Origin of the sequence: Streptomyces sp. 142MFCol3.1 (assembly GCF_000424945.1) — a bacterium.
In the GTDB taxonomy this organism is placed as follows: Bacteria; Actinomycetota; Actinomycetes; order Streptomycetales; family Streptomycetaceae; genus Streptomyces; species Streptomyces siamensis.
On sequence record NZ_AUKV01000008.1, the window covers coordinates 57,672 to 172,412 of the forward strand.

General features: G+C 72.3%; 102 protein-coding genes, 1 other RNA gene, 3 pseudogenes and 1 riboswitch (2 of these 107 running past the window's edge). Of the genes and pseudogenes, 59 read left to right on the forward strand and 47 right to left on the reverse strand.

The features are described 5' to 3' along the window. From H305_RS0113110 to H305_RS45650, 3 genes are all read right to left on the reverse strand, one after another. A protein-coding gene (locus H305_RS0113110) for a hypothetical protein (protein ID WP_234020770.1) crosses the window boundary here: on the reverse strand, positions 1–71 show its 5' portion. It extends 172 nt beyond the left edge of the window; 71 of the gene's 243 nt are visible here — the first part of the coding sequence; its start codon is at positions 69–71; its stop codon lies off the left edge, out of view. 89 nt (positions 72–160) lie between these two features. After that, positions 161–865: an NADPH-dependent F420 reductase gene (npdG, locus tag H305_RS0113115; protein WP_028800798.1), complete on the reverse strand. Its 705-nt coding sequence runs from the start codon at positions 863–865 to the stop codon at positions 161–163. A gap of 37 nt (positions 866–902) precedes the next feature. Further along, positions 903–2,081 carry a sialidase family protein gene (locus tag H305_RS45650; protein ID WP_078629024.1) on the reverse strand — a complete coding sequence of 393 codons (1,179 nt, stop codon included), beginning with the start codon at positions 2,079–2,081 and terminating at the stop codon, positions 903–905. 112 nt (positions 2,082–2,193) lie between these two features. On the opposite strand from H305_RS45650, the gene H305_RS0113125 reads away from it, so the two are divergent. Together H305_RS0113125 and H305_RS0113130 are read left to right on the forward strand one after the other, a co-directional pair. Then, entirely contained in the window at positions 2,194–2,796 is a 603-nt protein-coding gene (locus H305_RS0113125) for a hypothetical protein (RefSeq protein WP_028800799.1), read from the forward strand. A 353-nt stretch (positions 2,797–3,149) separates the two neighbouring features. Further along, a complete protein-coding gene (locus tag H305_RS0113130; protein WP_028800800.1) occupies positions 3,150–4,442 on the forward strand; it encodes an MFS transporter in 1,293 nt (430 codons plus the stop codon). A gap of 277 nt (positions 4,443–4,719) precedes the next feature. On the opposite strand, the gene H305_RS0113135 is transcribed toward H305_RS0113130, so the two are convergent. Continuing rightward, positions 4,720–4,956 (reverse strand): hypothetical protein, encoded by a 237-nt coding sequence (locus H305_RS0113135; protein ID WP_028800801.1) that lies wholly within the window; start codon positions 4,954–4,956, stop codon positions 4,720–4,722. Positions 4,957–5,014: 58 nt separating this feature from the next. Here H305_RS0113135 and map point away from each other — a divergent pair, with 58 nt between their 5' ends. Both map and H305_RS0113145 read left to right on the forward strand, forming a co-directional pair. Continuing rightward, positions 5,015–5,872 (forward strand): type I methionyl aminopeptidase, encoded by an 858-nt coding sequence (gene map, locus H305_RS0113140; RefSeq protein ID WP_028800802.1) that lies wholly within the window; start codon positions 5,015–5,017, stop codon positions 5,870–5,872. A gap of 199 nt (positions 5,873–6,071) precedes the next feature. Beyond that, on the forward strand, positions 6,072–6,719 hold the full coding sequence (locus tag H305_RS0113145) for a heme oxygenase (biliverdin-producing) (RefSeq protein ID WP_028800803.1): 648 nt from the start codon (positions 6,072–6,074) through the stop codon (positions 6,717–6,719). A gap of 74 nt (positions 6,720–6,793) precedes the next feature. Here H305_RS0113145 and H305_RS0113150 read toward each other — a convergent pair whose 3' ends face one another. Next, positions 6,794–7,438: a PhzF family phenazine biosynthesis protein gene (locus H305_RS0113150; RefSeq protein ID WP_028800804.1), complete on the reverse strand. Its 645-nt coding sequence runs from the start codon at positions 7,436–7,438 to the stop codon at positions 6,794–6,796. A gap of 201 nt (positions 7,439–7,639) precedes the next feature. On the opposite strand from H305_RS0113150, the pseudogene H305_RS54700 reads away from it, so the two are divergent. The 5 genes and pseudogenes from H305_RS54700 to H305_RS0113175 form a co-directional block, all read left to right on the forward strand. Continuing rightward, a pseudogene (locus H305_RS54700) lies at positions 7,640–7,940 on the forward strand (hemin ABC transporter ATP-binding protein); the annotation flags it as partial. Between the two features lie 195 nt (positions 7,941–8,135). Continuing rightward, a complete protein-coding gene (gene efeO, locus H305_RS0113160) occupies positions 8,136–9,272 on the forward strand; it encodes an iron uptake system protein EfeO (RefSeq protein WP_028800806.1) in 1,137 nt (378 codons plus the stop codon). A 10-nt stretch (positions 9,273–9,282) separates the two neighbouring features. After that, a complete protein-coding gene (gene efeB / locus H305_RS0113165) occupies positions 9,283–10,563 on the forward strand; it encodes an iron uptake transporter deferrochelatase/peroxidase subunit (RefSeq protein ID WP_028800807.1) in 1,281 nt (426 codons plus the stop codon). A gap of 4 nt (positions 10,564–10,567) precedes the next feature. After that, entirely contained in the window at positions 10,568–11,443 is an 876-nt protein-coding gene (gene efeU / locus H305_RS0113170) for an iron uptake transporter permease EfeU (RefSeq protein ID WP_028800808.1), read from the forward strand. Then, positions 11,400–12,413, forward strand: a complete 1,014-nt coding sequence (locus H305_RS0113175; RefSeq protein ID WP_028800809.1) for a hypothetical protein — start codon at positions 11,400–11,402, stop codon at positions 12,411–12,413. The genes efeU and H305_RS0113175 overlap by 44 nt, the downstream gene beginning before the upstream one ends. 179 nt (positions 12,414–12,592) lie before the next feature. On the opposite strand, the gene H305_RS0113180 is transcribed toward H305_RS0113175, so the two are convergent. Continuing rightward, positions 12,593–13,321: a bifunctional DNA primase/polymerase gene (locus H305_RS0113180; RefSeq protein WP_028800810.1), complete on the reverse strand. Its 729-nt coding sequence runs from the start codon at positions 13,319–13,321 to the stop codon at positions 12,593–12,595. A gap of 208 nt (positions 13,322–13,529) precedes the next feature. Here H305_RS0113180 and H305_RS45660 point away from each other — a divergent pair, with 208 nt between their 5' ends. Further along, the gene (locus H305_RS45660; protein WP_051370558.1) at positions 13,530–14,402 is read left to right on the forward strand and encodes a glycerophosphodiester phosphodiesterase; all 873 of its coding nucleotides are present in this window, start codon (positions 13,530–13,532) and stop codon (positions 14,400–14,402) included. A 216-nt stretch (positions 14,403–14,618) separates the two neighbouring features. Here H305_RS45660 and H305_RS0113190 read toward each other — a convergent pair whose 3' ends face one another. Next, positions 14,619–15,224 (reverse strand): TetR/AcrR family transcriptional regulator, encoded by a 606-nt coding sequence (locus tag H305_RS0113190; protein WP_028800811.1) that lies wholly within the window; start codon positions 15,222–15,224, stop codon positions 14,619–14,621. Between the two features lie 155 nt (positions 15,225–15,379). On the opposite strand from H305_RS0113190, the gene ddaH reads away from it, so the two are divergent. Further along, entirely contained in the window at positions 15,380–16,237 is an 858-nt protein-coding gene (gene ddaH, locus H305_RS45665; protein ID WP_420708054.1) for a dimethylargininase, read from the forward strand. 9 nt (positions 16,238–16,246) lie between these two features. On the opposite strand, the gene H305_RS0113200 is transcribed toward ddaH, so the two are convergent. The 3 genes from H305_RS0113200 to H305_RS0113210 form a co-directional block, all read right to left on the reverse strand. Next, entirely contained in the window at positions 16,247–17,239 is a 993-nt protein-coding gene (locus H305_RS0113200; RefSeq protein ID WP_028800812.1) for a small ribosomal subunit Rsm22 family protein, read from the reverse strand. A gap of 298 nt (positions 17,240–17,537) precedes the next feature. Continuing rightward, positions 17,538–18,722 carry a serine hydrolase domain-containing protein gene (locus H305_RS0113205; protein ID WP_028800813.1) on the reverse strand — a complete coding sequence of 395 codons (1,185 nt, stop codon included), beginning with the start codon at positions 18,720–18,722 and terminating at the stop codon, positions 17,538–17,540. Next, positions 18,668–20,119, reverse strand: a complete 1,452-nt coding sequence (locus tag H305_RS0113210) for a multidrug effflux MFS transporter (RefSeq protein WP_051370559.1) — start codon at positions 20,117–20,119, stop codon at positions 18,668–18,670. Before H305_RS0113210 ends, H305_RS0113205 begins: the two co-directional genes overlap by 55 nt. Before the next feature lie 98 nt (positions 20,120–20,217). On the opposite strand from H305_RS0113210, the gene H305_RS0113215 reads away from it, so the two are divergent. Beyond that, the gene (locus H305_RS0113215) at positions 20,218–21,225 is read left to right on the forward strand and encodes a Gfo/Idh/MocA family protein (protein WP_028800815.1); all 1,008 of its coding nucleotides are present in this window, start codon (positions 20,218–20,220) and stop codon (positions 21,223–21,225) included. Positions 21,226–21,413: 188 nt separating this feature from the next. After that, on the forward strand, positions 21,414–22,181 hold the full coding sequence (locus H305_RS0113220) for an SDR family oxidoreductase (protein WP_420708055.1): 768 nt from the start codon (positions 21,414–21,416) through the stop codon (positions 22,179–22,181). 324 nt (positions 22,182–22,505) lie between these two features. Here the strand turns inward: H305_RS0113220 and H305_RS45670 are convergent, their stop codons facing one another. Next, positions 22,506–23,753: a D-alanyl-D-alanine carboxypeptidase family protein gene (locus tag H305_RS45670; protein ID WP_078629026.1), complete on the reverse strand. Its 1,248-nt coding sequence runs from the start codon at positions 23,751–23,753 to the stop codon at positions 22,506–22,508. 361 nt (positions 23,754–24,114) lie between these two features. Here H305_RS45670 and H305_RS54705 point away from each other — a divergent pair. Continuing rightward, a pseudogene (locus H305_RS54705) lies at positions 24,115–24,300 on the forward strand (ABC transporter permease); the annotation flags it as partial. A 30-nt stretch (positions 24,301–24,330) separates the two neighbouring features. Here H305_RS54705 and H305_RS0113230 read toward each other — a convergent pair. Both H305_RS0113230 and H305_RS0113235 read right to left on the reverse strand, forming a co-directional pair. Continuing rightward, the gene (locus tag H305_RS0113230; RefSeq protein ID WP_028800817.1) at positions 24,331–25,338 is read right to left on the reverse strand and encodes an aldo/keto reductase; all 1,008 of its coding nucleotides are present in this window, start codon (positions 25,336–25,338) and stop codon (positions 24,331–24,333) included. Positions 25,339–25,398: 60 nt separating this feature from the next. Further along, positions 25,399–25,722 (reverse strand): hypothetical protein, encoded by a 324-nt coding sequence (locus H305_RS0113235; RefSeq protein WP_028800818.1) that lies wholly within the window; start codon positions 25,720–25,722, stop codon positions 25,399–25,401. A gap of 134 nt (positions 25,723–25,856) precedes the next feature. Between H305_RS0113235 and H305_RS0113240 the strand changes: the two genes are divergently transcribed. Beyond that, complete coding sequence (locus H305_RS0113240; RefSeq protein ID WP_037763749.1) at positions 25,857–26,414, forward strand: DoxX family protein; 558 nt, start codon at positions 25,857–25,859, stop codon at positions 26,412–26,414. Positions 26,415–27,236: 822 nt separating this feature from the next. Here H305_RS0113240 and H305_RS0113250 read toward each other — a convergent pair. Next, positions 27,237–30,611, reverse strand: a complete 3,375-nt coding sequence (locus tag H305_RS0113250; RefSeq protein WP_028800820.1) for a pyruvate carboxylase — start codon at positions 30,609–30,611, stop codon at positions 27,237–27,239. Between the two features lie 207 nt (positions 30,612–30,818). Next, positions 30,819–31,220 (reverse strand): DUF2867 domain-containing protein, encoded by a 402-nt coding sequence (locus H305_RS45680; protein ID WP_078629027.1) that lies wholly within the window; start codon positions 31,218–31,220, stop codon positions 30,819–30,821. 50 nt (positions 31,221–31,270) lie between these two features. Here H305_RS45680 and H305_RS0113260 point away from each other — a divergent pair, with 50 nt between their 5' ends. The 11 genes from H305_RS0113260 to H305_RS0113310 all read left to right on the forward strand — a co-directional run bounded on the left by H305_RS0113260 (position 31,271) and on the right by H305_RS0113310 (position 45,320). Next, entirely contained in the window at positions 31,271–31,855 is a 585-nt protein-coding gene (locus H305_RS0113260) for a TetR/AcrR family transcriptional regulator (protein WP_420708056.1), read from the forward strand. A gap of 630 nt (positions 31,856–32,485) precedes the next feature. After that, positions 32,486–32,818, forward strand: coding sequence for a hypothetical protein (locus tag H305_RS0113265; protein ID WP_028800822.1), 333 nt, complete (start codon positions 32,486–32,488; stop codon positions 32,816–32,818). A gap of 25 nt (positions 32,819–32,843) precedes the next feature. After that, complete coding sequence (locus tag H305_RS0113270; RefSeq protein ID WP_028800823.1) at positions 32,844–33,155, forward strand: pore-forming ESAT-6 family protein; 312 nt, start codon at positions 32,844–32,846, stop codon at positions 33,153–33,155. 81 nt (positions 33,156–33,236) lie between these two features. Then, on the forward strand, positions 33,237–33,638 hold the full coding sequence (locus H305_RS45685; protein ID WP_063611329.1) for a DUF6507 family protein: 402 nt from the start codon (positions 33,237–33,239) through the stop codon (positions 33,636–33,638). Beyond that, positions 33,623–36,031, forward strand: coding sequence for a hypothetical protein (locus H305_RS0113280; RefSeq protein ID WP_028800824.1), 2,409 nt, complete (start codon positions 33,623–33,625; stop codon positions 36,029–36,031). Before H305_RS45685 ends, H305_RS0113280 begins: the two co-directional genes overlap by 16 nt. A 9-nt stretch (positions 36,032–36,040) precedes the next feature. After that, entirely contained in the window at positions 36,041–36,685 is a 645-nt protein-coding gene (locus tag H305_RS0113285) for a hypothetical protein (RefSeq protein WP_199791392.1), read from the forward strand. A 237-nt stretch (positions 36,686–36,922) separates the two neighbouring features. Next, positions 36,923–37,216, forward strand: coding sequence for a hypothetical protein (locus tag H305_RS54710; protein WP_078629028.1), 294 nt, complete (start codon positions 36,923–36,925; stop codon positions 37,214–37,216). 64 nt (positions 37,217–37,280) lie between these two features. Then, positions 37,281–38,612 (forward strand): type VII secretion integral membrane protein EccD, encoded by a 1,332-nt coding sequence (gene eccD / locus H305_RS0113295; protein WP_234020773.1) that lies wholly within the window; start codon positions 37,281–37,283, stop codon positions 38,610–38,612. Positions 38,613–39,050: 438 nt separating this feature from the next. Beyond that, a complete protein-coding gene (locus H305_RS0113300; protein WP_420708057.1) occupies positions 39,051–39,896 on the forward strand; it encodes a type VII secretion protein in 846 nt (281 codons plus the stop codon). Positions 39,897–39,939: 43 nt separating this feature from the next. Beyond that, positions 39,940–43,935, forward strand: a complete 3,996-nt coding sequence (locus H305_RS0113305; protein WP_028800829.1) for a type VII secretion protein EccC — start codon at positions 39,940–39,942, stop codon at positions 43,933–43,935. Continuing rightward, positions 43,932–45,320 carry a DUF6177 family protein gene (locus H305_RS0113310; RefSeq protein WP_028800830.1) on the forward strand — a complete coding sequence of 463 codons (1,389 nt, stop codon included), beginning with the start codon at positions 43,932–43,934 and terminating at the stop codon, positions 45,318–45,320. The genes H305_RS0113305 and H305_RS0113310 overlap by 4 nt, the downstream gene beginning before the upstream one ends. 1,331 nt (positions 45,321–46,651) lie before the next feature. Here H305_RS0113310 and rnpB read toward each other — a convergent pair. The 5 genes and pseudogenes from rnpB to H305_RS0113330 all read right to left on the reverse strand — a co-directional run bounded on the left by rnpB (position 46,652) and on the right by H305_RS0113330 (position 51,092). Further along, an RNA gene (gene rnpB / locus H305_RS49370) (RNase P RNA component class A) lies at positions 46,652–47,057 on the reverse strand. A gap of 70 nt (positions 47,058–47,127) precedes the next feature. Further along, positions 47,128–47,955: pseudogene (locus tag H305_RS56360) on the reverse strand (DMT family transporter); the annotation flags it as partial. A 25-nt stretch (positions 47,956–47,980) separates the two neighbouring features. After that, positions 47,981–48,832 carry an AraC family transcriptional regulator gene (locus tag H305_RS0113320; protein WP_028800832.1) on the reverse strand — a complete coding sequence of 284 codons (852 nt, stop codon included), beginning with the start codon at positions 48,830–48,832 and terminating at the stop codon, positions 47,981–47,983. Between the two features lie 119 nt (positions 48,833–48,951). Next, the gene (locus H305_RS0113325; RefSeq protein WP_037763758.1) at positions 48,952–49,530 is read right to left on the reverse strand and encodes a Uma2 family endonuclease; all 579 of its coding nucleotides are present in this window, start codon (positions 49,528–49,530) and stop codon (positions 48,952–48,954) included. A gap of 128 nt (positions 49,531–49,658) precedes the next feature. Next, the gene (locus H305_RS0113330) at positions 49,659–51,092 is read right to left on the reverse strand and encodes an RNB domain-containing ribonuclease (RefSeq protein WP_028800834.1); all 1,434 of its coding nucleotides are present in this window, start codon (positions 51,090–51,092) and stop codon (positions 49,659–49,661) included. Between the two features lie 281 nt (positions 51,093–51,373). On the opposite strand from H305_RS0113330, the gene yaaA reads away from it, so the two are divergent. Then, positions 51,374–52,174, forward strand: a complete 801-nt coding sequence (gene yaaA, locus H305_RS0113335; RefSeq protein WP_028800835.1) for a peroxide stress protein YaaA — start codon at positions 51,374–51,376, stop codon at positions 52,172–52,174. Positions 52,175–52,461: 287 nt separating this feature from the next. After that, positions 52,462–53,115, forward strand: coding sequence for a bifunctional 4-hydroxy-2-oxoglutarate aldolase/2-dehydro-3-deoxy-phosphogluconate aldolase (gene eda, locus H305_RS0113340; RefSeq protein WP_028800836.1), 654 nt, complete (start codon positions 52,462–52,464; stop codon positions 53,113–53,115). A 142-nt stretch (positions 53,116–53,257) separates the two neighbouring features. On the opposite strand, the gene H305_RS54730 is transcribed toward eda, so the two are convergent. Then, positions 53,258–53,755, reverse strand: a complete 498-nt coding sequence (locus H305_RS54730; protein ID WP_324608094.1) for a zinc-binding dehydrogenase — start codon at positions 53,753–53,755, stop codon at positions 53,258–53,260. 44 nt (positions 53,756–53,799) lie between these two features. On the opposite strand from H305_RS54730, the gene H305_RS0113350 reads away from it, so the two are divergent. After that, on the forward strand, positions 53,800–54,612 hold the full coding sequence (locus H305_RS0113350; RefSeq protein ID WP_028800838.1) for a helix-turn-helix domain-containing protein: 813 nt from the start codon (positions 53,800–53,802) through the stop codon (positions 54,610–54,612). Here the strand turns inward: H305_RS0113350 and H305_RS0113355 are convergent, their stop codons facing one another. The 3 genes from H305_RS0113355 to H305_RS0113365 are packed head-to-tail and all read right to left on the reverse strand — an operon-like array spanning position 54,613 to position 57,605. Further along, positions 54,613–56,001, reverse strand: coding sequence for a bifunctional RNase H/acid phosphatase (locus H305_RS0113355; protein ID WP_028800839.1), 1,389 nt, complete (start codon positions 55,999–56,001; stop codon positions 54,613–54,615). It lies immediately after the preceding gene. A gap of 12 nt (positions 56,002–56,013) precedes the next feature. Next, positions 56,014–56,757, reverse strand: a complete 744-nt coding sequence (locus tag H305_RS0113360) for a zinc ribbon domain-containing protein (RefSeq protein ID WP_037763822.1) — start codon at positions 56,755–56,757, stop codon at positions 56,014–56,016. After that, positions 56,754–57,605: a Nif3-like dinuclear metal center hexameric protein gene (locus H305_RS0113365; protein ID WP_028800841.1), complete on the reverse strand. Its 852-nt coding sequence runs from the start codon at positions 57,603–57,605 to the stop codon at positions 56,754–56,756. Before H305_RS0113365 ends, H305_RS0113360 begins: the two co-directional genes overlap by 4 nt. Before the next feature lie 1,354 nt (positions 57,606–58,959). On the opposite strand from H305_RS0113365, the gene H305_RS45695 reads away from it, so the two are divergent. Together H305_RS45695 and H305_RS53965 are read left to right on the forward strand one after the other, a co-directional pair. After that, positions 58,960–60,147, forward strand: coding sequence for a hypothetical protein (locus H305_RS45695; RefSeq protein ID WP_420708063.1), 1,188 nt, complete (start codon positions 58,960–58,962; stop codon positions 60,145–60,147). Between the two features lie 49 nt (positions 60,148–60,196). Continuing rightward, positions 60,197–60,361 carry a hypothetical protein gene (locus H305_RS53965; protein WP_199791393.1) on the forward strand — a complete coding sequence of 55 codons (165 nt, stop codon included), beginning with the start codon at positions 60,197–60,199 and terminating at the stop codon, positions 60,359–60,361. Positions 60,362–60,669: 308 nt separating this feature from the next. Here the strand turns inward: H305_RS53965 and H305_RS0113380 are convergent, their stop codons facing one another. The 3 genes from H305_RS0113380 to H305_RS0113390 all read right to left on the reverse strand — a co-directional run bounded on the left by H305_RS0113380 (position 60,670) and on the right by H305_RS0113390 (position 63,661). Next, positions 60,670–61,608 (reverse strand): 3-oxoacyl-ACP reductase, encoded by a 939-nt coding sequence (locus H305_RS0113380; RefSeq protein WP_028800842.1) that lies wholly within the window; start codon positions 61,606–61,608, stop codon positions 60,670–60,672. A gap of 24 nt (positions 61,609–61,632) precedes the next feature. Continuing rightward, positions 61,633–62,709 (reverse strand): Zn-dependent alcohol dehydrogenase, encoded by a 1,077-nt coding sequence (locus H305_RS0113385; RefSeq protein WP_028800843.1) that lies wholly within the window; start codon positions 62,707–62,709, stop codon positions 61,633–61,635. Positions 62,710–62,803: 94 nt separating this feature from the next. Beyond that, complete coding sequence (locus H305_RS0113390) at positions 62,804–63,661, reverse strand: MaoC/PaaZ C-terminal domain-containing protein (protein WP_028800844.1); 858 nt, start codon at positions 63,659–63,661, stop codon at positions 62,804–62,806. Between the two features lie 269 nt (positions 63,662–63,930). On the opposite strand from H305_RS0113390, the gene H305_RS0113395 reads away from it, so the two are divergent. From H305_RS0113395 to H305_RS0113410, 4 genes are all read left to right on the forward strand, one after another. After that, complete coding sequence (locus tag H305_RS0113395; protein ID WP_234020775.1) at positions 63,931–64,860, forward strand: ABC transporter ATP-binding protein; 930 nt, start codon at positions 63,931–63,933, stop codon at positions 64,858–64,860. Continuing rightward, a complete protein-coding gene (locus H305_RS0113400) occupies positions 64,860–65,579 on the forward strand; it encodes an ABC transporter permease (protein WP_028800846.1) in 720 nt (239 codons plus the stop codon). The genes H305_RS0113395 and H305_RS0113400 overlap by 1 nt, the downstream gene beginning before the upstream one ends. A gap of 15 nt (positions 65,580–65,594) precedes the next feature. Continuing rightward, entirely contained in the window at positions 65,595–66,845 is a 1,251-nt protein-coding gene (locus tag H305_RS45700; RefSeq protein WP_037763761.1) for a sensor histidine kinase, read from the forward strand. Between the two features lie 96 nt (positions 66,846–66,941). Next, positions 66,942–67,583 (forward strand): response regulator transcription factor, encoded by a 642-nt coding sequence (locus tag H305_RS0113410; protein WP_028800847.1) that lies wholly within the window; start codon positions 66,942–66,944, stop codon positions 67,581–67,583. Positions 67,584–67,623: 40 nt separating this feature from the next. On the opposite strand, the gene H305_RS0113415 is transcribed toward H305_RS0113410, so the two are convergent. From H305_RS0113415 to H305_RS0113435, 5 genes are all read right to left on the reverse strand, one after another. Continuing rightward, entirely contained in the window at positions 67,624–68,457 is an 834-nt protein-coding gene (locus H305_RS0113415) for a hypothetical protein (protein ID WP_199791394.1), read from the reverse strand. Then, a complete protein-coding gene (locus H305_RS0113420) occupies positions 68,457–68,996 on the reverse strand; it encodes a SigE family RNA polymerase sigma factor (RefSeq protein ID WP_028800849.1) in 540 nt (179 codons plus the stop codon). Before H305_RS0113420 ends, H305_RS0113415 begins: the two co-directional genes overlap by 1 nt. Positions 68,997–69,146: 150 nt before the next feature. Next, positions 69,147–70,568: a DHA2 family efflux MFS transporter permease subunit gene (locus H305_RS0113425; RefSeq protein ID WP_028800850.1), complete on the reverse strand. Its 1,422-nt coding sequence runs from the start codon at positions 70,566–70,568 to the stop codon at positions 69,147–69,149. Positions 70,569–70,713: 145 nt separating this feature from the next. After that, positions 70,714–71,907: a lipid-transfer protein gene (locus H305_RS0113430; RefSeq protein WP_028800851.1), complete on the reverse strand. Its 1,194-nt coding sequence runs from the start codon at positions 71,905–71,907 to the stop codon at positions 70,714–70,716. 36 nt (positions 71,908–71,943) lie between these two features. Beyond that, positions 71,944–74,109 (reverse strand): acyl-CoA dehydrogenase, encoded by a 2,166-nt coding sequence (locus H305_RS0113435; RefSeq protein WP_028800852.1) that lies wholly within the window; start codon positions 74,107–74,109, stop codon positions 71,944–71,946. Positions 74,110–74,434: 325 nt separating this feature from the next. Between H305_RS0113435 and H305_RS0113440 the strand changes: the two genes are divergently transcribed. The 5 genes from H305_RS0113440 to H305_RS0113460 all read left to right on the forward strand — a co-directional run bounded on the left by H305_RS0113440 (position 74,435) and on the right by H305_RS0113460 (position 80,118). Continuing rightward, on the forward strand, positions 74,435–76,174 hold the full coding sequence (locus H305_RS0113440) for an MFS transporter (protein WP_028800853.1): 1,740 nt from the start codon (positions 74,435–74,437) through the stop codon (positions 76,172–76,174). A 102-nt stretch (positions 76,175–76,276) separates the two neighbouring features. Then, positions 76,277–76,927 carry a class I SAM-dependent methyltransferase gene (locus tag H305_RS0113445; protein WP_028800854.1) on the forward strand — a complete coding sequence of 217 codons (651 nt, stop codon included), beginning with the start codon at positions 76,277–76,279 and terminating at the stop codon, positions 76,925–76,927. Positions 76,928–77,035: 108 nt separating this feature from the next. Next, on the forward strand, positions 77,036–78,004 hold the full coding sequence (locus H305_RS0113450; RefSeq protein ID WP_028800855.1) for an N-acetylmuramoyl-L-alanine amidase: 969 nt from the start codon (positions 77,036–77,038) through the stop codon (positions 78,002–78,004). A gap of 172 nt (positions 78,005–78,176) precedes the next feature. Next, positions 78,177–78,986: a DUF5336 domain-containing protein gene (locus H305_RS0113455; protein WP_028800856.1), complete on the forward strand. Its 810-nt coding sequence runs from the start codon at positions 78,177–78,179 to the stop codon at positions 78,984–78,986. A gap of 121 nt (positions 78,987–79,107) precedes the next feature. Next, a complete protein-coding gene (locus tag H305_RS0113460) occupies positions 79,108–80,118 on the forward strand; it encodes an LLM class F420-dependent oxidoreductase (RefSeq protein WP_028800857.1) in 1,011 nt (336 codons plus the stop codon). A 68-nt stretch (positions 80,119–80,186) separates the two neighbouring features. On the opposite strand, the gene H305_RS0113465 is transcribed toward H305_RS0113460, so the two are convergent. Further along, complete coding sequence (locus H305_RS0113465; RefSeq protein WP_028800858.1) at positions 80,187–80,804, reverse strand: hypothetical protein; 618 nt, start codon at positions 80,802–80,804, stop codon at positions 80,187–80,189. Between the two features lie 160 nt (positions 80,805–80,964). Between H305_RS0113465 and H305_RS0113470 the strand changes: the two genes are divergently transcribed. Then, positions 80,965–81,258 carry a hypothetical protein gene (locus H305_RS0113470; protein WP_028800859.1) on the forward strand — a complete coding sequence of 98 codons (294 nt, stop codon included), beginning with the start codon at positions 80,965–80,967 and terminating at the stop codon, positions 81,256–81,258. A 78-nt stretch (positions 81,259–81,336) separates the two neighbouring features. On the opposite strand, the gene H305_RS0113475 is transcribed toward H305_RS0113470, so the two are convergent. Genes H305_RS0113475 through H305_RS0113485 form a run of 3 tightly spaced genes read right to left on the reverse strand, consistent with a single transcriptional unit; the run spans position 81,337 to position 84,640 of the window. Then, positions 81,337–82,407 (reverse strand): prenyltransferase/squalene oxidase repeat-containing protein, encoded by a 1,071-nt coding sequence (locus H305_RS0113475; protein WP_028800860.1) that lies wholly within the window; start codon positions 82,405–82,407, stop codon positions 81,337–81,339. Beyond that, complete coding sequence (locus tag H305_RS0113480) at positions 82,404–83,147, reverse strand: class I SAM-dependent methyltransferase (protein WP_028800861.1); 744 nt, start codon at positions 83,145–83,147, stop codon at positions 82,404–82,406. The genes H305_RS0113475 and H305_RS0113480 overlap by 4 nt, the downstream gene beginning before the upstream one ends. Then, positions 83,141–84,640: a glycosyltransferase family 4 protein gene (locus H305_RS0113485; RefSeq protein ID WP_028800862.1), complete on the reverse strand. Its 1,500-nt coding sequence runs from the start codon at positions 84,638–84,640 to the stop codon at positions 83,141–83,143. Before H305_RS0113485 ends, H305_RS0113480 begins: the two co-directional genes overlap by 7 nt. A gap of 251 nt (positions 84,641–84,891) precedes the next feature. Between H305_RS0113485 and H305_RS0113490 the strand changes: the two genes are divergently transcribed. Then, complete coding sequence (locus tag H305_RS0113490; RefSeq protein WP_028800863.1) at positions 84,892–85,557, forward strand: TetR family transcriptional regulator; 666 nt, start codon at positions 84,892–84,894, stop codon at positions 85,555–85,557. Between the two features lie 256 nt (positions 85,558–85,813). On the opposite strand, the gene H305_RS0113495 is transcribed toward H305_RS0113490, so the two are convergent. Then, positions 85,814–86,047, reverse strand: a complete 234-nt coding sequence (locus H305_RS0113495; RefSeq protein ID WP_028800864.1) for a ferredoxin — start codon at positions 86,045–86,047, stop codon at positions 85,814–85,816. A gap of 2 nt (positions 86,048–86,049) precedes the next feature. Next, complete coding sequence (locus tag H305_RS0113500) at positions 86,050–87,507, reverse strand: aldehyde dehydrogenase (protein ID WP_028800865.1); 1,458 nt, start codon at positions 87,505–87,507, stop codon at positions 86,050–86,052. A gap of 259 nt (positions 87,508–87,766) precedes the next feature. On the opposite strand from H305_RS0113500, the gene H305_RS0113505 reads away from it, so the two are divergent. After that, a complete protein-coding gene (locus H305_RS0113505; protein WP_028800866.1) occupies positions 87,767–88,807 on the forward strand; it encodes an MBL fold metallo-hydrolase in 1,041 nt (346 codons plus the stop codon). Positions 88,808–88,989: 182 nt separating this feature from the next. After that, the gene (locus H305_RS0113510; RefSeq protein WP_028800867.1) at positions 88,990–90,138 is read left to right on the forward strand and encodes a serine hydrolase domain-containing protein; all 1,149 of its coding nucleotides are present in this window, start codon (positions 88,990–88,992) and stop codon (positions 90,136–90,138) included. Here the strand turns inward: H305_RS0113510 and H305_RS0113515 are convergent. Continuing rightward, a complete protein-coding gene (locus tag H305_RS0113515) occupies positions 90,132–90,794 on the reverse strand; it encodes a phosphotransferase (RefSeq protein ID WP_028800868.1) in 663 nt (220 codons plus the stop codon). The two genes, H305_RS0113510 and H305_RS0113515, sit on opposite strands and share 7 nt — an antisense overlap. 101 nt (positions 90,795–90,895) lie before the next feature. Then, positions 90,896–90,964, forward strand: a riboswitch (cobalamin riboswitch). 130 nt (positions 90,965–91,094) lie between these two features. Between H305_RS0113515 and H305_RS0113520 the strand changes: the two genes are divergently transcribed. From H305_RS0113520 to H305_RS0113550, 7 genes are all read left to right on the forward strand, one after another. Continuing rightward, on the forward strand, positions 91,095–92,315 hold the full coding sequence (locus H305_RS0113520) for a prenyltransferase/squalene oxidase repeat-containing protein (protein ID WP_028800869.1): 1,221 nt from the start codon (positions 91,095–91,097) through the stop codon (positions 92,313–92,315). Then, positions 92,312–92,971, forward strand: a complete 660-nt coding sequence (locus H305_RS0113525) for an SCO2322 family protein (protein ID WP_028800870.1) — start codon at positions 92,312–92,314, stop codon at positions 92,969–92,971. Before H305_RS0113520 ends, H305_RS0113525 begins: the two co-directional genes overlap by 4 nt. Positions 92,972–92,980: 9 nt before the next feature. Continuing rightward, a complete protein-coding gene (locus tag H305_RS45705) occupies positions 92,981–94,225 on the forward strand; it encodes an energy-coupling factor transporter transmembrane component T (RefSeq protein ID WP_199791395.1) in 1,245 nt (414 codons plus the stop codon). Further along, positions 94,222–96,039: an ABC transporter ATP-binding protein gene (locus H305_RS0113535; RefSeq protein WP_028800871.1), complete on the forward strand. Its 1,818-nt coding sequence runs from the start codon at positions 94,222–94,224 to the stop codon at positions 96,037–96,039. Before H305_RS45705 ends, H305_RS0113535 begins: the two co-directional genes overlap by 4 nt. Beyond that, on the forward strand, positions 96,036–96,881 hold the full coding sequence (locus H305_RS0113540) for an ECF transporter S component (protein ID WP_028800872.1): 846 nt from the start codon (positions 96,036–96,038) through the stop codon (positions 96,879–96,881). The genes H305_RS0113535 and H305_RS0113540 overlap by 4 nt, the downstream gene beginning before the upstream one ends. A gap of 376 nt (positions 96,882–97,257) precedes the next feature. Then, on the forward strand, positions 97,258–97,677 hold the full coding sequence (locus tag H305_RS0113545) for a transglycosylase SLT domain-containing protein (RefSeq protein WP_028800873.1): 420 nt from the start codon (positions 97,258–97,260) through the stop codon (positions 97,675–97,677). 312 nt (positions 97,678–97,989) lie between these two features. Continuing rightward, positions 97,990–98,676, forward strand: coding sequence for a YoaK family protein (locus H305_RS0113550; protein WP_028800874.1), 687 nt, complete (start codon positions 97,990–97,992; stop codon positions 98,674–98,676). Between the two features lie 132 nt (positions 98,677–98,808). Here the strand turns inward: H305_RS0113550 and H305_RS0113555 are convergent, their stop codons facing one another. After that, positions 98,809–100,044: a cytochrome P450 gene (locus tag H305_RS0113555; RefSeq protein WP_028800875.1), complete on the reverse strand. Its 1,236-nt coding sequence runs from the start codon at positions 100,042–100,044 to the stop codon at positions 98,809–98,811. A gap of 263 nt (positions 100,045–100,307) precedes the next feature. Here H305_RS0113555 and H305_RS0113560 point away from each other — a divergent pair, with 263 nt between their 5' ends. Beyond that, a complete protein-coding gene (locus H305_RS0113560) occupies positions 100,308–101,477 on the forward strand; it encodes a steroid 3-ketoacyl-CoA thiolase (RefSeq protein ID WP_028800876.1) in 1,170 nt (389 codons plus the stop codon). On the opposite strand, the gene H305_RS45710 is transcribed toward H305_RS0113560, so the two are convergent. Next, complete coding sequence (locus tag H305_RS45710) at positions 101,461–101,739, reverse strand: DUF397 domain-containing protein (protein ID WP_037763768.1); 279 nt, start codon at positions 101,737–101,739, stop codon at positions 101,461–101,463. The two genes, H305_RS0113560 and H305_RS45710, sit on opposite strands and share 17 nt — an antisense overlap. Continuing rightward, positions 101,699–102,547: a helix-turn-helix domain-containing protein gene (locus H305_RS0113570; protein ID WP_028800878.1), complete on the reverse strand. Its 849-nt coding sequence runs from the start codon at positions 102,545–102,547 to the stop codon at positions 101,699–101,701. The genes H305_RS45710 and H305_RS0113570 overlap by 41 nt, the downstream gene beginning before the upstream one ends. A gap of 92 nt (positions 102,548–102,639) precedes the next feature. On the opposite strand from H305_RS0113570, the gene H305_RS0113575 reads away from it, so the two are divergent. Together H305_RS0113575 and H305_RS0113580 are read left to right on the forward strand one after the other, a co-directional pair. Beyond that, complete coding sequence (locus tag H305_RS0113575; RefSeq protein WP_028800879.1) at positions 102,640–103,059, forward strand: ATP-binding protein; 420 nt, start codon at positions 102,640–102,642, stop codon at positions 103,057–103,059. Between the two features lie 152 nt (positions 103,060–103,211). Continuing rightward, positions 103,212–104,822, forward strand: a complete 1,611-nt coding sequence (locus tag H305_RS0113580; protein ID WP_199791398.1) for a hypothetical protein — start codon at positions 103,212–103,214, stop codon at positions 104,820–104,822. On the opposite strand, the gene H305_RS0113585 is transcribed toward H305_RS0113580, so the two are convergent. After that, on the reverse strand, positions 104,776–106,821 hold the full coding sequence (locus H305_RS0113585) for a bifunctional glycosyltransferase 87/phosphatase PAP2 family protein (protein WP_028800881.1): 2,046 nt from the start codon (positions 106,819–106,821) through the stop codon (positions 104,776–104,778). The two genes, H305_RS0113580 and H305_RS0113585, sit on opposite strands and share 47 nt — an antisense overlap. Before the next feature lie 483 nt (positions 106,822–107,304). Between H305_RS0113585 and proP the strand changes: the two genes are divergently transcribed. From proP to H305_RS0113600, 3 genes are all read left to right on the forward strand, one after another. Further along, a complete protein-coding gene (gene proP / locus H305_RS0113590; RefSeq protein ID WP_028800882.1) occupies positions 107,305–108,699 on the forward strand; it encodes a glycine betaine/L-proline transporter ProP in 1,395 nt (464 codons plus the stop codon). Positions 108,700–108,842: 143 nt separating this feature from the next. After that, positions 108,843–109,973, forward strand: a complete 1,131-nt coding sequence (locus H305_RS0113595; RefSeq protein WP_028800883.1) for a DUF2330 domain-containing protein — start codon at positions 108,843–108,845, stop codon at positions 109,971–109,973. Positions 109,974–110,082: 109 nt separating this feature from the next. Continuing rightward, on the forward strand, positions 110,083–110,754 hold the full coding sequence (locus H305_RS0113600) for an O-methyltransferase (RefSeq protein WP_028800884.1): 672 nt from the start codon (positions 110,083–110,085) through the stop codon (positions 110,752–110,754). 42 nt (positions 110,755–110,796) lie between these two features. Here H305_RS0113600 and H305_RS0113605 read toward each other — a convergent pair whose 3' ends face one another. Beyond that, entirely contained in the window at positions 110,797–111,192 is a 396-nt protein-coding gene (locus H305_RS0113605; protein WP_028800885.1) for an FHA domain-containing protein, read from the reverse strand. Positions 111,193–111,311: 119 nt separating this feature from the next. Here H305_RS0113605 and H305_RS0113610 point away from each other — a divergent pair, with 119 nt between their 5' ends. Further along, positions 111,312–111,716 carry a DUF1992 domain-containing protein gene (locus H305_RS0113610; protein WP_028800886.1) on the forward strand — a complete coding sequence of 135 codons (405 nt, stop codon included), beginning with the start codon at positions 111,312–111,314 and terminating at the stop codon, positions 111,714–111,716. A 169-nt stretch (positions 111,717–111,885) separates the two neighbouring features. On the opposite strand, the gene H305_RS56015 is transcribed toward H305_RS0113610, so the two are convergent. Continuing rightward, positions 111,886–112,761: a hypothetical protein gene (locus tag H305_RS56015; protein WP_324608095.1), complete on the reverse strand. Its 876-nt coding sequence runs from the start codon at positions 112,759–112,761 to the stop codon at positions 111,886–111,888. A 5-nt stretch (positions 112,762–112,766) separates the two neighbouring features. Beyond that, positions 112,767–113,444 (reverse strand): hypothetical protein, encoded by a 678-nt coding sequence (locus H305_RS0113620; RefSeq protein WP_028800887.1) that lies wholly within the window; start codon positions 113,442–113,444, stop codon positions 112,767–112,769. Between the two features lie 173 nt (positions 113,445–113,617). Here H305_RS0113620 and H305_RS0113625 point away from each other — a divergent pair, with 173 nt between their 5' ends. Beyond that, on the forward strand, positions 113,618–114,163 hold the full coding sequence (locus tag H305_RS0113625; RefSeq protein WP_028800888.1) for a GNAT family N-acetyltransferase: 546 nt from the start codon (positions 113,618–113,620) through the stop codon (positions 114,161–114,163). 178 nt (positions 114,164–114,341) lie between these two features. Here the strand turns inward: H305_RS0113625 and H305_RS45720 are convergent, their stop codons facing one another. Continuing rightward, positions 114,342–114,741: the 3' portion of an MDR family MFS transporter gene (locus H305_RS45720; RefSeq protein WP_078629030.1), read on the reverse strand. Its footprint extends 1,769 nt past the window's final position; the window shows 400 of its 2,169 coding nt (coding positions 1,770–2,169); its start codon lies beyond the right edge, outside the window; its stop codon occupies positions 114,342–114,344.

The window sequence follows — 114,741 nt, forward strand, 5'->3', positions numbered from 1 at the left end:
TACAGCGCGAGGCGGGGCATGGGGGTCGGCTCCTGTCGGGGGGACACTGCTGGCCCACCAGTGTCCCCCACACGAGGTCGACGGCCGTCACCCGCCGGCCCGCGTGGGCCCCGGGGCCGGGACAGCCGTCGTCCCGGGCACCGTGAGGGCGCCCGACGGCCTAGACGTCCGTGACCCGCAGGCCCGCGTGGGCCTTGTAGCGCCGGTTCACGGAGATCAGGTTGGCGACCAGGGACTCGACCTGGTGGGCGTTGCGCAGCCGGCCGGCGAAGACTCCGCGCATGCCGGGGATGCGGCCGGCGAGCGCCTGCACGATCTCGACGTCCGCCCGCTCCTCGCCGAGGACCATGACGTCGGTGTCGATCACATCGATCTCCGGGTCCTCGAGGAGGACGGCGGACAGATGGTGGAAGGCGGCCGTGACCCGGGCGTCGGGCAGCAGGGCGGCGGCCTGCTCGGCGGCGCTGCCCTCCTCGGGCTTGAGCGCGTAGGCGCCCTTCTTGTCGAAGCCGAGCGGGTTGACGCAGTCGACGACCAGCTTGCCGACGAGCTCCCCGCGCAGCGATTCGAGGGTCTTGCCGTGACCCTCCCAGGGCACGGCGACGATCACGATGTCGCTGCGTCGCGCGGTCTCGGCGTTGTCGGCGCCCTCGATGCCGTGGCCGATCTCGTCGGCGGCGGCCTGCGCGCGCTCCTCGGCACGCGAGCCGATGATCACCTTCTGGCCGGCGCGGGCGAGCCGGTAGGCGAGGCCCTTGCCCTGCGGCCCGGTGCCGCCGAGCACGCCGACGACGAGCCGGGACACGTCGGGAAGGTCCCAGGGATCCTTGGCGGGAGCCTTCTGTGCACTGTCAGTAGAGGTCATGGGCCGACTTTACGTGCGTGGTCCGCGACCGAGCGGGTCAGGTGAGGGCGGTCACGGGGATGCGCCGGAAGGCGATCGTCTCGTACGCGCCGAAGTCACCCGTCTCGTAGAGGAGTCCGACGGTCGCGGCGTCGACGCGGACGAGGTCGGAGTAGGCGGCGGGCAGTCCGTCGACGGTGTGGGCGGTCCGCCAGGTGGTGCCGCCGTCGGCGGAGACGCGCACGGTCATCAGGGCGCGGAAGTCGGGGTCGGCGGGCCCCGAGTACAGCAGCAGGTCCGGGTCGCGGAGCTGGAGGACGCTGCCCTGGACGACGGCCGTGACGATCCCGGCCTGCGGGCGGAACGGCTTCTCCAGGGTCCTGCCGCCGTCGCGGGAGTGCGCGTCGGCGCGGTTGCCGGGCGACGGGGAGTCGTTGCGGGTGTTGAAGTAGACGCGGCCGTCGGGGAGTTCGGCCGCGGTCGTCTCGTTGACGTTGATGTAGCCGTTGGTGTTCTCGTCGATGTAGCCGAGGTACCAGGTCTGACCGCGGTCGTCGCTGAGGAGGCAGTGACCGCTGTTGTACTTCGCCTCGGTGCCGGTGTCGGTGCCGGTGGGCGGAAGGGTGTGGTTGGCGGGGACGACCACGCGGCCGCCGGCCAGCTGGATCGCGTGGCCGGGCGTGGTGGCGTACCAGCGCCAGCCCGCCTTCTTGACCTGCGCGGTGATCTCCTTCGGCGCCGACCAGGTGAGCCCGTCGTCGTCGCTGTGCTGCACCCACACGCGCCGCCCGTCGGCCGGTTTCACCTCGCCCCGCAGCAGAGCGTCCTCGCTCGCGCCGGCCGCGCTGCGGACGTGCACGAGCAGGACGCGGCCGGTGTCGAGGACGACGGGCGCCGGGTTGCCCGCGAGGTTGCTGCCGTTCTTGGCGACGGCCCGGAGCGGGCCCCAGGTGCGGCCGCCGTCCGTGGACCGCTTCAGCACGATGTCGATGTGGCCGTGGTCGTGCGCGGAGGCGACCCGGCCCTCGCAGAACGCGAGGAGGGTGCCCGCGCCGGTGACGACGACCGCGGGGATCCGGAAGCTGGCGTAGCCCTCGCGGCCGGCGCGGAAGGGGGTGCTCGGCGCGGACTCCGTACGGGGGGCGGGGTCGGTGCCGGGGTCGGTAGCGACGTCCGTGCCGGGTTCGGTCAGCCCGCTGCTGGGTGCGGCGGACGTCCCGGTGGTCGGCTCGGTCATGGCGGGCTCCTCGCGTTCCTGGGGCGGCCGGTGATGGGGGCCTGTGCCCAACTCGGGCGAATTCGTGGTGAACTCCGGGTCACGAGTGGCCGTTTGAGGCAGGATCGACCGCATGGATGCCGTACGGGTCGCGTTGCTGCGCGAGGTGCTCGCCGGGACCGAGTGGCTGGGCGCCACGCGGCGGTTCGGCGGGGCGCTGCGGGGCTCCGTCGTGTCGCACGGGGGCGGGCTGCTGCTGGTCGGCACCGAGGAGTACGAGCCCTGGCACCTTGCCGCGCACCTGATGGACGAGGCGGCGTGGTCGGGGACGCCGGAGCTGTCGCCGACCCTGGTGCGGCACGGGGCCCGCGCGTCCGATCCGGCCCACCTCGCCGTGGGGCTGGGCCGCGTGGAGGCGGCGCGGCGCGGGGAGACGCTGCTCGTGGTGGCGCCGGGCTCGACCGGGGCACCGCTGCTGGAGCGGCTGCACGGCGCGCGGAGGGCCGGGGCGACGGTGCTGGCCCTGTCCGCGGACGATCCGGAGCTGCCCGCGCTGGCCCATGAGTCGCTCGCCGTGCCGGCGGACCCCGAGCTCGACCTCGACACCGTGCAGCACCTGGTCAGCGCGGCGGCCGGGGAGAACGCGCTGCCCTCGCCACGAAGGCCCCGGCGCTTTCGCGACCGCCTCTCCCGCCTCGCGGACCAGCTGACGGCGCCGCCGTCGTACCGGTGGTAGCGCTGGGCCGCTCTCCGCGTCGGCCCCCGCGCCGCCGCCAGGGCGGCCCCGGCATCGCTGCCGGACGGTGACGGCCCGGGCGTCGCTGCCGGACGGTGACGGCCCGGGAACGCTGTCCCACCGTGACGCCTGGGAACGCTGTCGCGCGATCGCCGCAGGCCGACGCCCGGGGAACGCTGTCGCGCGAAGGCATCCCGGGAACGCCGCCGCACGGTGACGGCACGGGTCCGATGTCGCACGGTGACGGCACGGGTCCGGTGTCGCGCCGGCGGTGGTGCGGGGTTGCTGCGCGCGGCCGGGCGGCCTGGAAAAGCGGTTGCTCCGCTCCGCGCATCCGCCGAGCATGGCCCGTTGTGGCCCCCTCCTCCCGACTCCGCTCCCTGCTGCCCGATCTCGCGCCGTGGCGAAGCTCCGCCGACTTCCGACGCCTGTGGGTGGCGGGGCTGATCACCAACTTCGGCAGCTTCCTGACCTTCGTCGCGCTGCCGGTGCAGATGAAGGACCTGACCGGATCGGCCGTGGCGGTGGGCGCGCTCGGGGCCGTCGAGCTCGTGCCCCTGGTGGTGTTCGGCCTGTACGGCGGCGCCCTCGCCGACGCGCTGGACAAACGGAAACTGATCCTCCGTACCGAGGCCGGGCTGGGCCTGCTGTGCGTCGCGCTCCTGGTGAACGCGTCGCTGCCGCACCCCGCGGTGTGGCCGCTGTACGCCGTCGCCGCGCTGTCCTCCGCGCTCGTCGCCGTCCAGCGGCCCGCACTCGACTCGCTCCTGCCGCGGATCGTGGCCCACGAGCATCTGCCGGCCGCCGCCGCGCTCAACTCCCTGCGCTGGACCGTGGGCGGGGTGGCGGGCCCCGCGCTCGCCGGCGTCGTCGTCGCCTACGCCGGGCTGGGCTGGGCGTACGCCGTGGACCTGGCGACCTTCGCCGTGTCGGTGACGCTGGCCGTGGGGCTGGCCGCGTCGCCCGCCTCGCACGAGGCGGCCAGGCCGTCCCTGCGGTCCGTCGCGGAGGGCGCGCGATACGCGTGGAGCCGCAAGGAGCTGCTCGGCACGTACGCGCTCGACCTCGCGGCGATGTTCCTCGCGATGCCGCTGGCGTTGCTGCCGTTCCTCGCGGACGAGTTGGACGCGGAGTGGTCGCTGGGGCTGATGTACGCCGCGGTTCCCGCCGGGTCGCTGCTGGTGAGCCTCACCAGCGGGTGGACCTCCCACATCCACCGGCACGGGCGGATGGTCGCTCTCGCCGCGGCGTGCTGGGGCCTCGCCATGGCGGCGGCGGGGGTCGTGCACAACGTGTGGCTGGTGCTGCTCTTCCTGACGCTCGGCGGCTGCTGCGACATGGTCAGCGGGATCTTCCGCGCCGCCATCTGGAACCAGACGATCCCGGACGAGCTGCGTGGGCGGCTCGCCGGGATCGAGCTGTTGTCGTACTCCGCCGGGCCCCAGCTCGGGCAGGTCCGCGCCGGTGGCATGGCCGCGTGGGCCGGCGTGCGGACGTCGATCTGGGCCGGTGGGCTGCTCTGCGTGGGGGCGGTGGTGATGCTGGCCGCGTTCCTTCCGAAGCTGATGACGTACGACGTCCGGACGAATGAGCATGCTGTGCGGATGCGGACGGTGCGGGGGGCCGAAGCGGGCGCGTCGCTCTGAGCTCCGGGTGGGCTGCCGGGGCCCGCTGGTCCGGGGGCCGTTGTCAGGGCCCCGTTGCCGGCGGCGCCGCCGGGTGCGGGTGGGCTGCCGCCGGTTCGCTCACCCGGGCGTCCGGCGCCAAGGCCCCGTCACGCGGGGGCGCCGCAGGTTCTCTCCCACCCGCACCGCCCGGAATCCTCGCCCGACAGGCTCGGCTCGCCCCATCGGCGGCCGGGGCCCGTCGGCGGGAGCGGGTGCCTGGCAGCTGTCCCCGGATCCAAGGGGTGGCGGTCGCCGGTCAGCGGTCCTCGGGGGCCTGCTGCGTGTCCGACGCGTCGTGCCACTTGGGGTCGGTTTCCCATTCGAGGTTCCGCTCGCGCGCGGTCTCCATCGCGTGGGCCGCCTCCTCGCGGGTGGCGTACGGCCCGAAGCGGTTCTTGGCCGGGCACTCGGGGCCTTCCTCGACCTTCTTGTGCTCCAGGCAGTAGTACCACTCGCCGGGCTTGCCGACGGTCCGCTTCTTGAACAGGGCCATGACCGGCTCCTTTCGACACGGACATGGTCCCCCATGCCCGCTGGTTAGACTCGCTGGCATGTCTGGCCAGTCGCTGCTCGTACCAGGGGAGCTCTCTCCCACCCGTCCCGTCCCGGGAAACATCCGGCGTCCCGAGTACGTGGGCAAGCCCGCCCCCACGCCGTACACGGGCCCCGAGGTGCAGACGCCGGAGACCGTCGAGGCCATGCGGGTCGCCGGCCGCATCGCCGCGCAGGCGATGGCGGAGGCCGCGAAGCTCATCGCGCCGGGCGTGACGACGGACGAGCTGGACCGCGTGGCGCACGCGTACATGTGCGACCACGGCGCCTACCCGTCGACGCTCGGCTACCGCGGCTTCCCCAAGTCGCTGTGCACCTCCGTCAACGAGGTCATCTGCCACGGCATCCCGGACTCCACGGTCCTCAGGGACGGCGACATCATCAACCTCGACGTCACGGCGTACATCGGCGGCGTGCACGGCGACAACAACGCGACCTACCTGGTCGGCGACGTCGACGAGGAGTCGCGGCTGCTGGTCGAGCGGACCCGCGAGTCCCTCGAACGCGCGATCAAGGCCGTCAGGCCGGGCCGTCAGATCAATGTCATCGGCCGGGTCATCGAGTCCTACGCGAAGCGGTTCGGGTACGGCGTCGTCCGGGACTTCACCGGGCACGGGATCAACTCCTCCTTCCACTCGGGATTGATCATTCCCCACTACGACAGCCCGCACGCAACCACCGTCATCCAGCCGGGGATGACCTTCACCATCGAGCCCATGCTCACGCTCGGCACCCATGAGTACGACATGTGGGACGACGGGTGGACCGTCGTGACGAAGGACCGCAGGCGTACCGCCCAGTTCGAGCACACGCTGGTGGTGACGGACAGCGGGGCGGACATCCTCACCCTGCCATAGCCCGCAAGCCCTGCCGTAGCCCGGCAAGCGTTGCCGTGGCCCGGGAAGCATCGAGCCCGCCCTCCTCGGAGGGCGGGCTTCTCCGTGCCCGGTCGACCGGGCCGGGGTATGTTTTTACCGACAGACTGTCGGGAAAGTTCCCGACAGGTGGTCGGCAAGCTGTTGACTTAGGTAAGGCTTACCTTAAATGATGCGGCGTATGGACTCCTTCTCGGCACTCATCCGCACCGCCTCGCACGAGCAGCATGCGGAGGCGGAGACCTCGACGTTCATGACCGTCCTGCTGGGCGGCCGGCTCGGCGTCGAGGCCTACGCGCGCTACACCGAGCAACTGTGGTTCGTCTACGAGGCCTTGGAGGCCGCGGCCGACCGGCTGGTGTCCGATCCGGTGGCCGGCCCGTTCATCCGGCCCGAGCTGCTGCGCCGCACCGCCCTGGAGCGCGACCTGGCCCATCTCCGGGGCCCCGGGTGGCGGGAGTCGCTCGCCGCCCTGCCCGCGACCCGGTCCTACGCCGCCCGCGTCGCGGAGTGCGCGCGGGAGTGGCCCGGCGGCTATGTGGCCCACCACTACACCCGCTACCTCGGCGACCTCTCCGGCGGCCAGATCATCCGTGGCAAGGCGGAGCAGACCTGGGGCTTCGCCCGCAAGGGCGACGGCGTCCGCTTCTACGTCTTCGAGGGCATCGGCAATCCGGCCGCCTTCAAGCGCGGCTACCGCGAACTGCTGGACGCGGTCCCCGCCGACGACCTGGAGAAGCAGCGCATCGTCGCGGAGTGCAAGCAGGCGTTCGCGCTGAACACCGCCGTCCTCCGCGCCCTGGGCGAGGAGTTCCCGCTCACGGCGTGACCGTCGGAGGACCGGAACCGCGAGCGGCCTGCGGCGGCGAGCCGGAGGCCGCCCGATGCCTCGGCCCGGGACCGTCAGCGTTCCAGCAGGACCCGTCCGCCCACCTCGACCCAGCCGTGCGGCTGCGGAGCCGTGAGGATCTGCGAACCGGCGCCTTGCACGATGTTGAGAGCGCGGCCCAGGCGATCGGTGAGCAGCAGCGCCGCCGCGCCCGTCGCCTCGTCCTCGTCGATGCCGTCGTCACGGCCGGGGAAGGCACGGGCGCGCACACGGCCGGCCGCCTCGTCCTCCCACGCCCACGCGTAGATCCACTCCCCCGGCGGCGGCACGGTCAGCGCGTCGACCTCGGCGGCCGATCCGTACTGCCGCAGCGTGCGCTCCGGCGCCCACTCGGCCCGTGCCTCGATCCAGCTGAACTCGCCGTCGAGCCGTACCCCCACCGTCCCGGCGGGGGTGACCAGTTCGGGCACGTCGAGCAACCAGCCCACTCCCACGCAGGGATGCCCGGCGAACGGCAGCCGCAGTGTCGGCGTGTAGATGTCGATCACCCCGCGCTCGGGGTCGTCGACGAACACGGTCTCGCTGAACCCGAGCTTGGCGGCGAGCTCCTGCCGTTCCTCGCGGTCCGGCAGCACGGAGCCGTCGCGCACGACACCGAGCTCGTTGCCGTATCCGCCGCCGGGTCCGCAGAACACCCGGAGCACGTCGTAGTCAGTCACTCCGGCATTCAACATCACCCGAGCCGCGGACGCGTCCCGGACCGTGCCGCCAGCACCCCGAGGCCCTGGACACGTGCGCCGGACCCCGAGACCCCGACCCCGATACCCCGACCCGAAGGCCCGCGCCGCGTGGCCCGCGGAGGTGAGGTCGCTGGGGGGTGAGGTCACTGAAGGGAGGTCGAGTCCGTAACTGCCGTTCCGCGTGCGCCGCCGCTGCCCGACGAGCCGACGGCCGCACTCGGCATGCGGCACCGGGAGTCGGTGCCGCGGGTCTGCCGCGAAAGGGCGCGTGGCGGGGGACGCGGTGGTCGTGGTGCTGCACGATCCGGGGCTCGCGGCGTACGCGCACCGGGTGGCGATTCTGTGCGCCGGTCGTGCCGCGGCCGCCGACCCTCCGACCGAGGTCTTCACCGCCGGTCTCCTCGGCGAGGCCCACCGACGGCCGGACGAGGTGTTCCCGCACCCCGGGACGGGTGCCGTACTGCTCACACCCGACCGGACTCTTGACTTTCGCTTGACCATTTCATGGGGTCGGCTTTTGGCCACCGTGATCAGGCCGTGCCTGTACACCGTCTGTGAGAGCTGAATCACCGGAGGGGTGGGTACGAGTGAGGGAAGCCTCAGATAAGTTAGGTCAGCCTCACCATGCCGACGCGGTCACCGCCGTGCGGTTTGTCCGACTTCTCCTGGAGCCTGAATGCGAGCCGTCCGCCTCTCAGTTGTCACCGCTGCCGCCACCGCGGCAGCTCTGACCGCCGTCACGGGCTGCACCGAGAAGAGCGACGCCAAGAACGGTGACGCGATCCAGGTGACCGCCGCCGACAGCAAGTGCGACACCTCCGCCAAGACCGTCCCGGCCGGCCAGGTCACGCTCAAGATCGAGAACAAGGGGTCGAAGGCCACCGAGGTCGAGATCGTCTTCCCGGACGACCGGATCGTCTCCGAGAAGGAGAACATCGGGCCCGGCACCAAGTACACGCTGACCGCCGAGGTGAAGGCCGGTTCGTACGAGATCGCCTGCCGTCCGGGCATGAAGGGCCACGGCGTCCGCCAGAAGCTCACGGTCACCGGCGGCAAGGTCGCCGAGCGGGACCCGCGCCTCGACAAGGCCGTCGCCGCCTACCGCGAATACGCGCAGGAGCAGGCCGACGCCACGCTGCCCAAGGCCGAGGCGTTCGCGAAGTCCGTCAAGGACGGCGACATGGAGGCCGCGAAGAAGGCGTTCGCCGACTCCCGCCTCGGCTGGGAGCGCACCGAGCCCGTCGCGGAGTCCTTCGGGGACATCGACCCGAAGGTCGACGTCCGCGAGGACGGCCTGGAGGACGGCCAGAAGTGGACGGGCTGGCACCGTCTGGAGAAGGCCCTGTGGCACGACAAGAAGATCGGCGCGGAGGAGAAGACCCTCGCCGACCAGCTCGTCACCGACCTGAAGGACTGGCAGAAGCGGGTCGGCAAGGCCGAGATCACCCCGACATCCATGGCCAACGGTGCCAAGGAACTGCTCGACGAGGTCGCCACCGGCAAGGTCACCGGCGAGGAGGACCGTTACTCGCACACCGACCTGACCGACTTCAAGGGCAACGTCGAGGGCGCGCAGAAGGCGTACGAGCTCCTGAAGCCGGTCGCCCGGGAGAACGACGCGGCACTGACCACGGAGCTCGACAAGCAGTTCACGGCGCTCGACGCGCTGCTCGACACGTACCGCACGGACAAGTCCTCGTACGTCTTCACCTCGTACGACAAGGTCGGCAAGGCCGACCGCAAGGAGCTCTCCGACGCCGTGAACGCGCTCGCCGAGCCCCTGTCCAAGCTCGCCGCCGCCGTCGTGAAGTAGGAGCAGCACCATGACGGACACCACGGAAACCCCCGGAACCGCCGAGAACACGGGCTCGTCCGCGCCGTCACGGCGTTCGCTGATCGGCTGGGGCGGTGCCGGGCTCGCGCTCGGCGCCGCCGCGGCCGGCGGCGCAGTGGCGATGACCCGCACCGGCAACGACGTGGACCCGGCCGGCGCCGACGCGGGCGGCGCGGTCGCCTTCCACGGCGCACACCAGGCGGGCATCGCGACGCCGGTGCAGGACCGGCTGCACTTCGCCGCGTTCGACGTGCAGACGGACGACCGCGCCGAGTTCGTGCAGATGCTGAAGGACTGGACGGCCGCCGCCCGGCGGATGACCGCGGGGCACGCGGTCGGCGAGGGGGCGTACGGCGGTCTGGCCGAGGCGCCGCCGGACGACACCGGTGAGGCGCTGGGCCTCAAGCCGTCGCGGCTGACGCTGACGATCGGCTTCGGCCCCTCACTGTTCGAGAAGTTCGGGCTGAGCGACCGGCGCCCCGAGGCACTCGTCGATCTGCCGCAGTTCCCGGGCGACGCCCTGGAGAAGACCCGCAGCAACGGCGATCTGTGCATCCAGGCGTGCGCGGACGACCCGCAGGTCGCGGTGCACGCGATCCGCAACCTGGCCCGCATCGGCTTCGGCAAGGTCGTCATCCGCTGGTCCCAGCTCGGCTTCGGCAAGACCTCGTCCACCACCCCGGACGCGCAGACCCCGCGCAACCTGATGGGCTTCAAGGACGGCACGCGCAACATCGCCGGCACGGAGAAGGACCGGCTGGAGAAGTTCGTGTGGGTCGGCGAGAAGGACGGGCCCGACTGGATGGCCGGCGGCTCGTACCTCGTCGCCCGCCGCATCCGGATGCACATCGAGACCTGGGACCGCACCTCGCTCCAGGAGCAGGAGGACATCTTCGGCCGCGACAAGGGCGAAGGCGCTCCGGTGGGCAAGGCGAAGGAGCACGACAAGCCCTTCCTGAAGGCGATGAAGCCGGACGCGCACGTACGGCTCGCGCACCCCGACTCCAACAACGGCGTGACGATCCTGCGACGGGGCTACTCGTTCACGGACGGCACGGACGGCCTCGGCCGTCTGGACGCGGGCCTGTTCTTCCTCGCCTACCAGCGCGACGTGCGCAAGGGCTTCATCCCGCTCCAGCGCAGCCTGTCGCGCTCGGACGCGCTCAACGAGTACATCCAGCACGTGAGTTCGGCGGTCTTCGCCGTCCCGCCCGGTGTCCGCGGCAAGGACGACTGGTGGGGCCGGGCGCTGTTCTCCGAGGAGGCGTAGCCCAGTGTTCAGCAACTACCTGATCGGTCTGCGCGAGGGGCTGGAGGCGAGCCTCGTCGTCTGCATCCTGATCGCCTACCTGGTGAAGACCGGCCGCCGGGACGCGCTGCGGCCGATCTGGCTCGGCATCGGCGTCGCGGTCGCGCTGGCGCTCGGCTTCGGCTGCGCGCTCGAATTCGGCTCCCAGGAGATGACGTTCCAGGCGCAGGAGGCGCTCGGCGGCTCGCTGTCCATCCTGGCGGTCGGCCTGGTGACGTGGATGGTCTTCTGGATGCGGCGCACCGCGCGGCACCTCAAGAGCGAGCTGCACGGCAAGCTGGACGCCGCGCTCGCCATGGGCACGGGTGCCCTGGTGGCGACCGCGTTCCTGGCGGTGGGCCGTGAGGGCCTGGAGACCGCGCTGTTCGTGTGGGCGTCGGTGCACGCGGCCAGCGACGGCACGCCCCGCCCGCTGATCGGAGTGGCCCTCGGCCTCGCCACCGCGGTCCTGCTCGGCTGGCTGTTCTACCGGGGCGCGCTGCGGATCAACCTCGCCAAGTTCTTCACCTGGACCGGCGGCATGCTGGTCGTCGTCGCCGCCGGCGTGCTCGCTTACGGCGTCCACGACCTCCAGGAGGCCGACTTCATCCCGGGCCTGACGAACCTGGCGTTCGACATCAGCGGCACCATCGACCCGACGAGCTGGTACGGCACCCTGCTGAAGGGCGTCTTCAACTTCCAGCCGGACCCGACCGTCCTCCAGGTCACGGTGTGGGCGCTGTACCTGGTCCCGACGCTCGCCGTCTTCCTCGCCCCGGTAGGGTTCGCCTCCGGGAAGGGGAAGGTGAAGGCACCTGATGAGCAGGGATCGCACGGGTCGCAGCCCACGAACGCTTCGTAGTCTCAATCGATTCGCCCTGGCAACGGGGGCGTTGACCGTTCTGTCGCTGACGGCGAGCGGCTGCGTGGTGGTGCACGGCGAGCGGGAGGTCGTACCGGCGGCGACCCGGCCCGAAGCCGCCCGCGCGCTCAAGGACTTCACCACCGCCTACAACAAGGCGGACGAGGAGTACGACCGTTCGCTGGACGCGGACCGGGTCGCCGGGCCGCTCGCCGACATCGACGCCGCGAAGCTGAAGGCGGGACACAAGAACAACCCGGGCGGCAATCCGTCGCATTCGCCGCTGACGTTCACGGACGCCAAGTTCGTGATACCCGAGAAGGCCGCCTGGCCGCGCTGGTTCGTGGCCGACACGGCGGCCAACAAGGGCGTCAAGGGCAGCCGTTGGCTGCTCGTCTTCACCCGCCCGAGCGCCGACGACGTCTGGGCGGTGTCGTACCTGACGGTCCTCGCCGCCGGGGACGTGCCGAAGTTCGAGACGGACGAGGACGGCTGGGCCCAGCCCGTCACGGCCGACGACGCCGCCCTGGCGGTCGAGCCCGGCAAGCTCAGCCGGACCTACGCGGCCTATCTCAGGTCCGGCGGCGACGAGTTCGGCCCCGGAACGCACACCTCGCAGTGGCGGGCCCAGCGCAAGAAGTTCGCGAGCAAGCCCGGACTCGCCCGGCAGTACATCGACGAGCCGATGTCCTCGGGCGAGTACGCCCCGGTGGGGCTGCGCACGACGGGCGGCGGGGCACTGGTGTTCTTCACCACGCATCGCTACGAGAAGCAGACCGCCGCGGCGGGCACCGAGATCCCCGCGCCCACGGCGGACGTCCAAGCCCTGACGACCGGCGAGATCAAGCAGTCCCTCACCCTGGAGTTCGTCTCCAACCAGGTGGCCCTGGATCCGGCGAAGGGCTCGGGGGACCCTCGGGTCTCGGTACTGGGACGGATCGAGGGGCTGACGGGGGCGAAGGGCGAGTAGCCCGCCCGTCACGACGCACCGGGCACCGGCTCGGTCCCGTCACGTCGCACCGGACACCGGGTCGGTCCCGTCACGTCGCACCGGACACCGGGTCGGTCCCGTCACGTCGCACCGGACGCGGGGTCGGTCCCGTGCCGGCGACTCCAGTCACGCGGTCGGTCCGTCCCCCGTGCGGGCCGTCAGTGCCGGTGGGGCCAGGCGGCAAGCTGGTCCGTGTCCTGCTGCCCCGCGTGCCGGGCACACGCGTCGGTGAGGATCTCCAGCAGGCTGAGCGGGTCCGGCAGGGCGTGCTCGGGTCCGCGCACCCAGTCGACGGTCAGGTCGCCGGGGAGCCGGGCCGGCGGGACGAGGACGTAGGAGCCGCGGCAGTGCCAGCGGAACCCCGGGTGCTCGTCCATCGTCTCGGGGTGACAGTCCAGCTCGCAGGGCCACCACTCGTCCTCGTCCTCGGGCGTACCGCGGGTGAGGGTGAAGAAGAGCATCCGGCCGTCGCCGCTCTCGGCGACGGGACCCACCTCGATCCCGGAGGCGAGCATCTGCTCCAGCGCCTCACGGCCCGCCTCCAGCGGCACGTCGAGGACGTCGTGCACCATGCCGGTCGCGGTGATGAAGTTGGCCTGCGGCTGATGCCGGGCCCATCGCTCGATCTGGGCGCGGTCGGTGGTGGACTGCGTCTGCCAGGCGAAGGAGACCGGGTGGCGGGCGGGGGTGGGACAGCCGACGCGGTCGCAGGAGCAGCGGTAGCCGGAGGGGTGGGCGGCCTGCGCGAGCGGCAGTCCCGCGGCGGCGACGGCGAGCAGCAGGGCCTCACGCCCGCCGTCGTCGGCGGTCTCCTTCTGGCGGCGTCCACGCAGCCATTGGGAGATCCTGCCCTGCGCGCCGGAGCGGCGACCGAACTCTGCGCTCATCTATCCCCTCGCTAGCCGTTGGTCCCGACGACAACCATCCGGGGCCGACAGCCCGTTCCGGGGCCGTCCGCAAGCCCTATCGTCCCACCATCCTGCGCTCCGGGTGGCCAGAGCCCGCATCCGGGGTGGGTGGGGCCATGTGTTCGCCTCCTTCAAATCGAGTGTCATTGACCACTTTGCGTTGATTTACACCCCTACCGTGGTCGCCATGCTCACACGGACTGCCCTCGCCGGTCTGGTCACGCTCGCCTCGCTCGCCCTCGCCGGACACGGCGGCCCGCCGTCCCCGCTGGAGTGGGGCGCCGGACCCCTGACGGTGGACGCGCTGCCCCGCGTCGTCCACGTGGCGCACCGCGGCGGCGCCCGGGAGGTACCGGAGAACAGCATGTCGGGCCTGGTGACGGCCTACGAGCGGCGAACGGCCCAGGTCCTCGATCTGGACACGCAGATGCTGCGCGACGGGACCATGGTCGTGATGCACGACGCGACCCTGGACCGCACCACCCACTCGCACGGCCGGGTCCGGGACCTGACCGCCGAGGACTGGCGGCGGGTGCGGCTGCGCCCCGCGGAGGGGCTGCCCGGCAGCTGGCCCGCGGAGCGGCCGCCGACCGTCGCCGAGGTCCTGGACCGGTTCGGCGGGCGGATCGTGCTGACGATGGAGGCGAAGGATCCGCGCAGCCTGGACGCGCTGGCCGGCATGGTCCGCGGCCGCGGCCTCACCCGCTCGGTTTTCGTCAACACCAACGACCCGGTGATGGCCCGTCGTATCCACCGGCTGGGCCTGCTCAGCCAGCTGTGGCGCTCGGCGGCCCAGATGCGCCGCGACCGGCCCGCGCGCTGGGCCTCGTTCCTGGACGTGCTCGACGTCGACCACAAGGCTCGCGAGGCCGATCTGGAGCGCGCCGTGCGCTCCGGCGTGCCGCGGGTGTGGGCGCACACCGTGGTCACCCCGGCCGATCGGGACCGGGCGCTCGCGCTGGGCTGCGACGGGATCGTCACGGACGCTCCGGGCCGCCTGGCGGCGGACGAGCGTGCCTCCGCCGTGCCGTCGGCCGTCCGTCCGGGGGCGACCCGCTAGCGACCGGGCGGTCCGCGGTCCGGCGGAGGTCCGCGCGTGTGGCGCGTGGCCCCGGTCGGCGGCCCGCCGTCCGGCGGACGGTCCGCGATCCGGCGGCCGTCCCTGGGCCTGTGGCCCGTGGCCGGCGGCCCGCCGGTCCCGTGCCCCTGCCCTGGCCGGCTGCTCGGCGGTCCCGCGGTCTGCCGCCGGACGCGCGGTCTTCTGGCCCCTGGCCGCTCAGCGCGGGGCGATCCCATGGAGGGCGTAGTCGACGAGCGTGTCGGTGTAGTCGTAGGAGATCGGGCCGGTGCGCTGGAGCCAGCGCTGGGCGAGCGGGGAGACGAACAGCTCCAGGGCGATCCGGGGGTCGACGTCCGCGCGCACGTCGCCGCGGTCCTGCGCCGAACGCAGCCGCTTCACGTACAGCTGGAGCTGGGGTTCGAGGAGCTTGGCGACGAACTCGGCGCCGATCTGGTCGTTGACGACGCCCTCGGCGGCCAGCGCGCGGGCCGGCGCCTCGAAGGCGGGGTTGATCAGTTCGTCCACGGTGGCGCGCAGGACCAGCCTGAGGTCGGCGGCCAGGTCGCCCGTGTCCGGGATCTCGTACGGCTCCTGCCCCGCGGACCGCTCGCCGAGGTCCATGAACGCCTCCAGCAGCACGTCCGCCTTCGACGGCCACCAGCGGTAGATGGTCTGTTTGCCGACCCCGGCGCGGGCCGCGATGCCCTCGATCGTGGTCCGCGGGTAGCCGACCTCGCCGACGAGGGCGAGGGCGGCGTCGAAGATCGCTCGACGCGACCTGGCGCTGCGACGGGTGGCGTCCGGGGTGGGTTTCTCGGCCATGAGGGAAATTTACCAAGCGGGCGATACGCTCCGTCTCGCCTCCGGCCGGAGCCCGCCCGGCCCCGGCGGACACAACCCTTTCGGCTCCCGGGCACCGCGCACCCCTCGGCGCACCATGGCACCAACTGCCCCTGCGGTTGCGTAAGGAGCCCTCCTTGCACCCTCCCCGGCGCGCCACGCCCCGGCGCTATCTCATGTGCCCGCCCACGCACTTCGAGGTCACGTACGCCATCAATCCGTGGATGAATCCCGCCAAGCCGGTCGACGTGCCGCTCGCCGTCGCCCAGTGGGAGGACCTCCGCGACCGGTACCGCTCCCTCGGCCACACCGTCGAGGAGCTCGAACCCCGCCCCGGGCTGCCGGACATGGTCTTCGCGGCGAACGGCGCGACCGTCGTGGACGGCCGGGTCCTCGGTGCCCGGTTCGCGCACCGCGAGCGCGCCCCGGAGGCACCGGCCCACCTGGAATGGTTCCGCGCGCACGGCTTCCCGCGGGTACAGGAGCCGGTGCACGTCAACGAAGGGGAGGGCGACTTCACGGTCACCTCGTCCTACCTGCTCGCGGGCCGCGGCTTTCGCGCGAGTCCCCTCTCGCACGGAGAGGCCCAGGAGTTCTTCGGCCGCCCGGTGATCGGGCTCGACCTCGTCGACCCGCGCTACTACCACCTGGACACGGCACTCGCGGTCCTGGACGACAGCGCGGACGAGATCATGTACTACCCGCCGGCCTTCTCCCCCGGCAGCCGCGAGGCACTGCGCAGACTGTTCCCCGACGCCCTGATCGCCACCGCCGAGGACGCCGCGGCGTTCGGGCTCAACGCGGTCTCGGACGGCCTGCACGTACTGCTCCCCCAGGCCGCGACGGGCCTGCTGGAGCCCCTGCGGGAGCGCGGCTTCGAGCCCGTCCCGATCGACCTGAGCGAACTCCTCAAGGGCGGCGGCAGCGTGAAGTGCTGCACCCAGGAGCTGCGCTCCCAGGGCCCGCCGGGCGTCGCGGGACGTACCGGCGTGTGACGTCAGGCCCTACGGGGTGTCGGCGGGCGGCCACGCGTCACCCCACTCCGCGTCACGGGCCGCCCGGTACAGCGGTCCGTGACGCTTCGTCACCGTCTCCCGCCGCAACGACTCGTCCGGGCCGCACAGGTCCAGCAGCACCTGCCCCTTGCGGATCTGCGGCTTGCGCACAACCCGGGAGGCCGCCGGCTCGGGCAGGAAGCGGGTGGCGGCCACGTAGCTGAACTTCTCGTCCTCGTAGGGCAGGGAGCCGCCCTTGACCCGGCGGTGCAGGGAGGAGCGGGCGACCCGGGCCGAGAAGTGGCACCAGTCCTCGCCGGGCACGATGGGGCAGGCCGCGCTGTGCGGGCAGGGGGCGGCGACGTGGAACCCGGCGTCGATCAACCGGTCGCGGGCCTCGATGACGCGGGCGTAGCCGTCCGGGGTGCCGGGCTCGATGATCACGACGGCCTGAGCGGCAGTGGCCGCGGCGGCCACGACGCTGGCGCGGTCGTCGTCGGTCAGTTCGCCCAGGACGTAGGAGACGGTGACGAGATCGGTGCTCTCGACGGTGAGCGCCGCCCCGATGCGGGAGCGCCGCCACTGCGCGGACTTCAGCTCGGGATTCGCGGCGGCGATCTCGCTGCCGAGCGCGAGCGCGGGTTCGGCCCAGTCGAGGACCGTCACCGGGCGGGTGCCCTCCCAGGTGGCGTTCACCGCCCAGGTGGCGGCGCCGGTGCCGCCGCCGACGTCCACGTGGCTGCCCGGGGCCCAGCCGGGCACCGCGTCCGCGAACTCCTCCAGCGCGGCGCGCACCGCCTCGAACGTCGCGGGCATCCGGTATGCGGCGTACGCGACGACGTCCGAGCGGTCGCGGAGGATCGGCGCGTGCGTCGGGGTGGTCCCCCGGTAGTTGGCGATCAGCCGTTCCACGGCCTGCGCGGCGGCCTTCGGCGGCAGGCCCTCCAGCAGCCCGGCGAGGGCGGTGCGCAGGGTGTCGGCGGGGGGAAGGGGGGCGTTCACCCCGCGATTCTACGGTCGGCGCAGACACCCTCCGGCCGGCGCCGACAGATCTCCAGCGGCGCTCTGCACCGCCTCCGGCCCCACCCGGCGTACGCGGTCGGGGGCCGGCCCGACCCGGCCCGCACGGTCCGCGGCCGACCCCAGGCTGAGTGCACGATCCGAAGCCGAACCCACCCGGCGTGCACGATCCCAAGCCGGCCCCAGGCGGCGTGCACGACCCGAAGCCGACCCCACCCGCCGTGCGCGACCCCACCCGATGTGCCGCGGTCCGGGGACCGGCGCCCTGGGGCCGCGGCCGTCACGTGCAGTCGCGCACCGCGCGGGCCAGGCGGGTGGCGGCCGCCGCGCGGGGCGCGCTGTCCGCCGGCCGGCGCCGCGGGTGCACCGTGTTCGCGAGCAGTACGAGGAACGTGTCCGTCGCGGGGTCCAGGACCAGTGACGTCCCCGTGAACCCGGTGTGCCCCACCGCCCCGCGCCCCGCGAGGTCCCCCATGAACCAGGCCTGGTCGAGGGCGAAGCCGAGCGCGGGCGGCCCGAGCATCAGCTCGACGAAGTCGGGGCCGAGGATGCGGGCGGGCCCGTAGGAGCCGCCCGAGAGCAGTGCGCGGCAGAAGACGGCGAGGTCGCGCCCCGTGGAGAAGAGCCCCGCGTGCCCCGCCACCCCGCCCAGCGCCCACGCGTTCTCGTCGTGGACCACGCCCCGTAGCATGCCCCGGTCCACCTTGCCCCAGGGCCGCCGCTGGTCCTCGGAGGCCGCGGCGCCCGGGCAGGGGCCGAAGCCGGTGGCACGCATGCCGAGCGGCCGGGTGATGCCGTCCCGGACCAGGACCTCCAGGGAACGCCCGGTGACGCGCTCCAGGACGTACTGGAGCAGCAGCAGGTTGAGGTCGGAGTAGAGGTACTCGCCCGGCGCGGACGAGGGCGCCTCGGCCCGCAGCCTCGCGAGCCGCACGGTGTCGTCCGGGTAGTCGTACAAGGGCAGTTCGGGCCGCAGCCCGGAGGTGTGCGTGAGCAGCTGGCGCACGGTGAGGCCGTGTTCGGCGGCCGCGTGGAACTCCGGCAGGTACGCGCCCACCAGCGCGTCGATGCCGAGGGTGCCGCGCTCCAGTTGCTGCACCGCGGCGACCGCGGTGAACAGCTTGGTGAGCGAGGCCAGGTCGAAGGGCGTGTGCACGCTCATCGGCACCCGTGCCCCGGGTGGCAGCTCGACCCCGGTGTCGGTCTCCTCGTCGTACGCCGCGTAGCGCACCGCCCACCCTGCCGCCTCCTCGACGGCGACGACCGGGCCGCGTCCCGCGATGAGGACCACGCCCGCCGCCCAGGGGTCGGCTCCGCGCGTGAGCGCGCGGACCTCGCTGACGAGGTGACGCAGTTCTCCGGGGTCGAGCCCGGCCCGTTCCGGTGTGTCGATGCGCAGTCTGGGTGCGCTCAGCTGTCCGCCGCCTTTCCGTCCGGTGCACGTCCCGTCTGCCAGGGACGGCACAGTCCCACGAAGCAGGCGACGGCCACCAGTACCGCGCCCAGTTGGACGACGGCCATCGGGACGGCGGTGTGCTCGCCCGCGACGCCGACGAGGGGCGAGGCGATCGCGCCGATGAGGAAGGAGGAGGTGCCGAGCAGCGCGGAGGCGGAACCGGCCGCGTGCCGCACCCGCATCAGGGCGAGCGCCTGGGTGTTGGGCAGGGCCAGGCCCATCGAGGACATCAGCACGAACAGGGCGGCGGCCACCGGGGCGAGGCCGACCTCGCCGAAGAGGCCCGTGGACATCAGCAGCAGCGCGGTCGCCGCGAGCGCGACGAGGGCGAGGCCCGCGGCGAGTGCCTTGTCGAGGCTGACCCTGCCGACCAGGATCTTTCCGTTGATCTGGCCGACGAGGACGAGACCGACGGAGTTGAGGCCGAAGAGCAGGCTGAAGGTCTGCGGTGAGGCGCCGTAGATCTCCTGCACGACGAACGGCGACGCCGAGATGTAGGCGAACAGTGCGGCGAAGGCGAACCCACCTGTGAGCATGTACCCGGTGAAGACGCGGTCCGCGAGCAGACCCCGCATGGCGTGCAGCGCCATGCCGACGCCGCCGCCGTGCCGGTCCGCGGGCGGCAGGGTCTCCGGCAGTTTCGTCCAGACGACCGCGGTCAGCGCCACGCCGACCACCGTGAGGACCACGAACACGCCCCGCCAGTCGGTGACGCGCAGGATCTGGCCGCCGATGAGCGGCGCGACGATCGGGGCGACTCCGGAGATCAGCATCAGGGTGGAGAAGAAACGTGCCATGGCCACGCCGTCGTACAGGTCGCGGACGACGGCCCGGGCGATCACGATGCCCGCCGCGCCGGCGAGTCCCTGGGCGAGGCGGAAGGCTACGAGGAGTTCGACATCGGGGGCCAGAGCACACAGCACGGTGGCCAGGACGTAGACGGCGAGGCCGGCGAGGAGCGGACGTCTGCGGCCCCACTTGTCGCTCATCGGGCCGACGACGAGCTGTCCGAGCGCCATGCCGGCGAGGCAGGCGGTGAGGGTGAGCTGCACGGTCGCGGCGGGTGCGTGCAGGGCCTTCGTGACGTCCGGCAGCGACGGGAGGTACATGTCCATCGCCAGCGGGGGTGTGGCGGTGAGGCCGCCGAGGATGAGGGTGACGAGGAGTCCGGTGCGGCGCGCGGCTCCGTTGCCGGCGGGTGCGTCCGAGTGCGGGCCGGGGAGCGGGTCGCCGGGTGCGCCGAGGACGGTGTCCGTGGCCGGGCGCGGGCCGGGGAGCGTGTCCGGGTGCGCGGCGGGCGCGGCGCCCGGGTGCGGGTCGGCCTCGGTGGCCGCCGCGTCCGGTATGTGTCCGTCCGGGCCTTCCCGGCCTTCCTGGTCCCGCGCGGTGCGGCCACGCTCGGGCATACGCCCCTCCCTCTCCGAATGATCCGCCACCTATGCTCTCAGTTCGAACGGCGTGTTCGGGTCACAAGGACAGGGCGCGGGGCGGACAAGGGGCGGGAATGACGGACGAGCGCGACAGCGTGCGGTGGGGGATTCTGGCGACCGGCGGGATCGCCGCGTCGTTCACGGCGGATCTGGTGGACATGCCGGACGCCGAGGTCGTGGCCGTGGCCTCGCGGACGGAGGCCTCCGCGAAGACGTTCGCGGAACGGTTCGGGATACCCAGGGCGTACGGGGACTGGGCATCGCTCGCCGAGGACACGGACGTCGACATCGTGTACGTCGCCACTCCGCACGCGGCGCACCGGACGGCGGCCGGGCTTTGCCTGGAGGCGGGGCGCCATGTGCTGTGCGAGAAGGCGTTCACGCTGAACGTGCGTGAGGCCGAGGAGCTGGTGGCGCTCGCGAAGGAGCACGACCGCTTCCTGATGGAGGCCATGTGGATGTACTGCAATCCGCTGGTCCGGCGGCTCAAGGCGCTCGTCGACGACGGCGTGGTCGGTGAGGTCCGCACGGTGCAGGCCGACTTCGGTATCTCGGGGCCGTTCCCGCCCTCGCACCGGCTGCGCGACCCGGCACAGGGTGGCGGGGCGCTCCTCGATCTGGGTGTCTACCCGGTGTCGTTCGCGCAGCTGCTGCTCGGGGAGCCGTCGGACGTCGTCGCGAAGGCGGTGCTCTCGGACGAGGGGGTCGACCTCCAGACGGGAGCGCTGCTCACCTGGGAGAGCGGCGCTCTCGCCTCGGTGCACTGCTCCATCAACGGCGGCACGCCCGTGTCCGCTTCCATCACCGGTTCCGAGGGCCGTATCGACCTTCCGGACGGCTTCTTCTTCCCCGAGCACTTCGTGCTGCACCGCGACGGCCGTGAGCCCGAGACGTTCTCGGCCGATCCGGCGTCCGGCCCGCGCGACAGCCTCAAGCACGAGGCCGCCGAGGCGATGCGCGCGCTGCGGGCCGGTGAGACCGAGTCCCCGCTCGTCCCCCTCGACGGCAGCCTCGCCGTGATGCGGACACTCGACGCGATACGGGACCGGATCGGCGTCCGCTACCCGGGCGAGGCCGCCTGACACGAGGCAGGGGCGGCCGCCGACGGCGCCGGTCGCCCTCTTCTTTGCCTCTGTCCCTGCCTCTGTCCCGGTGCCATTGCCACTGCCACCGTCGCTGTCGCTGTCGGGGCGGACCCGGGCACCCTTAACCCTTCCGCAGTGCGGACCTTCCCTTCCGCACCACGGACTCTCCCGTACGCTGCGGCTGCATGAATGCCATGAACGCTCAGCACACGAAGATCGCGGTGGTCACCGGGGCGGGCTCCGGCATCGGCCGCGCGGTGGCCGTGGAACTGCTGCGCACCGGCTGGTCGGTGGCGCTGGCCGGACGCCGGACGGCGACACTGGAGGAGACGGCCGCCCTGATGCCCGGGGCCCCGTCGACGGCCGTCCGCACGGACGTCGCACGCCCCGACGACGTGGCCGCACTCTTCGCCGCCGTGCGCGACCGCTTCGGACGGCTCGACCTGCTCTTCAACAACGCGGGCACGTTCGGCCCTGGCGGCGTCCCGCTCGAGGAGCTGCCGTACGACGCCTGGCGGCACGTCGTGGACACCAACCTCAACGGCGCGTTCCTGTGCGCGCAGGCGGCGTACCGGCAGATGAAGGAGCAGGACCCGCAGGGCGGCCGGATCATCAACAACGGTTCCATCTCGGCGCACGCGCCCCGCCCGCGGTCGGTGGCGTACACCGCGACCAAGCACGCGCTGACGGGGCTCACCAAGTCGCTGTCCCTGGACGGGCGCCCGTACCGGATCGCGTGCGGTCAGATCGACATCGGGAACGCCGCCACCGACATGACCGTGGGGATGCGGACGGGAACGCTCCAGGCCAATGGCGAACTGGCGGTCGAACCGGTGATGGACGTCGCCGACATCGCGCGCACCGTCCGGCACATGGCCGAACTCCCTCTGGAGGCGAACGTGCAGTTCGCGACGGTGCTGGCGACGACGATGCCGTACGTGGGACGCGGCTGAGGCCGTCGCGGCGGCCCTCCGCGCGGTTCACCAACGGCGCGCCAAGAACTGGTCAACGACTCAACTTACACAAACGGAAGCTGAAGCTCCGTACCGTATAAGCCGGTCAAGGGCCTATGCTCAACACCTCCTCCACGAGAGCTTCACACTTGGAGCACCAGACTTCGGTACGACCACGGTCCATACCGAGGGGGGAGGTGGCAGCCGTTCCGCGGCCCGGAAGGGGGCGGACCTCGCGCGGGACCGCGAGGTAAGCACCGGACCGCGGGGCGGCTGCCCCACACACGTACGACCGCGGGGAGCCGGCACACGCGCGGGCAGGGGTCAGCGCCGGTGACGGACGCCCCCCGCCTCGCCGTCCTCCCCGGTGGCCGCGCGCCGGCGCCCGCGCAGCGCGAACACACCGCCCGCCAGCAGGGCGACCGCTCCCCCGGCCCCGGCGAACAGTCCCCACGACGAGCCGGCCGAGGCAGGGCCGGCCGCGGCCGCCGAGGCACCCGCCGCCTTCGGCGCCTTCCGCGCGGGCGTCGCGCTCGCCCCGCCCTCGCTGAGCGGATCGACCAGCGAGCCCACCGGCCGCACCTTCGCCGCGTTCTCGAAGCCCCAGTCGAGCAGTCGGGCGGTCTCCTCGTAGACGCCGCTGCCGCCGCTCTTCGGGTGCATCACCGTGACGAGCAGGGTCCGCCCGTCGCGGGTGGCCGCACCGGTGAAGGTGTTGCCCGCGTGGCTGGTGTAGCCGTTCTTCACCCCGATCAGACCGTCGTAGGGCCGCACGCCCCAGGCACCCGTGAGCAGGCGGTCGGTGTTCTGGATCTGGAAGGTCTTCTTGCCGCCGGCGGGGAAGTCGGCGGTCTTCGTCTCGCAGTAGCCGCGGAAGTCGGCGTCGGCGAGGCCGTGCCGGGCGAAGAGTGTCAGGTCGTAGGCGGAGGACAACTGGCCCTTGTGGTCGAACCCGTCGGGGCTGACCACGTGCGTGTCCAGGGCCTGCAGGTCCCTCGCCCTGGCCTGCATCTGCGCGACGGTCACGGCTATGCCGCCGTTCATGTGGCTGAGGACGTGCACCGCGTCGTTGCCCGAGCGCAGGAAGACGCCCTGCCACAACTGCTCGACGGTGTAGGTGATTCCGGGCTTGATGCCGACGAGGCTGGAGCCCGCGGGCACGTCGGCGAGGTCGCCGGCGGTCGCCTTGCGGGTCTCGGTCCGTTCGAACCGCTTCAGCACGGTGTCCGCGAACAGCATCTTCAGGGTGGACGCGGGCGCCAGCCGCCGGTGCGCGTCGTACGCGGCGAGCACCTCGCCGCTCTCGTGGTCCGCGACGAGCCACGCGCGCGCGGTGAGCCGCTCGGGCAGTGCCGAGCCGCCGAGGACCTGGACGCCGCCGCGGCCGAGGCGTTCACCGCCGATCGTGGTGGCGGCGGAAGCGGCCGGGACGCCGGACGCGGCCAGCGGGACGGCCGCCGCGAGACCGAGGGCGGCACGCCGCGACAGCACGGCGGAGCGGGCGGCGGGCACGGCGGCCGCACGCGGGGACGGCGGAGCGGAACGCGGGGTACGCGGCGAGGAATCACGCATCCCGGGACCGTACAAAGCCCGTCCGTGAGACCGTACAGCGGGGTGACAAAGAAAAGGAACGCCAATCCCAAAGGGGCGGCAAAACGGTGTCGCGTGACGGCGCGGGCCCGCCCCGCACGACCGCCCGCCGTCCCACCGGGAGTTGTGTGCCGGGCGGGCCGCCGTTCTTCACCGGGCGCCACTCGACAGGCGGTTTCTGGCAATGAGCCCTGAACGGGTCGGGAATGGGCTGTCTTACGGAATATTGATTTCGGGCTCCGCTTTCTCAGCTCTCGCACATCTCTTGCTCAGCCCCCTCAAAGGTTCCTCCACAGCTTGTGGCCGCGCCCACAGCGGGCGCCAAGAACCTTCGAGGAACGGGATGTTCGGCTTCTGTCTCAAGCGTGCGCCGAGCCGGCGCACGAAGGCGGCGCTGGTGATCGCCCTGGGTTCGGCGCCCGGTATCGCGCTGGTCATCACCGTCGACTCGGTGTCGGCCGGCATGCAGCAGGCGCAGGACAAGGTCCTGAAGTCGCTGTACGGCCTCGGCACCGACATGACCGTCACCGATATCGGCACCCTCTGCGGCGTGGGCCGCTCACCGGCCCAGCAGCCGGTCCACCTCGGCCAGCTGCCCGGCGGTGAGCGGCCCCTTGGCGATCGCGTCCGCGTTCTCCTCGGCCTGGGACACCGAACGGAACCCCGGGATCGGGACGGTGCGGGGGCTGCGCGCCCACAGCCAGGCGAGGGCGCCCTGCGCGAGGGTACGGCCGCCGCTGGTGAGGATCTCCCTGAGGGCGTCGACCCGGGCGAGCCATTCCGGGTCGGCGCCGCCCCGCTCCGTGAAGCCCGGCAGCCACGCGGGCGGCGCGTTGCGGATGTCGCCCGCTTCCAGTGCGCGTCCCGCCGTGTGCTTGCCGGTCAGCAGGCCCATCGCCAGCGGGCTGCGGTTGATGCTGGCGAGCCCCGACTCCTCGCAGAGCAGCAGCAGTTCGGGCGCGTCCTGGAGGACGTTGAGCCGGTGCTGCACGGCCGCGCAGTGCTCACCCTCGGCGAAGACCGCCGCGCGCCCGGGGTCGTCCGTGCTCCACGCGTAGCCGCGGATCAGCCCTTCCCGTACGAACTCCTCGCAGACGTCGCGGAGTTCGGCTCCGCGCTCGGGGTCGGCGTCGGACAGGTGCAGCTGGTACAGATCGATGTAGTCGGTGTCGAGGCGGCGCAGTGAGGCGGTCAGCGCGCGGCGGGCGTAGGCCGGGGAGTCGTCGCTGCCGGTCAGCAGCCGGCGCTCCTCGTCGACGACGTTGCCCCACTTGGTGGCGACGACCACGTCGGACCGCCGCTTGCCCAGGGCCCGCGCGAGCACACGCTCGCTGTGGCCCGCGCCGTACGCGTCGGCCGTGTCGAAGAACGTCACTCCGAGGTCGAGGGCGCGCCGCACCGCCCGTACGGACTCCTCGTCGTCGACCTTGCCCCAGCCCAGGGGCTGCCCGTCGGGGGTCGCCCACTCGCCGCCGATGGCCCAGCAGCCGAAACCGAGGGCACTGACCTCGATCCCGGCACGGCCCAGTGTCCGGGTCTGCGTGCTCTGCTTCTCGATGCTCTCCATGCCCCGGGACGCTAGGACTTGGAGCGCACGCGAAGGCAAGTACCCAGCGGAAAAGGGCCGTTAGGCCTGGCCGGTCTCGAAGCGGGAGATCTTGCCGTCGTCGACGGTGAAGCTCCACTTCGTCTTCATCTCGCCCCAGGTGTCGTTGTTGTAGCGGGCGATGAGGGAGCGACCGCCGTTGGACTCGTTGTCGACGTCCATGTGACCGTGGGTGGAGAAGATCTCCCGGTCGATCCAGTCCTCGAGGTCCCGGTCGGAGCCGTCGTCGGACATCGTGGCGCCGGGCGCCAGGACTGCCTCGAAGGCCTCACGGTCGTGGGCGTTCACGGCGGTGACGAAGGCCCGGACGGCCGGGTCGCTGAGTTTCGCTACCTGAATCGTCATGCCAGACAGAGTCACACCGGTCCCGCCGGGCCGCCACCCGAACGGCGGCCCGGGCACGCCGCGGGCCCGGGATCGGTGCGACGGTGGGGACACGGGAGGGACCGTTGCCACTGCCGTCTGCTCTGGGAGTCACCGTGACCTGTACCGGCACCTGCGTCGACCGAACCGATCTGGGACTGCTGCTGCTCCGTCTGGGGGCCGGTGGGGTGCTCGCCGCGCACGGCACGCAGAAGTTGCTCGGCTGGTTCGGCGGGGGCGGTCTCGAAGGTACCGGCGCCGCCATGGAGGCCATGGGCTATGCGCCCGGAAAGGCGAGCGCGACCGCGGCGGGCCTGGCGGAGGCGGGCGGCGGCACGCTGCTGATGCTGGGCCTGGCGACGCCCGCGGCCGGTGCCGCCGCGGCCGGCGCGATGGCGGGCGCGGCGGCGGTCCACATGCCGAGCGGGTTCTTCGCGAACAGCGGCGGCTACGAGTACGCGGCCTCGCTCGGGCTCACCGCGGCGGGCCTCGCGGTGGCGGGCCCCGGCCGGCTGTCCCTGGACCATCTGCTGCGCCACACGGTCAACCGCGGCTGGATGGTGCCGTTGGCGCTCGGGGCGACGGCGGCCGCGACCGCCGTGGTGGTGGGCGCACGGAACAAGCGGGTGCGCCGGGCCACGGAGGGCGAGCAGGAGACGTTGTTCGACGAATAGCCGAGGGCCGTGCGCCCGCGCGGTGCGGCGGCGGACCTCACGGGGGCGACGCCCGCTCCCCCCGGCCGGCTGCGGGAAGCTGATCCCGTGACAGCCGAAGACGTCTGGGGCACGGTCGACGGCCTGCACGCCTGGCTCGACGCCGACAAGGCGGTCGACGCACCGACGGCCCGCTTCTGCGCATCCTGAAACTGTCGGCGGCACCGGAGCGCCGGGCGGCGGGCCCGCGATCAGCGTGCCGACTCGTCCTTCTCCGGCGCGGACGCCGCGACATGGACTGCGCTTTCTGGACTCCGATCGACCGGTCGGCTGAGGCTCGGACCGCGCCGGCGCCGTCGGCAGGGCGCGTCCGCCCGGGCGGGGCCCGCACGGACCCGGTCGGGGACCGTGGTGGCATGAGGGCAGCGGCCGACTGTCGTCCCCATCGAGATGCCCACCGGCTTCGCCGACCTCGCGCATCTGTGGGAGCCGTCCCTCGCCGGGCAGGGGCCCGTCCCGGGCCGATCCGCAATTCCGCGTCCGCCAGGGTGACAGGCGGGCACGGGCCCGCGACGGCCGCGAACGAACCGTGCCCACGGGCATCCCGAGGGCCTCGGCCGCCTCGCCGTACCCCTCGACGTGCCCGGCGCCCGCGCCCCGCTGGTCACCGACGGCGGCTCCGCCGACCTGTACGGCGACGGCATCAAGGCCGACGACCTCACCCACCCCGAGTGGAAGAAGCCGCGCGCCACCCGGTTCAGGTCACCGGCTGACGCGACGCGAGCGCACCGGCACGGGAGAGGTCTCCGGTGCCGGTGCGCTCGTGTCCCCGCGATGGTGCGGTCAGCCGATCTCGACGAGGAGGTCGCCGCCCTCCACCTGCTGCACCTTGTTGATGGCGAGCCGGGACACCGTGCCGGACCGCCCGGCGGTGATCGCCGCCTCCATCTTCATCGCCTCGATCGTGGCCACCGTGGCACCGGCCTCCACCTGGTCCCCCTCGGCGACCACCAGCGTCACCACTCCGGCGAACGGTGCGGCGACATGGCCGGAGTTGCCGCGGTCGGCCTTCTCGGTCACCGGGACGTCGGAGGCGGCGGCGGTGTCGCGGACCTGGATGGGCCGCAGCTGGCCGTTGAGTGTCGACATCACCGTGCGCATGCCGCGTTCGTCGGCGTCGCCCACCGCCTCCAGCGCGATGAGCAGCCGCACACCGGGCTCCAGGTCGACGGCGTACTCCGTGCCGGGGCGCAGACCGTAGAAGAAGTCCTTGCTGTCCAGCACACCGGTGTCGCCGTAGTTCTGCCGGTGCGTCTCGAAGTCCCGTGTCGGGCCGGGGAACAGCAGCCGGTTGAGTGTCGCGCGGCGGTCCTTGTCCAGCGCCGTACGGTCCTCGGCGCTCAGCTCCTGCACGGGCTTGGGGTCGGCCCGGCCCCGGAGGGCCTTGCTGCGGAACGGCTCCGGCCATCCCCCGGGCGGGCTGCCGAGCTCGCCGCGCAGGAAGCCGATGACGGAGTCGGGGATGTCGAACCGGTCCGGCGTCTCCTCGAAGCGGTCCGGCGACACCCCGGCGCCCACCAGGTGCAGCGCCAGGTCGCCGACCACCTTCGACGACGGGGTGACCTTCACCAGCCGGCCGAGGATGCGGTCGGCGGCGGCGTACATCTTCTCGATGTCCTCGAAGCGGTCGCCGAGGCCCAGCGCGACGGCCTGGGTCCGCAGGTTGGACAGCTGTCCGCCGGGGATCTCGTGGTGGTAGACGCGCCCGGTCGGCGAGGCGAGACCCGCCTCGAAGGGGGCGTAGACCCGGCGCACGCTCTCCCAGTACGGCTCCAGGTCCCCGACCGCCTGGAGGTCGAGTCCGGTCGGCCGCGCGGAGTGGTCGGTGGCGGCGACGATCGCCGACAGCGAAGGCTGCGAGGTGGTGCCCGCCATCGACGCCACCGCGCCGTCCACCGCGTCCGCCCCGGCCTGGATCGCGGCGAGGTAGGTCGCGAGCTGGCCGCCCGCGGTGTCGTGTGTGTGGACGTGCACCGGCAGGTCGAACTCGCGGCGCAGCGCCGAGACGAGCGTCGCCGCGGCCGGGGCGCGCAGCAGGCCCGCCATGTCCTTGACGGCCAGGACGTGCGCGCCGGCGGCGACGATCTGCTCGGCGAGGCGGAGGTAGTAGTCGAGCGTGTAGAGCTTCTCGGAGGGGTCGGACAGGTCGGAGGTGTAGCAGAGGGCGACCTCGGCGACGGCCGTCCCGGTCTCACGCACGGCGTCGATGGCGGGCCGCATCTGCCCGACGTCGTTCAGGGCGTCGAAGATCCGGAAGATGTCGATGCCGGTGGCCGCGGCCTCCTGGACGAACGCGTCCGTCACCTCGGTGGGGTACGGCGTGTAGCCGACCGTGTTGCGTCCGCGCAGCAGCATCTGGAGGCAGATGTTGGGGACTTCCTCGCGGATGGCGGCGAGCCGCTCCCACGGGTCCTCGGCGAGGAAGCGCAGGGCGACGTCGTAGGTGGCGCCGCCCCAGCACTCGAGGGACAGCAGCTGCGGCAGGGTGCGTGCCACCACCGGGGCGACGGCGAGCATGTCCTTGGTCCGTACGCGGGTGGCCAGCAGCGACTGGTGGGCGTCGCGGAACGTGGTGTCCGTGACGCCGATGGCCGGCGACTCGCGCAGCCATCGCGCGAACCCCTCGGGCCCCAGTTCGGTCAGGCGCTGCCGGGAACCGGCGGGCGGCTCGCCGGCGGGCAGCGGGGGCAGTTTGGTGACGGGGTCGATCAGTTGGGGCCGCTCGCCGTGCGGCTTGTTCACGGTGACGTCGGCGAGGTAGGTGAGCAGCTTGGTGCCGCGGTCGGCGGAGTGGCGTGCGGTGAGCAGCTGCGGGCGCTGCTCGATGAACGACGTCGTCACCCGCCCTTCCCGGAAGTCCGGGTCGTCCAGCACCGCCTGGAGGAAGGGGATGTTGGTGGCGACGCCGCGGATGCGGAACTCGGCGACCGCGCGCCGGGCACGGCCGATCGCGGCCTTGAAGTCCCGGCCGCGGCAGGTGAGTTTGACGAGCATCGAGTCGAAGTGCGCGCTGATCTCGGTACCCGCGTGGGTGGTGCCGCCGTCCAGGCGGATGCCCGAGCCGCCGGGCGAGCGGTAGGCGCTGATGCGTCCGGTGTCGGGGCGGAAGCCGTTGGCCGGGTCCTCGGTGGTGATACGGCATTGGAGCGCGGCACCGCGCAGGGTGATGCTCTCCTGCGACAGCCCGAGGTCGGCCAGGCTCTCGCCGGCCGCGATGCGCATCTGGGCCTGGACCAGGTCGACATCGGTGACCTCCTCGGTCACCGTGTGCTCGACCTGGATGCGCGGGTTCATCTCGATGAAGACGTGGTTGCCGTCGCGGTCGAGCAGGAACTCGACGGTGCCGGCGTTGCGGTAGCCGATCTCGCGGGCGAACCGCACCGCGTCGGCGCAGATCCGGTCCCGCAGTGCGGGGTCGAGGTTCGGCGCGGGCGCGATCTCGATGACCTTCTGGTGGCGGCGCTGGAGCGAACAGTCGCGCTCGTAGAGGTGGATCACGCCGCCCTGCCCGTCGGCGAGGATCTGCACCTCGATGTGGCGGGGTTCGACGACGGCCTTCTCCAGGAAGACCGTCGGGTCGCCGAACGCCGAGGCCGCCTCGCGGGCCGCCGCCTCGATGGCGTCGCGCAGCGACGCGGGGTCCTCGACCCGGCGCATGCCGCGCCCGCCGCCGCCCGCGACCGCCTTGACGAACACCGGGAAGCCGACCTCGTCCGCGGCACGGACCAGTTCGTCGACGTCGGTGGAGGGCGCCGAGGATCCCAGTACCGGAACGCCGGCCGCGCGGGCGGCGGCCACGGCGCGGGCCTTGTTGCCGGTGAGTTCCAGGGTGTCGGCGCTGGGGCCGACGAACGTGATGCCCGCCTCCTCGCACGCGCGGGCCAGGTCCGGGTTCTCGGACAGGAACCCGTATCCGGGGTAGACCGCGTCCGCGCCCGCCCGGCGCGCGGCCCGGACGATCTCCTCGACGGAGAGGTAGGCGCGCACGGGGTGCCCTGGTTCACCGATCTCGTATGCTTCGTCGGCCTTGAGCCGGTGCAACGAGTTGCGGTCCTCGTGCGGGAAGACGGCGACGGTTCTCGCGCCCAGCTCGAAGCCGGCCCGGAACGCGCGAATCGCGATCTCACCGCGGTTGGCGACCAGCACCTTGCGGAACATCCTTGGATCCCTTCAGCCTGCCGGTGACGCCCCCCATCGTGTCGACGTGGGCCCCTCGGTGCCATGTAACTCGCGTCACTCGGGTGGGGCACATACGCATATGGCCCGCCGAATCACCCGGATCGCGGGGGTGCGACGGCCGGGAACATGACGTGGTGTCCCCGCACGGCGGCCGAGGAGGCCGGATCGAGCGGTGCTTCCGGGTGCCTACCCGGTTTTCCGCGACGCATGATCGAGATTTCGGTGCGTGCGGGCCAGCATGAAGCGGGCCATGAAGGGGTGAACCCGTCTCACGACGCCCCAGTAGAGCCTGGATCGCCACGCGTGCGTCTTCACCGAGCTGCACAGGAACACGTACGTGTCGTCGACGACGATCGAGGCCCAGGCGTCGAGACCGGCGGTGCTCACGTCCAACAGCACCTCGCCGTCCCGCCGCGCCGCGATCGGGAAGGCGTCACGCAGGACGCCCGTCCAGGCCGCGGGATCGCGCGGCATCCCGGGCCGCAGCTCCACGGCATACGCGTCCTGGTAGTCGGGCCGGTCCAGCGCCGCCCTGATCAGCCGTGCACCTTCGGGGAACTCCACCGCCACGGGCCTGTTCCTGAGCATCGCGCACCTCCATACGCCAGCGTACGGAAACCATACGGTAGCGTATGGTCATGGAGCGGCGGCGGCAGGCGAAGAAGTCCAGACTCAGCGCGGACGACTGGGCCGACGCCGCGCTCGCCGCCATCGGTGCGGGCGGCGGCCTCGCGGCGGTGGCGGTCGAACCGCTCGCCGCCCGCCTGGGCGCCACGAAGGGCAGCTTCTACTGGCACTTCGGCAACCGCGAGGCACTGATCGAGGCAGCGCTCGCCCGCTGGGTCGAAACGGACACCGAGCAGATCATCGCCGCGATGCAGACCGAGCCGGACCCGGAGAAGCGCCTGCGCCGTCTGTTCACCGAGGTCACCTGGCCGGCCGAGCGCGACCCGCTCGAACTCTCCCTGCTCGCCAGCGTCGGCCATCCCCAGGTCGCCGCCGCACTCGAACAGGTCACGGAGCGCCGGATCGGCTACCTGGCCGGGCTCTTCACCGAACTCGGCTTCACCGACACCGAGGCACGGCGGCGGGGCCTGATGGCCTACAACTTCTACCTGGGTCACACCCAGCTCGGCCACGCCGTCCCGTCCGCGCTGCCCTCGGCCGAGGAGTTCCCGGGGTATGTGGAGGCGGTGGTGGGGGTGCTGCTTCGGCGTGCGTAGCCGGGGTGGCCGGGCAGCCTCGACTCCTTACCCGGCCGCCCGGCCCCCGTCGCGCCGGCGCGGTGGCCGGGTCACCGGGTGCGGCGGCGTGCGGCCGCCACTCGGTGGCCGGGTCACCGGGTACGGCGGATGCGGCCACCACTCGGTGGCCGGGTCACCGGTACAGCGGACGCGCTACCGGGGGTGTCCGCAGCGGGCCGGCACGTCAGGGAGCCTTCGGGCTCGGCGAGCACCGACCTGCCTGCCTGACTGCACACCCGTGCGCTGACGTGCCGGTCGAGCCGCTCGCCCTCGGCCCCCCACACCTCCCCCATGCCTACGGCACCGCACATTCTCAGCCGTTACGACGCGCCCGGCCGGCCCACTCGGCCGCCGAGGCCTTCGGGGACCCCTCCCTCGCGGTCCGCCGGTCAGGAATCCTGCAGTTGGGTCGGGGTGAAGTGAGACAACTCATGGGAGGGATCACGCCATCTCGCACTTCACTGCGTTGCGCCCGCAATGTTGATACGAGAGCATGTTCGACGCCTCGTGAGACGTGCGTGACGCGCGGGAACTGTTTGGGGACAGGACAGAGCGCCGCAATGGTCGAACAGGGGTGGCAGGCAGGGTGATTGACACGGGGGTGGGTGCGTGAAGTTCGACATGGGGTCGTCGACCCTGGCGGATCTCGGCAAGAGCACGGTCGGGTCGACAGAGGACCTGGGCACGCTGATCCGGTGGCTGGTGCAGGCGGCGGAGCCGCTGGAGGGGAAGTTCAACGGGGCCGGGAAGGCCGCGTTCGACTCGTTCAAGGCGCACACGGACGAGATCACCAACGCTTTGAACGGGTCGCTCGGCGCGATCCTGGGCGGCCAGTCCGGCATGGACACCGCGTTCGGCTCGGGCGACCTGGAGCAGCAGGACAACGCCCACCAGAACATGGGCCAGTCCAACTTCGACGCGGCCCGCTTCGGCGCCCGATAGCCGCCCACACAGGGGGAACTTGACGATGAGCCAGAACCAGGACCGCCGCTCCTACGACACCGGCGCCTCCGGCGAGGTGCAGGGCAGTTTGCAGGGCATCATCGGCCAGCTGGAGCGCGTCCTCGGCGACCGCGACCGCGCGGTGCAGGCAGCGATGGCCGACTTCACCGCCGACGGCGTCGCCGACGAGTACCACGGCAAGGAAAAGCGCTGGAACCACGCCGCGAACGAGGTCCGCGACATCATCCGCCTCGTACGCACCACGCTCGAGCAGAACGACGGGACCGCGCAGTCGACCATGGCCAAGGCCCGGGCCGCCGTCGACAACATCGGTTGAGACGGTGACACTCCGGGCTGCGGTGGCTGAAGCGGCCCGAAGCAAGGGAGTTCGGGGCCTACGGGGATACGGGGACTTTTGGTGACTGCTTGGGATATATCTCCCTCGGGCGTGCAGGGCGTGCTCACCAACACCGCCACGGCGGCCGAGGGACTGTCGAACGTCGGCAAGGCGCTGGAGACGACGGTGCCGAGTGCCGCCAAGTCGGCGGGGACCATCGAGCAGGGCGGCGTGGAGAAGAGCGGTACGCAGGGGCCGGTGGCAGCGGCGCTGGGTGAGTTCTTCAACGCGTACCAGAAGGATCTGATGTACGTGGCGAAGCGGACGTCGAACTCGATCAACGGGGCGGCCACCGCCACCAATGAGTACATCAAGGGCGACCTGGAGATGGCCGCGAAGGCCCAGCAGGAGGCGCTCAAGGAGCCCAAGATCGACCTGCCCGGCGCGGGTGGGAAGCAGGGCGCAAAATGGGCCCGCAACTGATAGACCCGGAGGGGATTCCCCAGTTCACCGGGGATCTGGAGCAATTAGGCCTGGACGCGGTGGTGCTGGGGGCGGAGGCCGGCGTGTTCCGAGCCTCGGGGGCGGATGTGCATTCCACCTTCCAGGGGTTGTCGGCGTTCTACGCGGCTCCGGAGGCGGACCAGTTGTTCGCCACCACCGCCCCCGTTGCCACCAAGTCCGATGCCTTCGCAGATGACTTGGAGAAAGTGGGCGCCGCGTTGAGCGCCTACGAGGACGAGATTCGCCCGCTGGTGAGCAAACTCAAAAGCCTCAAGGAGCGGGCCCAAACGTTCCGCAACGACATCGCGGGGGACGACCACTGGCGCGAGGACGACGACAACGTCCAGCTCAACAACGATCTGGTGCATGACGTCAACGCCGCCACGGCGGCGTTCTGGCAGGCGGAGATCACCTGTCACAACAAGATCACCGCTCTGGTCCACGGCACCACACTCATCATTGAGGACGGTGCCGCCAAGCGGTGGCTGAACCGGGGCACATCGCTGTACGGCTTCACCGCGGACGTCCTCGATCAGTCCGAGAAGCTGCCCTGGGGCAAGACGGTCGAGAAGGAGCGCCACGGCCTGGACTGGCTCGGTCACGAGCTCACCGAGTTCGGCAAGGGCTTCGTCATCGACGGCGTGTGGGGCACCATCAAGGGCCTGGGCACCCTCGTCGGATTCGACGGCCTGGACGCCATGGGGCAGGCCTGGGACGGACTGGGCAAGCTGGCCACCGGCGCCCTCATCTCCGCCACCCCGCTCGGGTACGCCTACTGGCTGGTCCCCGACGACAAACTCCCCTCCTACCTACGCGAATCCCGCCAGGCTGTGGTCGACACCGGCAAGGCGCTGGTGGCTTACGACCAGTGGGGCAAGAACCCCTCGCGTGCCGCGGGCGCGGTCACCTTCAACGTGCTGACCACGGTATTCTCCGGCGGTGCCGGGGCTGCCGCCAAGGGCGGCGCCGCGGCCCGCACGGTTGCCGTCCTCGGCAAGGCAGGCAAACTCGTCGACCCGATCACATACATCGGCAAAGCCACCAAGTTCGGCACGGTCAAGGTCGCCGACCTGTTCAGCAGCCTCAGGAACGTCCGCGCCGGCACGTACACGGACATCCTCGGCGGCGCGGGCAAGGTGCAGCCCGACGGCAGCGTCCTCGAGATCGCTGACGACGCCCCCGACGTGGTCGGCAACCACATCGAATGGCCCGACGGCACCCGCCTCAACCTCGACGACGGCTCCGTCATCAAAGCCGACGGCACCAAGCCGGAAGCCCACGTCGAACTATCTGCCGCCGACCGCACCATGCTGGAACAGAACCTTGCCCACCGCGATCCTGCCCTGGTGGGCGCGCATGCCGGTGACGATGCCACCGGGGCCGTCGGGCGGGCTGGAGACGCCGTGCCCGGCAGGACGACCAGGCTTCCCGGCGAATCGGGCAGCCACATGGCAGGCGGCGGCGCTCACGACTCGGGACGCAGTCCGTCCGCCAGTCGCCAATCGCCTGCCGACTCGCCACGCGGCGCCACTTCCTCACACGGTGACGGTCCGACCGGTAGCCACAGTGACAGCCCCTCAGGCGGGCACGACCACAGCCCCACAGGTGCCGGCCACGACGGACCGATGGGCGGCGGCGGTCAGCCCCCACCGCATGACGGACACACAGAGCCGGGCGGTACTCCGCACAGCCCCGTCGACGAGATTGCTCCGGAGCGGTACAGCAGGGGCCCGGAGACTGCGGGTTCGCCCTCAGAGCCGATGCGTCCCGAGCAGGAAGCAGGACTCATCGAGGAGCTCAGCCGAGCAAAGATGGCCCCCCAGGACCAGGCTCGCGTGATCCGCACTCTGAGCAAGGAGCCGTTCGGCGCCGATGTCGCGGACCTGATCTCTCGTGGGCATCTCAGCGGTGTGAAGAACTACGACGAGATCCTCAAGATGTGCAAGCAGGGCGCCAGTAAGTCCAACAAGAGCATGGTCCCTGCCGCATACATGGCGTTGAAGCATGCAACGGAGCTGCAGAGCCGTGGTTTTTCCGATCTCGCGTTCGAGCTCAAGGACGATGTGACCGGCCTCGATCTGGATGTCACCACGCTCCACGCCGACGGCACACCGCATTACGGCTACCAGCTCAAGGACGTCGACAACATCGAGGGAATCAAGAGCGCGGCCAAGAAGGCTGCCGGGCAGCTCAAACCCGGTACGGCCGATGGGAAGATCGCCATCCTGGATGTGCATCAATCGATCACGGACCTCAACGCTAAGATGTTCAAGGAAGCCGAGTTTCAGGCCAGGAGAGCAGGGGCCACGTTCTACCTGCGCTTCAATGACGGATCCGTAACTGTCCCGCCCAACGGCCCCGTTTTCCCGTAAGGAATCTCCATGTCGACTCTGATGCGCGCTCCGCGCGAATGCGGTTCATGGTTCTGGGATCTTGACGAAGTAGCTGCTCCTGGCCTGGAATCCGCACTGGCCATGGCGGCGAGAATGGCAGACGTCCTCGGAAAGCATGAGCTTCTGACGCCGCACAGGCTGGAATATGACTGGTATGTGCTCGACTCCGGAGGCATCGACATCACGACCAGCTTGGCGTTGACGGTTCCATTGGGGGACCCTCGTCTCCCGGAACGAGTTCTCCGCAGTCGGCCTTCGGGCTTCCCGGACGCCGAAGTCGATGACATTCACGTCGTGGGAACGGGGACCTGGATCGACTCCCAAGGAAAAACCCACCGCGAACCTCGGCTGGTTGATCTGTCCGTCTCCCCCGCCCCCGTGGGCCTCTCTGCCGAACTTGCCGTCCATCACGACGTCTGGGGCTGGTTCGACTTCGCAGGCCGACCACACCCCGATGTGCATCAACACAATGCTCCGCGGCTCGCGGCGGCTCTACAGGATCTCAATTCATCGCTCGGCGTGAAGGGCGAGCCGGGGGAGGTCACTTACTTCGGCTTTGCCACGGAGCTCGGTATCGGAACGCCCGACGCACTCGATGACGGCTCCGGCCCCGACGTCACCGACAGGCTCTGACCTGGCAGGCAGGTGGGGTGCCAAGAGGCGGAAGCCCGCCAGAAAAGGGCAACCTGGCCTAGTCGGACGTTGGCCATTCAACTCGCCCGGGCCCCTCAAGGGTGGCGATATCGGCGAGAGATCCACTAGAGGAGAAAGTCAGTGGTCACGAACGTTTCCCGGCCTCCGCAAGAAGGTCGAGTCGGAGTGCCTGCCCCTGTACCTGCTGAAGCGCAGCTGGCTCGGTGAGTTCGAGACGTGACAGCCCAGGATTACGACAGCCAATTGCTGGAGTCGGTGTCCGTACGGCGCCGGCGGCTTCGGGATGCCTTGTTGTTCGGGGCGCAGCGGCAGCGGCGGTCGGTGGATGAGCGGGTGGGGAAGGTGTTCGCCGGGGTGGTGATCGCCGCGGTGTTGTGTGCGGGCTGCGTGGGGTGGTCGTTCGTGTCACACCGCATCATCGGGAAGAGCCCCTATGGGCGTTCTGTGCAACCGTCGCCGAGGTTTTCCTCGCAGCCCACATCACCCTCCGTGACCTCTTCTTTTCGATGATAGGTTCGAACGCGTGATATCTGCGGGGGCCGTGAGTCGTGCGGCGACGAGTGGGCGTACGGCGTTGAGTCGGGTCACTTTGGTCGGTGAACGGCGGCGGGTCGACCTCGTACTGCCGTCCCGGGAACCCATCGGTCTGCTGCTGCCGGAGGTCATGCGGTTGCTCGACGACCGTGTGGCGGGACGGCCCGAGCTGCGGCATCTCGTCACCGCGGACGGTTCCGCGCTCGCGCACGACAGCACGTTGGAGTCGGCCGGAGTGCCGGACGGTGCGGTGCTGCGGTTGGTGCGGGCCGAGGACGCACCGTCGGCGCCGGTGGTGCACGACGTCACCGATGAGGTTGCCGAGGATCTTGACGTACGCGCCTGGCGGTGGCGGCCTGCCGCGCGGCGGCTCGTGGCGGGGCTCGCGACCGTCGGTTGGGCGACCGTCGGTGGATTCTTCGGCCGGAGCGCGTACGCGCACACGGCCGTCGCCGGAGCGCTGCTGGCCGTCGCCGCTGTATCGGCTCTCGGTGGGGCTCTTCTCGGGCGGGCGAAGCGGCGGGCCCTGGCCGCCACGTTGATCGCCACCGCCGGAGTGCTCGGCGTACTGGGCGTGTGGACCCTGGCCGACGCCCATGCCTGGTCGGGTGCGATGCGGCTGGCGGGTGTGACCGTGGCCGCCGTGATGACGCTCGTCCTGCTCGGCTGGTTCACGTCTCTGGGGCGCGGTGGGCTGGTCGGGGCCGCTGCCGTGAGCGCTGTGGGGATCGGCTGGGAGGCCGCCGTGGCGCTGCAGGCGGGTGCGGGGACGGTGACGGCCCAGGCACGTGCGGGGACACTGCTCGCGGTCGGGTCGGTGATCGTGCTCGGTGTGCTGCCGCGGCTGGCGCTGATGGCGTCGGGGCTGTCCGGCCTCGACGACCGTCGCTCGGGCGGCCTGTCTGTCAGCAGATATCAGGTATCGGCGGCCCTCACAGCCACGCATCGCGGCCTGGCGCTCGCCACGATCACGACGGCCGTTTCGACGGCGGTGGCGGGTGTACTCGCGCTGAGGTCGTCGTCGGTGTGGACCGTGCTGCTCGCCGCCGTCACGACTGTGGTGCTCACCCTGCGGGCGCGCGCCTTCCCGCTGGTCGCGGAGGTCGTGGTGCTGCTGGCTGCCGCGGCCACCCTGACCGTGCGGCTGCTGTCGGTGTGGTTGGAGCGGTCCGGCGCGGCGGGCCCGCTGACCGTGCTCGTCGCGCTCGCGATGGTGCCGTTGGTGGTGCTGGCGGTGCAGCCGGCCGAGCATGTACGCGTGCGGCTGCGGCGTGCCGGTGACGCACTCGAATCGCTGGGCGTGATCGCGCTGTTCCCGCTCCTTCTCGGGGTGTTCGGCGTGTATGGGCGACTGCTCGACACTTTCGCTTAGGGGGAGGGTGGCATGGCGCAGGGAGGGGACTGGCAGCGCGATGTGCTACGGCAGTTGGGGCAACCCGATGCCGGAGCCCGGCAGACCGTTACCCCTGCTCAGTCGTCCGAGCCCACCCCGCCGCTGCGCCTGGTGCACCCCGAATCGCAGGCCGGCCCGGCCCCGGGTGTCGGCCTGATGCAGGAAGCCGCCGCATCGCAGGCCGATCCGCGTCTCGGTCCAACAGCCGAAGCCGCCGAACCGCGCCCGAACCTCCCGGCTCACCCTGGTGACCCACGTGTGCACCACTACGTGCAGCCCCCGAAATCGGCGCCCGCGTCCCAACCCGCACCGCGGCAGCCCCGCGACCCCCGCATCCCCGTGCCCACCCCGGAATCCGTTCCCACGGTCGACCCTCGCCTCGCCCGTGCCCTGGGTCGCCCACAGCACGGGGACTCCGTGGCCCGGCGCACCGGACGCTCGCTGCGCAAGCTCACCGCGTCGGCCGCCCAGGAAGTGGCCGAACAGACACGAATCGCACGGGAGTTGCAGCAGCCGGTCACCACCGGGCGGGTGATCGCGGTGACGTCGATCCGCGGCGGTGTGGGCAAGTCCACCGTCTCCGCGCTGCTGGGCCGGACCTTCAACCACTACCGGCACGACCCGGTGCTCACGCTGGAGGCCGACGCCGCGCTGGGCACCCTGCCGGTGCGGATGGGCGCGGACTCCGTGCGCTGGGCATGCGCTGACCTGGCACGGATACTGAATCCGTCGATGCAACTGACCGACGTCACCGGCTACTTGGTGCCTGTGACCGATGGTGGCTGGCTGCTGCCCGCCGGCCAGGGCCGGGTCGGCGCCCCGTTGGACGTGCGGACGTACCGCACGGTGACACTGGCGCTGCGGCGGTATTTCGCGGTGACGGTGGTGGACTGCGAGACCCTGCCGGGCGAGGTGGCGCGTACCGCGATGGACACCGCCCACGCGCGGGTGGTGGTCGCGCCGTTGACCGCGGAGGGCGTGGGCGGCACCCGCCAGGTCCTGGACTGGCTGGCCCAGCTTCCGCACTCCGCCCTCGCTTCCACGGTGGTCGCGCTCACCGCCGGCTCTCCCGACATGGTTCTGGACGTGAAGGCGGCCACCGCGCATCTGCGAGAGACCGGAGTCACCGTCATATCCCTCCCCTACGACCGTCACCTGGCCGGAGGCGGTCCCATACGCGCCGACCTGCTCGGCCAGAGCACGCGGGACGCCACCGTCAGGCTTGCCGCCGAGGTAATGCAGCGCGCGACGAGGGTGCGATGACCATGAACCACGCCGCAGGACCCGTACGAGAAAGGGCCCGGTCGTGACCCAGCACCAGATCCACCGGCCCGCGCGCTCGACCCACCCCCTCGAGCCGGCCCAGCCGCGCACGATCGAGGCGCCGCCCAACCTGCCCGAGGGCAAAGCGGGAAACGCGGCGACCGCGCTGCTGCCCATGGCCGGCGTCATGGGCTCGGTCATCATGATGACCATCATTCGCAACAGCCAGTTCGCCGCGCTCGGCGCGATCGTGCTGGTCTTCGCGCTGCTCGGGGCAGTGGCCCTGTTCCTGTCCCAGCGCGGCAAGGCCCAACGCGCTCGGCGTATCCAGCGCGAGCGGTATCTGGAGTACCTGGAAGAACTGCGTGAGGAGTTCGGCGCGGGCGAGCGGGAGCGGCGAATGGAGGCGCGGGTGCTCAATCCGCCACCGGAGGCGCTGTACGACCTGGTGCGCGATCCGGCGCGGCTGTGGGAGCGGCGCCGCGAGGACGCGGACTTTCTGCGGGTGCGGGTGGGCACCGGGGATGTGCCGGTACAGGAGCTGGCCGTCGGCCAGAACAGCACCGGCGGGGTGCTGACCCCGCCGGACCCGTTCATGCTCAACGAGGCCCGTGCGCTTCTGGCGCGGTACTCGGTAGCCAGTGACTGCCCGTTGACGGTGCCGCTGGACCGGGCGGGCAACGTCAGCATCGTCGGGGACCGGGAGGGTGTGCTGCGGGTCGCTCGGGCGCTGCTGATCCAAACCGCGGTCGCCCACGCCCCGGACGATGTCGTCGTCGCGCTCGGTATACCCGGCGAGCGGTTGGCCGACTGGGCGTGGGCCAAGTGGCTGCCCCACGTCCTCGACCCGCAAGAGCACGACGGCCCGGTCGCCGCCCGCCGGATCGCGCCGAGCCTTGTGCAGTTGGCCCAACTGTGCCGCCACGAGCTGGGGCAGCGGGCCTCGTACGCGGCGGAGGTGCGCCGGGGGCTGTCGGACCGGAACGCTCTTCGGATGACCAGCCGGCTCCTGGTCGTCAGCGACGAGTACGGGGAGACGGCCACCGAACTACCCAGGCCCGACACGGCCGTCGATCTGCAGGAGATGGGGGCCACGGTGCTTCACCTGTTGGAGCAGCAGGTGCACGAGCCCGACCAGGTGAGTGTCCGCATCACCGTCGCCTGCGACCGGATCGCTGTAGAGGACCTGCGGGAGCCCTCGGCGGTGACGCAGGGCACATCGGACCCGGTCAGCGCTGCGGGCGCCGAGGGCCTGGCGCGGCTGCTGGCCCCCTTGCGGCTGTCGGCGGAGTCCGCGGCCGAGGGCACCCCCGTCTCCGGACCGGTGGATTTCACGGGGCTGCTCGGCATCGAGGACCCGGCGGCGCTGGACGTGCCCCGGATGTGGGCGCCCCGCGGCGAGCGGGACTTCCTGCGCGTGCCGATCGGGTTGACGGACCGCCATGAGCCTGTACTGCTGGACCTGAAGGAGTCATCCGAGCTCGGCATGGGCCCGCACGGGCTGTGCGTGGGCGCGACCGGTTCCGGCAAGAGCGAGCTGCTGCGCACCCTCGTCCTCGCGCTGACCGCCACCCACTCTCCCGAGGACCTGTCCCTGGTCCTGGTCGACTACAAGGGCGGCGCCACCTTCGCCCCCTTCACCGAACTCCCGCACGTGGCCGGGGTGATCACGAACCTGGAGAACCAGGCCGGACTCGTCGAGCGCGTCCACACCAGCCTCGCCGGCGAGGTCAAGCGCCGCCAGCAGGTACTCAAGGACGCCGGCAACATCGCCGACATCGGCCACTACGCGGCCCTGCGCGCCCAACGGCCCGACCTGGAACCTCTGCCGCACCTGTTTGTCGTCATCGACGAGTTCGGGGAACTGCTCACCGCCAAACCGGACTTCATCGACCTGTTCCTCTCCATCGGCCGCATCGGCCGCTCCATCGGCGTGCACCTGCTGCTGTCCAGCCAGCGCATCGAGGGCGGCAAACTCAAGGGCCTGGACACCTACCTGTCGTACCGGCTGGGATTGCGGACCTTCTCCGCGGACGAGTCGCGCACCGTGCTGGACACCACCGACGCCTTCCACCTGCCACCGCTGCCCGGCTTCGGCTATCTGAAGGTCGACACCTCCACGTACAAGCGCTTCAAGGCGGGCTACGTCTCCGGCGCCTACCGCGGACCCGCGCTGCGCGAGCAGCAGGACGACGCGCCGCTCGCCTGGCCGTACCCCACCTTCAACACCCTAGCCGTGCCCCGGGCGGAGGCCTCGGAGAAACCCGCCGCCACCACACGCGAGACCGGCCCGACCGTGATGTCCGTGATGGTCGACCAACTGGCTGCAGCCGCAGCTCCCGTGCGCAGAATCTGGCTGCCACCGCTACCGGACGCCGTCACACTGGACGCGGCCGCCGGGCCGGTCCAGGTGAGTGAGCGCGGGCTGCAACTCGCCGTCAGGCAGGCAGGTGCCATGCGCGTACCGCTGGGCGTGCTCGACGATCCTGCCCGGCAGTGGCAGGGCCAGTGGATGCTGGACCTGACCGTCGCCGGCGGCCACGTCGCCGTCATCGGCGGCCCGCAGTCGGGCAAGACGACGTTGCTGCGCACCCTGGCCCTGTCACTGGCCACGACCCACACCCCGTACGACGTCGCGGTATACGGCCTGGACCTGGTCGGCGGCGGGCTGTCCGCGCTAGCCGGGTTGCCGCATGTCGGCGGCATCGCCGGGCGTGCCGACCACGAACGCGCCGCACGCACCGTCGCTGAGGTCCGCGGCATGCTCGCCGAACGCGAGGAGCTCTTTCGCGCCCACGGCATCGACTCCGTCGACCAGCTGCGCCACCTGCGCGGTACGGGTCGGCTGCCCGAACTCGGCTCCACCGACGTCGTACTGCTCATTGACGGATTCGGCGCACTGCGCGACGAGTTCGCCGAACTCGACGACACCGTGACCGGCCTCCTCAAGCGCGGCGGCGGCTACGGCATCCACATCGTCGCCGGCATGCTGCGCTGGAACGACGTCCGCATCGCCACCCAGTCCATGTTCGGAGCCCGCGTCGAACTGCGCCTCAACGACCCGGCCGACTCCTCCGTCGACCGCAAGCTGTCCGAGACGCTCTCTTCCGACACCCCGGGCAGGGTCCTGACCGACGCCAAGCTCTTCGCCCACGTCGCCCTGCCCCGCATCGACGCGCAACCGTCGAGCGGCGGCCTCGGCCCGGCACTGGAGGAGGCCGCACGCAGCATCCGCGCCACCTGGCACGGCGAACTTGCCGCTCCCATCCGGGTATTGCCGACCCGACTGCCCGCAGATCGGCTGCCGTCCCTGATGTCCGAGCCGAAGAAGATCCCCATCGGCGTCGACCAGGACGCCCTCGCCCCCGCCCTCATCGATCTCTTCGGGGCCGACCAGCACCTGTTGATCCTCGGCGACAACGAATGCGGCAAGACCAACCTGCTCAAGCTCATTACCGATCAGCTCGTCGCGCGCTACTCCGACGAGGAACTGGTCTTCGGTGTCTTCGACCCGCGCCGCGGCCTGCGCGGAGTGATCCCGGAGCCGTATCGCGGCGGCTATGCCCACAACGCCAAACTCGCCGCCGCACTGGCCACCGGCATCGGCACCGAACTGGAAAAGCGCCTGCCGGAGACGGCCGATCCCGATGCGCTCACCACCGAACCCGCCTTCACCGGACCGCGGATCGTGATCCTGGTCGACGACTACGACATCCTCACCACCGCCGGGCAGCAGCCTCTGGCGCCCTTCCTGCCGTACATCTCCTCTGCCCAGGACGTCGGCCTGCACTTCGTCATCGCCCGCCGCGTCGCCGGCTCCTCCCGGGCGCTGTACGAACCGCTGCTGACCACCGTGCGCGAAACCGGCACCACCGCCCTCGTCATGACCGGCGACCGCACCGAGGGCCAGCTCTTTCCCGGCCTATACGCCTCCGCACAACCGCCCGGCCGCGGCACCCTCGTCCGCCGCGGACGCCACCACCAGCTCATCCAGACCGCCCTCGCCACCGAAGAGACCGAGGAAGTCCCGCGCTCGTGACCAAGGACGTCATCGCTCTCACCCCGAAGATGCCCGATACCTGGGCCCTGCTGGCCGGGCTGTACGCGGGCGGTCCCGGCCTCGACGTCTCGGCGACGGCAGACGGCGCGGTCATCCAGCTATGCGGTCACGGAGGCCGCCCCCTCGTGTCCGTCGAGGCACCGGTACTCGTCCAAGTGCCGGGCGAGGCCCGACGGCTCCTCGGCATCGACGTGCCCGTACCGTTCTGGTGGACCGAGGCCCGCGCGTCGACGGCGGTCCCCGAGGCGGCACGCCTCGCCGGATCAGTCTGCGGACGTCTCAACGCACTGCTGGGCGGCACTACTTGGCCGTCGGCCACGGCCACCACCGAGGTCGTCGACACCGACGCCGTTGCGGCATCCGGCGCCGACCAACCCGCCGTAGACGTACTGACCGACAGCACCGCGGTCGTCCTCATCGACCGCCCCGTGGTCGCCCTGACCTCCTGGCTCTCGGAAGTCCTCCGTACCACTTCCGCAGCCGGCCGCGCTCTGCAGATCGTCACACCACCCCACGTACGACTGAGCTGCCCCGCCCGCACCACACTGGCCCAGGTCCCCAACCGATGGGTCGTCCAGGACCCGGCCTGTGGCTACTACGACGGCCTCTCCGGTGCCGCACTGCGCTGGCAGGACGGTACGTTCACGCCCGACCTCACGGGGGACGGCAGGGCCACCGTGGCAGATGCCTTCACCAGCGTCACACCGTCCAGCGAACGCCAGCTCATCATCGCGTTCCGCACCCTGCACCCCGCCGACGAACAGCTTATGCTCGGCCGCGCATTGGAAGCGGCCTGGCAGTCCCTGACCGGCACCGCCCCCGCCGGCTGGGGCACCGCAGAACCGGTCAACCTCCCTTGGCGCCCACGCCAGTTGACGGACCTCGCACGCAGCCGGGTCCCGGGGCCCACCCAGCTGATCGCGATCGGGCACCCCGACCGCCCGTCCTTCGCCACTCTGCGCGTGACCCGCACGACCACGGGCGTGGAGGAGGACGTCCACCTCACCCTCGGCTACAGCAAGGACGAGACCGCACCACTGGACGCGATCAAGCCTCTCGCCGAGGCACTCGTCACCGACCACCACCTGACCACCATGCTCACGTCACTCCGCCAGGCTCGCCGCGACCTCACCACCCCTCCCCACCTGGAAGCCCCGCCCATCCCCCACTCCTTCACCCTGGGCCCCAAAGACGTACGCGACATCGGCCTCACCCACGCCCGACGCCCACCCCTCGACCTCCGGCCGACTCAACTCGGGCCCGCCGCCCAGCCCGCACTCCACTACCCACTCGGCGACGGCGCCGGTGCCGACCATGCCTGGACGACTCTCCGGCGACTTGCTCAACATCTCAAGCAAGCGTGAGGTAAGAAGGTCATGCGGATCGCCGCCTCGAAGCGGAGCAACGGAGGCACCGGCAGCTCGCTGAAGCCCGCCGAGGCGGCCGAGGGAGCCAACCGCGACCTGCAGGCGCGGGGCGAACCCGAGGAAGCCGGTCGTCAGGCGCGCTGGGCGCACGGGCCGGCGGCGAAGCGAACGCCCCCGGCCGAAACAACATTTGACGGCCCCCCATCCACAAGTCCCACCCGAAACCCGCGCGCCACCAACCGCCACGCCACCGCACCGCCCGGCCGGGCCGAACCCGCCCAATCCCCTCCTCGTGATCCACACGCTGATCTAGGATGGCGAGCACCATCTCAGCGGCCCGACGGGCTTCCTGATCCACCTGCCCGGCGGACACCGGAGGACATGCCCCCACCCGCACGAGTCTTCTTCGTGCTGCCTGGGGCCGTTTTCTTGCTGTTCCGCCGCGGCGTTCGTGGCCGCCCGCATCCTCGAAGGGTCGCTGGCACTGCATCTGACCGAGAACTTCCGTCACCAGCACGGCCGGAGGGCCGCACCGGCAGAGATACGGTCCTGGGAACGCAGCCTGCCCGCGCTCGCCAACGCCCTCATCGAGGCCGGACTCGACAACGTCGAGGTTCTCGTCGACTACAGCCTGCCTCTCACCAGCAAACGGCCCGACGCCGTGCCGGCCGGCGTCCCCATGCTCAACCGGGTCAAGCAAGTGCGGGGCTACTGCGAATTGCCCGGTTCAGGTCGCTGGTCTGGTCGCCCTCGTCGTACGTCTCCTGTGACTCCGTCACCGTCATCTGCCACCGCCCCGCAATCCCGCGCGCCCCACCAGGTCACGGCCGACATCCCGTACAGGACACCGTCCGTACAGGTACACACACCCTCCGTAGCATTCCCTGGGCAGGGTGGAGCGCGGCGGCAACGCTCAGTGACATGAAGTCAGAAATCTCCACCCAGCGGTTTACTCAGCTCCTCAGCGCCGCGTCTCGTGGTGCCCGCCTCGCCCGATTGCTTGCCGTGCAGCAGCTCAGCGAGTGGGGCTGGCCGCCCAGCCGTACGGTCAGCGAGTCCGCGACGCATCGCCGAGTTGGCGGCGAACGCGGTGTCGCACGGACGCGTAAAGGGACGAGCATTCCGACTCGCGCTCGCTGTCGCGGCCTCGGACACGCTCCGTATCGAAGTTACCGATCCGCGAGGCGACCGTCGCCCCATGGCTCGGCTTACGGCCAGTCCCACCGACGAGACAGGTCGCGGTCTGCTCATCGTCGACGCACTGACTGCCCGGTGGGGCACTGAGTCGTGGCCGCCGTCCGGCAAGGCCAGGCCATAGCCCAGAGTGGCAGACGAGTCGGGCTGTACGCCGGGTTCTGTCACCCGGTCGCCTCGCGGCGGCCGGGGAGACGGCCATCCATCTAGGACCGACGTTGCCGTCGGCCTCGTGCGGTCTACCCGCGGACTCGGGCGGGCAGCCCTCGAACGTCCGCGCAGAGACGCCTTTTACAGCGGCTCCTCTTGACCTTGCTCCGGGTGGGGTTTACCTAGCCGCCTGAGTCGCCTCAGGCGCTGGTGGTCTCTTACACCACCGTTTCACCCTTACCGGGAACCAGAGTTCCCGGCGGTCTGCTTTCTGTGGCACTGTCCCGCGAGTCACCCCGGGTGGCCGTTAGCCACCACCCTGCCCTGTGGAGCCCGGACGTTCCTCGGGAAGGTCCACAAGAACCTCCACGCGGCCGTCCGCCCGGCTCGTCTGCCGTATCGACCATGGTACCGGGCGTGCGGCGCGCCTCGGTCCGGCCGTCGCCGTCGCCAGGACCGAGCCCGCCAGGATGAGGGCGAAGGCCGCGAGGACGCCGGGGGTAAGGCTTTCGTCGAGGAAGACGGCGCCGGCCGCCACCGCGACCGCCGGGTTGACGTACGTGATCACCGTCGCTCTCGTCGGGCCCGCCTCCTTGATGAGTTCCAGGAAGGCGACGAAGGCGACCGCCGTGCAGATGACGCCCAGGCCGGCGAGGGCGGCCAGGACCTGCCCGGACGGGACCGTCTCCGGCCGGGTGGCGGCCGCGGCGGGGGCGTAGACCAGCGCCGCCAGGGCCAGGCAGGGCGCCGTGAGGTGGAGCGAGGGCACGTCCTTCAGATGGCGGGCCGCGATCACCGGTGCCGTCGCGTAGCCGACGACCGTGAGCAGCACCTCGGCCAGGGAACGGGCGTCGCCGCCGGTCAGGTGCGGGACGGTGAGGACCGCGACGCCGGACATCCCGAGGGCGAGGCCCGTGACGCGGCGGGCGCCGAGCCGTTCCGTGTCGCCGAGGAGGCGGGCGGCGAGCACACCGACGATGGGGACGCCCGCGATCAGCAGGCCCGCCGTGGAGCTCGACAGATGGCGTTCGGCGTCGGTCAGGGTCCACCAGGGGCCGATGATCTCGATGCACGCGAACGCCAGCATGGGGCGCCAGTGGGTGCGGACGTTGCGGGCCAGGCCGCCCTGGCGTATCGCGAAGGGGAGCAGCAGCGCGGCGCCGAGCGCACAGCGCGTGAACACCACCGCGGACGGGGACACGGCGTCCACCGCCACCTTGATCATCAGGTAGGGGATGCCCCAGACCACTCCCATGAGGGAGAAGAGAAACCAGCCGCGTGCAGTCATGCGGGCAGTGTCGGCCGCCCGGCCCTCAGGAGTCTTGAACGCTGTTGCGGTACGCCGTCGCCGCCACGCTCGCCCGGTACGCCGCAGGCGTCACGCCGAGCACCCGCCGGAACCAGCGGGTCAGGTGCGCCTGGTCGGCGAAGCCCACGAGGGGGGCGACCTCGGCGGGGCGCAGACCGGAGTCCAGCAGCCCGCGGGCACGGTTCACCCGGTACTGGGCCAGCCAGGCGTACGGCGGTATCCCCGTGGCCGTGCGGAAGGCGCGCAGCAGTTGGTAGCGGGACAGGCCCAGGTCGGCGGCGAGCGCGGCGAGCGAGGGGGGTTCCTGGAGTTCGTCGGCCAGGCGGTCCCGTACCGCGCGGGCTATGTGGGCCGCCCCGGAGACCGTGTCGCATGCCGCGCGGGCCGTGGAGTGGCGGCGGGCGAGTCCCGTGAGCAGCCAGGGGAGGACGGACTCGGCTTCCAGGGGATCGGGGCAGGCGCTGAGTTCGGTGTGGGCGGCGCGGAGCGCGGCGGCCAGTTCGGGGTCGTCGAGGAGCGGCTCGCGGAAGTGCGGGGGGCCGCCGAGGGTGCCGTCGGCGAGCAGGGAGGGCTCGGCGTACAGGGCGCGGTAGGCGTAGCCGTCGGTGGCGTTGCCGGGGCCGCCGGTGTGCATCTCGCCGGGGGCCAGGACGACGATGGAGCCGGGCCCGGTGCGGATGTGGCCGCCGCGGTAGTCGATGATCTCGGACCCGCCGACGCAGACGCCGATGGTGAACTCCTCGTGGGCGTGCGGGGCGTAGACGTGCCGGTCGAACCGGGCGGTCAGGAGGTCGAGCGGCGGCCCGCAGCGCCCCAGCCGTGCCCTGGTCCACAACGCCTGTTCACGTCCGCCCACCGCGCACCTCCCTGGCGGGTGCAACGCCTGGAGGACCCGTTTCCATGCCGCGGGCGGGTGTCCGGATCGCGGCGTGGGCGAAGGGGGGCGGGCGGCTGCGCGCAAGACCGCGCGGGCGGTCAGAGGAAGTCCGACGTGTCCAGTTCGAAGGCGAACGGCTCCGGGAGGGCGAGTGCCTTGCCGAAGGGGAGCGTGCAGAGCTGCCGGTAGTCATCCTTCTCGGGGTCACTGAAGAGCGTCAGTGCGGAGGCGTCGCGGTCGATGAGCAGATAGAGCGGGATGCCGCCGCGCGCGTAGCAGCGGCGTTTGGCCTCTCGGTCGGCCTCTGGTTTGGTGGACGTGACTTCGACGACCATGGCGACGCCCTCGCAGGGCATCCAGGCGTCGGCGCCACGGAAGAGGCGCAGGTGCGCGGGTGCGAAGGTCGCGTCCGGGATCGCGTGGTTCTTCGGGCAGGCACCCCCGCTCTTCAACTTCAGTCCCTTGTTTCCGGAGACGTCCATGTCCGTCCGGGACCGTCTGATCACCTGCTTCACGATCAGATTGATGTAGTCCTCGTGGTCCCCGTCCGGCGGCGGCGTCACGACGATCTCCCCCTCGATCAGTTCCGCCCGGAAACCCTCCGGGGTGTCCAGGGCGAGAAAGCCCTCCAGCAGGACCTCCGCCTGCGTGAGCGGCTCGTGTGCCATGGCAGTCATGTCACGCCCCTCCTTCGGTCGATCGCCAGACTGGGACATCGGGGGATCACCCGTCCATGAGATCGGGAACTGTTCCCTCGATCGTGGCACACGATCAAGGGCGCCGTCAGGGTTGGCCCGCCGGGCACTCACGCGGGCGCGAAGAGCACCTTCGCCGCGCCCGGGTCCGCCTGGGTGAGCCGCACCCGCAGCCGCTCCCCCAGCGGCAGCCGGGCCGTGCCGCCCGCGATCCGGGCGAAGACCGCCGGGGACTCCAACTGCACGGTTCCGACGGTGGGTTCGTCCTCCTGCACGTCGACCACGCAGCCCTCGAAGATGTCGCCCACCCGGTCCTTGAGCAGCGCGGCCTCCACGATGTCCACGCACTCGCGCTCGACGGTGGCCGCGCGCCTGGCGCCGTCGGCCATCTGCCCGGGGAGGTCGTCGAGGGCCGCGAGAACCCATTCGGGGGGCGGCTGATCCGCGGCCGCCGCGAGGCAGAGCTCCGAGGCGTAGCGGTCGGCGAGGCGGCGCAGGGGGGCCGTGCAATGGGCGTAGGGCGCGGCCACGGCGGCGTGCAGGGTGACCTCGGGAAGGACGCCGTCCCGGAACACCGTGTAGCCCGCGCCGCGCAGCAGCGTCGTGCACTCCTGGAGGAAGGCCGCGTGGTGCGGCCAGTGCGGGTCGAGGGCGCGGATGAGCTCCGCGTACGAGACATGGTGCGGCCAGTCGATGCGGAGGGCCTTGGCCGTACGGCGCAGACGGCCCACCGCACCGTCCGGGGCGGCGGGCAGCGTACGCAGGACGCCCGTGCCGTGCGAGAGCATCAGCTCGGCCGCCGCCATCCCGGTGAGCAGGGAGAGCTGCGCGTTCCAGCCCTCGGCGGCGAGCGGGGCCCGGTAGACGAGTTCGTACGTCCCGTCCTCGTCGCGGATTTCCTGCTCGGGGACGCTCAGCGAGATGCCGCCGCGCTCGACCTCCAGTCGCTCACGGGCCTCCCCGATGTCCCTGAGGAGGGCCAACGGCTCCTCGGCCTTCCCCTCCCCGATCTGCTTCTGCACCTGCGTGTAGTCGAGCTTGGCGCGGCTGCGTACGAGGGCACGGCGTACGTCGGTCGCCTCCGTACGGCCGTCCGAGTCGAGGTCGAGCGTCCACAGCACGGCCGGGCGGGTCTCGTCCGGGAGCAGACTGCCGACCCCTTCGGAGAGCTGAGGCGGGTGCAGCGGGACCTTCTCGTCCGGGAAATAGAGGGTCATGACGCGTCGGTGGGCCTCGGCGTCCAGGGCGCCGCCCGGTGCGACGAAGGCGGCGACGTCGGCGATGGCGTACCGGACGCGGTAGCCGCCCTTCTTGCGTCGCTCGAGGTGCATCGCCTGGTCGAGGTCGGTGGACGTCCGGGGGTCGATGGTGAAGAGGGGGATGCCCGTCGCGTCGTAGGTGGGCAGACGGGGTGGCCGCGCGGCCTCGGCGAGGACGTCGGGCGGGAAGCTCTCCGACACCCCCAGATCGGTCCGCAACGCGCGGAGGGCGGCTCGCAGCGGAGCCTCCGGTGCACCGGTGACACGGATGTGGCGGCGAGGCATACGGCGAGCGTAGGACGCGCTCCTTCACCCGGCACCCCGAGTGCACCCGGCCGCCCGGGTTCGTCCGGTGTCCCGAGTCCGCAAGGCACTCCGAGTCGCAAGGCACTCCGAGTCGCAAGGCACTCCGAGTCCACTCGGCCCCCGAGTTCGCCCGGCACCCCAAGTCCGCAAGGCACCCCGAGTCCGCAAGGCACCCCAGGCCACCCAGCACCGCTAATTCACCCGACACCCCGAGCGCTTAGGCTGGCGCCGGGCCACACTGCCGTTAGGAGAACCACACCGTGCTCGTGCTGCTGCCGCCCTCCGAAGGCAAGGCGCCCTCCGGCCGGGGAACCGCGCTGAAGCTGGACTCGCTGTCCCTGCCGGGACTCACCGAGGCGCGCCAGGCGGTTCTCGACGAACTGGTCGAGCTGTGCGCGGCCGACGAGGAGAAGGCCCGTGAGGTGCTCGGACTCAGCGAGGGCCTGCGTGGCGAAGTCGCGAAGAACGTGGGCCTGCGGACGGCGGGCGCGCGTCCGGCCGGGGAGATCTACACGGGCGTCCTGTACGACTCCCTGGACCTGGCCTCCCTGGACACGGCGGCGAAGCGGCGGGCGGCGCGTTCGCTGCTCGTGTTCTCGGGGCTGTGGGGCGCGGTCCGGGTGACCGACCGGATCCCCTCGTACCGCTGCTCGATGGGCGTCAAGCTGCCCGGGCTCGGGGCGCTGGGCACGCACTGGCGTACACCGATGGCCAGCGCACTGCCCGAGGCGGCCGGCGACGGGCTCGTGCTGGACCTGCGGTCCTCGGCCTACGCGTCGGCGTGGAAGCCCAAGGGCGAGCTCGCGGGGCGAACGGCGACGGTGCGGGTGCTGCACTCCCAGCTGGTGAACGGGGTCGAGAAGCGTTCCGTCGTCAGCCACTTCAACAAGGCGACCAAGGGCAAGATCGTACGCAGCCTGCTCAGCGCGGGCGCGGCGCCGAAGGGCCCGGCGGAGCTGGTGCAGGCGCTGCGGGACCTCGGGTACGCGGTGGAGGCAGAGGCTCCCGGCAGGGCGGGCAGGCCGTGGGCACTGGACGTGGTGGTGACGGAGATCCACTGACGTACTTCCCCTTGCGGGTCGCGAGCGCGGCGTTACGAAACGTGAGCGCGGCGTTACGGACCGCGCGCGGCCCGGCAGGGGTTGCGGCCGGGTCCGCGGGGGCGACACGCCCCAGGTCGCGACGCGGGCCGCGAGCGCGCCTCGGCCTGGGGACCGACGTCGCGGTCCGCTCCGCGAGCGCCGCTCGGTCGAGGCGTGGCGCCCCGTCGGCACGGGTCACCCGGGATTCATTGCAACATATGCAACGGCCTTTGCGTATGTTGCATACCCCCGGCAGGATGAGGCGTATGAATTCGCCGTTGCCCTCGTCTTCGCCTGCCTCCGTACTGGATCTCGCCCCCGTGATCCCCGTCGTCGTGGTCACGGACGCCGCCGACGCCGTACCCCTGGCGCGGGCGCTGGTCGCGGGCGGGCTGCCCGCGATCGAGGTGACGCTGCGGACACCGGTCGCGCTGAACGCGATCCGGGCGATCGCGGCCCAGGTCCCGGGCGCGGTGGTCGGCGCGGGCACGGTCCTGTCACCGAAGCAGGTGGCCGACTCGGTGGCGGCGGGCGCACGCTTCCTGGTCAGCCCGGGCTGGACGGACGGACTGCTCGACGCCATGCAGGCGTCCGGGGTCTCGTTCCTGCCGGGGGTGTCCACGACGTCGGAGGTCGTGGCGCTGCTGGAGCGGGGCGTGCGCGAGATGAAGTTCTTCCCGGCGCAGGCGGCGGGCGGGACGGCGTATCTCAAGTCGCTGGCGGGCCCGCTGCCGCAGGCGCGGTTCTGCCCGACGGGCGGCATCGGTTTGGCCTCCGCACCGGAGTACCTGGCGCTTCCCAACGTCGGCTGTGTGGGCGGCAGTTGGATGCTCCCGCAGGACGTGGTCGCGGGACGGGACTGGGGCCGGATCGAGGCCCTGGCGCGGGAGGCCGTGGCGCTCAGGCCGCCCCTCGGATGACGACCGCGCCGTCACCACTCGGATGACGATCGAGCCTTCGCGACTCGGATGATGACTGCGGAGGCCGCCACTCGTGCGGCAGCCTTGCCGAAGGCGGTCGCCCGGACGACGACCGCTCAGCCGCCACCCGGGTGACCACCGCTCAGGCCACCACTGGGATGACGAGCTTGCCGAAGGCCGCCCCGCTCTCGTAGTGGCGGAAGGCCTCGTGGACCTCGTCGAAGCCGTAGACGCGGTCGATGACCGGGCGCGTCCCGTGCAGCGTCAACGCCCGGTTCATGGACTCGAAGTGATCCCGGCTGCCGACGAACACCCGGCGGATCGTCGCCAGACTCGCCGCGTACGCCGCGTTGGAGATCTCGATGCCCGGCCTGCGCGGGTTGCCGGTGATCAGGAGCACGATCTGGCCGTAGAGCGCGGCGGCGCGCATCGACTGCTCGATGGTGTCGGGGCCGTTGATCTCGACGACGAGGTCCGCACCGCGACCTCCGGTCAACTCTCGCACCGTCAACCCCCATTCGGGGTTCTCCGCGTAGTTGACGACGTGGCCGCGCCGAGCTCCTTGAGACGGTCGGCCTTCGCGGCGCTCGGCGTCGTCGCGCCGCACCGCAGAGACGGCCGTCGTCCTGGCGTGGGCCACGTCGCAAAGACCGCGATGTCGTACCCGTGACGTACAACTGACCCATGACCACCAGCACCTCCACCGAGCCTCCTCCCTTCGCCCGGGAGCTGTTGCGCTGGCGTACCGCGCGCCGGGTCAGTCAGCTGGAGCTCGCCTCGCGGGCGGGGACGACGCAGCGGTACGTCAGCTTCATCGAGCGTGGGCGTTCGGTGCCCGGCAGAGAGATCGTGATCAGGCTCGCCGAGTCGCTGGAGCTGACGCTGCGGGAGCGCAACTCGCTGCTTTTGGCCGCCGGTTACGCGCCCGCGTTCGCCGAGTCTCCGCTCGACGCGGTCACGCTGAAGCCCGTACGGGAGGCTCTGGACAGCATTCTCGAAGGGCATCTGCCCTATCCGGCCGTGGTGGCGGGGCCACGGGGGGAACTCGTCGCGGCCAACGAGGCGTTCGACGTCCTCACCGAGGGCGTCGCCCCGGAACTGCTCGCACCGCCCGTCAACGTACTGCGGCTCGCGCTGCATCCGCGCGGGATGGCGTCACGGGTGGTGAACCTGGACGCGTGGGGACAGCACATCGTGGAGAACCTGCGGGCCCGGGCCGTACGCAGCCCCGATCCCCAGCTCGACGCGCTGGCCGAGGAGCTCGCGGAGTACGTACCGGCGAGCACGCCCGGCGCGGACTACCTCGGCTTCGCCGTGCCGCTACGACTGCGCTGTCCGGAGGGCGAGTTGAGACTGCTCACCACGCTGACGTCGTTCGCGACGGCGGTGGACGTCACCCTCGCCGAACTCCACCTGGAGGCGTTTCTCCCGGCGGACCGGGAGACCGCCGGGATCCTGCGCGAGCGCGCGGCCGAGCGTGCCGGGCAGCACACGTGATCAGCGCAGGTGAGACGTGTCGTTGAACAGCCGGACACTCGCGTTGCCGTCCGCGTAGTACGCCACCGCAGAGAGCGAGGCCGCGGACAGTTCCATACGGAACAGGGACTCCGGCGGGGCACCGAGGGCCAGGCGTACGAGGGTCTTGATCGGGGTGACGTGCGAGACGAGCAGGACGGTGCGGCCCGCGTAGGAGGCGATCAGCTTGTCGCGGGTGGCGGCCATGCGGCGAGCCGTCGCCGCGAAGCTCTCGCCGCCGCCGGTCGGTTCGGCCTTCGGCGAGGCCAGCCAGGCGTTCAGGTCGTCCGGGTAGCGCTCCCGCACCTCGCCGAACGTCAGCCCCTCCCAGGCGCCGAAGTCCGTCTCGCGGAGCCCGTCCTCGATGACCACGTCGAGCCCGAGGCGGGCGGCGACGACCGCCGCGGTCTCCCGGGTCCGGGTGAGCGGCGACGCCACGATCGCCTGAACCGTGCCGCGCGCGGCCAGCGCCGCGGCGACCCGCTCGGCCTGTTCCCGGCCCACGTCCGACAGCGACGGGTCGGTGCCGCCGCTGCCCGAGAACCGCTTCTGCGGGGTCAGGAGGGTCTCGCCGTGGCGCAGGAGTACAAAGGTGGCGGGGGCGCCCAGGTCGGGGGGTGCGCCCCAGCCGACGGTCGGCGCCGTGGTCGTCTCACTCGCCGCCGTCGCCGCGTTCCGCGCGGCCCGGACATCGGCGCCGGCCTGTGCGACTCCGCCGCCGGGGGTCGTCGTGCTGGGGGCCGTCTGTGACCGGTCGCGCAGTTCCCCGCGCCCCTGACGTGGCGCTCCGGAGCCCGGCGCCTCCGCAGGCGCCAGGCCGCCGCGGGTCCCCGCCAGTGCCGCCCGTGCCTTCGCCGCACCCGCCGCCGCGTCCCCGGGCGGGCCTGTGGGCTCGGGCGCCGCGGACCGGGCCGCGCGCGCGTCCAGCTCCGCCGTCGACGCGGACGGCGACCACTGCTCCCCGCGCCTGCCCGCGTCCATCGCCTCGTTGGCCAGCCGGTCCGCGTGCTTGTTGCGCTCCCGGGGGATCCACTCGTACGTCACCTGCGACGCCGGGAAGATCCGCGCCGCCTCGGCGGCCAGCGGCTTCATGTCCGGGTGCTTGATCTTCCAGCGCCCCGACATCTGCTCGACGACCAGTTTGGAGTCCATGCGAACCCGGACCGAGGCCGTCGGGTCCAGCTCGCGGGCCGCGCGCAGGCCCGCCACCAGACCCTTGTACTCGGCCACGTTGTTGGTGGCGATACCGATGTACTCGGCGCGCTCAACCAGGGTCTGGCCCGTGGCCGCGTCGGCGACCACGGAGCCGTAGCCCGCGGGCCCCGGGTTGCCCCGGGAACCTCCGTCGGCCTCGACGATGAACTCCCGCACGCGTCAGGCCCCTTACAGGCCGGACTCGGAGGTGCGCACCAGGATGCGGCGGCAGTTCTCGCAGCGCAGCACGGTGTCCGGGGAGGCCGCCTTCACCTCGTTGACCTCGGTGATGTTGAGCTCCAGGCGGCAGCCCTCGCAGCGACGCTGGTAGAGCCGCGCGGCGCCGATGCCGCCCTGCTGCTCGCGCAGCTTGTCGTAGAGCTTCAGCAGGTCGGCGGGGATGGTGCCCGCGATGACCTCGCGCTCCTTGGTCGCCGAGGCCGACTCGCCGTCGAGCTGCTCGAAGGCCGCGTCCCGGCGGGCGGTCGCGTCGTCGATCTTCTGCTGCACGGAGGAGACGCGGCCGGTCAGCTCGCCCACCCGCTCCTGGGCGGACTCACGGCGCTCCATGACCTCCAGGACGACGTCCTCGAGGTCTCCCTGGCGCTTGGCGAGGGAGGTGATCTCGTGCTGGAGGTTCTCCAGGTCCTTCGGGGAGGTGACGGCACCCGAGTCGAGGCGCTGCTGGTCGCGGGCCGCGCGCTGGCGCACCTGGTCGACGTCCTGCTCGGCCTTGGTCTGCTCGCGGGCGCAGTCGCTCTCCTCGGTCTGCGCGGCGACGAGCAGGTCGCGCAGCTGCGTGAGGTCCTTGTTCAACGAGTCGATCTCGGCGTGCTCGGGCAGCGACCTCCGCTTGTGCGCGAGCTGCTGCAGGCGTACGTCGAGGGACTGGACGTCGAGAAGTCGGATCTGGTCGGCGGGCGCGGCGTTCAGTTGGGGGCTCCTGATGTGTCGGTGTGAGAGGCCGCGTGGGCGGTCCAGGGGTCGGTGACCGTCTTGGAGACGTGGACGCGAAGTCCCCATCCGTGCCGGTCGGAGATCTCGTCGAGCTGGGCGGCGGCCAGCTCGCACCAGGGCCACTCGGTGGCCCAGTGCGCCGCGTCGAGCAGCGCGAGAGGACTGTGGGCGCGGGCCTCGGACGCCGGGTGGTGGCGCAGGTCCGCGGTGAGGAAGGCGTCCACGCCGGCGGCGCGCACGTCGTCGAAGAGGCCGTCGCCCGAGCCGCCACTGACCGCGACGGTCCGTACGAGTGCCTCGGGGTCACCGGCGACGCGGATGCCCTGCGCGGTGGCGGGCAGCCGCTCGGCGACGCGCGCGGCGAGTTCGTGGACGGTCAGCGGATGGTCCAGCTCGCAGACGCGGCCCAGGCCGCGGCGGCCCTCCGGGTCGGCGGGGTCCGGCACGAGGGGCCGCACGACCCGCAGGTCCAGCGCGCCGGCGAGGGCGTCCGAGACCCCGGGGTCGGCGCGGTCCGCGTTGGTGTGGGCCACGTGCAGCGCGACGTCGTTCTTGATCAGGGTGTGGACGACCCGGCCCTTGAAGGTGCCGGCCGCGACGGTCGTCGTACCGCGGAGGTAGAGCGGGTGGTGGGTGACGAGCAGGTCGGCGCCCAGCTTCACCGCCTCGTCGACGATGTCCTGGATCGGGTCGACGGCGAACAGGACGCGCGTGACCTCCTGGTCGGGGTCGCCGCAGACGGTGCCGACCGCGTCCCATCCCTCGGCCCTCTCGGGGGGCCAGAGGGCGTCGAGCGCGGCGATGACTTCAGACAGACGGGGCACGGGGAAAGGCTACCTGCCCCGTGTCCGTGCCCGGCCTGCCGCGGGCCACTCGGCCAGGGGCCCGGCGGCGGGCGGGCCCCGGCGCAGGCGGCGGGCGGGCCCCGGCGCACGCGGTCCGGCCCGTCTCCTGACCACCGTTCAGCACACCCGCCCCCGTTTCCTCAGGCGAATCCCGACATGGCCACCCTTATGTGTGAAGCGGCAGCTCGTCGATCCCACGTCTGTGCGTGCGAAAACTAGCTTCGTCGCCGGAGGTGACCGAACGATGACGGTCTGTGCGACGGAGCCCGGGGCGGAGAACGCGTCGAGGCTCGTGCCGGAGGACCCCGCGGGGCTCGTACCGGACCACGCGACGACACCGCTCGCGGCGGATCACCCGACGGGGGCGGCGGAGTTCGCGCCGGACCGCTCCGCGGGGGTGCCGGCGGAGACCGCGGCGTCGGCGCCCGCGGCACCGCCGCCCGCGACGGACCGCCCGGCGGGGAGCGCACCGGGCACCGCGCCGGAGCCCACCGCGGGCCTCCCGCCCCACAGCGCACCGGGGGTCGCCCCGGACCGCGCCGTGAACGCCACGGCGGGGTACGCGCCGGGCCCCGCGGTCGAGCCCGCCGCGGTCCTCGCGGCGGAGAGCGCGGCCTGGCGTACAGCCTGGATCGCGGCGGCCCCCGTCTCCTGCAGAGCGGAGGGGAACGCGTCCGACCGCGCCGCGGGTGACGTGCGCGGCAGCACGACGGGGGTTGCGGCGGACCACGCCGCGGGCGGCGCCGCGGGGCGCAGGCCGAAGAGCACTCCCGAACTCACCGTGGGCTTCGGGACGCGGAGCACGACCTGGGTCCCGGTGAACCACTACGTGAGCCCCGGCACGGTGAGCACGACGGCCCCCTCCGCAGATGACACGACGGGGAGCGCGCTCGACCGCGCCGTACGGATCGCGAGGGAGAGCTCACCCGGGATCCCGGCCGGCCCCGCCCTCGAGGTCGCGACAGCCGGTACGAGCTGGACCGTGCCCGCCCCGACCGCCGGCGTCCAGACGGACACCGCGAACCGGACCCGGACGAAACCCACCGCCCACGCCGAGACGGACACCGCGACCTGGACCATGGCGAACCCCACCACCGACGCCGAGACGGACACCGCGACCTGGACCATGGCGAACCCCGCCGACGCCATCGCGGCGGACAGCACGCCGCGAAACGTACCCGACCCCGCCGTCGACATCGCGACAGCCGGCCCACGCTGGACCAGGTCGATCGGGGACGCGCGTGGCCAGGTCCGGGACAGGTCGGCCGGGGACACGGGTGGCCGGGTCCGGCGCGGGACGGCCGGGGACGCAGGTGACCAGGTCCGGGACCGGGTGGTCGGGAGCGACGTGGAGGCGGTGGGCGTGGACGAGGGAGCGTGGACCGCGGCAACCGGGTGTGTGATCGCCGCCGACGGCACGTACGCCGCGCGGCTCGCCCTCGACGGCGCGTCCTGGTACCCGGAGCGCTGGACGCTGGACGGGCCCGAGCCGTACGCCGTGTCGCTCCCGGTCAACCAGCCGGAGGAGCCCGGCACGGAGGTGCTGCCGCTGACCGACGGGCGGGTGCTGATCCACCGGGTCGTGGACGGTCGGCACACCTTCTCGCTGCTGTACCCGACGGGACCGGGCACCGGCGAGCTGCCGCTCGGTGCCGTCGAATGCCCCGACGGCGGCACCCTGCTGCGGCTGCTGCCGCCCGCGCCGGGCGGGGAGCGCGCGTACGCCCTCGCCGTCGGCCGCGGCTCCACGACGGTGTGGCTGGTGGCGGGCGGCGCGTTCGGCCCCGAGCGCGCCGCCGAGGTGCCGGGTCACTGCTCGGGCGGCGTCTGGCTGGACCGCACCGGCCGGCTGCTCGCCCTGGACCGGTTCCAGGACGGCCGCACCAAGACGGTGGTCGTCGACCTGGAGCGCGGCGGCGAGATGTCCCCGCTCCTTCAGATCACCGAGCGCAGCAACGACCGCCTGCTCCTCGCGGACGCCGACAGCGGGCTCCTGCTCATCCGCTCCGACGCGCCTTCTCCCGGCCACGACCGCCTCGGCTGGGGCGTCCTCGGCAGCACCCTCCCGGTCCGCTTCCCGGACTGCCTGCGTGCTCCGGAACACACCGTCACACCGTTCGCGATCCAGCCCGGCCAGGTGCTCACCCCCGAGACCTGTGCGGTGGCCCTGCGTATCGACGGCCCGGCCGGCACCTGGCTGGGCATCTGGCGCCCAGCCGAACGCCATGTCCACCAACTCCCCGCGCCGACGGGATGGCTGGCGGGCACGGGACTGTGGACCAAGGAGGGGGTGCTCCAACTGCCGTACACGACGGGGGCGGTGCGGTGCGGCGTGGCCCGGGTGGGAGCACCCGCGGCGGAAGGGGAAGGAGGTCCTGACCGGGGCGCCGTTCAGGACCCCGCCCCGCCCGTCGCCGCCCGTCCCGTCCCCCTGCAGCAGGCGCCCCTGAAGGGCCGGGTGGTGCGCCCGGTCACTCCGGTGCCGTCACCCGCCGAGACCTCTGTGGTGACGGCCGGTTAGAATCCCCCGGCTGCACAGAAGGATCTTGCATACGGGGTGAACACTTCAGATGAACGACACCAGCATCAAGGAACTGCAGGTCACCGCCGACGAGGCCACGGCCCGCGCCGAAGGTCACGGCAGGCACCGCGGTCCGGTCTCCGGCCATGACGACGAGGCGACCCCGCAGGGACGCCACCGCAAGCCGTCCGATCAGACGGACCTGTCGGTCTGACGGCACGTCTCGACCGGCACACGGCCCCGCTCGCCGACGGCGAGCGGGGCCGTTCTGTGCGGAGCTCCCCCGGGGCCCGACGTGCGGGCGGCGCCGACGTCGGCGACCTGCGGGCGCCGGCCCGGCGCGCGGGCAGGGTGAGCCTGCTGAGCGGCTCCACCCACGGCCGGCTCGACGACAGCAAGTACTACCGCGAGACCCTGCACCCCCTGGGCTCACCGACGCATTGCGCGTCCTGCTGCGGGACGGCCGGCGCGGGCGGCCCGCGACCGGGGCGGCCCGGACAGCAGGGCCGCCCCGCAAGGTCGTCAGCCGTGCTTGAGCCCCAGCACCTCCACGGCCGCGAACGTCTCGCCCGTCGGCCGGTCGGCGTAGTACGGCGTGAGCAGCGCGTCGAGCTCGTCGTGGCTGAAGGCGTCCTGCTTGGTGTCGAACTTGGCGGCGACACGGGGGCGTTCGACGATCGCGACCATGCCGCCGTACACGACGATGAGCTGCCCGTTGACATGTCCGGCGGCGGGCGCGGCCAGATAGCCGACGAGCGGGGCGACATGCTCGGGTGCGAGCGGGTCGAGGCCCTCGTCGGGCTCGGCGAAGCCCGCGAAGACGTCCTTGGTCATCCGGGTCCGGGCGCGTGGGCAGATGACGTTCGCCGTGACGCCGTACTTGGCCAGCGCCAGGGCGCTCGACGTGGTCAGGCCGACGATCCCGCCCTTCGCCGCCGCGTAGTTGGGCTGTCCGGCGGAGCCCGCGAGGAAGGCCTCCGAGGAGGTGTTCACGATGCGCCCGTACACGGGGCCGCCGGCCGCCTTGGACCGCGCCCGCCAGTGCGCGGACGCGAAGCGGGTGGTGTTGAAGTGGCCCTTCAGGTGCACCCGGATGACCGAGTCCCACTCGTCCTCGGACATCGAGAAGACCATCCGGTCGCGCAGGATGCCCGCGTTGTTGACGAGGACGTCGAGTTTCCCGAACTCGGTGACCGCCAGTTCCACCAGCAGGCGGGCCTGTTCGTGGTCGGCGACGTCTCCGGTGTGGGCGACGGCCCGGCCGCCCGCGGCGCGGATCTCGGCGGCGACCTCCTCGGCGGGCGTGGCCGAGGACGCGCCCGACCCGTCCCGCCCGGACTGGCCGAAGTCGTTGACGACGACGGCCGCGCCCAGCCGGGCCAGTTCCAGTGCCTCGGCCCGGCCGAGGCCGCGTCCCGCGCCGGTGACGATCGCGGTGAGCCCCTCAAGTGGCAGTGACATCGGGGTCCTTAGCGGTTGTGGGGGTCAGATCTCGATGCAGGTGCGCAGCGCGGTGCCCGTACGCATCTGGTCGAGTGCCTCGTTGATTCCGGCCAGCGGCACCCGGTGGGTGATCAGTCCCTCCAGGTCGATGCGGCCGGCCCGCCACAGGGCGATGGTGCGTTCGTAGGACCGAAGGACGTCCCCGCCGCCGTACATGGAGGGCAGGATGCGCTTCTCGTCGAAGAACAGCTCGAACATGTTGAGCTGGAGGAAGTCGTCCATGGCTCCGGCGCCGACGACCACGAGGGTCCCGCCGCGGCGGGTGTTGTCGTACGCGGTGCGTGCCGTGGCCGACTTGCCGACGACCTCGAAGACGTAGTCGAAGCCCTCGCCGCCCGTCACCGACTGTTTGGCGTCGGCGAGTTCGTCGGGTGAGAGGGCCTTCGTGGCGCCGAACCTCAGCGCGGCCTCGCGGCGCGAGGCGACCGGGTCGACGGCGACGATCTCGGCGGCGCCCTTGAGCCGTGCGCCCTGGATCGCGGAGATGCCGACGCCGCCGCAGCCGATGACGGCGACCGACGAACCGGCCTCCAGGTCTGCGGTGTTGAGGGCGGCACCGAGTCCGGTGGTGACGCCGCAGCCGATGAGGGCCGCGATGTCGTAGGGCACGTCGTCGGGGATGGGCACCGCGCAGCCCGCGTCGACGACGACCTCCTCGGTGAAGGTGCCGGTGCCGGCGAAGCCGAAGACGTCGCCGCCGGGGCGTTTGAAGTTGGGGGTGCCCGCGTTCATGAATCCGGCCAGACACAGTTCGGTCTGCCCGCGCTTGCAGGCGGGACAGACGCCGCAGGCGGGCAGCCAGCAGACGACGACCCGGTCGCCGGGCTTGAGGTGGCTCACCCCGTCGCCGACCTCGGTGATCTCTCCGGCGCCCTCGTGACCGGGGACGAAGGGCGCGGGCTGTGGCAGTACGCCGTTCATCGCGGACAGGTCCGAGTGGCACAGCCCGGTGGCGCGCACCCGGATCCTGACCTTGCCGGGCCCGAAGCCCACCGCCTCGACGTCGTCGAACACTTCGAGCTTGTCCTGGCCTGTCTCCTGCTGTACGGCTGCGCGCATGGTGCGGCTCCCCTCGGAAGGTCCCCTCGGAAGTGCGGGCGTACTGAAGTGATGGAGTCCTGGGTGCCGGCGGCCCCGGGGTGTCCGGCGGTGCTCAGGTGTGTTCGACGACCGTGTCGGCCAGTACCGGGGCGTCGTCCCGTTCGACCGCGCCGACCGCCACCTGGACCGAGCCGTCCCGCCGCCACATCCGGACGCGCAGGGTCTCGCCGGGGAAGACGACGCCGGCGAAGCGCGTGGTGTACGAACGGACGCGGGTGACGTCGCCGCCCAGGAGGGTGTCGACGACCGCCTTGAGTGTCATTCCGTAGGTGCACAGTCCGTGCAGGATGGGCCGGTCGAATCCGGCGAGTTTGGCGAACTCGGGGTCGGCGTGCAGCGGGTTCCAGTCCCCGGAGAGCCGGTAGAGCAGCGCCTGGTCCTCGCGGACGGGCCGTTCGACGGTCCGGTCCGGTGGGCCCGTCGGCGCTTCGAGGCGGGTGGAGGGGCCGCGGTCGCCGCCCCAGCCGCCTTCCCCGCGGACGAAGATCTGGGCGTCGTTGGTCCACAGCGGGCCGTCGGTGTCGGCGACCTCGGTGCGCATGACGAGGATCGCCGCCTTGCCCTTGTCGTAAACGGCGGCGATGCGTCCGGTGGCGGTGGCGGTGCCCTCGACGGGGATCGGGCGGTGCAGCCGCACGGTCTGGCCGCCGTGCAGGACGCGGGCGAGGTCGACGTCGACGCCGGGCATGGACAGTCCGCTGATCACCCCGGGAGAGCCGGCGCCCGCGACGGTCGCGAAGCTGGGCAGGACGTGCAGTCTGGATTCGAGGGTGTAGCGCAGCTCGTCGGGGTCGGTCGCGGGGACGCCCGCTCCGACGCCCAGGTGGTAGAGCTGGACGTCCCGGTGGTTCCAGGTGATCTCTGCGGTCCGGGGTTCCGCGGCGACGGCCTTGGCGGCGTCAATGGGCATGGGGCTCCTGATGACTAGCGCGAGAGACCTCGGTGCGGCCGTCCGCACCGTCGGCCGCACCGAGGTCGACACTGGGCCGCGGAACCCGCCCGTGCTAGAACGCGTTCCAGTCCGGCGCCCCCTTGTATAGCCCAGCGCCCAGCACTTGTGAAGACTACTGACGCCATGTCAGATCCCCGGGTCGCCACGGTCACCCGGGACATTTGTCCCGGCCGATCGCCCACAAGTGCATCTGCCGGGCGCGCCCGCCCGCCCCTAGCGTCGTAGCCATGACGAAGACGACGGGGACGCGGCCTATGGCGGGGGCACGGACGGCCGTGTCCTTCACGAGGGCGGTCAAGACCTTCGGCGACCTACGCGCCGTGGACGGGGTGGACCTCACGATCGCGCCTGGCGAGACGGTCGCCCTGCTGGGCCGCAACGGCGCCGGCAAGTCGACGACGATCTCCCTGCTGCTCGGGCTGAACGAGCCCGACGAGGGCACGGTGACGCTCTTCGGCAGCCGCCCGGAGGAGTCCGTGCGGGCCGGTCGGGTCGGCGCGATGCTCCAGGACACACGGCCGGTGCCCCGCGTCACCGTGCGAGAGCTGGTGGGCTTCGTGGCCGGACGCTACCCGGCGCCCCTGCCGGTGGACGAGGCGCTGGAACTCGCGGGCATCGCGGACCTGGCGGCCCGGCGCGTCGACCGGCTCTCCGGAGGGCAGGCGCAGCGGGTGCGGTTCGCGCTGGCGCTCGCCGGGAATCCCGCGCTGATCGTGCTCGACGAGCCGACCGCCGCCCTGGACGTGGAGGCGCGGCACGCCTTCTGGGACTCGATGCGGGGGTACGCGCGACGCGGCCACACGGTGGTCTTCTCCACGCACTACCTGGAGGAGGCCGACGCGCACGCGGACCGGATCGTCGTCATCGACCACGGCCGGATCGTCGCGGACGGCACCGGGGAGCAGCTCAAGCGGTCGGTGGGCGGCAATCTGGTCTCCTTCGACCTCGCGGGGCAGGGCACGAAGGGCTTGGCGCTGCTGCCCGGCGTCGTCTCGGTGGAGATACGCGGCGACCGGGCCCGGCTGCGCACGGACGACTCGGACGCGACGGTCATCGCGCTGGCCGACCTCGGGGCGGTACGCGGCCTGGAGGTCGTGCCGGCCTCCCTCGACGACGCGTTCATGGCGCTGACCTCACAGGCTCTGGAGACGGTGTGATGCTGGACTACCTGCGGCTGGAAGTGCGCCGGACGCTGCGCGACACCGGCTTCGTGATCGGCGGCATCGCGATGCCGGTCATGATGTACCTGCTGTTCACCAACCTCGGCGGCGGTGACGACGGCGAGTGGAGGACGGCGTCCATGGTCGGCATGGCCGCGTACGGCGCGGTCGGCTCGGCCCTGAACACCGGTGGCGGCGTCGCCGAGGACAAGGTGATCGGCTGGCTTCGGCAGCTGCGGGTGACACCGATGACGCCGCGCGAGGTGGTCGTCGGGCGCGCGCTGACCGGATCGGTCACCGTGCTGCCCGCGATCACCGCGGTGCTGGCGGCGGGCGGCCTGGTCAACGGCGTACGGCTGGACCCGTGGCAGTGGGCGGCGATCGCCGTGCTGCTGTGGCTGGGCTCGGTGCCCTTCACCCTGCTGGGCCTCGGCAACGGCTACCGGCTGACCGCGCAGACGACGGGCGTCGCCAACATGGTGTGCAACCTGGGTCTTTCGGTGGTCGGCGGGCTGTGGTTCCCGCTCGAACTGTTCCCCGACCGGCTGCGCTCCCTGGCGGTGTACACCCCCACGAACCGTTTCGCGCAGCTGGGCGTCTCGGTCGCGGACGGCCACGCCCCCGCCGCGGGCGGGGTGGCGGTGCTCATGGCCTGGCTGCTGGCCTTCGGTTCGTACGCGGTGTTCGCGTACCGTCGGTCCGCACGGACCGTCTGAGCGGGGAGCGGCGACATGCCCTGGATGCGAGAGGTCACCTGCCAGGTGCACGAGTGGCGGGCGGCCCGGGCGCGCTGGAAGGCGGACGTGGACCGGTACAGGGCCGAGCAGCGGGCCGCCCGCGCTTCGGGGAGGGAGGTCCGTGACCCCGGCCCGCCGCCCACCGGCTTCGCGCTGCTGCCGTGGCTGCTGATGGGCATGGGCGCCTTCTCCAACATCCTCCAGGGCCGGACACAGCAGCCCTGGATCGGCGCCATCGGCCTGTTCGCCTTCAACTCGCTCTACATCTACGTGACCTTCCGCGCCTTCGTGAAGGAGACGCGCGAGGCCCGCTCCACCCGGGTGGCCCTGGTCCTGATGGGCCTGATCACCTGCGCGCTGGCGATCGTGTACGGCGGCACCTGGCTGTACTTCTTCCCGCTGTTCGGACTGGCCACCGGCGCCATCATGCGGGGGGCCCGGCTCGGCCGGATCGCGTTCGCGCTGACGGCGGTCGCCGCCGTGGTCTCCGCGTTCCGGGCCGGCTGGGACGCGGTGAACGTCGCCTACGGCACGTTCCTGTCCACGATGGTGACGGCCGCGATCCTCTCCCTGTCGGAGGCCGTGCGCGAACTGCGCGCGGCACGCGAGGAACTGGCGCGGCGCGCCGTCGAGAAGGAGCGGCTGCGTTTCTCCCGCGACCTGCACGACCTGCTCGGTCACACGTTGTCGGTGATCGTGGTGAAGTCGGAGGCGGCCCGCAGGCTGGCCGCGCGTGACCTGGACGCGGCACTCGTCCAGGTCACGGACATCGAGTCGGTGGGCCGCCAGGCCCTGACCGAGATCCGTGAGGCGGTCACCGGCTACCGGGAGGGCAGCCTGGCCACGGAACTGGACCGCGCCCGTTCCGCACTGTCCGCGGCCGGCGTCGAGCCCGTCGTACGGCAGTCGGGACCGCCGCTCGTCCCGCAGACCGAGGCGCTCCTGGGCTGGGTGGTCCGCGAGGCGGTCACCAATGTCGTGCGGCACAGCGGCGCGGCCCGCTGCGAGATCACCGTCGACGGCACTCCCGACCGTGTCCGGCTGACCGTCACCGATGACGGCACGGGCTCGTCCGCCGGCTCGTCCGCCGCCACGGGCATCGGCGGCACCGGCCTGAAGGGCCTCACCGAGCGCCTCGCGACGGCCGGCGGCTCACTGGAGGCGGGACCGGGCGCCCGCACCGGTTTCCAGGTGCGGGCCGAACTCCCCCTGGAGGCGACCGACTTGACGGAGGTCCCGGCCTGAGGGCGGCGCCGGTGCGAGGAAGGCCCCCGTGCCGATGCCGTGCGCGGAAGCGCAGTTCAGGGCACCGGACGGGGGTCCGCCGCCTACCCTTGCCCTGTGAACGAGACGCCCCGGGATCACCGGCCAGCCAAGTCCATTCGCGTCCTGCTCGCCGAGGACCAGGGGATGATGCGGGGAGCGCTCGCGCTGCTGCTGGGGATGGAGGCGGACATCGAGGTGGTCGCCCAGGTGTCCGCCGGGGACGCGATCGTGGACGCGGTGCTGACGCACCGGCCCGATGTGGCGCTGCTGGACATCGAGTTGCCCGGGATGAGCGGGCTGGACGCCGCCGCCGAACTGCGCGGGCAGGCCCCCGACTGCCGGGTGCTGATCCTCACCACCTTCGGCCGGCCCGGCTATCTGCGGCGGGCCATGGAGGCGGGGGCGGCGGGCTTCCTGGTCAAGGACGGCCCCGTGGAGGAGCTGGCGGAGGCCGTCCGGCGGGTGCTGACCGGCGAGACCGTCATCGATCCGGCACTCGCCGCGGCGGCGCTGAGCGCGGGCCCCAATCCGCTCACCGCCCGCGAGTGCGACGTGCTGAAGGCGTCGGTGGACGGCGCCACCGTCGCCGACATCGCCGCCAGGCTCCATCTGTCCGAGTCGACCGTCCGCAACTATCTCTCCTCCGCCATCGGCAAGACGGGCACCCGCAACCGCATGGAGGCGATGCGCGAGGCCCGTCAGCAGGGATGGCTGTGATCCCGGCGGAGGAGACGGTGGCCGTCCGGCACGGAGCGGGTCACCCGGTCACGTTCACCGCCTTGTAGTTCTTCCCCTCCGGCGCCAGGCACACGAACCAGTCGGACGGGGATCCGTCCACCGGGCGGATCAGATCCTCGACGTCCGAGGTGAGGCCCGTGCCCGGGGCGGCTCGCCCGGCCTCGATGGTCGTGCCGTCGTCCCAGGTGCAGGTGACCCGCTCCGCGGTGGTCGCGACCTTGCCGATCACGAGCCGCTGGGACGCCGAGTCCTTGTCGGGTGCCCCGGTCGACAGCGGCATGGAGTACGCCTGGACGTCCGTGCCCGAGAGCGCGTCTCCCTTCTCGACGGCTCCGTCGATCACCGTCGACGGGGCGCCGTCGCCCACCGTGAGGCGCACGAAGAGCCATCCCTTGCCGACGAGGTCCGCGGCCACGCGTGCTCCGGTGGGAGTGACGCCGTACTCGCCCATCTGCGAACGCTGGTACTGCGCCTCCGCGATGTCCTTCGGCGCTCCCCAGACGTCGACGGTGACCGACCACTTCTTGCCGTGGTCCGTGCCCTTGGCGACGGAGCTCCTCTGCGGCTCGAACACATGCCGCTGGTCGCTCGTGGGGGGCCGGCCGGCGGCCGGGGCGACCTGTCCGCCGTCACCGCCGAACGATCCGGCGAGCGCCAGGGTGCCCGTCGAACCGGCGACCACCAGGGCCGTCGCGGCGGCGACCGCCCAGCGGCGGGCCCTGCGGCGCCGGCCGCCGCGGACCACGGCCTCGTAGGGGGCTATGCCGATCTCGACCTCGTCGGCGGCCTCGGCCAGCAGGAGGGCGATGTCCGTGTGCGTCATGTCGCTGTTCGTCTCCCGGTCCGCGCTCATCACTTCCGTCCTCCGTTGGTCACCAGCTCCGCCAGGCCCGGTATGGCGCGCAGTTTCGCGATCCCCTTGGCCGCGTTGCTCTTCACCGAGCCGACCGAACAGCCCATCGCCTCGGCCGCCTGGGTCTCGCTCAGGTCCTCCCAGTACCGCAGGACCACCGCCTCGCGCTGGCGCGGGGGCAGCTCGGCGAGGGCCTTGAGCAGGGCGCCGCGGTCGTCGGCCTGGGCCATCCGGTCACCGCTGTCGGGCAGTTCGCGGGTGAGGCCCGAGTCGTCCCGCGGCGCCAGGAACTCCTTGAGGCGTCTGCGGTGCCTGCGGGAATGCGCGTTGATCATCACGCGTCGTACGTAGGCCTCGGGGTCGTCGGCCGAGCCGACCCTGCGCCAGGCCACAAAGACCTGTTCGAGCGTCGTCTGGACCAGGTCCTCCGCGGCGTGCTGCTCCCCCGTCAGGAGAAATGCCGTACGCATCAGCCGCGGCCAGCGGCCGACGACGAAGTGCTGGAACTCCTCGTCCCGAGCCTGTTTCCGATCCCCCATGGGCACCTCCTAGATGTCTTATGGAGTCCACGAGGGCCAAATTCCGTTGCCTCGGGCCCGGGAGATCTTTCGCTCCGCGTCGCCGGCCCGGCCGACGTCACGTCCGGACCGCGGCAGCCCTGCCGCCTCAGGCCCGGCAGCCCTGCCGCCTCAGTCGGCCCGGGAGATCTTCCGCGGCAGCCACAGCAGCATCAGCAGCGCCCCGCCCAGCAGCAGGAACCCGCTGGTGCGGAACGCCAGGGCGTACCCGGCGGTGAGCGCCTCGCCCGAGGTGCTGCCGCCCGTGCGGGCCGCCGCGATCGTCGACATGACCGCGAGGCCGAGCGAGCCGCCCATCACGCGGGAGGTGTTGACCAGCCCGGACACCAGTCCGGCATCGCCCGGTGCCGCACCCGAGGTGGCGAGCGCGGCCAGCGGTGTCGCGGCCAGACCCGCGCCGGCCATCATCAGGAGGCCCGGGAACATGATCGCTGTCGGGTACCCGCCGTCCGCCGTCATCGTGGACTGCCAGCCGAAGCCGGCCGCGGCCACCAGTGTGCCGACCGCCGCCACGTTGCGTGCGCCGACGATCGGCATGAGGCGCGGCGCCAGCTTCGAGCCGAGGACGACGGCGAGCGAGCTCGGCACCAGGGCGAGCCCGGCGCCGAGCGGCGTGTAGCCGAGCACGTTCTGCGCGTACAGCGTCATGAAGAACCACATGCAGAACATCGCGGAGCCGCACACGAACATGGCCGCGTTCGCCGACGACACGGACCGCAGGGTGAACAGTTTCAGCGGCATCAGCGGCGCTTTCGTGCGGGCCTCGACGAGGAGGAACAGGCCGATGAGCGCGAGTCCGGCGACGAGCGGGGCGAGCGTCGCCGCGGCCGTCCACCCCTCGGCCTCCGTCTGCACGATGCCGTACGCCACGGTCGCGAGGCCGGCGGTCACCAGCAGCGCGCCCGGCAGGTCCAGGCGCCGTCCGTCGCCGGCCCGGCTCTCCGCGAGCCTGAACGCCGCCCCGGCGAGCAGCACCGCGCCGAACGGCACGTTGATGAGCAGCACCCAGCGCCACGACAGGCCGTCGACGAGGAGCCCTCCGACGAGTCCGCCCGCCGCGCCGCCCCCGGCGCCGACCGCGGTCCAGGTCGCTATCGCCCGGGCCCGGGCGGCTCCCTCCGGGACGGTGGACGTCAGGATGGTGAGGGTCGAGGGGGCGAGCACCGCGGCGCCGAGTCCCTGCGCGGCCCGCGCGGTCAGCAGCTGCCAGCCCTCCTGGGCGAGCCCGCCGCCGAGCGAGGCCACGGTGAACAGGGCGAGCCCCACCAGGAACATCCGCTTGCGTCCGTACAGGTCGCCGGCCCGGCCGCCGAGCAGCATGAACCCGGCGAAGGCGATCGAGTAGGCGTTCACCACCCACTGCAGTCCCGGCGCGCTCAGTCCCAGGTCGGCCCGCATGGAGGGCAGCGCCACGTTGACCACGGACACATCGAGCACGACGAGGAACTGTCCGGCGCACACGAGTGCGACCACCAGCCAGGTCGGCGGTGCGGTGCGTACGGCTACGGGGGTGTCCTGCGCGGCTCTGAGCATGGGCGTCATGCTCTCAACCGGCCCGAGCCCCTTGCATCGGGATTTCGCCGCACGCGTCCGTAGGCCACGGGACCTAGGACCCGCCCGGCTCTCCGCGACGGCGCCCGCCGCACGGGCCCTCGCCCCTCCGGCGACGCCTCCGTGCTCAGTCCGTGGCGCGCAGCAGCGTCACCACCGCCGCGCCGCCCAGTCCGATGTTGTGGGCGAGTCCGACCCGGGCGCCGGGAACCTGCCGCGGCCCCGCTTCCCCGCGCAGCTGCCACACCAGTTCCGCCGCCTGCGCGATGCCGGTGGCGCCGAGCGGATGGCCCTTGGAGATCAGCCCGCCGGAGGGGTTCACCACCCAGCGTCCGCCGTACGTCGTCGCGCCGGACTCGACGAGTTTGCCGGACTCACCCTCCCCGCACATGCCGAGCGCCTCGTAGGTGAGCAGTTCGTTGATGGAGAAGCAGTCGTGCAGTTCCACCACGTCGACGTCCTCGATGCCGAGCCCGGCCCGTTCGTAGGCCTGGCGCGCGGCCTCGCGGGACATGGGCTGTCCCACGACGTCGATGCAGGAGCCGGAGGCGAAGGACGCCTCGGTGTCGGTGGTCATCGCCTGCGCCACGATCTCCACGGTCCGGCCGTCGAGCGCGTGCCGCTCGGCGAACCGTTCGGACACGACGACCGCCGCGGCGGCGCCGTCCGAGGTGGGTGAGCACTGGAGCTTGGTCAGCGGCCGGTGCACGACCCGGGAGGCGAGGATCTCGTCGACGTCGTACACGTCCTGGAACTGGGCCTTGGGGTTGTGCGCGGAGTGCCGGTGGTTCTTGGCACCCACGGCGGCGAGCTGCGCCTCGGTCGTGCCGTAGGCCGCCATGTGCTCGCGTGCCGCGTCGCCGAAGATCTGCGCGGTGGGCGGGGACGTCTCGAAGCCGTGCCGGGCGGCCATGATTCCGTAGTGCCGGGCCACCGGGGAGGTCTTGAAGTCGCCGCCGTCCGCCCCGCCGCCGAGCGCGCCGCGTTTCATCTTCTCGAAGCCGAGCGCGAGGACGCAGTCCGAGACTCCGCCCTCGACGAGTTGCCGTGCCAGCATCAGGGCGCTGGACCCGGTGGCGCAGTTGTTGTTGACGTTGTAGACGGGGACTCCGGTCAGGCCCAGTTCGTAAGTCGCGCGCTGTCCCGCGGTGGAGGGCTGGAAGCAGTATCCGACGGCGACCTGTTCCACGTGCTCGTAGCCGATCCCGGCGTCGGTGAGGGCGGCCGTGCCCGCCTCCCGGGCCATGTCCCAGTACTGCCACTCGCGGGTCTCGGGCTTCTCGAACCTGGTCATGCCGACTCCGGCGACGTACGCCTTCATGCGTTCCTCCTGGGTCCGTGGGGTCGGTCCGTGGGGTCAGTCCCTGGGCAGGCCGAGGATGCGCTCGGCGACGACGTTGAGCTGGACCTGGGTGGTGCCGCCCGCGATGGTCAGGCAGCGGGAGAGCAGGAATCCGTGCAGGGCGCGCTCACCGGCGCCCTCGCTCACCGCGCCGGCCGGGCCGAGGAGTTCGAGTGCGAGCTCGGCGACCTTCTGCTGGTGCGCGGTCTGCACCAGTTTGCGCACGGAGGCGCCGGCGCCGGGGTCGACTCCGGACACCTGCCGCAGGGTGGTGCGCAGTCCGACGCAGGCCAGGGCGTGTGCCTCGGCGAGGAGGGCGCCGAGGCGCGCTCCGCCGATCTCGTCGGCGCGGTCGAGCAGTGCCTCCAGGCCGGTGTCGAAGGTCAACTGGTCGGCCATGTGGACGCGTTCGTTGCCGAGGGTGTTGCGGGCGACCCGCCAGCCGTCGTCGACCTCGCCGACGACGGCGTCCGCGGGCAGCAGGACGTCGTCGAAGTGGACCTCGTTGAAGAGGGAGTCCCCGGTGATCTCCTTCAGCGGGCGGATGCCGATGCCGTCGGTGTTCTTCATGTCGACGACGAAGTAGGTGAGCCCCTTGTGCTTGGGGGCCGCCGGGTTCGTGCGGGCGAGGAGGATTCCGTGGTCGGCCCACTGTGCCGCGCTCGTCCACACCTTCTGCCCGTTGACGCGCCAGCGTCCGTCGGGGGTGCGTTCGGCGCGGGTGCGCAGGGCGGCGAGGTCGGATCCGGCGTCCGGCTCCGAGAAGAGCTGACACCACAGCAGGTCGCCGCGCAGGGTGGGCAGGAGGTAGCGCTCGCGTTGCCGCTCGGTGCCGTAGGCGATGAGGGACGGTACGACCCAGGTGGCGATGCCCAGGTCGCTGACGTGCACGCCCGCCGCGTCCAGTTCCTGCTGCACGGCGAGCTGCCGCACGGGGCCCGCGCCGAGTCCGTACGGCGGGGGCAGGTGCGGGGCGGCGTGGCCGGTGGAGGCGAGCAGTCTGCGGGCGGCGGCCGGGTCGAGCCCTCGGGCGGCGCCGACGGTCTCCCGGGCGCTCTCCCGGTACGCGGCCGCCTCGGGCGGCAGCTCCAGGCGCAGTGGGCGCCGGGTGCCGTCCCGCGCGATCCGGGCGGCCCGGTCCAGGTGGACGTCCCCGGTCCCGAGCAGTTGCCGCGCCACCACCGCCCGGCGCAGGTACAGGTGGGCGTCGTGTTCCCAGGTGAACCCGATGCCGCCGAGGATCTGGATGCAGTCCTTGGCGCACGAGTAGGCCGCTTCGAGCGCGGTGCCCGCGGCGAGCGAGCAGACCAGCCCGCGCACGGCGTCGGGTCCGCGGGCCGCGCGGGCCGCGTCCCAGGTCAGGGCCCGTGCCTGTTCGACGCGCACGAGCATGTCGGCGCACAGGTGCTTGACGCCCTGGAAGCGGCCGATGGGCCGGCCGAACTGTTCGCGGACCGTGGCGTGCCGGGTGGCGGTGTCCAGGGCCCAGGCGGCGGTCCCGCAGGCGTCGGCGGCCAGGAGCACGGCGGCGAGGTCGCGGACCCGGGCGGTGTCGACGCCGAGGACGTCCTCGGCGCGGACCCGCACCCCGTCGGCCCGTACTTCGGCGGTGGCCCGGGTCGGATCGGCGCTCTCGTGGGGCCGTACGGCGAGCCGGCCGGTGTCCACGACGAGCCATACGGTGTCGCCCGCGGGTGCTGCCGCCCTCGCGGAGGTCGTCGCGGCCAGGACGAGGAGGTCGGCGTCGGCGCCCGCCAGTACGGGCGGTGCGGTCCCGTCGAGGCGGTACCCGCCGTCGGCGGCCGGCGCGGCGGTCAGCGTGCCCGTGCCGAACGCCACGGCGCCGATGCGCTCCCCGGTGCCGAGGGCGCGCACGAGGTCGTCCCGTTCCGCGAGCAGCTCCGACGCGAGGACGCTCGCCGCGTACGGTCCCGGCAGCGCCGCCCGCGCGGTCTCCTCCACGACGACGGCGAGGTCGACGAGGTCCCCGCCGCCGCCGTGCGGCTCGGGCAGGTGCACGGCGAGCAGTCCCTGTCCGGCGATGCCGTCCCAGTAGGACGGTCTGCCGGTGCTCGGGGCGTCGAGGCGTTTGCGTACTTCTTCGGGGGGCACGGCGCGGGCGATCCAGCCGCGTACGGCGTCGGCCAGTGCCCGCTGCTCCGGTGTGATACCGATGCCCATGCCTGTCTCCCGCGGCCCGAGGTGGGCGTCAGACTAGAACACGTTTCATTCTGACGGTAGGTCAGATACCCATGAGTGGGTCAAGGATTAGTTAGTACGCCGAAGCATCGGAATAGTTGCCCGGGCACACCGGCTTTGTCCTACACGTATCCCGCGCGGATCACGCGGTCACGCTGCCCGCACGGCACGCCCCGACCTCCCGACCCGCACGGAACACCGACTTCCGTGTCCGCCCGGGCCACCCGCACCCGTACGGACACACCGACCCCGGTCCGCGCACCGACGCGGACGACCGCACTTCGTTACGGCCTGGAGGCCCCACGCAATGACGCACACGACGACCGACCAGCCCACCCGGAGGCCGAGCGGCACGACCGTGCCGGTGCTCGCCTTCGCGGGCATCGTTGTCGCGGTGATGCAGACCCTGCTCGTCCCGGTCATCAAGGACCTGCCGACGCTGCTGGACACCTCGCCCAGCAACGCCACCTGGGTCCTGACCTCGACCCTGCTCTCCGGCGCCGTGGCCACCCCGATCATGGGCCGCCTCGGCGACCTCTTCGGCAAGCGGCGCATGCTGCTCACCAGCCTGGCCGTCATGGTGGTCGGCGCCCTGGTCAGCGCCCTGACCAGCACCCTGGTGCCGATGATCGCCGGCCGCACGCTCCAGGGCTTCGCCATGGGCGCGATCCCCCTCGGCATCGGCCTGATGCGCGACATGCTGCCCCGCGAGAAGCTCGGCTCCGCGATGGCGCTGATGAGCTCCTCGATCGGTGTCGGCGGCGGCCTCGCGCTGCCCGCCGCGGCCCTCGTCGCCCAGCACGCCGACTGGCACGCCCTCTTCTACGGCGCCGCCGGACTCGGCGTCCTCTCGATCGCCCTCACCCTCCTCGTCGTGCCGGAGTCCCCGATGCGCGCCCAGGGCACCTTCGACGTATGGGGCGCGCTCGGCCTCTCCGCCGGACTCGTCCTCTTCCTGCTGCCCATCACCAAGGGCAGCGACTGGGGCTGGAGCTCGTCCACCACGCTCGGCCTGTTCGCCGCGTCGGCCGCCGTCCTGGTCCTGTGGGGCGTGATGGAGCTGCGCCTGAAGGCCCCGCTGGTCGACCTGCGCACCACCGCCCGCCCCGCGGTGCTGTTCACCAACCTCGCCTCGATCATGGTCGGTGTCTCCTTCTACGTCGTCTCGCTGGTCCTGCCGCAGCTGCTCCAGCTGCCGAAGTCCACCGGCTACGGCCTCGGCCAGTCGATGGTCGTCGCCGGCCTGTGCGTGGCGCCGCTCGGCCTGACGATGATGTTCACCGCACCGGTGTACGCCCGCCTGTCCGCCAAGTACGGCCCGAAGGTCACGCTGATCATCGGCATGCTGATCATCGGGGTGGGCTACGGCGCGGGCATCGGCCTGATGAACGCCGCCTGGCAGACCATCGTCATCTCGGTCGTCCTCGGCGCGGGCATCGGCCTCGCCTACTCCTCGCTGCCCGCGCTGATCGTCGGCTCCGTCCCGGCGTCGGAGACCGGCGCGGCCAACGGCCTGAACACGCTGATGCGGTCCATCGGCACCTCCGTGTCGAGCGCCGTCATCGGCATGGTGCTGGCCAACACCGCCCACCACGTCGGCCCCGTCGCCGTCCCGACCATGCACGGCTTCCGGGTGTCCTTCGCCATCGCCACCGGCGCCGTGGCGGTCGGCCTGCTCATGGCCCTGTTCCTGCCCGGCCGGCGCCGCGCGACCAAGCCGCAACTGGTGGCCAGCAGCGAGGAGGACGCCGCACTGGAGCGGGCGCACGAGCTCCTCGGCGGCTTCCACGGCCGGGTCCTGAACGCCGCCGGCGCCCCGGTCGCCCGCGCCAAGGTCACCCTGATCGACCGGCGTGGCCGCCAGGCGGGCGCCACGCTCTCCGCCGAGGACGGCCGCTACGCGGTGGCCGTGCCCGCCGAGGGCGCGTACGTCCTGGCCGCCCGTGCCGCGGGCCACGGCCCCCTCGCCTCGTCGGCCACGCACGCGGGCGACGCACGCCCCGTCGAGGTGGACCTGGCCCTGCCGGGCGAGAGCGTCCCCGCCTAGCGAACGGCCGGCGATCCCCTCCCGCACACCCCCGCCGCCGTCGCGGCGGGGGTGTGCGGCACCATGGGGCGCCGACAGACCCGCACCCCCTGGAGGAACCCCATGCCCGCGGCACCCAAGCCGGAGATCCTCGCCGCCTTCGAGGCCGCGAAGGGGTTCATGCCCGTCGGCGAGGGGCTCGCGCTGTACGAGGCGGCTGCCGAGGCCGGGCGGCTCGGGCTGCCCCTCCTGGAGGTCGGCACGTACTGCGGGCGCTCCACGATCCTGCTCGCCGACGCGGCGCGTGAGGCCGGGGTGACCGCGATCACCGTCGACCACCACCGGGGCAGCGAGGAGCAGCAGCCCGGCTGGGAATACCACGACCCGGACACCGTGGACCCGCAGGTGGGGCGGATGGACACGCTGCCCACCTTCCGCCGCACCCTGCACCGTGCCGGTCTGGAGGACCACGTGGTCGCGCTGGTGGGCCGCTCCCCGCAGATCGCCGCGTTCTGGCGCACGCCCCTCGGTCTCGTCTTCGTCGACGGCGGCCACACGGACGAGCACGCGAACGGCGACTACGAGGGCTGGGCGCCGCACGTCGCCGAGGGCGGCCTCCTCGTGATCCACGACGTGTTCCCGGACCCGGCCGACGAGTTCACCGGCCAGGCCCCGTACCGCGTGTACCTCAGGGCGCTGGAGTCCGGCGCGTTCACCGAGGTCTCGGCGACCGACTCGCTGCGCGTCCTGCGGCGCACCGGAACGGGCATCTGAGGCCGCGGCCGTCACGGGAGCCCCTCCCCGCACCGCCGCCGGCCCGCAGGGAGCCGACAGCAGCCATGTCCGCCATGGAGACCGTGGACGGCCGCTAGGGTGGCAGGCGTGTCGTACGTAGGCCCTGACTTCGATCCGCCCCAGCCGCGCCGTCCCCGGCGCGGACCGCTCACCGTCGCACTCGCCGCGCTCGTGCCGGGCGCGCTGGCCGGATGGCTGGTGTGGCAGGCGGTGGGCGACGACTCGGGAGGCGGTTCCGGCAAGGCTGCCGGGGCCTCGACGGCCGCGCCCTCGTCCGCTTCCCCCGAGGCGTCCGCGTCCCCGACGGCCGACGGCAAGGCGAGTCCGCCGGCCGCGTCGTCCCCGGCCGCGAAGCCCTCCACGTCCCGGCCCGCCGCCTCCGGCCCCCTCAAGGGCAAGGTCGTCGTCATCGACCCCGGGCACAACGCGGGCAACTTCCGGCATCCGTCCGAGATCAACCGCCAGGTGGACATCGGCACGAACCGCAAGGAGTGCGACACCACCGGCACGTCGACCAACGCGGGTTACACGGAGGCGAAGTTCACCCTCGACGTGGCCCGCCGGATGCGGACGATCCTCGAACAGCAGGGCGCCACGGTGAAGTTCACCCAGGACGGGAACCGCTCCTGGGGTCCCTGTGTCGACGAGCGGGCCCGGATCGGCAACGAGGCGCGCGCCGACGCGGCCGTCTCCATCCACGCGGACGGATCGGCGGCCGGCAACCGCGGATTCCATGTGATCCTGCCGGCCGCGGTGCACGCGGGCAGCGCGGACACCCGCCCGATCGCCGCCCCTTCGCGCGACCTGGGCGAGCGCATCGCCGGCCTGTTCGTCCGCGAGACGGGCAGCGCGCCCTCCAACTACATCGGTGACGGTACCGGTCTGGTGACGCGTAAGGATCTCGGCGGTCTCAATCTGTCAACGGTTCCCAAGGTGTTCATCGAGTGCGGCAACATGCGCGATAGCAAGGACGCGGCGCTGCTGACCAGCGGTGCGTGGCGGCAGAAGGCGGCGCGTGGGATCTCTGAGGGAATCGTGAGTTTCCTGCGCGGGTAGTGATCGGCGGACGGAACCCGGCGGACACCCAGATCGGACGGGCGATAGTGTCGTCCCTACGATGAGGGGCCACCCCCGCGCTTCACACCGAGGCCCGACGGCGACACCATGACGGCGACACGGTGACAGCGACGCCTCCACCGATGACGAGACGACTGACGAAGGACCTGAAGTGAATATCCGCTCCCTCACTAGAGGCGACGGCGTGGTGATCGGAGCAGCGGTGTTGCTGTTCATCGCGTCGTTCCTCGACACGTTCGACGGCCGCGGCAGCGACGTTCCCAACGCCTGGGACAACCTGGGCCTCGTGATGAGCATGTACGTCGCCGGCATCATCGGTGCGGCCCTCATCGTCGTCGCCCGGGCGCTCCCGCAGCCGCGGAAGATCATCGGCCTGGACCTCGGCCAGCTCGGGGTGGCCCTGACGATCTTCGCCGCGTGGACCTCGTTCTGGACCATCCTCGACCCGCTGGGTGCCTTCAGCGACACCTTCGGCAGCTCGGACGTCGACACGGGTTCGGGCCTGATCCTCGGCCTGCTCGCCGCGCTCGTGCTGGCCGGTGCCGCCATCGCCACCCCCCTCGTCCCCGCCCTCAAGGCGGCCCTCGTCGGCGCTCCGCGTCCGGCCGCGCCGCAGCCGTACGGGGGGCAGCCGCAGGGTGGTTACGGCTACCCGGGCGCCCAGCAGCCGGGGCAGCAGCCCTACGGCGGCCAGCCGCAGGGCGCGCCGTTCGGCGGTCCGTCGCAGCAGCAGCCCGCCCCGTCGCAGCAGCCGGCCGCCTCGGACTTCTCGCCGTTCTGGTTCGCCGTGCCGGTGGCGCGTCCGCTGTTCGGCGAGGACGGTTCGCAGACGCCGATCGCCGAGCTGGCGCCGGGCACCTGGTACCTGGCCGTCGAACAGCGCGGTGCCACCCTGGTGGCGCAGACACAGGACGGCCGTCGTGGTGTCCTTCAGGACACCACGGGGATCCAGCGCGGCTGAACCCCGCACCCGTACACCGGATCACGGCCCCTCGCCCTTCACGGCGGGGGGCCGTTGTCGTACAGTCGCAGGCGCGGAACCTTTGCTGACGAATCGTCAGATCCTGTGTTCTGGAGGCGACATGCGGCTCGGACTCGCACTCGGCTACTGGGGCCGCGGCCCGTCCGCGGACCATGTGCCGCTCGCCCGGGAGGCCGAGCGGCTCGGCTACCACTCGGTGTGGACCGCCGAGTCCTGGGGCTCCGACGCCTTCACCCCGCTCACCTGGATCGCCGCGCACACCTCCCGCATCCGGCTCGGCACCGCCGTCGCCCAGATGGCGGCCCGTTCCCCCACCACCACCGCGATGCACGCGCTCACCCTCGACCACCTCTCCGGCGGGCGCATGATGCTCGGTCTCGGTCTGTCGGGACCACAGGTCGTCGAGGGCTGGTACGGACGTCCGTTCCCGAAGTCGCCGCTCACCGCCACCCGGGAGTACGTCGACGTCGTCCGGCAGGTGCTCCGCCGCGAAGGGCCCGTCGAGCTGGACGGACGCTTCCACGCCCACCCCTACCGCGGGCCCGACGGGACCGGCCTCGGCAAGGCCCTGAAGCCGATCACGCACCCGCTGCGCGCCGACCTGCCCGTGCTGCTCGGCGCGGAGGGGCCGAAGAACGTCGCGCAGACCACACGGATCGCGGACGGCTGGCTGCCGCTGTACTGGGCGCCGACGCGCCCCCAGGCGTACGAGGCGTCGCTGGACGGGCTGCGGGACGGCTTCCTCGTCGCCCCCATGGCCCGCGCCCACGTCTGCGACGACATCGCCGAGGGGCTGCTGCCCGTCAAGGCGATGCTCGGCTTCTACATCGGCGGGATGGGACACGCGGCCCGCAACTTCCACGCCGACCTGATGGCGCGCATGGGGTACGAGGAGGAGGCGCGCAGGATTCAGCGGCTGTTCCTCGAAGGGCGCCGGGAGGAGGCCGTCATGGCCGTCCCCGACGCCTTCGCGGACGAGATCTCCCTCGTCGGTCCCCGCGAACGCATCGCGGAGCGCCTGGAGTCTTGGCGCAAGGGCCCGGTGACCGACCTGCTCGTCCTGTCACCGGACCGGCACACGCTCCGGGTGCTCGCGGACCTGAACGCCTGACGGCGCGCAGGACTGTCCGGTGGCCGGGCGCGGGACGCCCGGCCACCGGACGCGGGGGACGGTGGGGCTCAGCCGCCCGTGAGCTGCGAGCCGGACGGGACCTGGTTCTTGACCTCGGCGCCCGCGCTCTTTCCGGCGCCCTTCACCTGGTTGATGATGTCGTTGAAGGTGTTCGCGACGGCGTCTGTGGAGTCGCCCTTGCGGAGCTTGGCGGGCAGGTCCTTCAGCGACTCGACGCCCGCGGCGAGCGGGGCGACGGCCTTGGAGAGCGTGGGGTCGCCCTGGGCGTTCTTCAGGGCGGCCTTCAGCCGGTTGTAGGCGAACGCGCCCGCGAGGCCGGCCTTGATGAGGGTGAACTTGCGGCCGTTGGCGCCCTTCTTGAACTTGCCCGCCTTCCAGGGCTTGTAGATCCACTGGTACGTGGCGCCGGCCGCGAGGCCCGCGTTCGCCACGAACCGCGTCTTGGCGAGCTTCTGTTTCTGCGCGGTGGCCGACGGGCTCGGCGTCTTGCCGGACGCCGACGGGGTCGGGGTGCCGGCGGGCGTCGACGGGGTCGCGGTGGCGGCCGCGGGAATCGCTACCCTGGCGCCTTTGGCGTTCGCGCCGCTGGTGCACGCGGTGCCGCCCGCGATCAGGGCACAGCTGAGGGTGAGCGCCACGACGAGGCGCCGTATCGGTACAGGCACGGGGTCCTCCGGGGCAGGAGCGGTGCTCCCTGGTCCAGTGGTCCTCCCCGGTCATGGGAGAACACGGCTCTCCCCGCCAGCGTCACCCCGCGCGGGACGTTGCGCCACTTGGGCGAATCGGTTCAGGTTTCATACACGACTGCGCGGCAACCCGCAGGACATGTCCCCTCGATATCGCAACGGTTCCAACCAGGCGGGGACGGTCATCGCGATCGTCGCGGACGTGATGGCCGTCATCCTCGGTCTCTGGATCCTGATGTATCTGCTGGACGCCAACCGCGCCAACGATCTGGTGCAGTTCGTCCACGACGTGGCCGGCTGGCTGGCGGGCTGGTCCCGTGACCTGTTCACCTTCGACGAGGCGTGGGCACGGGTCGTCGCCGGTTACGGCCTGGCGGCCGTCGTGTACCTGTTCATAGGGCACGCGATCGCCAACCGCATGCACCGGCACTGACGGCGGGGCCCGGCACGCGACGGCCGACGGACGGCAGCCGCTCCCGGCGGGACGGCCGGGGCGGCTGCGTGACGGCGGTCAGACGCAGCAGTCGGGGTCCAGGCCCGTCGGCAGGCGCTCCCCGCCGAAGACGGCGCAGGTGGGCTCGTCGCCGCCGAGCGCGGCGACGGCCAGGAGCAGCGACCCGGCGGTCCATGTGGTGAGTTCCTCGGGCCAGATCACCTGGTCCTCGAAGACGTAACCCGTCCAGTACAGGCCGGTCTTCGGATCGCGCAGGTGCTGGATGGACTGAAGGATGTCCAGCGCGCGGTCGGATTCGCCCACGGCCCACAGGGCCAGGGCGAGTTCGGCCGATTCTCCCCCCGTCACCCACGGGTTGGGGACCACACAGCGGACACCGAAGCCGGGGACCACGAAACGGTCCCAGCCCTCCTCGATACGGGACTTGGCCTCCGCGCCCGTCAGCGCACCGCCGAGCACCGGGTAGTACCAGTCCATCGAGTAGCGGTCCTTGTCGAGGAACCGCTCCGGGTGCCGGCGGATCGCGTGGCGCAGCGCGCCCACCGCCAACTCCCAGTCGGGCTGCGGCTCTTCGCGCTGTTCGGCGATGGCGAGCGCGCAGCGCAGGGCGTGGTGGATCGACGAACTCCCGGTCAGCAGCGCGTCGTCGACAGGAGTGCCGTCGTCCTCGCGCTTCCAGCCGATCTGGCCGCCGGGCTGCTGGAGGCGCAGCACGAACTCCACGGCCGCGTAAACGGCCGGCCACATGCGGTCCAGGAACGTGTCGTCACCGGTGGCGAGGTAGTGGTGCCAGACGCCGACCGCGAGGTAGGCGCAGAAGTTCGTCTCGCGCCCGCGGTCGGTGACGTCGGCGGCGTCCCCGTCGGCGTAGGCCGCGTACCAGGAGCCGTCCTCGTTCTGGTGCCGGACCAGCCACGCGTACGCCCGCTCGGCCGCCTCGTGCTCGCCGGCCGCGTCCAGTGCCATGGCCGCCTCGGTGTGGTCCCACGGGTCGAGGTGGTGACCGCGGAACCACGGTATGGCGCCGTCCGGGCGCTGCACCGCGAGGATTCCGCGCACGGTGGCGGCAGCCTGCTCGGCGGTGAGGACCCCGGGCAGGACGAGGTGTTCTGTCCGGGGGGTGGTCACGTGGCGTCCGCCTCGGAGAGGTGCGGCAGGTGCGGCTTGGTCGCGTAGGCCACGAAGCTCTTGCCGATCAGCGGGTTCAGCGCCTGCTCGGCGACGCGGGTGGCCAGCGGCTTCTTCATGATGTCCCAGACGAGCAGCTTGTGGTACGCCCGCACGGGCAGCGCCTTGTCGTTGTCGACGCCGAACGCGCACTTCAGCCACCAGTACGGCGAGTGCAGCGCGTGCGCGTGATGCGTGCCGTACGGCCGCAGTCCGGCTTCCCGGATCTTGGCCAGCAGCTCGTCCGCCTTGTAGATACGGATGTGGCCGCCCTCGACCTCGTGGTACGCGTCGGACAGCTTCCAGCAGACCTTCTCCGGGCCGTAGCGCGGGACGGTGACGGCGATCCGGCCGCCCGGCTTGAGGACCCGCACCATCTCGGCGAGGACGCCCTTGTCGTCGGGGATGTGCTCCATCACCTCGGAGATGATGACGACGTCGAAGGACTCGTCGGGGAAGGGCAGTGCGAGCGCGTCGCCCTCCATGGCCGTGGCGGTGGCACCGGCGGGTGCCTCACCGGCCTCCTTCATCGCCGCGAACCACTTGGCGACCTCGCGGATCTCGTCGGCGTTCTGGTCCAGCGCGACGACCTGGGCGCCGCGCCGGTAGCACTCGAACGCGTGCCGGCCGGCACCGCAGCCGAGGTCCAGGACACGGTCGCCCGGGGCGAGCGGGAACCGGGAGAAGTCGACGGTCAGCACGTGGCCCTGCTTTCGCGGTTGGCGACAACTACTTCTTCGTCGGCGTCCTGCGCGGGCGCCGCCTGGGGACGGGAGGACGCGGCGGCCGGGCGGCCCGCGCCGGGCGCGGAGCGGTCCGGGGCCGCCGGACCGACAGAGGTCCGGCCCGCCGAGCGGGCCATCGCCTCGCGGTAGTGGGCCACCGTGCCCTGTGCGGCCCTGGCCCAGGTGAACCGCTCCAGGACGCGTGCGCGTCCCGCGGTGCCGAGACGCGCCCGCAGTCCGGGGTCGCCCAGGAGCCGGTTCAGTGCGGCGGCCAGCGCGCCGGCGTCGCCGGGCGGCACCGCGAGGCAGGTCTCCCCGTCGGGTCCGGCGACCTCGGGGATCGCTCCTCCGGTGGTGGCCACCAACGGCGTACCGGTGGCCATCGCCTCGGCGGCCGGCAGCGAGAACCCCTCGTACAGCGAAGGCACGCAGGCGACTTCGGCGGAGCGGACGAGGTCGACGAGCTCGGCGTCGGAGATGCCCTTGACGAACTCGACGGCGCCTTCGAGTCCGTAGCGCTCGATGGCCTGCGCGACGGGCCCGTCCTCGGAGCGTTTGCCGACGACGACGAGGTGCGCGCCGGGGTGCTCGGTGCGCACCTTGGCGAGGGCCTCGACGAGGAAGACGAGCCCCTTGAGCGGCACGTCCGCGCTGGACGTCGTCACGATCCGGCCGGGCACCTGACGGACCGCGGGATCCGGCGAGAAAAGGTCGGTGTCGGCGCCGATGTGGACCACGTGGACGCGGCTGTCGCGCACGCGGAGATGGTCGACGATCTCCCGGCGGGAGGTGCCGGAGACGGTGAGCACGGACGGCAGACGGCGCGCGACGCGCTTCTGCATGCGCGTGAACGCGTACCAGCGGCGGACGGAGGCGCGCCGCTGCCAGCCCTCGGCGGCGTCGAGTTCGAGCTGCCGGTCGACGGTGATGGGGTGGTGGATCGTGGTGACGAGCGGTGCGCCCACGTCGCCCAGCAGGCCGTAGCCGAGGGTCTGGTTGTCGTGGATGACGTCGAACTCGCCGCGTCGGGCGCGCAGATGACGGCGGGCGCGCAACGAGAACGTCAGCGGCTCGGGGAAGCCGCCCGTCCACATGGTGCCGACCTCCAGCGCGTCGATCCAGTCGCGGTACTCGTCGCGTCCGGGGGTGCGAAAGGGGTCGGGCTGGCGGTACAGGTCGAGGCTGGGCAGCTCGGTGAGGGAGAGCCCGGCGAGCCCCTCGCCCTCGTCGAGGACGGGGTAGGGCTGGGAGCCGATGACCTCGACCGTGTGGCCGAGCCGGGCGAGTTCGCGCGAGAGGTGCCGTACGTAGACGCCCTGACCGCCGCAGAACGGGTTTCCCTTGTAGGTGAGGAGCGCGATGCGCAGGGGCCGGTCCTCCCCGGGCCCTCGGCCGCGCCCGCTCAGGGAGGGGTCCGCGTCGGCGGCCGCACCCTCCCCGGGGCCCGCCTCCATGGCCTCAGCGGTCACTTCCGGCCCCCTTCTTTCTGCACTTTCCCGCGAGATTACGCCGGGACGCTAATCTAGAACAAGTTTCAGACTTGATCGTTCAAGGAGGACTGAATCTACCGGCAGGTAGCGCCGCTGTGAGGGGTGGATCAGGTGATTCACGCCACGGCCGACGCCATGACCGCACGACGGGGTCGGCCGGCTCGCACCGCGGCGAAGGCCCTGCCATGCTGACTCGTCGCTCCCTCTCGCTGATGTCACGGAACGGACCCATGCCTGCGGAAGCCAAGGCGGACTCGAAGAACACGCGACAGGCGTCGCGCTCCCCCGCGCACGCCCCCCAGCCGGCCTCGCCCCCGCTCACCGAGCGGCAGGAGGCGCGCCGCCGCCGGATCCTGCACGCGAGCGCGCAACTGGCGAGCCGGGGCGGCTTCGACGCCGTGCAGATGCGCGAGGTCGCGGAGTCCTCCCAGGTCGCCCTGGGCACGCTGTACCGGTACTTCCCGTCGAAGGTCCATCTGCTGGTCGCGACGATGCAGGACCAGCTGGAGCACATGCACGGCACCCTGCGCAAGAAGCCGCCGGCCGGGGACACCGCGGCGGAGCGGGTGGCGGAGACACTGATGCGGGCGTTCCGTGCGCTCCAGCGCGAGCCGCACCTCGCCGACGCCATGGTCCGCGCGCTCACCTTCGCGGACCGCAGCGTCAGCCCCGAGGTCGACCAGGTCTCCCGGCAGACCACGGTGATCATCCTGGACGCGATGGGACTCGACGATCCCACTCCGGCACAGCTCTCGGCCGTCCGCGTCATCGAGCACACCTGGCACTCGGCGCTGATCACCTGGCTGTCCGGCCGCGCCTCGATCGCCCAGGTCAAGATAGACATCGAGACGGTGTGCCGGCTGATCGACCTCACGACACCGGACGAGGGCCGCTGAGGCGCCCACGGGCGCGCGAAGAACCTACGAGACGGGTTCCCTTCGCCGGCATTGCCCGGATCAGGTATTGGGGGTCGCCTTCCGGCCCTGCTGCTGCCTTCCGGCCTCTCAGCCCGTCCGTCGACGTCGGCCCCGGCGGATGCCGAAGCGTCTCGCCCGAGTCGGCTACTCCGGTCGAACTCCCTCACTCGTCCCGTAGGCCAATACCAGGATAGAACACCCACGGCGAAATGAAATACCCCAGAACGGATTTTTTTCAGTCTTCTGGCGGAAAGACCGGTTCCCCGGTCCCCAGCACCGTGATCATGATGGCCTCCACGGGGCAGCCCTCCGCCGCCCCGAGGATCCTCTCGTTGGCATCGGTCTCCGGATCGACCGGATGCGACTGCATGGCGCTGTCCTGCCGGAAGGCGTCGGGAGCCTGGTGGACGCACTGGGCGGAGCCGATGCAGACGGAGCGGTCGACCTCGACCCGCCAGCGGTCACCCATGCTCACGCCTCCCAGCCGGCCGGCAGGTGGATCATCTTGTGCTCCAGGAACTCGCCGTACCCCTCGGGTCCGAACTCCCGCCCCAGGCCGGAGTTCTTGTAGCCGCCGAACGGGCCGAGCATGTCGAGGCTGAAGGTGTTCACGGAGTAGGTGCCGGTGCGGACCCGGCGGGCCACGTCGATGCCGTGGGCGACGTCGGCGGTCCAGACGCTGCCGCTGAGCCCGTAGTCGGAGTCGTTGGCGATCTTGACGGCCTCGGTCTCGTCGCCGTACGGGAGCAGGCAGATCACCGGGCCGAAGATCTCCTCGCGGGCGATGCGCATCGAGTTGTCGACGTCGCCGAAGAGGGTCGGCTCCACGTACCAGCCGCGGTCGACGCCGTGCGGGCGTCCGCCGCCGGTGAGGATCTTGGCGCCTTCCTCCTGGCCGATGCGGATGTAGTCGAGGTTGCGCTGCTGCTGGCGCCTGGCCACCAGCGGGCCGACCTGCGTCGCCGGGTCGAGCGGGTCGCCGACGACCAGGGCGCTCGCGGCGGCGGCGAAGGCGTCCGCGAACTCGTCGTAGCGGGAGCGCGGGACGAGGATGCGGGTCTGGGCCACACACGCCTGGCCGTTGTTCATCCAGGCGGCCGAGACGATCCCGGGGACCGACGTCCCGATGTCCGCGTCGGGCAGGACGACCGCCGCCGACTTGCCGCCGAGCTCCAGGGTCACGCGGGTGAGGTTGCGGGAGGCGACCTCCATGACACGCCTGCCCGCGGCGACGGAGCCCGTGAAGGAGACCTTGTCGATGCCGGGGTGTCCGACCAGGTACTCGCTGACCTCGCGGTCGGCGGGGAGGATCGACAGCACGCCCTCCGGCAGCCCGGCCTCCCGGGCGATCTCCCCGAGCAGATAGGCGTCCAGAGGCGACTCGGGCGACGGCTTCAGCACCACGGTGCAGCCGGTCAGCAGGGCGGGCGCGAGCTTGGCCGCCGCCACGAACTGCGGCACGTTCCACGGCACCACGGCCGCCACCACGCCCACCGGTTCGCGGCGCACCATGATCTTGCCGAGGACCCCGTCGCGCGTCTGCTCGTACGGGTAGTCGCGCGCGACGGTGATCGCCGCGTCCCACACCATCATCGCGCCGAGGGCCTGCGCGAGGACGCTCCAGGAGTACGGGGAGCCGTTCTCGGAGGAGATGACACGGGCGATCTCCTCGTGACGCACGGCGATCGCGTCCTTGATCCGGGTGACGACCTGGATCCGCTCGTCGAGACCCATGCGCGGCCACGGGCCTTCATCGAACGCCTTGCGCGCCACGGCGACGGCCCGGTCGACGTCCTGCGCACAGGCGTGCGGCACCCGTCCGATGACCTCCTCGGTGTGCGGCGAGACGACCTCGATGACGTCCCGGCCCAGGGGGTCCGTCAACTCCCCGCCGATGAACAGCTGTCCGTGTTCCACGAGCTCGGTCATGGCCGACTGCCTCCCCGGGGAAGTTCTCTGACGATCCATCAGATACGAGAACTGATACCAGTTCCCGTCGGCACAGTCCACGGCCCCGGCACCACCGGGAGCGGTCCTCGCGCGAACGGGGTCGCTCCGGAACCCCTCGGGAACAACGGCCGGAATCCGACCCGCCGGGCACACGGCCCCGGAGGAACGGTCGACTTGGGCTCCCATTGGAACCCGTTCTAGTTATAGTGGCGAGAACTCGGCGATGGGTGGGAAGCGCATGACGCAGGTGACCGATCACGGCGGGGGCGTACGGTCGATCAAGGTGCCCATCCCGGACAACCCTCTCGGCCACACCCTGGTGTACGTCGTCGACACCGACGCCGGCCCCGTCCTGATCGACACGGGCTGGGACGACCCCGGCTCCTGGGACACCCTCGCCGAGGGCCTCACAGCCTGCGGCACCTCCGTCGCCGGTGTCCAGGGCGTGGTCATCACCCATCACCACCCCGATCACCACGGACTGTCCGGCAAGGTCCGCGAGGCGTCCGGGGCCTGGATCGCGATGCACGCCGCGGACGCCGCCATCGTCCGGCGGACCCGGGAGAACCGGCCCGAGCGCTGGTTCGCCTACATGGCGGCCAAGCTGGAGGCCTCGGGCGCGCCCGAGGAGCACATCGCCCCGCTGCGCGGGACGCGGACGTCCGCGCGCCGCCCCAGCACCCTGCCCGGCTTCTCGCCCGCGCTGCCCGACCGGGAGATCGTCCCCGGCGAGCTGCTGCCCCTGCCCGGCCGCCGGCTGCGCGCCGTGTGGACGCCGGGCCACACCCCCGGCCACGTCTGCCTCCACCTGGAGGAGACCCACCCCGCCCGGCTGCCCGGCCGCGGACGGCTGTTCTCCGGCGACCATCTGCTGCCGCGGATCACCCCGCACATCGGGCTCTACGAGGACCCGGACGACGCGACCGTCACCGACCCCCTCGGCGACTACCTCGACTCCCTGGAACGCATCGGCCGCCTGGAGCCCGCCGAGGTGCTCCCGGCCCACCAGCACCCGTTCGCCGACGCTCCCGCCCGCGTGCGGGAGCTGCTCGACCACCACGAGGAACGCCTCACCGGTCTGCTGTCGCTCCTCACCACCCCCCTCACCCCCTGGCAGCTCGCCGAGCGCATGGAGTGGAACCGCCCCTGGGAACAGATCCCCTACGGCTCGCGAACCATCGCGATCTCGGAGGCGGAGGCGCACCTGCGCCGCCTGGTCAAACTGGGCCGCGCGGAGGCCGTGCCGGGCAGCGACCCGGTGACGTACGTCGCCGTGTGACCGCGCGGCGGCGACCCGCGTGGGAGCACGTTGCGACGACCCGTGCGTGAACACGCGGCGACGACCCGCCGCGCGGACGTCCGGGAGATGCGGGGCCGGTGCGGCGATGAGTTCCCGGCGCGCCGGGAGTCGTACGGGGTGACGGCGGGCAGCGGTGCCCGCCCCGTACGGAAGGTGACGCGATGAGCGGCCTGCACGATCTCCTGAAGGCGTACGTCGACGACGGCACGGTGCCGGGAGCGGTGGGCCTGGTCGCCCGCGGCGACCGTGTCGAGGTCCGGGCCGTGGGCTCCGTGGACGTCGAGGGCAGCGCCCCGATGGCCCGGGACTCGATCTTCCGCATCGCCTCGATCACCAAGCCGATCACGGCGGCCGCCGTGCTGACGCTCGTCGACGACGGCGTGATCGCGCCGGACGACCCGGTCGACGGCTGGCTCCCGGAGCTGGCGAAGCCGACGGTCGTGCGGACGCCGTCGTCACCGCTCGACGACGTGGTCCCGGCCGTGCGGCCCATCACCGTCGCGGACCTGCTGTCCTCCCGGCCGGGCTGGGGCTTCCCCTCCGACTTCTCGCTGCCGCAGGTCCAGGCGCTGTTCGAGGTGCCGGCGGACGGCCGCAGTCCGCAGGCCTTCCCTCCGCCGGACGCGTGGCTGGAGCGCCTGGCTCGCGTCCCGCTGCTGCACCAGCCGGGCGAGGCCTGGCTGTACAACACCAGCTCCGACCTCCAGGGAGTCCTGGTCTCCCGGGCGGCCGGCCGGCCGCTGCCGGAGTTCCTGGCCGAGCGGGTCTTCGAGCCGCTCGGCATGACGGACACGGCCTTCGAGGTGCCGGCGGCGAAGCGGGACCGGTTCACGAGCTCGTACCGGCCCGCCGGGGGCGGACTCGAACTCGTCGACACACCCGACGGGCACTGGAGCGGCGTCGCCCCCTTCCCCTCCGGCGCCGGCGGGCTCGTCTCCACGGCCGACGACTGGCTGGCCTTCGCGCGGATGCTGCTCGACGGCGGCACGGCGGGCGGGCGCCGGGTGCTGTCCGCCGACTCGGTGCGGCGGATGACCACCGACCACCTCACGCCCGCCCAGCGCGAGGAAGGCGCGCTGTTCCTGGAAGGGCAGGGCTGGGGGTACGGCGGTCAGGTCGACATCGCGCCCCTGGACCCGTGGAACGTGCCGGGCCGCTACGGCTGGGTCGGCGGCACCGGCACCACCGCCCACCTGGTGCCGTCCACCGGCACGGTCGCCGTGCTGCTCACCCAGGTCGCCATGGAGAATCCGACACCCACTCCGCTGATGCGGGACTTCTGGCGGCAAACCGCCGACGGCCCTCAGTGAAGCAGTTCGCGGATCAACTCCTCGGCATCACCGAGGAGTTCGACCTCGCGCGTGCTCATCGTCGGGTTGGCGGCGCGCCGGGCCCTGGCTCCGGCGAGGCCGTCGTCCGTCACGCGGTCCTCGTTGGCGTCGAGCATCGCGGCGAGCGTCTCGTGGGCCACCCCGGCGACGGCGTCGCCGCCCACCGCGACCTGGGCGAGGATGACCGCGGACATGCCCCAGTCCAGCCCGGGCGGCCCCTCCTCCGCGTTGGCCCAGTCGATGACCTTCGGGCCGTCGGGCGTGAGCATCACGTTGTCGGGGTGCAGGTCCAGGTGGAGGACGCGCACGGCGGGATCGGCGGAGAGCCGGGCGGGCACCGCGTGCAGTTTGCGCAGCAGCCGGGCGAGGATGAGGCCGGCCTCCTCGGGGGACAGCAGTCCCTCGCCGAACGCCCCCAGCATGGTCGGCCCGGTCAGCCGCTCCATGACGAGGTCGGTCCGGGTCGCCGCGCGGATCGCGGGCACCGGATAGCCGTGCGTGTGCACGTGCTGCATCACCGCGGCCTCGGCCGTGGCGTCGCCCCAGCCCTCCCGGTCGCGGCGCAGCACCCAGGCCTCGTCGACCTCGTAGACGTCCGCCGAGCGCCCCGAGCCGAGCAGTCTCCCCGTTCGCATGGGGCCGAACCTAGCGGCCCCGGCGGCGCCCGTCACAGGCGCCCCTCAGGCTCTTGCTACGGGCCGGTAGAGTGAGCGCGTCGTCATCACACCCGTACGGGGGGAAGCCGGTGCAATTCCGGCGCTGACCCGCAACCGTGAACCGCCCGAGGGCGGTGAGCCGGATCGCCTCGCCCGGGACGTGACCGGCTCGTGCCACCGGCAGCCCGCCGGTGGCCGGCACCGTCGAGGCATACGGGGCCGGAGCCGCCCGGATGCTTCAGCGTGCCCGGTGCTGCCCGGCTCCCCGCAGGGAGAGTCATGATTGTTCGCCGCAGCGCAGCGGTACTGGCCGCATCCGCCGTGATCGGCGCGGCCTTCGCACCGGCCGCCTTCGCCGCCGACGCGTCCCCTTCTCCTTCACCGGCCGTCCCGTCCGGCCTCTTCGGTTCCACCGACCCCACGTACGACGGGGTGTGGCGGCAGTCGCTCGCGCTGCTCGCGCAGCACACCGCGGGCGTCGAGCCGGCCGCGAAGGCGGTCAAGTGGCTGACCGGGCAGCAGTGCGCGACGGGCGCGTTCGCGCCGTACCGCGCCGACGCGAGCGCGAAGTGCGACGCCAAGACGATGGTCGACACGAACAACACGGCCGCCGCCGTGCAGGCGCTCGCCGCGCTCGGCGGACACGACGGCGAGCTGGGCAAGGCGGTCGGCTGGCTGAAGTCCGTGCAGAACAAGGACGGCGGCTGGGGCTACACCGCGGGCGGCGCGAGCGACGCCAACTCGACGTCCGTGGTGATCGGCGCGCTCACGGCGGCCGGGCAGCACCCCGGCGACGTGGTGAAGGACGGCAGGTCGCCCTACGACGCCCTGGTGAAGCTTTCTGTTCCGTGCGGCGAGGACGGCGGCGGTGCCTTCGCCTTCCAGCCGGACAAGAAGGGGAAGCTGGCGGCGAACGCCGACGCCTCGGCGGCGGGCGTGGTCGGATCGCTCGGCAAGGGCTTCGTGACGACGGCGGGCAAGGCCTCCGGCGGTGACACCTGCCGCGACGCCGGCGGGCTGACGCCGCAGGGGGCCGCCGCCAACGGCGCGTCCTACCTCGCGGGAAGCCTGGACGCCAAGCCCTACCTGCTGTCCGCGATGCCGGGCGCGAAGGACCAGCCGGACTACGGCAACACCGCCGACGCCGTCGTCGCGCTCGCCGCCGCGGGCCGGACCGCGGACACGAAGGAGCCGCTCGCCTGGCTGGAGAAGGAGTCCGGCGCCTGGGCGGCGAAGGCCGGTCCCGCCGCGTACGCGCAGCTGATCTTCGCCGCGCACGCCACCGGCACCGACCCGCGTCACTTCGGCGGCCAGGACCTCGTCGCGCAGCTCGGCAGGACCGGCCCGGCGGCGTCCGCGGCCGGCCGCCCGGACGCCGCGGACGAGAAGAAGGACGACGACAAGGGTCTCGGCGTGTGGTGGATCGTCGGCGTCGGCCTCGTCGCCGGCATCGGCATCGGCTTCCTGCTCAGCGGCCGCAACAAGAAGCAGCAGCTGTGATACGCCGTCGGACGTCCGCGCCGGTACTGGCCCTCGGCCTGGCCCTGCTGTCCTTGGTGCTCGGCGGCACCTCGCCGGCGCAGGCCGTCGGTTACCGCTACTGGTCCTTCTGGGAGCTGACCGGCGGGAAGTGGGCGTACGCCACGCAGGGGCCGTCGACCGCGCGGCCGTCCGACGGTGATGTCGTGGGGTTCCGCTTCGCGGTGAGCGAGGACTCGAAGAACGCCGTGCGGCCGCGCGGCGACAAGGACTTCGCGTCCGTCTGCGCAACCACGGCCGCGCAGTCCGGCAGGAAGCGGGTGGCGCTCGTCGTCGACTTCGGTGTGCCCGCCGACGCGCCGTCGGGCGAGACGCCGCCGGCGCCGCGCACGGCCTGCGCCCGGGTCGCCCCGGACGCGACGACCGCGGAGGCCCTCGCGTCGGTCGCCAAGCCGCTGCGCTACGGCGGCGACGCCCTCCTGTGCGCCATCTCCGGCTACCCCCGCACCGGCTGCGGCGAGCAGGTCTCGGCGCGGGGCGGGGCCGGTTCCGCCCGGTCCGATGACCGCTCCGAGCCGTCGGACGACGGCCCGTCGGTGGGCCTGCTGGCGGGAGCGGGTGCCGTGGCGGTCCTGGCCGGCGCGGCCGTCTGGCAGGCGCGCCGACGCCGGGGCTGAGCGGGCGAGATGACGAGGAACGACACCGAGGAGACGGCGGTGCCCGCCGCGGACGGCCGTCCGGCCGGGCGCTGGTCGGCCCTGTTCGAACGGGGCCGGGAGCCCGGTGACGGGCGGGGACCGACGCCGGACGCCACCGCCGGCCGAGGCCCGCGGCGCCCCCGCGGCGTCGCGCCGGAGGCGAACCGCGCCAACGCCCTGCATCCGGGGGCCTGGTGGGTCTGGGCCCTGGGGCTCGGCACCGCGGCGTCCCGCACCACCAACCCTCTCCTGCTGGCCCTGCTCGTCGGCACGACCGGATACGTCGTCGCGGCCCGGCGCACCTCGGCGCCCTGGGCCCGTTCGTACGGCGCGTTCGTGAAGCTGGCGATGGCGGTCCTCGGGATCCGGCTCGCCTTCGCCGTGTTCCTCGGTTCGCCGATCCCCGGCACGCACCTCGTCGTCACGCTCCCCGAAGTACCGCTGCCCGACTGGGCGCAGGGCGTCCGCATCGGCGGCCGGGTCACCGCGGAGGGGCTGGTGTTCGCGCTGTACGACGGTCTGAAGCTGGCCACGCTGCTCATCTGCGTGGGTGCCGCGAACGCGCTCGCCAACCCCGCACGGCTGCTGAAGTCGCTGCCGGGGGCGCTGTACGAGACGGGTGTGGCGGTGGTCGTGGCGCTGACCTTCGCGCCGAACCTGATCGCGGACGCACAGCGGCTGCGTGCGGCCCGGCGGCTGCGCGGCCGCGCCGACCGCGGTCTGCGCGGTCTGCTGCACGTCGGACTGCCGGTCCTGGAGGGCGCGCTGGAGCGTTCGGTGGCTCTCGCGGCGGCCATGGACGCACGCGGTTACGGGCGCACGGCGCGGGTGCCGTCCGGCGTCCGCCGCACCACGGCCGTGCTCACGCTGGGCGGTCTGCTCGGGGTGTGCGCGGGCACGTACGGTCTGCTGACCGCCGAGGGGGGAACCTACGGCCTGCCGGTCCTCGCGGCCGGTCTTGCCGCCGCGCTCGGCGGGCTGTGGCTGGGCGGACGCCGCACGCCACGCACCCGGTACCGGCCGGACGAGTGGGGTGTGCGGGCCTGGCTGGTCGCGGGCTCGGGCGTGGCGGTGGCCGCGCTGATGACCGCCGCGGCCTCGTACGATCCGGCGGCCCTGCGTCCCGGTGTCGTCCCGCTCGTGGCCCCCGCCCTCCCGCTGTGGCCGGCGGCGGCCGTACTGCTCGGTCTTCTCCCCGCGTTCGTCGCTCCGATCCCCAAGGAAGCCCCATGATCCGTTTCGAGGACGTCTCGGTGACCTACGAGAGGGCGGCCGGGCCCACCGTGCGCGGTGTGGACTTCGAGGTGCCGGAGGGTGAGCTGGTGCTGCTGGTGGGCCCGTCCGGGGTCGGCAAGTCGACGGTGCTCGGCGCGGTGAGCGGGCTCGTCCCGCACTTCACGGGCGGCACGCTGCGCGGCCGGGTCACCGTCGCCGGGCGGGACACCCGCACGCACAAGCCACGCGAACTCGCGGACGTGGTGGGCACGGTGGGCCAGGACCCGCTGTCCCACTTCGTGACGGACACGGTGGAGGACGAACTCGCCTACGGCATGGAGTCGCTGGGGCTCGCCCCGAACGTGATGCGCCGCCGGGTGGAGGAGACCCTCGACCTGCTGTCCCTGACGGATCTGCGCGACCGGCCGATCTCGACCCTGTCGGGCGGCCAGCAGCAACGCGTGGCCATCGGCTCGGTCCTCACCCCGCACCCGAGCGTCCTGGTCCTCGACGAACCCACGTCGGCGCTGGACCCGGCCGCCGCCGAGGAGGTCCTCGCGGTGCTCCAGCGCCTGGTGCACGACCTCGGTACGACGGTGCTCATGGCCGAGCACCGGCTGGAGCGCGTCGTGCAGTACGCGGACCGGCTCGTCCTCCTTCCCTCCCCGGGCGCGGCGCCGGTCCTCGGCACCCCCGCGGAGGTGATGGCGGTGTCCCCGGTGTGTCCGCCGGTGGTGGAGCTCGGCCGGCTGGCCGGCTGGTCCCCGCTCCCGCTGACGGTCCGCGACGCCCGGCGCAGCGCGGGGGACCTGCGCGAGCGGCTCGCACGGGCGCCGGGCGCCGCAGGCCCGGCACAGCTGCGTGCGCCGGCACAGCGAGACGGGTCGGCACGGCGGGGCGGTACGGCACAGCAGGACGAGGCCGGACGGGCGGACGTGACGGCACGGCGCGACGAGACCGGCCGGAGGGCCGGAGCGCAACGACGGCGGGAGGCGGGGCCGCAGGGCGTGCGGCCCGTCTCCGCGCTGGCACGGCTGCTGCGCCGCGGCGCCCCCGGCGCCCCGGCGGCGTCTCCGGGGGATCGGCCGGCCGTCGTGGAGTCGCTGGCCGTGCGGCGCGGTCGCATCGAGGCGCTGCGCCGGGTCGGCCTGACCGCCGCGCCCGGCGAGACGATCGCCCTGATGGGCCGGAACGGCGCGGGAAAGTCCACGCTGCTCGGGGCGCTGGTCGGGCTCGTCGCGCCCGCGGCCGGTTCAGTCCTGGTCGGCGGGGCGGTGCCGCACCGCACGGCGCCCCGCGACCTCGTACGGCGGGTGGGTCTCGTGCCTCAGGAGCCGAGGGACCTGCTGTACGCGGACACGGTGGCCGCCGAGTGCGCCGCGGCCGACGACGACGCCGGGGCCACGGCCGGGACCTGCCGGGCGCTGGTGTCGGAGCTGCTGCCGGGCATCGGGGACGACACGCATCCCCGGGATCTGTCGGAGGGGCAGCGGCTGGCGCTCGCGCTGGCCGTCGTCCTGACGGCGCGTCCTCCACTGCTGCTCCTCGACGAGCCGACCCGCGGCCTGGACTACGCGGCGAAGGCCCGGCTGGTGACGGTGCTGCGCGGCCTGGCGGCCGAGGGGCACGCCATCGTGCTGGCCACGCACGACGTGGAGCTGGCCGCGGAGCTCGCCCACCGTGTCGTCATCCTGGCGGACGGCGAGGTCGTCGCGGACGGCCCCACCGCGGAGGTCGTCGTGGCCTCGCCGTCGTTCGCGCCGCAGGTCGGCAAGGTGCTCGCCCCGCTGCCCTGGCTCACCGTCGCCCAGGTCCGGGAGGCCCTGTCGTGACCGGACCCGCCGCTCCCCGTCCCGCTCCGCTCCAGCGCCAGGCGCGGGCCGTGCGCCTCGGGCCCCGCTCGGTGGCAGCGCTCGTCCTGGTGAGCGCCACCGGTGCCGCCGGATTCCTCTGGCCGCTGATCGCGGGCCCCGGTTCGCAGGTCGGCGCGCACGCGCAGGACGCACCCTGGCTGTTCGCGGGGCTGCTGGTGCTGCTGGTCGCCGTGGTGGCCGCGACGATCTCGGAGTCGGGGCTCGGGCCGAAGGCCGTGGCGATGCTCGGCGTGCTGGCGGCGACGGGTGCGGCCCTGCGCCCGGTCGGGGCGGGCACCGCGGGTGTCGAGCCGATGTTCTTCCTGATGGTGCTGAGCGGGCGGGTGCTCGGCCCGGGGTTCGGGTTCGTGCTCGGCTCCGTGACGATGTTCGCGTCGGCGCTGCTCACGGGCGGGGTCGGCCCGTGGATGCCGTTCCAGATGCTGTCGATGGGCTGGTTCACGATGGGCGCGGGCCTGCTGCCGGGCCCCGACCGGCTGCGGGGACGTACGGAGCTGGCGATGCTCGCGGCGTACGGGTTCCTGGCCGCGTTCGCGTACGGCACGGTCATGAATCTGGCCGGGTGGCCCTTCATGGACGCGCTGGGCTCGGACATCGCCTACGACCCGGACCGCGGCCTGCCCGGGAACCTGGCCCGGTTCCTGGCGTACTGCCTGGCCACGTCCCTCGGCTGGGACCTGGGCCGGGCGGTCGTCACGGTCGTCCTGACCCTCACGCTCGGCGCGACGCTCCTCAGGGCGCTGCGCAGGGCCACGCGCCGGGCCGCGTTCGAGGCGCCGGTCACATTCGAACCCCGCTGAGATGCGGCCCAGGTCACACCGCCCGGTGACGGGGTGCGGGCGGTCGCGCACCGTGTGCCAGTTCCGGGGTGAGGCACCCCACAGGGCCTAAGTCACATCCTACCGGAGTTAGTAGGACAAAAGGGACGCCATGCCCACGTCATTAGGGGCCCTGACCTGCGGTTTGAGAGCCAGGTCACACGAAGGACTTTCTTCGTGGATGCGACCACCACTAGTAAAAGGGGTCATTGCGGACACGCTTCGAGCCTGTTTCTCTGGAGTCGTCGCCAGGCGCCGACGAGCCCACCCGGGCCGCGGCGCCGACGCATGCCGGACCTGCGCACCGCGTGGCAACGGACAGCGTGCGACCCCATGTCCCCGAAGAAAAAGGTTCTCCGTGTCCGTCTCCTTCATCCGCCGTGCCGTTGCCTCCCCGAAGAAGGCCCTCGCCGGTGCCGCCGTGGCCGCCGCCACGACCGGCATGGTGCTGGCCGCGGCCCCCGCCCAGGCCGCCGCGCCCACCTCCGCCTCCTCGGCTCGGTCGATCGCGCACCAGATGATCCCGGACGCCGCGCAGTTCAACGCCTTCAGCAAGATCGTCGAGCACGAGAGCGGCTGGAACGCCGGCGCCACGAACGCGTCCTCCGGCGCGTACGGCCTGGTCCAGGCCCTGCCCGGCTCGAAGATGGCGTCCGCCGGCGCCGACTGGAAGACCAACCCCAAGACCCAGATCAAGTGGGGTCTGGACTACATGAACTCCCGCTACGGCAGCCCCGTGGGCGCCTGGAGCTTCTGGCAGGCCAACGGCTGGTACTGATCAGCCCGAGCCTCACCCGCGTACGCGAAGGCGGCGGTCCCCGATCCCCGGGGCCGCCGCCTTCGCCATGCCGTCACCACCTCCGGCGGCCCCGCGGACCCCGGCCGCCGACGGAGCAGCGGTGCCGCACGGGCGGGCGATCGCCCGCCGGTGCGCCGATGGCGGCGTGTTCGTGTGGATCTGGCGTTCCCGCGCGTGTTATCGCTCATGGGGTCGACGCCACGGACGCGCGCCGGGCGTCGACATCCGGCGATCCCCCGCGTTCGTGGTGGACCTGGTTCCACCACGCCTGTCCCGCTGACCGGAGGCCCGATGCCCACGGAGACGGAGAAGCCGCACGACCGGGAGGAGCGCGGACTGCGGCTGGTGGGGGTGCTGCTGGGGCTCACGGTCGTCAGCGGGATCGTCGACGCGGTGAGCTATCTGGGACTCGGCCACGTCTTCACGGCGAACATGACCGGCAATGTGGTGGTCCTCGGCTTCGCCGCCGCGGGCGCGCCGGGCTTCTCCACCACGCACTCGCTGGTGTCCCTGGGGTCGTTCCTGGTGGGGGCGGCGGCGGGCGGGCGCTCCGGACGGCGGCTGGGCACGGGCTCCCGCCGCACCTGGGTGCGGATCATCCTCTGCGCGGAGGCGCTCCTGGTCGGCGCGACGGCACTGGCGGCCCACCTCGCACCCGGCAGGACGGGCACCGTGTACACGCTGATCGCCGTGACGGCCTTCGCGATGGGCCTGCGCAACGCGACCGTCCGCAAGCTGGGCGTGCCGGATCTGACGACCACCGTGCTGACGATGACGCTCACGGGCCTGGCCGCCGACTCGCGGCTGGGCGGCGGGCAGGGCAGCCGTTCCCCCCGCCGTACGGCCTCGGTCGTCGCGATGCTGGCGGGCGCGGTGCTCGGCGCGTGGCTGGTGCTGCATCACGGCCTGGGTCTGCCGCTGCTGGTCGCGGCGCTGCTGTCCGGGGTGCTCGCGGTGACGGCGTCGGGCCGCGAGTGACGGCGGACGGGACACGCCCGCGTCGGCGCCCCGCGGGAGGCAGGGGCGGGGCGTAGGGGGGATGCCCCTGCCTCCCGCGGGACGGGCCGACGGCACCGGGAGTCCGTCGGCCCGAGCGTGTGACCGCGTCGCTCAGCGGTGGCTGACCTGGAGTTCCTTGACGCCGTTGATCCAGGCGGAGCGCAGCCGGCGCGGGTCGCCGGTGAGCCGGAGGTCGGGCATGGCGTCGGCGATGGCGTTGAAGATGAGGTCGATCTCCAGGACGGCCAGGGACTTGCCCAGGCAGTAGTGCGGGCCGCCTCCGCCGAAGCCGAGGTGCGGGTTGGGGTCGCGGGTGACGTCGAAGACGTCCGGGTGGTCGAAGACGTCGGGGTCGTGGTTGGCGGAGGAGTAGAAGATGCCGACGCGGTCGCCCTTCTTGATCTGCTTGCCGCCGAGTTCGGTGTCCTGGGTGGCGGTGCGCTGGAAGGAGACGACGGGGGTGGCCCAGCGGACGATCTCCTCGGCGGCCGTGGCCGGGCGCTCCCTCTTGTACAGCTCCCACTGCCCGGGGTGGGTGAGGAAGGCGTGCATGCCGTGGGTGATGGCGTTGCGGGTGGTCTCGTTCCCGGCGACGGAGAGCATCAGCACGAAGAAGCCGAACTCGTCGGAGGCGAGGTTGCCCTCGTCCTCGGCGGCGACGAGCGTGGTGACGATGTCCTTGGCCGGGCACTGCTTGCGGTCGGCGGCCATGTTCATGGCGTAGGCGATGAGTTCGGTGGCCGACTCGGCGCCGACCTCCTCGGTGATGGCGTACTCCGGGTCGTCGTACGCGATCATCTTGTTGGACCAGTCGAAGATCTTGGCGCGGTCGTCCTGTGGGACGCCGATCAGCTCGGCTATCGCCTGGAGGGGCAGTTCGCAGGCGACCTCGGTGACGAAGTCGAACGAGCCGGACCGGGCGCGGGCGGTCTCGACGATCGCGCGGGCGCGGGTGCGCAGGGTGTCCTCCAGCGCGCGGATGGCGCGCGGGGTGAAGACGCGCTGCACGATCTGCCGGACGCGGGTGTGCTCGGGCGGGTCCATGTTGAGCAGGATGAGCCGCTGGGCGTCGATGGCGTCGCGCTCGATGTGCTCGTTGAACCGGATGATGGCCGTGTTGACGGTGGAGGAGAAGATCTCCGGGTGGGTGGAGACGTACTTGACGTCCGCGTGCCGGGTGACGGCCCAGTAGCCCTCGTCCTGGAAACCGGCGAGATTGGACGGCTGGGCCACCCAGTGGACCGGTTCGACGCGGCGCAGTTCGGCGAACTCCGGCAGGGGCACACGGTCGCGCAGCAGATCGGGGTCGGTGAAGTCGAACCCGTCGGGGAGCGCTGGACAGGGCATCGGCAACTCACTCCAGCCATCTGACGGTCCATCAGGAATTGCCGTGAAGGTAGTAACGGGTTCCACAACTCGCAAGAGGCGCGGCATCCCCAATTGCGTGCGGAATTCGTGCAGATCGCGACTTCCGAGGCTGCACGACCCTTGCGGTGGTGGACGCGATGTCAGCAGACTGCACACAGAACTAGAACGCGTACTAGTTCTGCGTGGCGGGTGGGCCGGGACGCCCGCGCCGCGCGGGTAACGGAGGAGAGGACCCACCCCCAATGGCCGCCGAACCCGTGATCGTCGAAGCTGTACGCACCCCCATCGGCAAGCGCGGCGGCGCGCTCGCCAATCTGCACCCCGCCTATCTCCTGGGCGAGACCTACCGGGAGCTCCTGGGCCGCACCGGCATCCACGCCGACTGCGTCGAACAGATCGTCGGTGGCACGGTGACGCACGCCGGCGAACAGTCGATGAACCCCGCCCGCACGGCATGGCTGACGATGGGCCTGCCCTACGAGACGGCGGCGACGACGGTCGACTGCCAGTGCGGCTCCTCGCAGCAGGCCTCGCACATGGTGGCCAACATGGTCGCGGCGGGCGTCATCGACGTCGGCATCAGCTGCGGTGTCGAGGCGATGTCGCGGGTGCCGCTGGGCTCCGGCTCCAAGCACGGTCCGGGCAAGCCGTTCCCCGACGAGTGGAACGTGGACCTGCCCAACCAGTTCGAGGCGGCGGAGCGCATCGCCCGCCACCGCGGCCTGACCCGCGAGAACGTCGACTCGCTCGGTCTCATCTCGCAGGAGCGGGCGGCGATCGCCTGGTCCGAGGAGCGCTTCAAGCGTGAGACGTTCGCCGTCCAGGTGCCGACCACCGAGGAGGAGCAGCGGGCCGGACAGGGCATGTGGCGCCTCGTCGACCGGGACGAGGGACTGCGGGACACCTCCATGGACGCGCTGGCCCGCCTGAAACCGGTGATGCCGACCGCGGTCCACACGGCGGGCAACTCCTCGCAGATCTCCGACGGCGCCGCCGCCATCCTGTGGGCGTCGAAGCGGATGGCGCGCGCACTGAAGCTGAAGCCGCGGGCCCGGATCGTCGCCCAGGCACTCGTGGGCTCCGACCCGCACTTCCACCTCGACGGCCCGATCGACGCGACGCGCGCGGTACTGGGCAAGGCGGGGATGTCCCTGAAGGACATCGACCTCGTCGAGATCAACGAGGCCTTCGCGTCCGTGGTGCTGAGCTGGGCCCAGGTCTTCGAGCAGGACCTGGAGAAGGTCAACGTCAACGGCGGCGCGATCGCGCTGGGACACCCGGTGGGGGCCACCGGGGCCCGCCTGATCACCACCGCGCTCCACGAACTGGAGCGTACGGACAAGGAGTTCGCGCTGATCACGATGTGCGCCGGCGGCGGACTGGCCACCGGGACGATCATCCAGCGGCTGTAGCCGCCCAGGCGACGAATCCGGTGAACGCGGCGGGCCCGAAGGCGAGTGCCGGGCCCGCCGGGTTCTTCGAGTCGCGTACGGCGACGGTGGCGTGGGGGGTCTCGGCGACCTCGACGCAGTCGCCGCCCTGGTCGCTGCTGTACGAGGCTGTGCGCCAGACGAGGGAGCCCATAGGCGCGCATTCGACGCAGTTTCCCCCCTGGTCCCCGCTGTAACTGGACTTACGCCACTGGAGCCCCGTCGCGAGCGCTTTGTTCGCCATAGCGTTCCTCCATCGTGCGCCGGATCAACCTCGCCGAGTCCCTCAGCGACAGCGCGGCGGCCTGCAGATGATCGTAACGGAGCGAGCAGTCCTTGACGGTGTCCGGATTGGCGGTGGGGTGCCCGCTTCCGTAGCCCTCCGTATAGACGATGGAGGGATCACCGGCGAAGCGATAGAGGTCGAACGACCCCTGCAACCCCGCATGGGCTCCTCCCGAAAGCGGCAACACCTGGACATTGACGCGAGGGTTGCCCTCAAAGGACAACAGATGCATCAGTTGCTCTCGCATGGTCTTCGGACCACCGATCTCCAAGAGCAGCGCGGCTTCGCTGAATACCGCCCAAAAGACAGGCGGTTCCCCCTTGTCCAAGATGCCCTGCCTGGCCAGCCGGACAGCAGTACGGTCATCAAGGTCAGCCTGGTTCAACGTACCGAGGACGGCTCGTGCGTAGGCAGGGGTCTGCAGGAGCCCGTGCACCATCTGCGTCTCGAAGGAGTAGATCTCCGCAGCACGGGCCTGCAACTCCGCCACCTGCTGGAACCACCCCGGAAGCTGACTCCGCAACACCAGCCCCACCAACCGCGACAACAACCCGCCCGTCCCCAGCGCCGCGTCCACCCGTTCGCTGAACTCGGGCGTGGGCAGTTTGCGGGCCGTCTCGATCTGGCCGACCAGCGAACCGGTGTAGTTGACGATGTCCCCGAGCTGCTTCTGCGTGAGCCCGGCGGCCTCGCGGTGGCGGCGCAGTTCGAAGCCGTAGTAGTCGAGCGGCGAGGCACCCGGGTCGAGGGCGCTGATGTGGGTCACGCACGGCCCCTTCTCGTACGGCTCGGCCAACAGCGGTACCAGTTGCATCCGTTCGGTAGCCCAGAGTAGTCGGGCGGGGCCAGCCTCGAAGGGTGAACGAATACTTTCCCCCCACGCTGCTGGGCCCCCGTCCCGCCCAGTACCGCATCCGCCTCACCGCGGGCGGGCACTCGGCCCGGCACATCCGCCGGATCGCCCGCTCGTGCCTGGAGGAATGGGAACTGGCCGAGGCGGCGGACGCCGTGGAGCTGGCGCTCACGGAGCTGCTCGCCAACGTCGTCCGCCATGTCCCCGACCGCCGTTGCGTGGTGGTGTTGCTGCGGCTGGCGGCGGGCGTGCGGGGGGAGGTCACCGACGGTCACCCGCAACTGCCCGCCGCCCGGACCGGGTTGCGGCCGGAGGCGGAGAGCGGCCGCGGGCTCGTCCTGCTCGACGCGGTGGTCGACAAGTGGGGGGTGGATCCCGAGCCGGGCGGCGGCAAGACCGTGTGGTTCGAGTGCTCCGCCCCCTGAGCCGGGCACCCGGCCGCGGGGAACGGCTTCCTGTGCGGCCCCGATGAACGCGTCCGGTCCGTTTCGCGTCCTCCCACGTGGCACAGCACACCCACACCTTCGAAGACTTCGAACGGAAACGCCGAGCCGTGGTCCCTGCCGAACCGACCGCCCTGATCCCCGTCCGGCCGGACCGGGCGACCGGGCGCCGAGGACGGCCCGTCCGGGCGTTCGGGCGCCGCCACCGGCTGCCGTTGCTGGCCACCGTGCCCACGCTCCCGCTGTACGCGGTGTGGTGGGTGTTCCTCGCCACCGGCGGCGGCGATCTGGCGGCCCAGGAGGCCTGGGCCGGATTCGCCGCCCGGCACGGCGGATCGGCGTACAACCTGTTCTGGTACGGCGGGATGCACACCGCCGACTACAGCCTGATGTCCCCGTACCTGATGGCCGTGCTCGGTGTGCGCACGGTGACCGTGGCCTCAGGCCTGGCCGCGTCCTGGCTGGCCGCCGTGCTGATCGGACGCGCGGGCGTCCGGCGGCCGGCGGGTCCGGCCCTGCTCGCCTCGCTCGCGCTGTGGTGCAACGTCGCGTCGGGGCGGACGACCTTCGCCCTCGGCGTCGCCTTCGGGCTCGCGGCCTGCGTGCTGCTGACCGGCGAGCGGCGCGGGCCGCTCGCGGCCGGGTACGCGGCTCTCGCGACGGCCGCGAGCCCGGTGGCCGGTCTCTTCCTGGCGGTGCCGGGAGCCGCGTACCTCGCGGAACGCGACCGGGTGCGGGCCTGCGTCCTGCTGCTGCCGCCGTGCGCCGTGGTCGGGGCGACCACCGTGCTGTTCCCCTTCACCGGCGAGCAGTTGATGCCGCCGGCCCGCGTCTGGCCGCCCGTGCTCCTCGGGCTCGCGGTGGCCGCGCTGGCACCGCGCGGCTGGCGGGCGGCCCGGTGGAGCGGTGTCGTCTACGCGGCCGGCACCGTCCTCACGTACCTGGTCGCCTCGCCGGTCGGCACGAACGTCGAGCGGTTCGCGGAACTGTTCGCACCCGCCGTGCTGCTGGCCGCGCTGCTCGCCGTCTCCCGGCCGAAGAGGCTGCGGCGCGCCCTGCTGGTCGCGGCGCTGGTGTTCTCCGTCGCCTGGGTCGGCAAGAAGACCGCCGACGACCTGGTGGTCTCGACGGCGGTCCCCGCCTGGGCCGCCGACACACAGGGCGTGATCGGGGCGCTGGAGCGGCTGGGCGCCGACCGCGGGCGGGTCGAGGCGGTGCCGGCCCGCAACCACCGCGAGGCCACCGTGTTCGCCCCGCACGTGAACCTGGCCCGCGGCTGGAACCGCCAGCTGGACATGGAGCGCGGGCGGCTCTTCTACGACGGCACCTTCTCCGAGGCGTCCTACCGGGCCTGGCTGGACCGGTGGGCGGTCGGCTACGTCGTGCTGTCCTCGGGCACGCCGGACGGGTACGCGCGGGACGAGGCGCGCCTGGTGCGTGAACGGCCCGCGTGGCTGGAGCCGGTGTGGAGCGACGCGCACTGGCGGGTGTTCCGGGTGCGCGACGCGGTGCCGCTGGTGTCGTCCCCCGCCTCGGTGCTGCGCAGCTCCGGCGCCGACGTCGAGATACGGATACCGAGGCCCGGCCCGGTCACCGTGCGGATCGCGTACTCGCCCTGGCTGCGCGCCGAGGGCGGCTGCCTGGCGAAGGAGGGCGAGTTCACGCGGCTGACGGTGTCCGAGCCGGGCGAGTACCGGATCAGTTCGGAGTACGGTCCCTCGCCGGTGCGGGCTCCTTCGTGCTGACCTCCACGGGTTTGCCCGGCGTCCGGGGCCCCTGGAGCAGGTAGGTCAGGCCGAAGCCCGCCGCGACGACGGCCGCGCCGCCCGCCGCGTCCAGCACCCAGTGGTTGCCGGTCGCCACGATCGCGGAGACCGTGCAGAGCGGGTGCAGCAGGCCCAGTGCCTTCATCCACCACTTGGGCGCCAGGATCGCGATGACGAGCCCGCACCACAGGGACCAGCCGAAGTGCAGCGAGGGCATCGCCGCGTACTGGTTGGTGAGCGCGGTCAGCGTGCCGTAGTCCGGCTGCGAGAAGTCCTGCACGCCGTGCACCGTGTCGATGACGCCGAGGCCCGGCATCAGGCGCGGCGGGGCGAGCGGGTAGAGCCAGAAGCCGACGAGGGCGAGCAGGGTGGCGAGGCCGAGGGCCGAGCGCGCCCAGCGGTAGTCGGCGGGCCGGCGGGCGTAGAGGACACCGAGGACGGTGAGCGGGACGACGAAGTGGAACGACTCGTAGTAGAAGTCGAAGAAGTCCCGCAGGAAGCCGACCTCGACCACCGCGTGGTTGGCCCAGTGCTCGATGTCGATGTGCAGGAACCGCTCGATGGCCAGTATCTGGTCGCCGTGGTGCTCCGCGGTGGCCCGGCCGCCCGAGTTGGTGCCGCCGGTCGCGGCGAGCCGGACCTGCTGGTAGGCGGAGTAGCCGACGCGGATCAGGAGCAGTTCGAGGAGCAGGTTCGGGCGGGTCAGGACCCGGCCGGGGAACGGCAGCAGCGGCACCCGCCCGAAGCGGGTGGGCACGGGCCGCGCGTAGTCGGTGGGCACCGGTGCCCGGTAGTGCTCCGAGGTGCGCGACAGGAACGGGACGACGGTGGCCGCGGCGAGCGCGGCGAGCAGCACCACGTTGTCGCGCAGCGGGTAGAGCGACGTCATGTTCGGCAGCATCATCTTCGCGGGCAGCGTCATGACGAGGACCACGGCGACGGGCCACATGTAGCGGTCCGAGGTCTTCCTGCCGACCCGGCCGACCACCGCCGGCAGCACCCACAGCAGCTGGTGCTGCCAGCTGGTGGGCGACACGGCGACGGCGACGCAGCCGGTGACCGCCACGGCGAGCAGCAGCTGGCCGTCCCTCGCGTAGCGCACGGCGCGGCGCAGTCCGAGGACGGCGACGGCCGCCCCGAAGAAGAGGAACAGTCCGATCTCCGGCGGGCCGCTCAGCCCGAGCCGCAGCAGCGCGCCGTGCAGGGACTGGTTGGTGAGGTCGTCCGCTTCCTGCCCGAGTCCGACGCCCGCGAAGTGGTGCACCCAGTACGTGTTCGAGTCGTGCGGCAGCGCCGCCCAGGCGAGCAGGGTGATGCCGCCGAAGGTGAACCCGGTGGACGCGGCTGCGCGGCGGCGGCCGGTGAACCAGAGCAGCGGCGCGAAGAGCAGGACGGTCGGCTGGAGGGCCGCGGCGAGACCGATCATGGCGCCGGCGGCGCGCTCCCCGCGTACGGCGAAGCAGCCGAGCAGGACGAGCAGCACCGGGATGATGCTGGTCTGGCCCAGGTAGAGGGCGTTGCGGACGGGCAGCGACAGCATCAGCAGGCTGATCGCGACCGGCGCGGCGAGCAGCGAGGTGCGGCGGCTCACCGGCTGCGGCAGGGCGCGTGCGGCGACCACGCCGAGCGCGACGACCAGCAGCAGTGTGCCGAAGGTCCAGCCCCAGCCGAGGGCCTGCTCGGCCGCGCGCGTGAGGGGTTTGAGGACGAGTCCCGCGAAGGGGGTGCCGGTGAACTGCGTCGAGTCGTACAGGGAGCCCTTCACGTGCAGGACGCCGTCGGGTCCGACCCAGGTCTCCAGGTCCGTCAGCCGGTCCGTGCTGGGGGCGCTGAGGACCGCGGCCATCTGCCGCACCGCCAGGACCGTGGCGATCAGCCACAGCCCGACACGGGCGGCGCGCAGTCTCTCTCCCGTCGTCCCGACGACTCCCGCCCCGATGGCATTGCCTGCTCGTCCGCCGCGCTCCGCGTTCCCCACGCTCCGTCGGCCCTCCCGCCCCATCCGTCCCGCGTGTTCCTGTATGTCTCGTACATCTGTCCCTTTCGGGACCCTATGAGGCTCGCACCGCCCCCGTCGAGAGACGCAGGCAACCCCCGCTTCACCTGACGGCCTCCGCCCTTTTGTCCGGAAGACGACCGTGCGCGGGCGGGCCGGTTCCCTCCCCGGCCCGCGACAAAGGTCACAGGCGGCGGCCCCGAAAGCACTTGTCGATCTCTCCGTCGCCCCTGCGCACGCGGCATTTATGTGCACTGCGCGGCAGGCCGGCCACTCCACGTAATGGCACGGAGTGCCCCTATGGTCGCTTTTCGGCCTGCTTCCGAGCGGGCCCGGTCCGCCCCGGGTGGCCGAGCCCCGCCGCCCGGCGGGCCGCGGTCCGCCCGGCGCCCCGGGTCCGCCTCCGGTGGGCCCGGGTCCGCCACCCCGCGAACCGTGTCCCTGTCCCCGACGGAAGGAAGGCCCTTGCCGACCGCCACGCCCGTAGCCCCCACCGTCCCCGCGCCGCGCGCCGCCACCCCCGCGCCTGCCGCTCCCCCGGAGATCACCGTCACCGACCCGGCGCTGGTCAAGCGCGCCGTGAAGGCGGCAGCGCTCGGCAACGCGATGGAGTGGTTCGACTTCGGTGTCTACAGCTACATCGCGGTGACCCTGGGCAAGGTCTTCTTCCCGTCCGGCAACCCGACCGCGCAGCTGCTGTCCACCTTCGGCGCCTTCGCCGCGGCCTTCCTCGTCCGCCCGCTCGGCGGCATGGTCTTCGGACCGCTCGGCGACCGCGTCGGCCGCCAGAAGGTCCTCGCGCTCACCATGATCATGATGGCGGCGGGCACGTTCGCGATCGGCCTGATCCCCTCCTACGCGACGATCGGCGTCGGCGCCCCGATCCTGCTGCTCGCCGCCCGCCTCGTCCAGGGCTTCTCGACCGGCGGCGAGTACGCGGGCGCCTCGACGTTCATCGCCGAGTACGCGCCCGACAAGAAGCGCGGATTCTTCGGCAGCTGGCTGGAGTTCGGCACGCTGGCCGGTTACATCGGCGGTGCGGGCCTGGTCACGCTGATGACCGCCCTGCTCTCCGACGACGCCCTGCTGTCCTGGGGCTGGCGTGTGCCGTTCCTGATCGCGGGCCCGATGGGCATCATCGGCCTCTACCTGCGGATGCGCCTGGAGGAGACCCCGGCGTTCGCCGCCGAGGTCGAGAAGGCGGAGAAGTCGCGCCCCAAGGTGCGGCTGCGCGAGACGGTCGCCGGCCAGTGGCGTGCGCTGCTGCTGTGCATGGGCCTGGTCCTGGTCTTCAACGTCACCGACTACATGCTGCTGTCGTACATGCCGAGCTACCTGACCAGTGAGCTCAAGTACGACGAGACGCACGGTCTGCTCGTCGTCCTCGGTGTGATGGTGCTGATGATGGTCGTGCAGCCCTTCGCGGGTGCGCTGACCGACCGGATCGGCCGCCGCCCGTTGATCTTCGCGGGCTGTGCCGGGTTCCTGGCCCTGTCGGTCCCCGCGCTGCTGCTGATCCGTCAGGGCAGCCTGTTCGCGGTCGCTCTCGGCATGGCCGCCCTCGGCCTGCTGCTGGTCTGCTTCACCGCCGCGATGCCCGCGGCGCTGCCCGCGCTCTTCCCGACGAAGGTCCGCTACGGCTCGCTGTCCATCGGCTTCAACATCTCCGTGTCGATGTTCGGCGGCACCACCCCGCTGGTGGTCACGGCGCTCATCGGGGCGACCGGGAACATGATGATGCCCGCCTACTACATGATGGCCGCCGCCGTGATCGGAGGCGTCGCGGTCTGGTTCATGTCGGAGTCCGCCGGGCGCCCGCTGCCGGGGTCCGCGCCGTCCGTGGAGCCCGCCGACCGCTGACGCGGAGCACGAACCACCTGGCCGCCACGGGCGCCGACGCCGGGTCACAGCCCTGCGCCGGCGCCCGTCGCCGTGGAACCGCGGCCTCCGCGACGCCGTCTGAGTCCCTGTTCCGACGGCACGACGGAAGGACCACGGGGGACATGCGCGCGGATCGGTCGAGTTTCGTACGGGGACGGCTGCTGGTCGTCGTCCTGGCCCTGCTGGGGCTCCAGCTGGGATCGCTGGTGGCACCGGCGTACGCCTGCGGATGCGGCGCCATGGTGCCGGACGCGCGGCGGCACGTCACCGTGGACCGCGAGATGTCCGTGGTCCGCTTCGACGGCCGTCAGGAACAGATCGTGATGCGCCTGACGGTCACCGGGGACTCCCGCGAGGCCGCGTGGATCATGCCGGTTCCGCACCGGGCCACCGTGAAGCTGGGCGACAGCGAGCTGTTCGGCCTGCTCGACGACGCCGTCGCGCCCGAGCACCGCACACGCCACCACTTCTGGCCGGACTCCGGGGACTGGCCCTTCGCCGGTGACGGGGACACCGCCGACGCCCCGCGGGCCGGCGCGACGGCGCCCTCCGTGGACGTCGTCGGCCGCGAACGCCTGGGCCCCTTCGACGTGGCCCGCCTGACCGCCACCGACTCCGGCGCCCTCGGCGACTGGCTCGCCGAGAACGGCTTCTCGCTCCCCGCACGGCTCGACAAAGCGCTCCAGCCCTACGTCGACCAGGGCTGGGAGTACGTGGCGATCCGGCTCGCCCCCGAGCAGGACGGCGCCCCGCTCGGCGGCACCCTGGACCCGCTCCACCTCACCTTCGCCAGCGACGAACCGGTGTACCCGATGCGGCTGTCCCGGCTCGCCCGGACACCGCAGTCCCTTGGCCTGTACGTCCTCGCCGCGCACCGCATGGAGCCGGCCTCGTCGATCGGCGGCGACGCGCCCCGGATCACGTACGCGGGCCGGATCTCCGCCCTTCCGGGCCCGTTGGCCGGGCTCACGGCCGACGGCACCGACTTCCTCACCGCCCTCGACCAGGAGTTCCCGCAGCCCTCGCGCATCTTTGGCGACCACCGGCTGCGGCGCACGGCCACCGACGCGACGTACCGTCAGGTGATCTACGACGACCGGCTGTTGACGGCGGGGCCGGTCCCGGCCTGGCTGCTGACGGTCGGCGCGGTGCTCGCCGCCGCCCTGACGGTCATCGCGCTGCGCGTACGGGCCCACCGGCGACGCCCGGTGCTGCCGCCGCCCCCGGTGCACGCTCCGCCGCCGATCGGCTGACGTCCGACGCGCCCCGCGGAAAACCGGCTGGCGAGTGCCCGGAGCCGCGACTACATTCACCACCATAACTAGTTAGGGCATCTAACTAGGCATACGAAAGGCATGGTGCATGAGCGAGTCGCAGCTCTGGAACGACGTCGACGACTATTTCGCCACCCTCCTCGCCCCCCACGACGACGCCCTCGCCGCAGCCCTGCGCGAGAGCGACGCAGCCGGCCTGCCCCGCATCAACGTCGCGCCGAACCAGGGCAAGCTGCTCCACCTCCTCGCCCAGCTCCAGGGCGCCCGCCGCGTCCTGGAGATCGGCACCCTCGGCGGCTACAGCACCATCTGGCTGGGCCGCGCCCTGCCCGCCGACGGCCGGCTGATCACCCTGGAGTACGACCCGGCGCACGCCGAGGTCGCCCGCCGCAACCTCGCCCGCGCCGGCCTCGAAAAGATCGCCGAGGTCCGGGTGGGCCCCGCCCTGGAGTCCCTGCCGAAACTGGCCGACGAGCATCCGGAGCCGTTCGACCTCGTCTTCATCGACGCCGACAAGGTGAACAACCCGCACTACGTCGAGTGGGCCGTCATGCTCACCCGGCCCGGCAGCCTGATCGTCCTCGACAACGTCGTGCGCGGCGGCGCCGTCACGGACGCGGACAGCACCGACGCGAGCGTCCGCGGCACCCGTGCCGCGCTCGAACTGTTCGCCAAGCACCCGAAGTTGAGCGGCACGGCGATCCAGACGGTGGGCAGCAAGGGGTACGACGGGTTCGCGCTGGCCCGCGTGGTGGCCTGACGGTCCCGGACGGCGGGGCCGCCGCCCGGGACCGGAAACCCCTCAAGACTCGTGGTAGAAGCCCACGTTCACCGTGCGCGGGCCGCCGCGGTCCTGGATGACGAGTTCCCCGGAACCGCCCGCCGGCAGCTTCGCCGTCCCCCCGTACGGGAGGGTCTGCGCCTGCTGCCCGGCCAGCGTCAGCCGCACCTCGGAGGACGGCTCGGAGTGCGAGCCGCGCAGCCAGGTCACCTGCCAGGTGCCCTCCGGGCCGCACAGGAACTCCAGATGGACCCGGGAGACGAACAGCCAGTCGTCGGGAGTCGCGAGACGGCACACGGCCCGGTCCCGGCCCACCCGCAACACGGCTCCGGGGTCGCTCGGCGCGTCGGCCATCAGCATCCCGGCCGTCGCACCCGCGTCCGCCCCGGACACCGAGGCCATGGTGAGTTCGAGCACGCGCGCTCCTTCGTGTTGTGCCGGTCCCGTCGTCCGGGCACGGCGCGCCGTCGCCGCGCCGCCGCCGCATGATAATTCGACCGATCGCCCCGCCGTGCGGCCTCCGGCACAATGGACCCATGACCGAGCGAAAGCCACCCGGTGTCAGCTTCGAGTCCTGGATAGACAAACAGATCCGCGAGGCACAGGCGCGCGGCGAGTTCGCGGAGCTCCCGGGCGCGGGCAAGCCGCTGCCGCACGGGAACGACACGTCGTACGACGAACTGTGGTGGATCAAGCAGAAGATGGCCCGCGAGGGGCTGTCCGTGCTGCCGCCCACCCTCGCCCTGCGCAAGGAGGCGGAGGACGCGCTCGCCGCGGCCGCCGCGGCACCCTCGGAACGCGTCGTGCGCCGCATCGTCGAGGACATCAACACCAAGATCCGCGACGTCATGTTCAAGCCCCCGCCGGGACCGCCCCTCGGCCTCAAGCCGTACGACGTGGAAGCGGTCGTGCGCGAGTGGCGCGAAGCCCGGGAGGAATGACCGGCCGCCCGGGTGCAGCCCGGGCCGGCAGGGGCAACCCGGCTGCGGGAGTCCGAACGGGGCCGCGTCCCGGACCATGGTCCGGGACGCGGCCCCGTGGCACGGCCGGCCGTGGCCGACCGTGCGGAACGTGCCCCGCACCATCGCCGACGACGGTGCGGGACACGGCTCACAGGTGCAGGAGCCGCTCGGTGATCTCGCGGTAGTCCCGCAGTGCGAGACGCAGCTGTTCGGTGTCCGCGCCCGCCTCCTTGCCCTCGCCCTGCTGGAGGACCGTGCGCAGGGTGCGACGACGCCGGGTCACGGCCTCCGTGAACGTCCCGGCCAGCTCCTCCAGCACGTGGTCGGCCTCCTCCACGGAGTCCCTCGGCCCGTCGACGAACCCGCCGAGCGCGTGCCGCAGACGCAGCGCGAACGTGTCGCTCTCGTCCTTCGCCAGCAGCGGGGTGTCCGGCCGTCCGGCGTCCTGCGCGGGCCGGCCGCCGCCGTGCCCGTCGGCGCGCCCGCTCCCCGTGCCGCCCTCGGCGGCACCCGTGACGCCCCTGGCACCGGTGGCACCGGTGGCGGTCCGGGCACGGTCGCCGAGACCCTCGCCGCGGCCGACGCGTTCGGCTCCCGCGGTGCGGTCACCGGACTTCCGGTCACCGGACTTCCCGATGCCGTCGCGACCGAGGCCGTCGCCGCCGAGGCCGTCGCCACCGCGGGCCGGGGCGTCGGCACGCCCGCCGACGCGGTCCTCGTCGGCGCGGGTACGGACGTCGCCGCCCCGGCCACGCCCGTCCGTGCCCGTGCGGCCCACGCCCGCCGGTCCGACGCCCTCGCGGGGTGTCCCGACCGCGTCGGTCCGGCCCGGGCGCTCTTCGCGCACCGCACCGCCGGCGGCACGCACGCCCTCCCGGGGCGCGGTGACGGAGCCCTCCGGCTCCCCGGCGCGTGCCGCCGCGGCCTCCTCCGCCGCCGCCCGGAACGCCGGGTCCACCGGGTCCTTCCCGGTCGTACGCGACGGTGTCCGCTCCGGACCCTGGTCCGGTGTCCTGTCGTTCATCTTCGTCAACTCCCCTTCACCTGACGGCGGTTGAACGCCCAGGGCAGCGGGGAACGGCTGCCGGAGACCGGCTGCTGGGAGTCGGTCTCCGGGGTCTGCGCCTCCTCCGTGCGATGCCGCGGATCGTCCTGCCGCGCCGGGGCCACCAGCTCCTCGAACAGGGCGCGGGCCTCGATCATGGCCTTGCGCATCTCCTCCGTGCCGGCACCGTTCTCCGCCGCTTCGGCCTGCGCGACACGGTGCACGCGCCGGTAGCCGTGGACGTGGTGCCCGTGGTGCACCGAGAGGGCGTCGATCTGCTCCTCGTACCGGCCGCCGTCGGGGAAGCCGCGCCTGCCCGCCACCTCGCCGAGCAGCCGGTCGGCCTCGGCCACGGCCTCTCGCGGGGAGTCGACGAAGCGTTCCTGGGCGGCCGTCCAGCGGTTCGCGTACTCCTCGCGGGCCGCGGGCTGCAACGGCTGCCTGCGCAGGGCCCCGTGCCGCTTCACCCGCTCGGCCAGGTCTCGTTCGGCGGCCCGGGTGTCGCCGTCGTGCCGGGCGACGGTCCTTTCGTACTCGGGTCCGAAGCGCCGCCGCAGACTGCGCCCGCCCTGCGGCCTTTGAGCAAGAAGGGTCAGGGTGGCCGCAACGACGACAACGGCCACCACGATCACGATCAGAGCGATGATCACGCCTGTGGACATGGATGCCTTCCCGGGTTCTCGACCCAACGGGCCGGTTCGGGAACCGGGTTGCCCGCAAAGCGCTCCCCAAACGGTCCCCGCACCGCGCACGCCCGCCGGCCCGCCGCCCTCGCCGCGGGGCCCGCCGTAATCCACTTGCGGGCGGGGGGACCCGCCTCCCCACAATGACCGGCATGACCGACGCCCCCGCCGACAACGCCACCCGCACGACGCCCTCCTGGACCGTCGCTCCCGAGCCCTTCGACTCCCCCGCGGCGGCGGCGCTGTGGCGGGCGTACTACACGGAGGTCAGCGACCGCTGGTACCTGCTGCACGAGGGACGCACGACGGACCCGGGCGAGCTGGAGCGTGAGATCGCGGCACGCACCGGCGGCGAATTCGCGCCGCCCACCGGGGTGTTGCTCGTCGCGCGGTACGAGGGCGAGCCCGCGGGCACCGCCGGCGTACGGATGCTCGACGCCACCACGGGCGAACTGAGCCGCGTCTTCGTCCGCGCGGAACTGCGCGGCAGGGGCGGCGCCCCCGTCCTGCTGGCGGCCGTCGAGGAGGCGGCCCGCGGCCTCGGCGCCGAGCGGCTCGTCCTCGACACCCGCAGCGACCTCGTGGAGGCCCGCGCGCTCTACGCCCGGCACGGCTACCGGGAGACCGCGGCGCACAACGACGACGTGTACGCCGAGCACTGGTTCAGGAAGGAACTGACGGGCCGGCCGGCGGACTAGTGCCGCGGCACGCGACGTCCGCCCGTCATGGAACGGCGTCCGGTGCGTGCTCTCGTCGTGCTGGACGGAAGTCCTCGTACCGGACGTACCTGGGCTTTCGGCCGGTGCGGCGAGAGCGCGTGCCGGGCTTGGCGACGGGGCGAACGTCGCCTGTCGCGGCACTGGGCCGGGGCCGCTCTCAGGTCGGCCTGGTCTGCGGGCCGGGCACCGAGCCGTCGTGCGGCCGTTCCGCGTCGGAGCCGCACATCTCCGCGTTCAGCTCCTCGACCAGCCCGGCCAGGTCGGTCGGCCGGTCCGGCCCCCACCAGTCCCCGAGCAGCTCGGCGAGCGAATCCTCACGGGCCTTGGCCAGCCTCTCGGCGGCCTCCCGGCCCTCCTCGGTCAGCACCAGGTCGAGTCCCTCGCGCAGGGCGAGCCGGCGCTCCTCCACCTGCCGGGCCGCGTCCAGGATGACGGGCAACGGCACGGAACTGCGCTCGGCGAGCTCCGCGGGCTCCGCCCACCCGTATTTCTTGATCCGCAGCAGCAGCCAGCTCGCCGCGGGCAGCAGGTCGAAGCCCGCCCGCGCGGTGATCTTC

Coding starts and splice junctions, on each gene's coding strand:
- H305_RS0113400 (WP_028800846.1), top strand. CDS start 64,860: ATGCTGGACTACCTGCGGCTGGAAGTGCGCCGGACGCTGCGCGACACC.
- H305_RS45660 (WP_051370558.1), top strand. CDS start 13,530: ATGCTCACACGGACTGCCCTCGCCGGTCTGGTCACGCTCGCCTCGCTC.
- H305_RS53965 (WP_199791393.1), top strand. CDS start 60,197: ATGAACGACACCAGCATCAAGGAACTGCAGGTCACCGCCGACGAGGCC.
- H305_RS0113175 (WP_028800809.1), top strand. CDS start 11,400: ATGAGCAGGGATCGCACGGGTCGCAGCCCACGAACGCTTCGTAGTCTC.
- H305_RS0113285 (WP_199791392.1), top strand. CDS start 36,041: ATGTCGACTCTGATGCGCGCTCCGCGCGAATGCGGTTCATGGTTCTGG.
- H305_RS0113440 (WP_028800853.1), top strand. CDS start 74,435: ATGACGCACACGACGACCGACCAGCCCACCCGGAGGCCGAGCGGCACG.
- H305_RS0113625 (WP_028800888.1), top strand. CDS start 113,618: ATGACCGACGCCCCCGCCGACAACGCCACCCGCACGACGCCCTCCTGG.
- H305_RS0113600 (WP_028800884.1), top strand. CDS start 110,083: ATGAGCGAGTCGCAGCTCTGGAACGACGTCGACGACTATTTCGCCACC.
- H305_RS0113385 (WP_028800843.1), bottom strand. CDS start 62,709: ATGCGCGCAGCCGTACAGCAGGAGACAGGCCAGGACAAGCTCGAAGTG.
- H305_RS0113610 (WP_028800886.1), top strand. CDS start 111,312: ATGACCGAGCGAAAGCCACCCGGTGTCAGCTTCGAGTCCTGGATAGAC.
- H305_RS45650 (WP_078629024.1), bottom strand. CDS start 2,081: ATGACCGAGCCGACCACCGGGACGTCCGCCGCACCCAGCAGCGGGCTG.
- H305_RS0113145 (WP_028800803.1), top strand. CDS start 6,072: ATGGACTCCTTCTCGGCACTCATCCGCACCGCCTCGCACGAGCAGCAT.
- H305_RS0113415 (WP_199791394.1), bottom strand. CDS start 68,457: ATGAGCGCGGACCGGGAGACGAACAGCGACATGACGCACACGGACATC.
- H305_RS0113505 (WP_028800866.1), top strand. CDS start 87,767: ATGACGCAGGTGACCGATCACGGCGGGGGCGTACGGTCGATCAAGGTG.
- H305_RS0113235 (WP_028800818.1), bottom strand. CDS start 25,722: ATGACGATTCAGGTAGCGAAACTCAGCGACCCGGCCGTCCGGGCCTTC.
- H305_RS0113330 (WP_028800834.1), bottom strand. CDS start 51,092: ATGCCTCGCCGCCACATCCGTGTCACCGGTGCACCGGAGGCTCCGCTG.
- H305_RS0113390 (WP_028800844.1), bottom strand. CDS start 63,661: ATGCCCATTGACGCCGCCAAGGCCGTCGCCGCGGAACCCCGGACCGCA.
- H305_RS0113560 (WP_028800876.1), top strand. CDS start 100,308: ATGGCCGCCGAACCCGTGATCGTCGAAGCTGTACGCACCCCCATCGGC.
- H305_RS45670 (WP_078629026.1), bottom strand. CDS start 23,753: ATGCGTGATTCCTCGCCGCGTACCCCGCGTTCCGCTCCGCCGTCCCCG.
- H305_RS0113500 (WP_028800865.1), bottom strand. CDS start 87,507: ATGACCGAGCTCGTGGAACACGGACAGCTGTTCATCGGCGGGGAGTTG.
- H305_RS0113515 (WP_028800868.1), bottom strand. CDS start 90,794: ATGCGAACGGGGAGACTGCTCGGCTCGGGGCGCTCGGCGGACGTCTAC.
- H305_RS0113395 (WP_234020775.1), top strand. CDS start 63,931: ATGACGAAGACGACGGGGACGCGGCCTATGGCGGGGGCACGGACGGCC.
- H305_RS45705 (WP_199791395.1), top strand. CDS start 92,981: ATGACGAGGAACGACACCGAGGAGACGGCGGTGCCCGCCGCGGACGGC.
- H305_RS0113280 (WP_028800824.1), top strand. CDS start 33,623: ATGGGCCCGCAACTGATAGACCCGGAGGGGATTCCCCAGTTCACCGGG.
- H305_RS0113435 (WP_028800852.1), bottom strand. CDS start 74,109: ATGGGCATCGGTATCACACCGGAGCAGCGGGCACTGGCCGACGCCGTA.
- H305_RS0113555 (WP_028800875.1), bottom strand. CDS start 100,044: ATGCCCTGTCCAGCGCTCCCCGACGGGTTCGACTTCACCGACCCCGAT.
- eda (WP_028800836.1), top strand. CDS start 52,462: ATGAATTCGCCGTTGCCCTCGTCTTCGCCTGCCTCCGTACTGGATCTC.
- H305_RS0113535 (WP_028800871.1), top strand. CDS start 94,222: ATGATCCGTTTCGAGGACGTCTCGGTGACCTACGAGAGGGCGGCCGGG.
- H305_RS45700 (WP_037763761.1), top strand. CDS start 65,595: ATGCCCTGGATGCGAGAGGTCACCTGCCAGGTGCACGAGTGGCGGGCG.
- H305_RS0113220 (WP_420708055.1), top strand. CDS start 21,414: ATGAATGCCATGAACGCTCAGCACACGAAGATCGCGGTGGTCACCGGG.
- H305_RS0113270 (WP_028800823.1), top strand. CDS start 32,844: ATGAGCCAGAACCAGGACCGCCGCTCCTACGACACCGGCGCCTCCGGC.
- H305_RS0113430 (WP_028800851.1), bottom strand. CDS start 71,907: ATGAAGGCGTACGTCGCCGGAGTCGGCATGACCAGGTTCGAGAAGCCC.
- H305_RS0113470 (WP_028800859.1), top strand. CDS start 80,965: ATGTCCCCTCGATATCGCAACGGTTCCAACCAGGCGGGGACGGTCATC.
- efeO (WP_028800806.1), top strand. CDS start 8,136: ATGCGAGCCGTCCGCCTCTCAGTTGTCACCGCTGCCGCCACCGCGGCA.
- H305_RS0113180 (WP_028800810.1), bottom strand. CDS start 13,321: ATGAGCGCAGAGTTCGGTCGCCGCTCCGGCGCGCAGGGCAGGATCTCC.
- H305_RS0113460 (WP_028800857.1), top strand. CDS start 79,108: ATGCGGCTCGGACTCGCACTCGGCTACTGGGGCCGCGGCCCGTCCGCG.
- npdG (WP_028800798.1), bottom strand. CDS start 865: ATGACCTCTACTGACAGTGCACAGAAGGCTCCCGCCAAGGATCCCTGG.
- H305_RS0113350 (WP_028800838.1), top strand. CDS start 53,800: ATGACCACCAGCACCTCCACCGAGCCTCCTCCCTTCGCCCGGGAGCTG.
- H305_RS0113420 (WP_028800849.1), bottom strand. CDS start 68,996: ATGGGGGATCGGAAACAGGCTCGGGACGAGGAGTTCCAGCACTTCGTC.
- H305_RS0113445 (WP_028800854.1), top strand. CDS start 76,277: ATGCCCGCGGCACCCAAGCCGGAGATCCTCGCCGCCTTCGAGGCCGCG.
- H305_RS0113135 (WP_028800801.1), bottom strand. CDS start 4,956: ATGGCCCTGTTCAAGAAGCGGACCGTCGGCAAGCCCGGCGAGTGGTAC.
- H305_RS0113520 (WP_028800869.1), top strand. CDS start 91,095: ATGATTGTTCGCCGCAGCGCAGCGGTACTGGCCGCATCCGCCGTGATC.
- H305_RS0113495 (WP_028800864.1), bottom strand. CDS start 86,047: ATGGGTGACCGCTGGCGGGTCGAGGTCGACCGCTCCGTCTGCATCGGC.
- H305_RS0113380 (WP_028800842.1), bottom strand. CDS start 61,608: ATGTCACTGCCACTTGAGGGGCTCACCGCGATCGTCACCGGCGCGGGA.
- H305_RS0113125 (WP_028800799.1), top strand. CDS start 2,194: ATGGATGCCGTACGGGTCGCGTTGCTGCGCGAGGTGCTCGCCGGGACC.
- H305_RS56015 (WP_324608095.1), bottom strand. CDS start 112,761: ATGAACGACAGGACACCGGACCAGGGTCCGGAGCGGACACCGTCGCGT.
- H305_RS0113190 (WP_028800811.1), bottom strand. CDS start 15,224: ATGGCCGAGAAACCCACCCCGGACGCCACCCGTCGCAGCGCCAGGTCG.
- H305_RS0113620 (WP_028800887.1), bottom strand. CDS start 113,444: ATGTCCACAGGCGTGATCATCGCTCTGATCGTGATCGTGGTGGCCGTT.
- efeB (WP_028800807.1), top strand. CDS start 9,283: ATGACGGACACCACGGAAACCCCCGGAACCGCCGAGAACACGGGCTCG.
- H305_RS0113230 (WP_028800817.1), bottom strand. CDS start 25,338: ATGGAGAGCATCGAGAAGCAGAGCACGCAGACCCGGACACTGGGCCGT.
- H305_RS0113490 (WP_028800863.1), top strand. CDS start 84,892: ATGCCTGCGGAAGCCAAGGCGGACTCGAAGAACACGCGACAGGCGTCG.
- H305_RS45710 (WP_037763768.1), bottom strand. CDS start 101,739: ATGGCGAACAAAGCGCTCGCGACGGGGCTCCAGTGGCGTAAGTCCAGT.
- H305_RS0113215 (WP_028800815.1), top strand. CDS start 20,218: ATGACGGACGAGCGCGACAGCGTGCGGTGGGGGATTCTGGCGACCGGC.
- H305_RS0113595 (WP_028800883.1), top strand. CDS start 108,843: ATGCGCGCGGATCGGTCGAGTTTCGTACGGGGACGGCTGCTGGTCGTC.
- H305_RS0113210 (WP_051370559.1), bottom strand. CDS start 20,119: ATGCCCGAGCGTGGCCGCACCGCGCGGGACCAGGAAGGCCGGGAAGGC.
- H305_RS0113250 (WP_028800820.1), bottom strand. CDS start 30,611: ATGTTCCGCAAGGTGCTGGTCGCCAACCGCGGTGAGATCGCGATTCGC.
- H305_RS0113550 (WP_028800874.1), top strand. CDS start 97,990: ATGCCCACGGAGACGGAGAAGCCGCACGACCGGGAGGAGCGCGGACTG.
- map (WP_028800802.1), top strand. CDS start 5,015: ATGTCTGGCCAGTCGCTGCTCGTACCAGGGGAGCTCTCTCCCACCCGT.
- H305_RS45680 (WP_078629027.1), bottom strand. CDS start 31,220: ATGCTCAGGAACAGGCCCGTGGCGGTGGAGTTCCCCGAAGGTGCACGG.
- H305_RS0113325 (WP_037763758.1), bottom strand. CDS start 49,530: ATGACTGCCATGGCACACGAGCCGCTCACGCAGGCGGAGGTCCTGCTG.
- H305_RS0113425 (WP_028800850.1), bottom strand. CDS start 70,568: ATGCTCAGAGCCGCGCAGGACACCCCCGTAGCCGTACGCACCGCACCG.
- H305_RS0113260 (WP_420708056.1), top strand. CDS start 31,271: ATGGAGCGGCGGCGGCAGGCGAAGAAGTCCAGACTCAGCGCGGACGAC.
- H305_RS0113510 (WP_028800867.1), top strand. CDS start 88,990: ATGAGCGGCCTGCACGATCTCCTGAAGGCGTACGTCGACGACGGCACG.